At 70.5% G+C, this 111,018-nt stretch carries 105 protein-coding genes and 5 pseudogenes (1 of these 110 only partly in view); 66 read left to right on the top strand and 44 right to left on the bottom strand.

The window, feature by feature from the left end; translation table 11 throughout:
- Positions 1–606, bottom strand: partial view of a helix-turn-helix domain-containing protein gene (locus tag AB0G47_RS19460; protein ID WP_360771159.1) — the 5' portion only. 63 nt of this gene lie to the left of the window's left edge; only the first 606 of its 669 coding nucleotides appear in the window; its start codon is at positions 604–606; the stop codon falls past the left edge of the window.
- A gap of 192 nt (positions 607–798) precedes the next feature.
- On the opposite strand from AB0G47_RS19460, the gene AB0G47_RS19455 reads away from it, so the two are divergent.
- Both AB0G47_RS19455 and AB0G47_RS19450 read left to right on the top strand, forming a co-directional pair.
- Positions 799–1,044 carry a DUF2630 family protein gene (locus AB0G47_RS19455; protein WP_360771156.1) on the top strand — a complete coding sequence of 82 codons (246 nt, stop codon included), beginning with the start codon at positions 799–801 and terminating at the stop codon, positions 1,042–1,044.
- Positions 1,034–1,360, top strand: a complete 327-nt coding sequence (locus tag AB0G47_RS19450) for a (4Fe-4S)-binding protein (protein ID WP_360771675.1) — start codon at positions 1,034–1,036, stop codon at positions 1,358–1,360. Before AB0G47_RS19455 ends, AB0G47_RS19450 begins: the two co-directional genes overlap by 11 nt.
- A 25-nt stretch (positions 1,361–1,385) precedes the next feature.
- On the opposite strand, the gene AB0G47_RS19445 is transcribed toward AB0G47_RS19450, so the two are convergent.
- From AB0G47_RS19445 to AB0G47_RS19430, 4 genes are all read right to left on the bottom strand, one after another.
- On the bottom strand, positions 1,386–2,087 hold the full coding sequence (locus AB0G47_RS19445; RefSeq protein ID WP_360771153.1) for an HAD-IA family hydrolase: 702 nt from the start codon (positions 2,085–2,087) through the stop codon (positions 1,386–1,388).
- Positions 2,088–2,197: 110 nt separating this feature from the next.
- The gene (locus AB0G47_RS19440; protein ID WP_360771150.1) at positions 2,198–2,890 is read right to left on the bottom strand and encodes a phosphatase PAP2 family protein; all 693 of its coding nucleotides are present in this window, start codon (positions 2,888–2,890) and stop codon (positions 2,198–2,200) included.
- Positions 2,891–3,031: 141 nt separating this feature from the next.
- The gene (locus AB0G47_RS19435; RefSeq protein ID WP_360771147.1) at positions 3,032–3,967 is read right to left on the bottom strand and encodes a M56 family metallopeptidase; all 936 of its coding nucleotides are present in this window, start codon (positions 3,965–3,967) and stop codon (positions 3,032–3,034) included.
- A gap of 98 nt (positions 3,968–4,065) precedes the next feature.
- A complete protein-coding gene (locus AB0G47_RS19430) occupies positions 4,066–4,620 on the bottom strand; it encodes a DUF5134 domain-containing protein (RefSeq protein ID WP_360771673.1) in 555 nt (184 codons plus the stop codon).
- A 152-nt stretch (positions 4,621–4,772) separates the two neighbouring features.
- On the opposite strand from AB0G47_RS19430, the gene AB0G47_RS19425 reads away from it, so the two are divergent.
- Positions 4,773–6,488: an FUSC family protein gene (locus tag AB0G47_RS19425; protein WP_360771144.1), complete on the top strand. Its 1,716-nt coding sequence runs from the start codon at positions 4,773–4,775 to the stop codon at positions 6,486–6,488.
- Positions 6,489–6,525: 37 nt separating this feature from the next.
- On the top strand, positions 6,526–7,065 hold the full coding sequence (locus AB0G47_RS19420) for a MarR family transcriptional regulator (protein ID WP_266869387.1): 540 nt from the start codon (positions 6,526–6,528) through the stop codon (positions 7,063–7,065).
- 175 nt (positions 7,066–7,240) lie between these two features.
- On the opposite strand, the gene AB0G47_RS19415 is transcribed toward AB0G47_RS19420, so the two are convergent.
- Entirely contained in the window at positions 7,241–8,017 is a 777-nt protein-coding gene (locus AB0G47_RS19415) for a FadR/GntR family transcriptional regulator (protein ID WP_360771140.1), read from the bottom strand.
- Positions 8,018–8,163: 146 nt separating this feature from the next.
- Here AB0G47_RS19415 and AB0G47_RS19410 point away from each other — a divergent pair, with 146 nt between their 5' ends.
- From AB0G47_RS19410 to AB0G47_RS19370, 9 genes are all read left to right on the top strand, one after another.
- A complete protein-coding gene (locus tag AB0G47_RS19410) occupies positions 8,164–9,387 on the top strand; it encodes a M20 family metallopeptidase (RefSeq protein ID WP_360771137.1) in 1,224 nt (407 codons plus the stop codon).
- On the top strand, positions 9,384–10,823 hold the full coding sequence (locus tag AB0G47_RS19405) for an aldehyde dehydrogenase family protein (protein ID WP_360771135.1): 1,440 nt from the start codon (positions 9,384–9,386) through the stop codon (positions 10,821–10,823). The genes AB0G47_RS19410 and AB0G47_RS19405 overlap by 4 nt, the downstream gene beginning before the upstream one ends.
- Before the next feature lie 104 nt (positions 10,824–10,927).
- A complete protein-coding gene (locus AB0G47_RS19400; RefSeq protein WP_360771132.1) occupies positions 10,928–11,725 on the top strand; it encodes an SDR family oxidoreductase in 798 nt (265 codons plus the stop codon).
- A 112-nt stretch (positions 11,726–11,837) separates the two neighbouring features.
- Positions 11,838–12,164: a DUF3311 domain-containing protein gene (locus AB0G47_RS19395; protein WP_360771129.1), complete on the top strand. Its 327-nt coding sequence runs from the start codon at positions 11,838–11,840 to the stop codon at positions 12,162–12,164.
- A complete protein-coding gene (locus AB0G47_RS19390) occupies positions 12,161–13,702 on the top strand; it encodes a sodium:solute symporter family protein (protein WP_360771126.1) in 1,542 nt (513 codons plus the stop codon). The genes AB0G47_RS19395 and AB0G47_RS19390 overlap by 4 nt, the downstream gene beginning before the upstream one ends.
- 644 nt (positions 13,703–14,346) lie before the next feature.
- Positions 14,347–16,305, top strand: a complete 1,959-nt coding sequence (locus AB0G47_RS19385) for a YrhB domain-containing protein (protein WP_360771123.1) — start codon at positions 14,347–14,349, stop codon at positions 16,303–16,305.
- A 292-nt stretch (positions 16,306–16,597) separates the two neighbouring features.
- A complete protein-coding gene (locus AB0G47_RS19380) occupies positions 16,598–17,395 on the top strand; it encodes an ATP-grasp domain-containing protein (protein WP_360771120.1) in 798 nt (265 codons plus the stop codon).
- Positions 17,396–17,532: 137 nt separating this feature from the next.
- Complete coding sequence (locus AB0G47_RS19375; RefSeq protein WP_360771117.1) at positions 17,533–18,108, top strand: hypothetical protein; 576 nt, start codon at positions 17,533–17,535, stop codon at positions 18,106–18,108.
- A gap of 286 nt (positions 18,109–18,394) precedes the next feature.
- On the top strand, positions 18,395–19,141 hold the full coding sequence (locus AB0G47_RS19370) for a phosphotransferase (protein WP_360771115.1): 747 nt from the start codon (positions 18,395–18,397) through the stop codon (positions 19,139–19,141).
- Between the two features lie 21 nt (positions 19,142–19,162).
- On the opposite strand, the pseudogene AB0G47_RS19365 reads toward AB0G47_RS19370, so the two are convergent.
- Positions 19,163–19,258, bottom strand: a pseudogene (locus tag AB0G47_RS19365) (IS5/IS1182 family transposase); the annotation flags it as partial.
- Positions 19,259–19,406: 148 nt separating this feature from the next.
- On the opposite strand from AB0G47_RS19365, the gene AB0G47_RS19360 reads away from it, so the two are divergent.
- On the top strand, positions 19,407–19,745 hold the full coding sequence (locus AB0G47_RS19360; RefSeq protein ID WP_360771112.1) for a hypothetical protein: 339 nt from the start codon (positions 19,407–19,409) through the stop codon (positions 19,743–19,745).
- Positions 19,746–20,033: 288 nt separating this feature from the next.
- Positions 20,034–22,367, top strand: coding sequence for a penicillin acylase family protein (locus AB0G47_RS19355; protein ID WP_360771110.1), 2,334 nt, complete (start codon positions 20,034–20,036; stop codon positions 22,365–22,367).
- On the opposite strand, the gene AB0G47_RS19350 is transcribed toward AB0G47_RS19355, so the two are convergent.
- From AB0G47_RS19350 to AB0G47_RS19335, 4 genes are all read right to left on the bottom strand, one after another.
- Positions 22,340–23,416 carry a DUF917 domain-containing protein gene (locus tag AB0G47_RS19350; RefSeq protein ID WP_360771107.1) on the bottom strand — a complete coding sequence of 359 codons (1,077 nt, stop codon included), beginning with the start codon at positions 23,414–23,416 and terminating at the stop codon, positions 22,340–22,342. The genes AB0G47_RS19355 and AB0G47_RS19350 overlap by 28 nt on opposite strands.
- Positions 23,409–24,992 (bottom strand): hydantoinase/oxoprolinase family protein, encoded by a 1,584-nt coding sequence (locus AB0G47_RS19345; protein WP_360771104.1) that lies wholly within the window; start codon positions 24,990–24,992, stop codon positions 23,409–23,411. Before AB0G47_RS19345 ends, AB0G47_RS19350 begins: the two co-directional genes overlap by 8 nt.
- Before the next feature lie 237 nt (positions 24,993–25,229).
- Positions 25,230–26,618, bottom strand: a complete 1,389-nt coding sequence (locus AB0G47_RS19340; protein ID WP_360771101.1) for an NAD(P)/FAD-dependent oxidoreductase — start codon at positions 26,616–26,618, stop codon at positions 25,230–25,232.
- 239 nt (positions 26,619–26,857) lie between these two features.
- Positions 26,858–27,250, bottom strand: coding sequence for a VOC family protein (locus tag AB0G47_RS19335; protein WP_360771098.1), 393 nt, complete (start codon positions 27,248–27,250; stop codon positions 26,858–26,860).
- Between the two features lie 89 nt (positions 27,251–27,339).
- On the opposite strand from AB0G47_RS19335, the gene AB0G47_RS19330 reads away from it, so the two are divergent.
- The gene (locus AB0G47_RS19330; protein ID WP_360771095.1) at positions 27,340–27,891 is read left to right on the top strand and encodes a GNAT family N-acetyltransferase; all 552 of its coding nucleotides are present in this window, start codon (positions 27,340–27,342) and stop codon (positions 27,889–27,891) included.
- A 3-nt stretch (positions 27,892–27,894) separates the two neighbouring features.
- On the opposite strand, the gene AB0G47_RS19325 is transcribed toward AB0G47_RS19330, so the two are convergent.
- From AB0G47_RS19325 to AB0G47_RS19315, 3 genes are all read right to left on the bottom strand, one after another.
- On the bottom strand, positions 27,895–28,578 hold the full coding sequence (locus AB0G47_RS19325) for a glycerophosphodiester phosphodiesterase family protein (RefSeq protein WP_266869402.1): 684 nt from the start codon (positions 28,576–28,578) through the stop codon (positions 27,895–27,897).
- Between the two features lie 79 nt (positions 28,579–28,657).
- Entirely contained in the window at positions 28,658–28,792 is a 135-nt protein-coding gene (locus tag AB0G47_RS19320; protein ID WP_360771092.1) for a hypothetical protein, read from the bottom strand.
- 77 nt (positions 28,793–28,869) lie between these two features.
- Positions 28,870–29,538 (bottom strand): helix-turn-helix transcriptional regulator, encoded by a 669-nt coding sequence (locus tag AB0G47_RS19315; protein ID WP_360771089.1) that lies wholly within the window; start codon positions 29,536–29,538, stop codon positions 28,870–28,872.
- 79 nt (positions 29,539–29,617) lie between these two features.
- On the opposite strand from AB0G47_RS19315, the gene AB0G47_RS19310 reads away from it, so the two are divergent.
- The 3 genes from AB0G47_RS19310 to AB0G47_RS19300 all read left to right on the top strand — a co-directional run bounded on the left by AB0G47_RS19310 (position 29,618) and on the right by AB0G47_RS19300 (position 32,345).
- Positions 29,618–31,138: a diacylglycerol kinase family protein gene (locus AB0G47_RS19310; protein ID WP_360771086.1), complete on the top strand. Its 1,521-nt coding sequence runs from the start codon at positions 29,618–29,620 to the stop codon at positions 31,136–31,138.
- 72 nt (positions 31,139–31,210) lie between these two features.
- The gene (locus AB0G47_RS19305) at positions 31,211–31,858 is read left to right on the top strand and encodes a M23 family metallopeptidase (protein ID WP_360771083.1); all 648 of its coding nucleotides are present in this window, start codon (positions 31,211–31,213) and stop codon (positions 31,856–31,858) included.
- A 100-nt stretch (positions 31,859–31,958) separates the two neighbouring features.
- Positions 31,959–32,345 carry a DoxX family protein gene (locus AB0G47_RS19300; RefSeq protein ID WP_360771080.1) on the top strand — a complete coding sequence of 129 codons (387 nt, stop codon included), beginning with the start codon at positions 31,959–31,961 and terminating at the stop codon, positions 32,343–32,345.
- A 31-nt stretch (positions 32,346–32,376) separates the two neighbouring features.
- Here AB0G47_RS19300 and AB0G47_RS19295 read toward each other — a convergent pair whose 3' ends face one another.
- A complete protein-coding gene (locus tag AB0G47_RS19295) occupies positions 32,377–33,555 on the bottom strand; it encodes a metallophosphoesterase (protein WP_360771077.1) in 1,179 nt (392 codons plus the stop codon).
- Between the two features lie 510 nt (positions 33,556–34,065).
- Between AB0G47_RS19295 and rox the strand changes: the two genes are divergently transcribed.
- On the top strand, positions 34,066–35,517 hold the full coding sequence (rox, locus tag AB0G47_RS19290; protein WP_360771074.1) for a rifampin monooxygenase: 1,452 nt from the start codon (positions 34,066–34,068) through the stop codon (positions 35,515–35,517).
- A 65-nt stretch (positions 35,518–35,582) separates the two neighbouring features.
- On the opposite strand, the gene AB0G47_RS19285 is transcribed toward rox, so the two are convergent.
- Entirely contained in the window at positions 35,583–36,035 is a 453-nt protein-coding gene (locus AB0G47_RS19285; RefSeq protein ID WP_360771071.1) for a nitroreductase family deazaflavin-dependent oxidoreductase, read from the bottom strand.
- A 108-nt stretch (positions 36,036–36,143) separates the two neighbouring features.
- Positions 36,144–36,830: a helix-turn-helix domain-containing protein gene (locus AB0G47_RS19280; protein WP_360771068.1), complete on the bottom strand. Its 687-nt coding sequence runs from the start codon at positions 36,828–36,830 to the stop codon at positions 36,144–36,146.
- Positions 36,831–37,019: 189 nt separating this feature from the next.
- Here AB0G47_RS19280 and AB0G47_RS19275 point away from each other — a divergent pair, with 189 nt between their 5' ends.
- The 12 genes from AB0G47_RS19275 to AB0G47_RS19220 all read left to right on the top strand — a co-directional run bounded on the left by AB0G47_RS19275 (position 37,020) and on the right by AB0G47_RS19220 (position 50,197).
- Entirely contained in the window at positions 37,020–38,249 is a 1,230-nt protein-coding gene (locus AB0G47_RS19275) for an oxygenase MpaB family protein (protein ID WP_360771066.1), read from the top strand.
- A gap of 37 nt (positions 38,250–38,286) precedes the next feature.
- The gene (locus tag AB0G47_RS19270; RefSeq protein WP_360771063.1) at positions 38,287–39,510 is read left to right on the top strand and encodes an oxygenase MpaB family protein; all 1,224 of its coding nucleotides are present in this window, start codon (positions 38,287–38,289) and stop codon (positions 39,508–39,510) included.
- On the top strand, positions 39,510–41,855 hold the full coding sequence (locus AB0G47_RS19265; protein ID WP_360771060.1) for a molybdopterin cofactor-binding domain-containing protein: 2,346 nt from the start codon (positions 39,510–39,512) through the stop codon (positions 41,853–41,855). The genes AB0G47_RS19270 and AB0G47_RS19265 overlap by 1 nt, the downstream gene beginning before the upstream one ends.
- Before the next feature lie 26 nt (positions 41,856–41,881).
- Positions 41,882–42,358: a (2Fe-2S)-binding protein gene (locus tag AB0G47_RS19260; RefSeq protein WP_360771057.1), complete on the top strand. Its 477-nt coding sequence runs from the start codon at positions 41,882–41,884 to the stop codon at positions 42,356–42,358.
- Between the two features lie 80 nt (positions 42,359–42,438).
- Positions 42,439–43,065, top strand: a complete 627-nt coding sequence (locus tag AB0G47_RS19255) for a hypothetical protein (protein WP_360771054.1) — start codon at positions 42,439–42,441, stop codon at positions 43,063–43,065.
- Between the two features lie 131 nt (positions 43,066–43,196).
- Complete coding sequence (locus AB0G47_RS19250; RefSeq protein WP_360771051.1) at positions 43,197–44,324, top strand: LLM class flavin-dependent oxidoreductase; 1,128 nt, start codon at positions 43,197–43,199, stop codon at positions 44,322–44,324.
- A 38-nt stretch (positions 44,325–44,362) separates the two neighbouring features.
- Positions 44,363–45,361 (top strand): alpha/beta hydrolase, encoded by a 999-nt coding sequence (locus AB0G47_RS19245; protein WP_360771048.1) that lies wholly within the window; start codon positions 44,363–44,365, stop codon positions 45,359–45,361.
- An 81-nt stretch (positions 45,362–45,442) separates the two neighbouring features.
- A complete protein-coding gene (locus AB0G47_RS19240) occupies positions 45,443–46,858 on the top strand; it encodes a DUF6421 family protein (RefSeq protein ID WP_360771046.1) in 1,416 nt (471 codons plus the stop codon).
- A 26-nt stretch (positions 46,859–46,884) separates the two neighbouring features.
- On the top strand, positions 46,885–47,625 hold the full coding sequence (locus tag AB0G47_RS19235) for an SDR family NAD(P)-dependent oxidoreductase (protein WP_360771043.1): 741 nt from the start codon (positions 46,885–46,887) through the stop codon (positions 47,623–47,625).
- A 23-nt stretch (positions 47,626–47,648) separates the two neighbouring features.
- Positions 47,649–48,719, top strand: a complete 1,071-nt coding sequence (locus tag AB0G47_RS19230) for a low specificity L-threonine aldolase (protein ID WP_360771040.1) — start codon at positions 47,649–47,651, stop codon at positions 48,717–48,719.
- A 104-nt stretch (positions 48,720–48,823) separates the two neighbouring features.
- Positions 48,824–49,417 carry a transglutaminase family protein gene (locus AB0G47_RS19225; protein ID WP_360771037.1) on the top strand — a complete coding sequence of 198 codons (594 nt, stop codon included), beginning with the start codon at positions 48,824–48,826 and terminating at the stop codon, positions 49,415–49,417.
- 93 nt (positions 49,418–49,510) lie between these two features.
- Entirely contained in the window at positions 49,511–50,197 is a 687-nt protein-coding gene (locus tag AB0G47_RS19220; RefSeq protein ID WP_360771034.1) for a phenylalanine--tRNA ligase beta subunit-related protein, read from the top strand.
- Positions 50,198–50,202: 5 nt separating this feature from the next.
- Here the strand turns inward: AB0G47_RS19220 and AB0G47_RS19215 are convergent, their stop codons facing one another.
- Complete coding sequence (locus AB0G47_RS19215) at positions 50,203–50,931, bottom strand: lysophospholipid acyltransferase family protein (protein WP_360771031.1); 729 nt, start codon at positions 50,929–50,931, stop codon at positions 50,203–50,205.
- 234 nt (positions 50,932–51,165) lie between these two features.
- On the opposite strand from AB0G47_RS19215, the gene AB0G47_RS19210 reads away from it, so the two are divergent.
- The 4 genes from AB0G47_RS19210 (at position 51,166) to AB0G47_RS19195 (ending at position 54,247) form a co-directional block, all read left to right on the top strand.
- Positions 51,166–51,459 (top strand): thioredoxin family protein, encoded by a 294-nt coding sequence (locus AB0G47_RS19210; protein ID WP_360771028.1) that lies wholly within the window; start codon positions 51,166–51,168, stop codon positions 51,457–51,459.
- Positions 51,460–51,697: 238 nt separating this feature from the next.
- Positions 51,698–52,207 (top strand): flavin reductase family protein, encoded by a 510-nt coding sequence (locus AB0G47_RS19205; protein WP_360771025.1) that lies wholly within the window; start codon positions 51,698–51,700, stop codon positions 52,205–52,207.
- 230 nt (positions 52,208–52,437) lie between these two features.
- Positions 52,438–53,223 carry an electron transfer flavoprotein subunit beta/FixA family protein gene (locus AB0G47_RS19200; RefSeq protein ID WP_360771022.1) on the top strand — a complete coding sequence of 262 codons (786 nt, stop codon included), beginning with the start codon at positions 52,438–52,440 and terminating at the stop codon, positions 53,221–53,223.
- Between the two features lie 61 nt (positions 53,224–53,284).
- Positions 53,285–54,247: an electron transfer flavoprotein subunit alpha/FixB family protein gene (locus AB0G47_RS19195; protein WP_360771019.1), complete on the top strand. Its 963-nt coding sequence runs from the start codon at positions 53,285–53,287 to the stop codon at positions 54,245–54,247.
- 62 nt (positions 54,248–54,309) lie between these two features.
- Here the strand turns inward: AB0G47_RS19195 and AB0G47_RS19190 are convergent, their stop codons facing one another.
- Positions 54,310–55,206, bottom strand: a complete 897-nt coding sequence (locus AB0G47_RS19190) for an endonuclease/exonuclease/phosphatase family protein (protein WP_360771016.1) — start codon at positions 55,204–55,206, stop codon at positions 54,310–54,312.
- Positions 55,207–55,414: 208 nt separating this feature from the next.
- On the opposite strand from AB0G47_RS19190, the gene AB0G47_RS19185 reads away from it, so the two are divergent.
- Together AB0G47_RS19185 and AB0G47_RS19180 are read left to right on the top strand one after the other, a co-directional pair.
- Positions 55,415–56,707, top strand: a complete 1,293-nt coding sequence (locus tag AB0G47_RS19185; RefSeq protein WP_360771013.1) for an aldolase/citrate lyase family protein — start codon at positions 55,415–55,417, stop codon at positions 56,705–56,707.
- Between the two features lie 73 nt (positions 56,708–56,780).
- A complete protein-coding gene (locus AB0G47_RS19180; RefSeq protein ID WP_360771010.1) occupies positions 56,781–58,493 on the top strand; it encodes a serine/threonine-protein kinase in 1,713 nt (570 codons plus the stop codon).
- 23 nt (positions 58,494–58,516) lie between these two features.
- Here AB0G47_RS19180 and AB0G47_RS19175 read toward each other — a convergent pair whose 3' ends face one another.
- Positions 58,517–59,503: a LacI family DNA-binding transcriptional regulator gene (locus AB0G47_RS19175; RefSeq protein ID WP_360771007.1), complete on the bottom strand. Its 987-nt coding sequence runs from the start codon at positions 59,501–59,503 to the stop codon at positions 58,517–58,519.
- 228 nt (positions 59,504–59,731) lie between these two features.
- On the opposite strand from AB0G47_RS19175, the gene AB0G47_RS19170 reads away from it, so the two are divergent.
- Entirely contained in the window at positions 59,732–60,712 is a 981-nt protein-coding gene (locus AB0G47_RS19170; RefSeq protein WP_360771004.1) for an ROK family protein, read from the top strand.
- A gap of 150 nt (positions 60,713–60,862) precedes the next feature.
- On the opposite strand, the gene AB0G47_RS19165 is transcribed toward AB0G47_RS19170, so the two are convergent.
- Positions 60,863–62,932 carry an NPCBM/NEW2 domain-containing protein gene (locus tag AB0G47_RS19165; RefSeq protein ID WP_360771001.1) on the bottom strand — a complete coding sequence of 690 codons (2,070 nt, stop codon included), beginning with the start codon at positions 62,930–62,932 and terminating at the stop codon, positions 60,863–60,865.
- 267 nt (positions 62,933–63,199) lie between these two features.
- Here AB0G47_RS19165 and AB0G47_RS19160 point away from each other — a divergent pair, with 267 nt between their 5' ends.
- From AB0G47_RS19160 to AB0G47_RS19145, 4 genes are read left to right on the top strand one after another with little or no spacing between them, the layout of a single operon-like run.
- Positions 63,200–64,468 carry an ABC transporter substrate-binding protein gene (locus tag AB0G47_RS19160; RefSeq protein WP_360770999.1) on the top strand — a complete coding sequence of 423 codons (1,269 nt, stop codon included), beginning with the start codon at positions 63,200–63,202 and terminating at the stop codon, positions 64,466–64,468.
- A 19-nt stretch (positions 64,469–64,487) separates the two neighbouring features.
- Positions 64,488–65,405, top strand: coding sequence for a sugar ABC transporter permease (locus tag AB0G47_RS19155; RefSeq protein ID WP_360770996.1), 918 nt, complete (start codon positions 64,488–64,490; stop codon positions 65,403–65,405).
- Entirely contained in the window at positions 65,402–66,328 is a 927-nt protein-coding gene (locus AB0G47_RS19150; RefSeq protein ID WP_360770993.1) for a carbohydrate ABC transporter permease, read from the top strand. Before AB0G47_RS19155 ends, AB0G47_RS19150 begins: the two co-directional genes overlap by 4 nt.
- A gap of 55 nt (positions 66,329–66,383) precedes the next feature.
- On the top strand, positions 66,384–67,001 hold the full coding sequence (locus AB0G47_RS19145; protein ID WP_360770990.1) for a GNAT family N-acetyltransferase: 618 nt from the start codon (positions 66,384–66,386) through the stop codon (positions 66,999–67,001).
- 565 nt (positions 67,002–67,566) lie between these two features.
- Here AB0G47_RS19145 and cpt read toward each other — a convergent pair.
- On the bottom strand, positions 67,567–68,100 hold the full coding sequence (gene cpt / locus AB0G47_RS19140) for a chloramphenicol phosphotransferase CPT (RefSeq protein ID WP_360770987.1): 534 nt from the start codon (positions 68,098–68,100) through the stop codon (positions 67,567–67,569).
- 88 nt (positions 68,101–68,188) lie between these two features.
- On the opposite strand from cpt, the gene AB0G47_RS19135 reads away from it, so the two are divergent.
- Positions 68,189–68,356, top strand: a complete 168-nt coding sequence (locus tag AB0G47_RS19135; RefSeq protein ID WP_360770984.1) for a hypothetical protein — start codon at positions 68,189–68,191, stop codon at positions 68,354–68,356.
- Between the two features lie 2 nt (positions 68,357–68,358).
- Here the strand turns inward: AB0G47_RS19135 and AB0G47_RS19130 are convergent, their stop codons facing one another.
- Entirely contained in the window at positions 68,359–68,739 is a 381-nt protein-coding gene (locus tag AB0G47_RS19130) for an STAS domain-containing protein (RefSeq protein WP_360770983.1), read from the bottom strand.
- A gap of 306 nt (positions 68,740–69,045) precedes the next feature.
- Between AB0G47_RS19130 and AB0G47_RS19125 the strand changes: the two genes are divergently transcribed.
- Positions 69,046–70,125, top strand: coding sequence for an NUDIX domain-containing protein (locus AB0G47_RS19125; RefSeq protein WP_360770980.1), 1,080 nt, complete (start codon positions 69,046–69,048; stop codon positions 70,123–70,125).
- 29 nt (positions 70,126–70,154) lie between these two features.
- Here the strand turns inward: AB0G47_RS19125 and AB0G47_RS19120 are convergent, their stop codons facing one another.
- On the bottom strand, positions 70,155–70,676 hold the full coding sequence (locus AB0G47_RS19120; RefSeq protein WP_266869449.1) for a CGNR zinc finger domain-containing protein: 522 nt from the start codon (positions 70,674–70,676) through the stop codon (positions 70,155–70,157).
- A 26-nt stretch (positions 70,677–70,702) separates the two neighbouring features.
- Between AB0G47_RS19120 and AB0G47_RS19115 the strand changes: the two genes are divergently transcribed.
- Positions 70,703–71,263: a GNAT family N-acetyltransferase gene (locus tag AB0G47_RS19115; protein WP_360770977.1), complete on the top strand. Its 561-nt coding sequence runs from the start codon at positions 70,703–70,705 to the stop codon at positions 71,261–71,263.
- Complete coding sequence (locus AB0G47_RS19110; RefSeq protein WP_360770974.1) at positions 71,260–72,507, top strand: MFS transporter; 1,248 nt, start codon at positions 71,260–71,262, stop codon at positions 72,505–72,507. Before AB0G47_RS19115 ends, AB0G47_RS19110 begins: the two co-directional genes overlap by 4 nt.
- Position 72,508: 1 nt before the next feature.
- Here the strand turns inward: AB0G47_RS19110 and AB0G47_RS19105 are convergent, their stop codons facing one another.
- Positions 72,509–73,864, bottom strand: a complete 1,356-nt coding sequence (locus AB0G47_RS19105; protein ID WP_360770972.1) for a dipeptidase — start codon at positions 73,862–73,864, stop codon at positions 72,509–72,511.
- A 135-nt stretch (positions 73,865–73,999) separates the two neighbouring features.
- On the opposite strand from AB0G47_RS19105, the gene AB0G47_RS19100 reads away from it, so the two are divergent.
- Positions 74,000–75,202, top strand: a complete 1,203-nt coding sequence (locus AB0G47_RS19100; RefSeq protein WP_360770969.1) for a geranylgeranyl reductase family protein — start codon at positions 74,000–74,002, stop codon at positions 75,200–75,202.
- A gap of 80 nt (positions 75,203–75,282) precedes the next feature.
- Here the strand turns inward: AB0G47_RS19100 and AB0G47_RS19095 are convergent, their stop codons facing one another.
- On the bottom strand, positions 75,283–75,759 hold the full coding sequence (locus tag AB0G47_RS19095) for a nitroreductase family deazaflavin-dependent oxidoreductase (protein WP_360770966.1): 477 nt from the start codon (positions 75,757–75,759) through the stop codon (positions 75,283–75,285).
- 155 nt (positions 75,760–75,914) lie between these two features.
- Here AB0G47_RS19095 and AB0G47_RS19090 point away from each other — a divergent pair, with 155 nt between their 5' ends.
- Entirely contained in the window at positions 75,915–76,613 is a 699-nt protein-coding gene (locus AB0G47_RS19090; RefSeq protein ID WP_360770964.1) for a TetR/AcrR family transcriptional regulator, read from the top strand.
- Positions 76,614–76,636: 23 nt separating this feature from the next.
- On the opposite strand, the gene AB0G47_RS19085 is transcribed toward AB0G47_RS19090, so the two are convergent.
- Positions 76,637–78,754, bottom strand: a complete 2,118-nt coding sequence (locus AB0G47_RS19085; protein ID WP_360770961.1) for an NB-ARC domain-containing protein — start codon at positions 78,752–78,754, stop codon at positions 76,637–76,639.
- A gap of 374 nt (positions 78,755–79,128) precedes the next feature.
- On the opposite strand from AB0G47_RS19085, the gene AB0G47_RS19080 reads away from it, so the two are divergent.
- From AB0G47_RS19080 to AB0G47_RS19070, 3 genes are all read left to right on the top strand, one after another.
- Positions 79,129–80,238, top strand: coding sequence for a PP2C family protein-serine/threonine phosphatase (locus AB0G47_RS19080; RefSeq protein ID WP_360770958.1), 1,110 nt, complete (start codon positions 79,129–79,131; stop codon positions 80,236–80,238).
- Positions 80,239–80,332: 94 nt separating this feature from the next.
- Positions 80,333–81,589 carry a sensor histidine kinase gene (locus tag AB0G47_RS19075; protein ID WP_360770955.1) on the top strand — a complete coding sequence of 419 codons (1,257 nt, stop codon included), beginning with the start codon at positions 80,333–80,335 and terminating at the stop codon, positions 81,587–81,589.
- The gene (locus AB0G47_RS19070) at positions 81,589–82,254 is read left to right on the top strand and encodes a response regulator transcription factor (RefSeq protein WP_360770952.1); all 666 of its coding nucleotides are present in this window, start codon (positions 81,589–81,591) and stop codon (positions 82,252–82,254) included. Before AB0G47_RS19075 ends, AB0G47_RS19070 begins: the two co-directional genes overlap by 1 nt.
- Here AB0G47_RS19070 and AB0G47_RS19065 read toward each other — a convergent pair.
- Positions 82,215–82,532, bottom strand: coding sequence for a DUF6332 family protein (locus tag AB0G47_RS19065; RefSeq protein ID WP_360770949.1), 318 nt, complete (start codon positions 82,530–82,532; stop codon positions 82,215–82,217). The two genes, AB0G47_RS19070 and AB0G47_RS19065, sit on opposite strands and share 40 nt — an antisense overlap.
- A 102-nt stretch (positions 82,533–82,634) precedes the next feature.
- Positions 82,635–84,134 carry an MFS transporter gene (locus AB0G47_RS19060; protein ID WP_360770946.1) on the bottom strand — a complete coding sequence of 500 codons (1,500 nt, stop codon included), beginning with the start codon at positions 84,132–84,134 and terminating at the stop codon, positions 82,635–82,637.
- Positions 84,135–84,223: 89 nt separating this feature from the next.
- Here AB0G47_RS19060 and AB0G47_RS19055 point away from each other — a divergent pair, with 89 nt between their 5' ends.
- Entirely contained in the window at positions 84,224–84,628 is a 405-nt protein-coding gene (locus AB0G47_RS19055; protein WP_360770943.1) for a MarR family transcriptional regulator, read from the top strand.
- Between the two features lie 26 nt (positions 84,629–84,654).
- Here AB0G47_RS19055 and AB0G47_RS19050 read toward each other — a convergent pair whose 3' ends face one another.
- Entirely contained in the window at positions 84,655–85,383 is a 729-nt protein-coding gene (locus AB0G47_RS19050; protein ID WP_360770940.1) for a maleylpyruvate isomerase family mycothiol-dependent enzyme, read from the bottom strand.
- Between the two features lie 36 nt (positions 85,384–85,419).
- On the bottom strand, positions 85,420–87,000 hold the full coding sequence (locus AB0G47_RS19045; RefSeq protein WP_360770938.1) for a hypothetical protein: 1,581 nt from the start codon (positions 86,998–87,000) through the stop codon (positions 85,420–85,422).
- Positions 87,001–87,260: 260 nt separating this feature from the next.
- Here AB0G47_RS19045 and AB0G47_RS19040 point away from each other — a divergent pair, with 260 nt between their 5' ends.
- Both AB0G47_RS19040 and gdhA read left to right on the top strand, forming a co-directional pair.
- Positions 87,261–87,854 carry a hypothetical protein gene (locus AB0G47_RS19040; protein ID WP_360770935.1) on the top strand — a complete coding sequence of 198 codons (594 nt, stop codon included), beginning with the start codon at positions 87,261–87,263 and terminating at the stop codon, positions 87,852–87,854.
- A 179-nt stretch (positions 87,855–88,033) separates the two neighbouring features.
- Positions 88,034–89,380, top strand: coding sequence for an NADP-specific glutamate dehydrogenase (gene gdhA, locus AB0G47_RS19035; RefSeq protein WP_360771670.1), 1,347 nt, complete (start codon positions 88,034–88,036; stop codon positions 89,378–89,380).
- A gap of 128 nt (positions 89,381–89,508) precedes the next feature.
- Here gdhA and AB0G47_RS19030 read toward each other — a convergent pair.
- A pseudogene (locus tag AB0G47_RS19030) lies at positions 89,509–89,705 on the bottom strand (MFS transporter); the annotation flags it as partial.
- Positions 89,706–89,904: 199 nt separating this feature from the next.
- Between AB0G47_RS19030 and AB0G47_RS19025 the strand changes: the two are divergent.
- The 7 genes from AB0G47_RS19025 to AB0G47_RS18995 all read left to right on the top strand — a co-directional run bounded on the left by AB0G47_RS19025 (position 89,905) and on the right by AB0G47_RS18995 (position 95,983).
- On the top strand, positions 89,905–90,312 hold the full coding sequence (locus AB0G47_RS19025; RefSeq protein ID WP_360770932.1) for an SLATT domain-containing protein: 408 nt from the start codon (positions 89,905–89,907) through the stop codon (positions 90,310–90,312).
- A 147-nt stretch (positions 90,313–90,459) separates the two neighbouring features.
- A complete protein-coding gene (locus AB0G47_RS19020) occupies positions 90,460–92,217 on the top strand; it encodes an ABC transporter ATP-binding protein (RefSeq protein WP_360770929.1) in 1,758 nt (585 codons plus the stop codon).
- A gap of 221 nt (positions 92,218–92,438) precedes the next feature.
- Positions 92,439–92,582, top strand: coding sequence for a hypothetical protein (locus AB0G47_RS19015; protein ID WP_266869467.1), 144 nt, complete (start codon positions 92,439–92,441; stop codon positions 92,580–92,582).
- Positions 92,583–92,667: 85 nt separating this feature from the next.
- Positions 92,668–94,410 (top strand): asparagine synthase-related protein, encoded by a 1,743-nt coding sequence (locus tag AB0G47_RS19010; protein WP_360770926.1) that lies wholly within the window; start codon positions 92,668–92,670, stop codon positions 94,408–94,410.
- Complete coding sequence (locus AB0G47_RS19005; protein WP_360770923.1) at positions 94,388–94,666, top strand: PqqD family protein; 279 nt, start codon at positions 94,388–94,390, stop codon at positions 94,664–94,666. Before AB0G47_RS19010 ends, AB0G47_RS19005 begins: the two co-directional genes overlap by 23 nt.
- Entirely contained in the window at positions 94,663–95,199 is a 537-nt protein-coding gene (locus AB0G47_RS19000) for a lasso peptide biosynthesis protein (RefSeq protein WP_360770921.1), read from the top strand. The genes AB0G47_RS19005 and AB0G47_RS19000 overlap by 4 nt, the downstream gene beginning before the upstream one ends.
- Positions 95,200–95,212: 13 nt before the next feature.
- Entirely contained in the window at positions 95,213–95,983 is a 771-nt protein-coding gene (locus AB0G47_RS18995; RefSeq protein WP_360770919.1) for a class I SAM-dependent methyltransferase, read from the top strand.
- A gap of 78 nt (positions 95,984–96,061) precedes the next feature.
- On the opposite strand, the pseudogene AB0G47_RS18990 reads toward AB0G47_RS18995, so the two are convergent.
- Positions 96,062–96,187 (bottom strand): annotated as a pseudogene (locus AB0G47_RS18990) (MFS transporter); the annotation flags it as partial.
- 119 nt (positions 96,188–96,306) lie between these two features.
- On the opposite strand from AB0G47_RS18990, the gene AB0G47_RS18985 reads away from it, so the two are divergent.
- Entirely contained in the window at positions 96,307–96,471 is a 165-nt protein-coding gene (locus AB0G47_RS18985) for a hypothetical protein (RefSeq protein ID WP_360770916.1), read from the top strand.
- Positions 96,472–96,692: 221 nt separating this feature from the next.
- On the opposite strand, the gene AB0G47_RS18980 is transcribed toward AB0G47_RS18985, so the two are convergent.
- Positions 96,693–98,669, bottom strand: a complete 1,977-nt coding sequence (locus AB0G47_RS18980; protein WP_360770913.1) for a hypothetical protein — start codon at positions 98,667–98,669, stop codon at positions 96,693–96,695.
- Between AB0G47_RS18980 and AB0G47_RS18975 the strand changes: the two genes are divergently transcribed.
- Positions 98,580–99,479 (top strand): PIN domain-containing protein, encoded by a 900-nt coding sequence (locus AB0G47_RS18975; protein ID WP_360770910.1) that lies wholly within the window; start codon positions 98,580–98,582, stop codon positions 99,477–99,479. The two genes, AB0G47_RS18980 and AB0G47_RS18975, sit on opposite strands and share 90 nt — an antisense overlap.
- Before the next feature lie 209 nt (positions 99,480–99,688).
- Here AB0G47_RS18975 and AB0G47_RS18970 read toward each other — a convergent pair whose 3' ends face one another.
- From AB0G47_RS18970 to AB0G47_RS18950, 5 genes and pseudogenes are all read right to left on the bottom strand, one after another.
- The gene (locus AB0G47_RS18970; RefSeq protein WP_266872680.1) at positions 99,689–100,522 is read right to left on the bottom strand and encodes an amino acid ABC transporter ATP-binding protein; all 834 of its coding nucleotides are present in this window, start codon (positions 100,520–100,522) and stop codon (positions 99,689–99,691) included.
- Positions 100,523–100,527: 5 nt separating this feature from the next.
- Positions 100,528–101,313 (bottom strand): amino acid ABC transporter permease, encoded by a 786-nt coding sequence (locus AB0G47_RS18965; protein ID WP_360770907.1) that lies wholly within the window; start codon positions 101,311–101,313, stop codon positions 100,528–100,530.
- 41 nt (positions 101,314–101,354) lie between these two features.
- Entirely contained in the window at positions 101,355–102,110 is a 756-nt protein-coding gene (locus tag AB0G47_RS18960) for an ABC transporter substrate-binding protein (protein ID WP_360771667.1), read from the bottom strand.
- Between the two features lie 302 nt (positions 102,111–102,412).
- Positions 102,413–102,499 (bottom strand): annotated as a pseudogene (locus tag AB0G47_RS18955) (DNA-binding response regulator); the annotation flags it as partial.
- Between the two features lie 63 nt (positions 102,500–102,562).
- Positions 102,563–103,495, bottom strand: a complete 933-nt coding sequence (locus AB0G47_RS18950) for a helix-turn-helix domain-containing protein (protein ID WP_360770904.1) — start codon at positions 103,493–103,495, stop codon at positions 102,563–102,565.
- A 261-nt stretch (positions 103,496–103,756) separates the two neighbouring features.
- Between AB0G47_RS18950 and AB0G47_RS18945 the strand changes: the two genes are divergently transcribed.
- A complete protein-coding gene (locus AB0G47_RS18945) occupies positions 103,757–104,209 on the top strand; it encodes a hypothetical protein (protein ID WP_360770902.1) in 453 nt (150 codons plus the stop codon).
- Between the two features lie 175 nt (positions 104,210–104,384).
- Positions 104,385–104,909, top strand: a complete 525-nt coding sequence (locus tag AB0G47_RS18940; RefSeq protein ID WP_360770899.1) for a hypothetical protein — start codon at positions 104,385–104,387, stop codon at positions 104,907–104,909.
- Positions 104,910–105,527: 618 nt separating this feature from the next.
- Here the strand turns inward: AB0G47_RS18940 and AB0G47_RS18935 are convergent.
- The 5 genes and pseudogenes from AB0G47_RS18935 to AB0G47_RS18915 all read right to left on the bottom strand — a co-directional run bounded on the left by AB0G47_RS18935 (position 105,528) and on the right by AB0G47_RS18915 (position 110,492).
- Positions 105,528–105,773, bottom strand: coding sequence for a hypothetical protein (locus AB0G47_RS18935; RefSeq protein WP_360770896.1), 246 nt, complete (start codon positions 105,771–105,773; stop codon positions 105,528–105,530).
- A gap of 135 nt (positions 105,774–105,908) precedes the next feature.
- Complete coding sequence (locus AB0G47_RS18930) at positions 105,909–107,447, bottom strand: hypothetical protein (RefSeq protein ID WP_360770893.1); 1,539 nt, start codon at positions 107,445–107,447, stop codon at positions 105,909–105,911.
- Positions 107,447–108,628 carry an FAD-dependent monooxygenase gene (locus tag AB0G47_RS18925; RefSeq protein WP_360770890.1) on the bottom strand — a complete coding sequence of 394 codons (1,182 nt, stop codon included), beginning with the start codon at positions 108,626–108,628 and terminating at the stop codon, positions 107,447–107,449. Before AB0G47_RS18925 ends, AB0G47_RS18930 begins: the two co-directional genes overlap by 1 nt.
- A 278-nt stretch (positions 108,629–108,906) precedes the next feature.
- Positions 108,907–109,320: pseudogene (locus AB0G47_RS18920) on the bottom strand (transposase); the annotation flags it as partial.
- 131 nt (positions 109,321–109,451) lie between these two features.
- A complete protein-coding gene (locus AB0G47_RS18915; RefSeq protein WP_360770888.1) occupies positions 109,452–110,492 on the bottom strand; it encodes a hypothetical protein in 1,041 nt (346 codons plus the stop codon).
- Between the last annotated feature and the right edge of the window lie 526 nt (positions 110,493–111,018).

Genomic DNA, 111,018 nt, shown 5'->3' with positions numbered 1-111,018 from the left:
GCCGGGCGGCTCATCGCCCGGCGGGACCCCCAGCTCCCAGGCAAGGCCGTACCGCTGGAACAGCTCGGCCCGCAGCGCGGACGCCGGCATCGGCGCCCCGGGAAGCAGCACCGCGAAGACCGCGCCCATCAGCAGCGCGCGCAGCAGCGGATAGTCGGTGTCCACGTCGGGCGAGCCGTGCCGTACGACGGTGTCGCGGAGCAGCTCGGCGAGGCGCTGCTGCTCCGGGCAGCGCACGAAACCCTCCGCCTGCAGGATGCCCGCCATGTGCGTGCGCATCAGGACGGGCTGGTCCCGGGCCAGGCCCAGGATCGCGTCGATGGCGCGGGCGAGCAGCTCGTCCCCGTCCGTTGTGCGCGGCTCGCGGTCGAGCGCGGCCTCCAGGGTGCGGTGCATCAGGCGGTGCACCGCCGACTGCAGGAGCTGCCGCTTCCCGGGGAAGTAGTACGACACCAGTCCGCGCGCCGATCCGGCGCGGTCCGCGATGTCGCCGAGGGTCGTCGCCTCGTAGCCGCGCTCGCCCACCAGGTCGACCGTCGCCTGCAGGAGCCGCTCCCGAGAACGCCTTCGCAACTCTTCATTGACCGATGGGCTACGCGGGGACATCCTGTAACTCCTGCGTTGACTGGCTCCGAGCCAATATACTCAGTGCGTTCCGGGCCAAGACCCCCAGTGGGCCTGTCATGGTCCGGTGCGACCTGGGGCAGGCAACACCGCGGGGGAGTGTTGCCTGCTCACAGGTGCCGATCGGCCGAACCCTCCTTACAGTGGGCCGGGGGGCCGAGGAGGCGTACTGAGATGGATCAAGAGCAGATTCTGTCCCGGATCTCGTCGATGGTCGACGACGAGCGGACGCTGCGGGACTCTCTGGCGTCCGGAGCGATCGACGAGGCGACGGAACGCGCGCGGCTCGCGGTGCTCGAGCGCGAGCTCGACCAGTGCTGGGACCTGCTGCGGCAGCGGCGCGCGAAGGCCGAGTTCGGCGAGAACCCGAACGAGGCGCGGGTCCGGCCAACCGCCGAGGTCGAGGGCTATCAGTCCTAGCGGTCCGTACCGCGGCGATCTGATCACCGTCACCTTCGACGCGCGGCGGTGTCTGCACGCCGCGGAGTGCGTACGCGGGCTTCCGCAGGTCTTCGACACCGGGCGCCGCCCCTGGATCTCCCCCGGCGCGGCCCCCGCGGACGATGTCGCCGAGGTGGTGCGCCGCTGCCCCTCCGGAGCCCTGCAGTATCGACTTGATCTGCGGATCACGGCGGCGGACGGCGAGAGCGTGCCCGGGACGCGCGTGATGCTGTGCGTCTGCGGAGCGAGCGGGAACCAGCCGTACTGCGACCTCTCCGGGTCCTGCAAGGCGTAATGGGCGAGCCGACACCCCGGCTGCCTCAGGCCTGGTCGACGAGGTCGAGGACCGGGCGCAGTCCGTCCGGGCGCCGGTCAACCGGCAGATGGTCCACGAAGTGCACCGCGCAGCCGAGCGCCGCCGCGCCGCCGTCCGCGTGCCGGTCGTCGCCGACCATCAGGGCGTCCGACGGATCGACGCCGAGTGTCTCCAGGGCGTGGGCGAACAGGCGCGGGTCGGGCTTCTGGACCTCGTGTTCGTACGACAGGGCGTACGCGTCGACGTAGCGGCCGAGGCCGTGGGCGCGGACGACGGGCCGCAGATCCCAGCCGATGTTGCTGACCACGGCGACCCGGACGCCCCGCGAGCGCAGCCCGGCGAGCACCTCCACCGCGTCGGCGTAGGGACGCCAGGCCTCCGGTGTCATATGGCGGTCGTAGAGCGCGTCGTGCAGCCGCGGATCGGGGAGCGTGACCTCGCGGGACAGGCCCGTGTACGCGGCGCGGTGCCGGTCGGCGCTGCGGTCGCGCGAGGCCCACAGCTCCGTCAGGTGCGCGGGCACGGCGGCGGGACTTGCCCCGCCCGGCAGCGCTCCCGCTCGCTCCAGATCGGCCGCACAGCGCTCGACCTCGGCCTCGGGAAGGGCCATCCGGGCCTCCCGCAGCACAGCGCGCAGCCAGGCCCCGGTGGGCTCGACGCGGAACAGCGTCCCGGAGAAGTCGAAGAGTGCGCCCTTGATCGTCATGGGAAGGATCCTCCGGGAGCGGCCGACGGGCGGTCAAGTTCCGTTGTCCGGGAGGCAATTCACCTCCCGGGGGAAGCAGGGGCTTCAGTGTCCTCGCGGGCGTGTGGGGGTTACGTGCTGCTGCCGTTGGCCCGTCCGCCCTGCCAGTACGTGTACGTCGCCACCGCCACGGCCACCATCAGCGCGCCGAGTAGCCAGCCGCCGACGACGTCCGACGACCAGTGCACGCCGTTCCAGACCCGGGTCAGGCCGACCCCGACGACGGAGACCACGGCCAGCACAAGACCCGTGCGCCAGGCGGCAGGGCCAACGCCGTACACGCGAAGGAGCCACAGGAGCAGCCCGCAGACCACTGCCGCCGTCATGGCGTGCCCCGAGGGGAAGGCCGCGTAGTGGGCCGAGTCCACCGGGTCCGGCCAGGAAGGGCGCGGCCGGTCGACCGCCGCCTTCAGCCCCTGCTGCACCACCGTGCCCACCGCGCAGGTGGCCGCGATCCACAGCGCGAGCCACCACGCTCCGCGGAACGCGAGCCACACCACCGTCACGGTGCACAGCGCGCGCATCGTCCACGGGTCCCACACCCAGTCGGTCAGGATGCGGCTGGCGTGCGTGAGGTCGTCGTGCGCGACGGCCCAGCGGTGCGTGGTGCGCGCGATGTCGCCGTCGAGGTCCATCAGCGGGCGCCACTCCAGCTCGACCAGGAGCAGCAGCAGGACCGAGGAGACGCACAGCAGCGCGGCCACGAGTGCGGCGCGGGTACCGGGGGGACGGGGCGGTGGGGCGAGGGGTGCGGCGGGGTGCATGGGGCGATCCTCGCCGAAGGCCCGCGCCCTGGGCCATCCCGGGGTGCGGCGCGCCACGCGATCCGGTCGGCCGAGCACCGCGCGATCCGGCCAAGCGAAGCGCCGCGCGATCCGGTCGGCCCGGCGCTCTCCGCGATCCGGTCAGCCCAGCGCGCGCAGCCCCGGTACGAACGTCACCAGGAGGGGAACCACCGGCACCAGCGCCGCCGCCGCAGTGAGGCGCAGCCTGCGGGCCGGGGTGAGGCGCGGGCGGGCGGAGAGCAGGCGGTGCACGCGCTGCGGCACATGCGCGTGCGGGGTCGGGCAGGGGCCGAACACGCCCCGGTCCTCGTTGAGTTCGACCAGGGCGAGCGCGATGGTCAGGCGTCCGAAGCGGCGTGATGCCACGTCGTCGGCGGCCAGTTCCACCAGGCGGTGCATCTCGTCCCGGAACGCGGCGAAGACCGGCACCTGCGGGAAGCCGGTGGCCAGCGCGCCCGAGCAGTGCAGGAGCCAGTCGTGTCTGGCCTGCGCGTGGCCCTGCTCGTGAGCGAGCACGGCATCGAGCTGACGCCCCTTCAGGCGGCGCAACGCCGCTGTGGTGATGACCAGTTGGGGAGCGGTGCCCGGCAGCCACCAGGCGTCGGGGCGCTCGCCCTCCAGGACCACGAGACGGTCCGCGCCGGGCTCCTCGCCGGGCAGCAGCGGGGCGCGCAGCAGCAGTTCCGTACGCCGCTTGCGGCGCCGGGCGCGGGCCCGCGCGATCTCCCGGGTCAGCATCGCCGCGGTCCATACGCCGCCGAGGGCCAGCGTCACGGCCGTCGCCGGCGCCCAGGAACCGCCCGCCCCCAGTGCGTAGGCCTCCACCACGTCGTTCGGGGCGGGGGCGAAGACATGGCCCCGCACGGCCTGCCACGCGGCGGCGGCGCTCAGGACCATCGAGAGGCCGCAGCAGAGCAGGACACCCGCAACGACGCACTGCCACGCCCACAGCGCGACGATCGGCTCGCGCTCCGGCCAGTCGGCCCGTGCGAGAAGGCGCGGGGCGACGACGGCGGTGAGGGCGCCCAGCAGCAACAGCGCAACGGGGAGCAACATGTGTCAACCCTATGAGGGCGGCGCTACCGGACGGTATGGCCAGCCGCCTCAAGTGACGCACGCCACGTCCCGCCGGGGATTGGCCGCAAGGGGACTGGCTACAGGGTGAGCAGCATCGCGAGCATGGCGATGCCCATGGACAAGCGGCACACCATCGCGAGCTCAGGGCGGTCGGCCCATCCGATGACGGTGCCCCCTCCCTCTGCCGCGAGCGTCCGCACGGGCAGCAGGCGCACCCCCGACCAGAGGACGTACCCCGCGAAGTAGAGCAGCAGCGTGCCGGTGAGGACGGGGGTGCCACCGCCGCCGTGGCCCGCGTGGGCCGCGGGTGTCGCGGTCATGGCCAGCGCCATGTAGACCATGGCGCCCGCGCCGACCAGGTGGTGCAGGTGATGCGGATCGCGCCGGGCCGCCCACAGCGCGCGCAGCGCCGCGGCGCCGAACACCGCCGCGTAGACCTGCCAGGTCCAGCGCGGCGGGGTCAGTGCGGCGGCGGGCACGGCCATCGCCGCCATCCCGAACCCCATGAGCGCCTCGCCGCCGGCGGTGCGGCGCTGTTCCTCGATCCTGCTGCGCAGGCGCAGCAGACAGTAGGACCCCGTCGCCGCGCACAGCGCGACGAGCAGCCAGCCGGCCTGCACCGGTCCGTGCACCGTGCACCTCCCCGATCGGCCGATCGAAGCCGTCGTCGGGTCGATGCCCGGGCGGGGGGAGTCGTATGCGAGCGCACGGGGGTACGCCGGGAGCGCGGCGGGGGCGGAGTGCGAGATGTTTTCCAGGTAAAACACTTGCTAATGTTCTCCGTATGAGCAGCACACCACCCTCCGAGGCCCGCCCTTCCCGACCCCCGCTCCTGTCCACCGCCCGCCGGCTCCCGCTGGCAGGTGTGCTGCGCCTGGCCAAGCCCTCCGACATCTGGTTCAAGCCCGCGTCGAGCGTGGTCGTCGCCACCGCGATCCCGAATCTGACGCTCCTCGCGCTCGGCCGCCTCGACCTCGTGATGTACACGATGGCCGGATCGTTCTGCGCCCTCTACGCGCACAACCTCCCCTACGCCGCCCGCGCCCGAGCCCTCGCCGGGGTCGTCGCCGGCATGCTCGCGAGCGTCGGCATCGCCATGATCACCGCCTCGCTCACCTCCTCACCGGCCGTCCTGGTGGCCGTCGGCGCGCTGCTCGCCGCCGCCCAGAAGACGCTGTGCGACGCGACCCGCATCGGCCCGCCCGGCCACCTCATCTTCACCTTCATCAGCTCGGCCACCCTCTTCGCGCCACAGCACCTGGCGCAGGTCCCCGGCCACCTCGCGCTGACCCTCGCGGCGGGCGCCGTGGCCTGGCTGGTCGGCATGGCCCCCGCCCTGCTGCGCCCGCACGGCCCCGAACGGCGGGCCACCGCCCGCGCCCTGCACGCCGCCGCCGCGTACGCCGAAGCCGCGGGCCCCGGCCGGGTGCGCGCCCGCGCGGGCGCGGCCGCCGCGATCCACGCCGCCTGGCAGTCGCTGCTCGCCACCGGCGCCCGTACGCGGCCGCGCCGCGCCCTTGAACTCCTGGTGATCCAGGCCGAGGAGGCCCTTGCGGCGCCCTCGGCGGCGGACCCCGCACGGCTGCGCTCCTGGGCGGCGGGACTGCGCGGCACCGGAGCCGTCCCGCTCCCCGATCACGTACGACCGGAAGTGGACGCCGAACTGCAGGGCCTGGAGGCCGAGTTGGCGGCGGAGTCGGCGAAGAGCCCGCTGTGGCGCCGCCTCGCGCCCGGATCGCCTCTGCTGCCCATCGCGCTGCGCACCGCCGTCGGCTGCGCGCTCGCGGGGTACGCGTCCCTGGCCCTCGGCATCGGCCGCCCGTACTGGGCACTGGTCACCGCGGCCTCGCTCTACCAGGCCAACGTCACGCTCACCTGGAGCAGGGGCGTGCAGCGGGTGGTCGGCAACCTCGTCGGCGTGCTCGCCTTCGCCGCGATGGTGCCGGTGGCCCACCTCGGGCACGCCGCGCTCATCGTCTGCTGTCTCGCGCTCGCCTTCGGCGCGGAGGCGCTGATCACCCGCAACTACTGGCTCGGCAGCGTGTGCGTGACGCCGATGGCGCTCCTGGTGACGGAGTTCGTACGCTTCCAGGAGCCCGGCGGTCTGATCCTCGACCGGATCGTCGACACGCTGGTCGGCGCGCTCCTCGGCATCGTCGCGGCGATCCTGGTCACCAACCGCCGCGCCGCCGACCACATCGAGCTGGCCATCGACGCCACGGACCGCGCCCGTGCCCACGCCGAGCGGACCCTCGCCGCCCCGTCGCCCACGCCCGGCGCCCTGCGGCAGGACCGCCGCCGCCTCACCGCGGCCCTGGTCGAGCTCCGCACGGCCGACGACGCGGCTGCGGGCGAGTGGTGGCAGCGCGCCCTGCCGCAGCAGCGGGTGCTCGTCGCCGAGCAGGCCGGACACCGTACGCTCGCGGCAGCGTCGTCGGCCGTGCGCGGCACGGGAAGCGGCGCCGAGAGCGCAGGAAGCGCAGGAGCGGGCCGGCCGTGAGGGCCGGGGCGAGAAGGAACGGCGAGGGCACGGGAGCATGACGAACGGGAGCGGTCCTGGCGCGGCGGGCGACACCGTCGCCGCCGTGGTGCGGCAGTGGCAGGCGGTGCGGCCGGACATCGACACGGCACCGATGGAGGTCATCGGCCGCATCAACCGCTGCGCGGCCCTCCTCCAGCAGGCCGAGGACGCCCCGTTGCGCCGGGTGGGCCTGACCCGCCCCGAGTTCGACCTCCTGGGCGCCCTGCGTCGCACCGGCCACGAGCTGACCCCCGGCGAACTCGCCCGCGAGACCTTCTCCTCGGGGGCCGCCGTCACCAAACGCCTCAAGCAGCTCCAGGAGCGCGGCCTGGTCGACCGCCGCGTCGACGGCCGGGACCGCAGGGTCTCCCACGTACGCCTGACCGACGAAGGAAGGGACCTGGTCGACGCGATCCTGCCCGATCAGCTCGCGTACGAGACGGTGGTCCTGGCTGGTCTTGACGCGGACGGGCAGGGGCAACTGAGCGGGCTCCTCGGCGAGTTGCTCGCCCAGTTGGAAGGGCGTCTCGGTCTGTCGCCGGGGCCGCGGGGGTAGCGGGGCGCCCTGGGTCAGGCGCTCGCTGGTTGCTGCCGCGAGTGCGGTCGATCACCTGCGGCATCGTCGTGGCTGGTCGTTCCCCCAAGTTCTCGGCTTCGCTCGAACAGGGGGACCCCCTTCGCGGCGGAGCCGCAGATGTCACAGCCCCGCGCCCCTTCAGGGCGCCTCCCGCTCAGTCGATGTCCTGGGCCGATGCCGCGAGCAACTCCCGTGTCTCCGGCTCCACATGATCGGCGTAATACTCGTGCAGCGCCGTCCGGCCCAGGCGCGCGGCGAGGGGGCCGTCGCCCGCCGCGATGGCGGCGAGGACCTCGCGGTGATGGGCGATGGAGCGTTCCATCCAGGCCGCCGTGTCCGACACGCCCGCGATCTTCTTCTCGATGACCTCGACGACCGCCTCGTGCACGGCACGCGCGCACAGGCCGAGCAGCGAGTTGCCGCTCGCCTCGGCGATCGCCCGGTGGAAGAGCGCGTCGGCCTCGCTGAACGCGTGCAGGGACGCCGCGCCGCCGCTGAGTGACTCCATGCGGGCGATCTGCTCGCGCATCCGCTCCAGGTCCGCCTCGCCGTGCAGCCGCGCCGCGAGGCGGTTGCTCTCGGCGTCGAGCACCATGCGGAACTGCACCAGCTCGCCGAGGGTCGCCACGCTGGAGCGGGTGAGCCGGCCGAGGGCCTGGCTGAGATTGTCGGGGGAGACGCCGAGGACCTCGGCGCCGAGCGGATCGCCGGGGCGCGAGCGGACCAGGCCCGCCGACTGCAGGACGCGCAGCGCCTCACGGACAGTTGAGCGGCCGACGCCGAACCGGTTGACCAGTTCGCGCTCGGCCGGAAGCCGGGATCCTGGCGGCAGATCGCCGGCGAGAATCCGCTCCTCTATCTGCTCGGCCACCCGCTGGTAGGCGCGGACCGGTGTGACCGTCTTGAACAGGTCGGTGTCGTCGGCGGCCATCGGCCCGCCCCCTCCGCGATACGTGATGTCGGCGCGGAAAACCAAGATCTGATGGTTGACCCGGCCCTGAACGTGGAGGCAGAGTACGGGAACTCAACTGGTCTGACCAGTCGACTGGCCTTGTGGTCGGCCGACTTGGAGGTTCCATGCATGCCAGCTCAAGCACGCCGCTCGCGACACCCGCCGTCGATGCCGATGCCGCCGTCGCCTTCACCCAGGACCTGGTCCGGCTGCGCACCGTCAACGCGACCGGAGCCACCGAGGTCGAGCGGCCCGCCGCCGAACTCGTCGCCCGGCTCTTCGACACGTTCGGCTGGACGTACGACGTGGTGGAGATCGCGCCGGGGCGGCCCAACACCGTCGCCGTCATCGAGGGCGGGGGCGGCGAAGGGCCGACCCTGATGTTCGAGGGGCACATCGACGTCGTCACGGAGGGGGATCCCGCCGACTGGAGCGTCGATCCCTACGGTGCGGAGATCCGCGACGGCAAGCTCTGGGGGCGCGGCTCGGCGGACATGAAGTCCGGTGTCGCCGCGATGATCTACGGCGTACGGGCCCTGCAACTCGCCGGGCCCTTCCCCGGCCGGATCGTCATCGGCGTGCTGTGCGACGAGGAAGGCCTGATGCTCGGCGCGAAGGCGTTCGCCGCCACACCCCTGGCGCGCGAGGTGGACGGTGTCATCGTCTGCGAGCCGGAGGGGTACGAGGTGTGCACGTCGGCCCGCGGCGGCATCCGGCTCCGCCTCGACCTGGACGGGGTGATGGCACACGGCGCCATGCCACAGGAGGCGAAGAGCCCGATCGTTGCCGGGGCGCGGATCGTCGACGTCCTTGAAAATGTCCAGGCCTGGGCCGAGGAGCGGTACGGCACCCATCCGCACGCGGGCAGTGTGACGGTCACGCCGACCGTCCTGCACGGAGGTGACCCGGACCAGCTCAACGTGATCCCCGCGCACGGACTCGTCGGCATCGACATCCGCACGATCCCCGGCACGGATCACGCCGAACTCATCGAGTGCGTACGGGAGTTCGCGGCCGAGGCCGCCGCGACGGTCGGCGTGGGTGTCGCCCTCACCGTCGTCGACGACCGGCCCTCCATCGAACTCCCCGATGACCACCCGGTGGTCACCGCCCTGGTCGAAGGGCACCGCCAAGTGCACGGCGCCGCGCCGCCCTTCGGGGCCGTGCCCGGCACCACGGACGGCACCATCCTCACCCGCGACGCGGGCCTGCCGACGGTCGTCTACGGACCGGGCGGCAAGTGGATCGCCCACCAGAAGGACGAGTTCGTGCAGGTGCGGGAGATCGCCGAGTACACCCGGGTGTACGCCGCTGCGGCCCACGCTTTCCTCACCGGAGGCGGACGATGACCCGCCCCGACGGACTGCCCGTCGGCGACGGCTCGGCGGCCGCGCCCGAGCGCCGGGCCGTGCGCTTCCCGTACGACGGCAGCGAGATCGGCACGGCTCCCTTCGGTGACGTGGAGCTCGCGGCGCGGGCGGTCGAGCACGCCGCCGCGATCCGCGGACGGGTCGGAAGACTGGCAGCGGGCGTGCGGCGGCAGGTGCTTGCCGGGGTCGCCGACGCGCTGGCCGACGCGGCCACGGAACTGGTGGACCTGCTCGTCCTGGAGACCGGAAAACCGCTGATCGACTGCCAGGTAGAGATGGCGCGGACCGTGGCGACCTGGCAGTCCGCGGCGGACGAAGTGGCCCATCTGCACGGCGAGACCGTGCCGTTGGACCTCCAGGCTTCCGGGGAAGGCCTGTTCGGCTTCTGGACCCGGCGGCCCGTCGGCGTCGTCGTCGGCATCGCGGGCTTCAACTACCCGGTCCTGCTCGCCTCCCACAAGATCGCGCCGGCGCTCGCGGCGGGCTGCCCGGTGATCATCAAACCGGCGCCCGCGACACCGCTCGCCACCCTGCGGCTCGTCCACCTCGTACGCGAGCGGTTGATCGCTGCGGGCGCGCCTGTCGGGGCGGTACAACTCGTCACCGGTGACGTGGAGGTCGGCCGCGCGCTTACCACCCACCCGCAGGTCGCCGCGGTCTCCTTCACCGGTTCGGCGGCCGTCGGCCACCGCATCGCGCGGGACGCCGCGCCCCGCAAGACGGTCCTCGAACTCGGCTCCAATGCCGCGCTCGTCGTGGCCGCCGACGCCGATCTCGACGCCGCGGCCGACGCGGTGGTGCGGGGCGGCTTCTACGCATCGGGGCAGGCCTGCATCTCCGTACAGCGGGTGATCGTCGTCGACGCGGTCGCCGGGGAGTTCGAGAAGAAGCTGGCGCGGCGGCTCCCGGAGGTGACCGTCGGCGACCCGCGCGAACCGGACACCCGCGTCTCGGCGCTCATCGACGAGGCGGCGACGGAGCGGGTGCTCGACTGGGTCGCGCGGGCGCGTGCGGCCGGCGCCCGGCTGCTGGCCGGCGGGGAGCGAGCGCCGGACGGCCGGTGCGTCGCCCCGACCCTGCTCGCCGACGTCCCCGACGGCGAACCCGCCTGGGACGAGGAGATCTTCGGCCCCGTCGTCTGTCTGCGCACGGTGCCGGATCTGGACACCGCGTACGACGTGGTCAACGCGAGCCGCTATGGCCTGCACGCCGCCGTCTTCACCCGCGATCTGCGGGCCGGGCTGCGGGCGGTGGAGTCCCTGGAGGTCGGCGGTGTCGTGGTGAACGAAGTACCCGGCTACCGCAGCGACATCGCCCCCTACGGCGGCGTCAAGGACTCGGGCATCGGCCGCGAGGGCCCCCGGTTCGCGATCGAGGAACTGACGGTGACGCGGATGACGGTCATCCGGGCCTGAGGAGCACCGAGCCCGAAGGGGCGCGGGGAACTGCGCGCCCAGCCACAGACGGCCCGCGGAACCGTCATCGGCCTTCCAGCGGATCCAAGAGAGGCAGCACCACCATGGATTACGGCAACCTCTTCCGGCTCGACGCACGCCGCATCGCGGTGGTAGGCGGCGCGAGCGGCATCGGCCGCGAGGCAGCCCGCGCGCTCGTCGCCCAGGGCGCGCACGTCGTCGTCGCCGACCGGGACGCGGAGGGCGCCGGGCGGACGGCGGCGCTCGCGGTGGACGGCGCCGCTGCCGGTGAGCGTCCCGGCACGGCCGACCCGTACGCCCTCGACGTGCTCGACCCCGAGGCCGTGCGCGCCGCCGTCGCCGAGTGGGGGCCGCTCGACGGGCTCGTCGTCACCGTCGGGGCCAATGTCCGCAAGCGGATCGCCGATTACACCCTGGAGGAGTTCGACCGGGTCGTCGCGCTGAACCTGCGGTCCTACCTCACGCTCATCCAGGCCGTGGCTCCCGGCATGGCCGAGCGCGGCCGTGGCAGCGTCGTGGGGTTCGCCTCGATGCGGGCCTTCCAGGTGGAGCCGGGGCAGGGGGCGTACGCCGCGTCGAAGGCGGGGCTGATTCAGCTGCTGCGGACCGCCGCAGCAGAATGGGGTCCGCAGGGCGTGCGGTTCAACGCTGTCGCGCCCGGCGTGGTCCGTACCCCGCTCACCGATCAGATCGCCGCCGACCCCGCATGGTTCGATGCCTACACCCAGGCCTCCGCGCTCAAGCGCTGGGCCCGCGCCGACGAGCTCGCCGGCGCCGTCGCCTATCTCGTGTCGGACGCGGCCACGTTCGTCACCGGCAGTGTGCTGACCGTGGACGGTGGCTGGACGGCGGTCGACGGGCGTTACGACCCCTCGGTGTGACTTTCGCGCCGCCGCCGCTGTGGTTGCCGCGGCGCGAACGTCCCCGCTGCGTGACCGTCCCCTCTGTGTGACCCTTCTTTCCGCGCCTTGTACCGCCCCTAGGAGTTCCCTCATGCCCCCGACAGCCGAAGACAGCGGCGAGCAGGGGTCACCGGCCCCTGCGGCCTCGCCCCTCGACGGCCTTCCCAGCCTGCGTGGCGTCGCCCGTCCCTCCCTGTGGCTGCTGCTCGTCCCCGTCCTGCTGTACGGGTCCGCCCCGTTCGTCGCCAACCGCATCGAGCCCCGGATCCTCGGCATCCCCTTCCTCCTCGCCTGGGTCATCGCCGCCACGGTGATCAGCCCGCTCGTCATCTGGCTGGCCGCGCGCCTCGACCCCGCCTATCGCACGGGTGCCGTCGAGCCCATCCCCGCCGACGATCCTGAAGGAGGCCGCCGATGAACGGGTCCGCAGCCGTCGCGACGACCGTGTTCGGGATCGCCATGGTCGCCACCATCCTGATCGGGGTGTGGAGCGCCCGGGGCCGGTCGAAGGGGCTCGCCGAGTGGTCGGTCTCCAGCCGCGGCCTCGGGGTGCTGTTCATTTGGCTGCTGATGGCCGGCGAGACGTACACGAGCTTCTCGTTCCTGGGGACGGCCGGCTGGTCGTATTCGTTTGGCGCGCCGATCCTCTATCTTGTCGCGTATCTGACGGTGGGCTTCGCCGTCGCGTACGTAGTGGGCCCCGCGCTGTGGACGTACGCGACCCGGCATGGCCTCATCTCGATCGCGGACATCGCCGAATTCCGGTTCCGCTCGCGGCCGGTGGGGATTCTCGTTGCTGTTGTCGCGACTGTTTTCATCGTCCCCTATATCCAGGTCCAGATTCAGGGCATGGGCGTCGTGGTGAACGCGATGACGTACGGCAATGTCGATCTGAAGGTCGCGGCCGTCATCTCTTTTGTGGTGGCCGAGGCCTTCATCCTGGTGTCGGGGCTGCGCGGGTCGGCGTGGGTGAGCGTGCTCAAGGACATGCTGGTGATCGTCGCCGTCGTGTTCCTCGCCGTGTACATCCCCATGCACTACCTGGGTGGCTTCGGGGACTTCATGCAGCGCATGGTGAGCGAGAAGCGTGAGTGGCTGACCTTTCCGGGGCATGAGTCCGGCGGGCGTGACGGGGTGTGGTTCCTGAGCACTGTGGTGCTCAACGCCGTGACGATCACCATCTTCCCGACCACGGTTGCCGGTTACCTCAGCGCGAAGAGCCCCAACGCGCTGCGGCGCAACGCACTGCTGCTGCCTTGGTACCAACTGCTGTTGTTCGTGCCGATGGTGGTCGGTGCCACGGCATTGTTCGTGATGCCGACCCTTGGCAATCCCGACTTGGCCCTCTACAGCCTTGTGACTGACTCGCTGCCCTCGCCCGTCGTCGCGCTCATCGGTGTCGCGGGCGCCCTTTCGGCGATCGTGCCGATGAGTGTCTTCATGCTTTCCATCGGTACGTTGTGGGGGCGCACGGTCCTGGGCGGCGGCAACGGAGCGGATCCGCGGGCCCGTCGTCGTGCCCTCGGGAAGTCGGGCGACGCCAGTGACATACGGGCCAAGCGGCTCTCCCAACTGGTCTGCGTCATCGCCGGGTTGATCGCCCTCGCGGGCAGCCTCTTCTACCCGAACACTCTCGTGGAGCTGTCGGTGTTGTCGTACGAGGGGCTCGCGCAGCTTGTGCCGGTGGTGCTCCTTGCCCTGTTCTGGCGGAGGTTGACGGCGCGGGCCGCGGTTGCGGGGATGGTGGCGGGGCTTGCGGTGATGACGGGTCTGTGGGCCACCGAGAACGACCCGTACCTCGGGGTGAACGGCGGCATCATCGCGCTCGGAGCAAATCTCGCCGTACTGCTCGGGGTTGTGTGGCTGGCGCCGGGGCCGGGGGCGGGTGACGAGGCCGGTGGTCCTTCTGTGCCGGGTGAGAGTGTGGTGGGGTCGGTGGGGGAGGGGGCGCGATGACCCTGCGGCCGCTCCGCCGATTCCGCCGCACGAGTTCTTCCGGCACCACCCCGTGGGCAATGAGTAGTGATCCGAAACCGTTCGGGTTCTCATTCGCTGATCGCGGTGTCGGCTCGTCCCGCGACCCGCCCTTGGCGAAGAGGACGAAGTAACGGGCCCGACGGGGGTTTTCCGCCCAGGCGCCCCAGTCCACCACCCCGTCGCTCTCGTCGACGAGCAGATGGTCGCCCGTGTCCTGCCACGTCAGAAGAGCGTGCATGAAGTGCGCACCGTCGACCGGCCGGACCCGCCCGTCGCCCCCGTCGATCCGCAGTCCGTGGGTGAACTCCTCGACGACACGCGCCGATTCGGCGTCCAGAACCGACCAGATCACCCCGGTCTCCCGCTCCAGCGGAATTCGGCGATCCGCTGCGGCGGGACCCGGTCCAGGCCGTACACCGCCACGCGCGTGGGCACCTTGTCCGGCACGTTGTTGCTCCTCCTGCCCCTCGAGGGCACATCCGTGAGTGGTGGCTCCAGCTTCACATGTCCGCGACAATCCCCGAAGACACAGCCGCAGCGTCGGGTGCGAGGAACGGAGTGGTGCGGTGACAGTCCTGCGGGGGCAGACGAGCGAGGGCGAATTCGCCGTATGGCATTGGCAAGTGTATGTGCGGCAGGGCGAGGCGACCCTGGAACCAGTACCCGGTGAGGTGCCCGACCCGGCCTACGAGCGGCTGCCGCTCGCGGCCGGGGGACGGGGACGGGTCGCCACTGGGCTGCTGGAGTCGGCGTTCCGACTGGAGAACCTGGTCGTCTCCGGACCCGAGCAGATGCGTCTGGACCGGGCGGTCGAGGCCGGCGTACCCATCGGAACCTTGGTGCAGGTACGGAGGGACGACCTCGGCATCCCACTGCGCCGCGAGCGTTTCCCGGTCCCGGTGCCGGTTCCGGACGACGTGATCGGCGCCGACCCTCAAGTGATCCTGGACGGTCTGCACGCGGCCATGGAGAAGCATGCCCCGAAACACCCGGGCGGCGTGCGGCTGGACTGCGTCGCCGCGGCCGGGGTTCTGGAGCTGATCGCCCGGCCGCGGCGGGACCAGCAAGGCTGGGTGCCGTGGGCCCCGCCCGCGGAGATCAGCCAGTGGCTGCACCGGCTGCGGATCATGACCTACACGCCCGGGCGCGGCGCGTGGTTCTCCCTCTCGTACGTCACCGCCCCGGGCCGGCAGCCGACGATCGAGTACGACTACACGACCCGGCCGGCGTTCGAGGTGTCGTACGTCGCGCCGCGGTGCTGGCACGACGAACTGCGGCTGCTGCCCCGCACCCCGGAGGCGACCCCCGATTGGCTGCTCGGCGAGGCGTGGCGGCACCACCAGCTCCTCGCCGACGCCTTCGAGGTGCCGCGCCCCCTGCGCCTGGCCCGGGAGTTCGACGGGGTCGACACGGCAACGGGCCGTCCCTACACCTGCCGTCCCGTGATGGGCCACCGCGAGTCCGGGCGCGTGCAGTACTACCTGCGCAACGCGCCCGTGGCGGTGGAGGCCGACGACCCGGACGCCCGCCACCACACGGACGGCGTCTGGGTCTGGCCGGGCACCCTGGCGCGCCACATGGAGCAGGGCGGCCTCGTCCCGGCGCTGGACCTGCTGGACCACATCCGCGGCGTCGGCTACGTGCCGCCCGCCGAGCTGTCCGAGGACCTGCGGCGCGCGGCGGCGGCACTCGTCCCACAGCCGTCCTCGTCCCCGTCGGAGGCGAAGCAGGACGAGGACGGCGCCGAGTGGGCGATGGCCAAGGTCCGGGAGTGGCTGCGCACCGGCACCGCGCACGACATGACCGTGGGCCCGCACGCGGTCGACGTCGACACCGCAGGCCGTTCGCCAGAGGGCTGGACGGTGTCCTACAACAGGGTGACGTACCTGGCCGGCCGGGACCCCCAAGACGCGATGGTGCCCGCCATGGCCATCGTCGTCCGGGATCGGGACGGCTCACTGCGCTGGGCGCCCACGCGGCCGGGCCTCCCCAGCGCCCCGGTGCCGGACCGCAACCGCGAGACGTGGACGGAGGAACTGGACCCGGCGTTCCAGCACAGCGGCGTGGCCCACCTCGGTATCCCCGATCAGGTGGTGCGCGCCTGGCGGAAGCTGCTGCCGGACGGCACCGTGGCCGAGGAGACGAGGCTGAACCCCGCGGCCGAGCCGGGTCCGGTCGAGCGTGGCTTCCCACCCATGACGACCAAACTCGATCATCTGCTCAGCTATCTGGCGATCGGCTGGTTCTCGCGGGAGCAGTTCCTGCTCGGCCTGCTCGACGCCGAGATCCTCATTCCTGTCGATCCCGGCACTGACACCCCGCCCGGCTCGCTGTGGCTGGAACGGCCGCGGCGGCTCAAGGCGTACAGCTCTCCCCGGCACCTGCCTCCCGGCACCGCTCGCCGGCAGGTGCTGGACGGTGTCGCGTTCCTGCGGAACTTCGCCGGCGTCGGCCTCGCGATCAACCCGGGCGGCCGGCCCAGCGGCGAGGTGACCACGGAGGAGCTGGCCGCGACGCACACCGCGTGGCCGCACTACTCGGCAAGGATCAACCGGTTCGAGAACGGCGCGGAGTGCGGGTAGCCGGCTGCGGGTCTTGAGCGGAGTGGCTTCGGCGCAGGCGGAGATAGATCAGCAGCGCGAAGGCGGCGAACGCGGCGCCCGTGCGTGCGTAGTTGAACGCTCCCAACGAGCACGGATCCCGGTTCCGGCGCGCCGCGGGGAAGACCGAACGTGGGCGTTCGCCGAGATCGGGTGCGCCGGGACGGGGGCCGCCGGGGCGGATAGAGTGCCGCGCATGGGGGCGACGTTCATTTTCTGCGCTGATTCGCTTCGGCCACGGCATACCGACGAGCACTTTGCGGTCGAGGCCCGCATGGCTCGTGACCTGGACCACCCGATCGCGCTGATCGACCACGATGCCCTGACGGCCGGTGACGCGACTGCTGCCGTAGCGCAAGTGCCGAAGGGTTCCGGAGCGGCCTGGTACCGCGGCTGGATGCTCACAGCCGGGCAGTACGGCGCGCTGTTCGACGCCCTGGCCGCGCGCGGCGTGACGCTGGTGACCTCGCCGAAGGACTACCAACGGGCCCACGAACTCCCCGGCTGGTACTCGACGTTCGAGCCGGTCACCCCGCGCAGCGTGTGGCTCCCCACTGCACCCGGCACGCTTCCGGCCCGGCCGGATCTCGCCGCGGCCGCCACCGCTCTCGGCGGCGGCCCAGCGGTCGTCAAGGATTACGTGAAGTCCCGGAAGCACGAGTGGCACGAGGCCTGCTTCGTACCCGACCTGGCGGATACGCGCCGCCTGGCTTCCGTCGTCGCCCGTTTCGTGGAACTGCAGGACGAATCCCTCACCGGAGGCGTGGTGATCCGAGCCTTCGAGGACTTCCGCACTTCCATCGGCGAGGCGCGCCTGTGGTGGGTCGACGGCAGCCCGGTCCTCTGCACTGCGCACCCCGACACCCCAAGGCTACGGCCGGAGCCCGATCCCGACTTCGTACGGCCGCTGGTCGCTGCGCTGGCCTGCCGCTTCGTCACGACGGACCTCGCCCTGCGGGAGGACGGCGAGTGGCGGGTGGTGGAGGTAGGCGACGGCCAGGTCAGCGACCTGCCGCAGGGCGCCGAAGCCGGGCCGCTGCTGCAGCGACTGGCGGCGGCAGGCGCCCCATAGGCGGTCGGTCCCCCCGGCATGGGAACTGTGGCGGGTGCCGTTCGCGTCATTGTGGGCGTGGGCGTGGGCGTGGGCCACCCGAGGGACCAATGGCCGTGGTGGTGCGGTGAGTTGGCGGAAATGAGGGAGGACCGCTGGTGAGCGACGTGAATCGGGACATCTGTTACGTCTGGATCAAGGACGGCGACGACTGGTCCGCAACGTTCGTCATCGACGGTAGGCAGTACGCGGATCCCGATGCCGTGTCTGCGTTGTCGCTGGAGGCGTTCGACGAGCTGCAACGGCGCCGCATTCCGGCCGAGTTCGAGACGACCGAAGTCAGTCCGACGCAGCCGGCGAGTCGGCTGCCGTCGTGGGAGGAGTACCGCCAGCGCCTCGCACTCGATGACTCGGGGCGTCCTGCGGCGGCGGGGACCGACCGGATCACGTACTACGCGAAGGTCAGCGAGTCCTGTACGAAGGAGGACCCGCACGGAGTCGTGCGGAGGATCCATTCCATCCCGCCGGTGGACCAGGCGTTCGCCCGCGACATGCGGTGGCGCCCGACCGAGTTCCTGCTCCGTCACTGGTTGGGAACCGACGACTACGACCCGGTCGAGATCACTGCGGCCGAGGCGGCGGTGATCATCGGACGGTGGAAAGCCCGGCGGAGGGCTGACGCGGAGGCGGCGGCTCCCGCACTCATCGACGAGGCCAAGGCACGACGTTCGTAGTCGCAGACGTTTGCGGGCGTTCATCACCCAGCCGATCGTGCGCTCGACCTTCCAGCCGCGGGGAACGACGACGAAGTCCTTCGCGCTGCGGGGGCGGGTGCCCCTAACAGCGGCTAACACAATGAGGTGGATCGCCCCTCAGTGTCTGTGATGCTGGCATGCAAGCCACGCCTCGACGCGGTTGCCGTGCGTCGCAAAATCGGTCGACAGGCGCAGCCGTGAACCACTGTGATGGCTGCGACTGCCCGTCGCACGGAGCGGAGCGGGCCGGCCACGGGAGCTGCTCTTGGTAACCGCGAGAACTGCGGACACCCGCCCCCATATCGATGAGGCACTGGTCAGGCGCCTGGTCGACACTCAGTTCCCGCAGTGGGCGGGGCTGCCCCTGAAGCTGCTCAACCCCGCTGGCTCTGACCATGTGATCTACCGGCTGGGCGAGGATCTGTCCGTCCGGCTGCCCCGCCATGCCGGAGCGATCGGGCAGGCCAGGAAGGAATTCCAGTGGCTGCCCCGACTCGCCCCGCACCTTCCCCTGGCCATCCCGGTACCGGTGGGGGTGGGCGATCCCGACTTCGGTTATCCGTGGCCGTGGGCGGTGTCCCGCTGGCTGGACGGGGAGGTGGCGACCGTCGAGGCACTGGGCGACTCCTCCAGGGTCGCCGTTGAACTGGCTCAGTTCTTGGCCGCCCTGCAGCGGTTCGCACCCGAGGACATCCCCGCCGGAAACACCAGGGAAGACCTCACCAGCCGCCCGTTGTCCGACCGGGCCCGCGCGACGCGGGTCGCCATCGCCAAGGCCGACGGCGTGTTCGACACAACAGCGATGACCGAACTGTGGAACGCGGCGCTGAGCGCCCCCGGATGGGACCGCTCTCCGGTGTGGTTTCACGGCGGCGTGGACGACGCCACCTGGATGCGGGGCCGCGGCTGGGCCATGGCCACCGGCCTGAACGCCTACACCTCCTACGCAGCCGTCAACCCTCGGGTCGCCGCGCAGACCACCCGGCAGATCACCCAGGCCCTCATCGGCTGACAACGGCAACACAATGAACCCGTGCAGCCACGCGAAGCTCCGCTCGATCACCCAGCGGTAGGTGCCCAGGCCGGTGCCGTGTTGTGTGCCGCGGTCGGCGAAGAGCGAGTCGGGCTTGCGGCGGGGACGGTTAGCCGCTGTCAGGCGGCCCCCACGTCCGTTACATCCTCGAATAGAACCAATTTGAGCTTCGGGTCGATAAGGCACCATCTGATAACCTTCCCTGCCGATGATGAGAAGGCTCATCAACACAGGGAAAAGCGGGATGTTGAAGAACAACGACTGGGAAGTTGACGTGCAGCTCTTGCTGGATGTCACTGACGAAGAGTGGACGCGAATCAGGGAGGGGATGCAAGCTGCGGTGGAAGGTGAACCGCAATACGAGTTCGCATCGACAGCCACCTCCAACAGTCCTGCCGGTGACTTCTTCTCCGTCGGCGCCACCTTGCAGGTCAAGGCCGAGACGCCTGGCGAGGCGGCTGATACCGCTGTTGCCGTAACACGCCGTGCCCTCCAATCCGCTGGAGGAGGGCCGGACAACGGCGTAGTGGAAGTCAACATTCGCCAGGGTGAGGTGGACCCACGGCTTCTGGGCCGCCGGTAACGCACTACGACGCGGCACAGAGGACCCCCGATGACAGGCTTCGTCGGGGGTCTTCTCGAATTCTGGCCGCGCATCCGCTGCATCCTCGAATAGAACCCTTTGAGTTTCGGATCAATAGGTCGGGCGGAGCGCTGCAAGGGGTGCCTCGTGGCGGGTAGTTGTCGGACTTCGTCGTCCTGGGTGAGAATCCGCTGGAGATCGATCCGCACGGCATGGTCGGGATCGCGGTACCGCCCTCGTACATGGGCGGCGAGCGGGTGTACGCGGCGCAGGGGAGTGGGGTAGCGGATGACGGAATACGAGGTCCCGGGGCTTGTCGAGCCAGTCGAGATCTTGATCGACCAGTGGGGCGTCCCGCATCTGTACGCCGCCTCGCAGGACGATCTGTTCCTCGCCCAGGGCTTCAACGCCGCCCGGGACCGGCTCTTCCAGCTCGACCTGTGGCGTCGGCGCGGACTGGGGCTGCTTGCCGAGGTGTTGGGCGATGAGTACGTCGAACACGACCGTGCGGCGCGGCTGTTCCTCTACCGGGGTGACATGGCTGAGGAGTGGCGTGCCTACGGTGACGACACGGAGCGGGTGACGGCGGCGTTTGTGCGCGGCATCAATGCCTATGTGGCGCTGTGTCGCGAGGATGATCGCCATCTTCCGCCGGAGTTCGCCGAGTTGGGGTACATCCCGGCCTACTGGGATCCGTCCGACGTGGCCCGCATCCGCAGTCACGGCCTCCAGTACAACCTCCGCGACGAGGTCGCCCGAGCTCTCACCCTGCGCGACCACGGCCCCGGCACGGAGGAGGTTCGGCGGCGACGCGAGCCCGCGCCGCACCAACTGCGCGTCCCCGAAGGGCTGGACCTGTCCGTCATTCCGGATGACGTCCTGCGTGTGTACGAGATGGCGACCACGCCCCCCTGGGCGGCGGACGCAGCTCCCCGCCAGGGCCTGGACGGGTCCAACAACTGGGTCATCGCCCCGTCCCGCACCGCCACCGGCCGCCCGCTGCTCGCGAACGACCCGCACCGAGCCGTCACCCTGCCCGCCCTGCGCTATCTGGCGCACCTCTCCGCGCCCGGTATCGATGCCATCGGTGCGGGCGAACCGGCCCTGCCCGGCATCTCCATCGGCCACAACGGGCACATCGCGTTCGGTCTGACGATCTTTCCGATCGATCAGGAGGATCTGTACGTCTACCGCACGGATCCCAATGATCCGCACGCGTACTGGTACCAGGGGCAGTGGGAAGCGATGACCCGGGTTACGGAGGAGATCCCGGTGAGTGGTGGTGACCCGGTCATCACCGACTTGTGGTTCACCCGTCATGGGCCGGTCATTCGCGAACTCCCCGACAAGAACGCCGCGTTCGCGGTCCGTGCCGCCTGGCTCGGGCCCGGCATGGCTCCCTATCTGGGCAGCATGGACTACATGCGGGCGGAGAGCCCGGATGCGTTCGTTGCGGCCATGCGCCGCTGGGGCGCCCCCGGCGAGAATCAGGTCTACGCGGCCCCCGACGGCACCATCGGCTGGCGCCCCGCCGGTCGCGTTCCCGTCAGGTGGGGCTGGGACGGCACCCTGCCGGTCCCGGGTGACGGGCGTTACGAGTGGGACGGCTTCCTGGATGTCGAGGAGCTGCCGTCGGAGCGTGACCCGGACCAGGGTTGGTTCGCCACCGCCAACCAGCTGAATCTGCCGCCCGATTACCCGAACGACGAGAAGACGGTGACGTACGACTGGTATGCCGCCACCCGCCACGACCGCATCAGTGAGGAGCTCGGAGCGCGCACCGGGTGGACCGTCGAAGAGTGCGTCCGGCTGCAGACCGACTATGTGAGTCTGCCCGCCCGGCGCGTCCAGCGGCTGTTGGGGGGATTGGAGAGCGCCGATCCCACGATTACCGCCGCCCTTGGCCTGTTGCGCGACTGGGACGCCCGCCTCACCGTCGAGTCCCCGGTCGGCGCCCTCTTCGAGGTCTGGTACCGGCGTCATCTGCGGCCCGCCCTCCTGGAGCGGGCGCTCGACGGGATCGTGGGGGAGGGGCAGCGGCAGCAGGCCCTTGCTCGGGTGCTGCCCGTGGAGGACGCCGCCGCCGACCCCCGCGTCGATCTTGAACTGCTCGAGGGCGACCCGGATCCCGTGCTGTTGCTCCGCACGCTTGCCGACGCCGTCGGTGAGTTGGGGCGGCTGCTCGGGCCCGACCCCGGCGGGTGGGCCTGGGGTGCGCTGCACCAGGCTCAGCTGCGGCATCCCATCGCCGGCCTGCTCGACGGGCCCGCCCCGGAGTGGGCCTCTCTGGGGCCCGTCCCGCGCGGTGGCAGTGGGGACACCGTGGGGGCCGCCGCCTATGGGCCCGGCTTTCGGCAGACCGCCGGGGCCACCTTCCGGATCGTCGTCGACGTCGGCTCCTGGGACGAATCCGTGGCCATGAACTCGCCGGGGCAGTCCGGTGTTCCGGGCAGTGAGCATTACGAGGATCTGTTCGGGGCCTGGGCCGCCGATGGTTCCTTTCCGCTGTTGTACTCCCGTGCCGCCGTGGAGAAGGGGGCGCGGCGGACGATCACCCTGCTGCCGTCCACCACGCCCCTGGGTGTGGAGGAGACTCAGCCCGCCGAACCGAACGGCACATAGTCCACCTCGTACCCGAAATAGCGCGGGCCGGTCAGCGCCAGGCCGTCCGGAGTGGTCCAGCGCGGGTCGCAGGGGGCGGCCACGACGCTGACGCGCAGGCCGTAGCGCAGGCCCTCCGTGGTGATCGGGTCGCCTGTTCCGCTGTCCAGGACGCAGATCAGGTCCGGCGTCGTCGTCACTGTCACGCCGTCCAGGACCGCCATCAAGTGCTCGTTCTGGAAGGCGAGTTCGAGCGTCTTGTCCGTGTCGGGGCCAGTGCCCTCCATGCGGGCCCGGCCCCGTGCGAAGCCCCGTTCCGTGCGTCGGCCGACATCGACCACCTTGCCCGTCAGGAGCGCTCTGCCGCCGAGCACCCTCCGCGCCGCCGCCACCGGGCCGGTGTGCGCGGCCCGCGCCGTGCGTACCGCCGCACCGAGCCGCTCGGCGAGCGTGAGCGTCGCCGGGACCAGACCGGCGGCGAGCTGGTCGCCGCGCAGTACGGTGTCCGCGCAGGCGATCTGGCAGCCGAGTTCCACGCACACCGCTCGCCCGATCCGCTCGGCCGTGTGGTTGTCGACCGCCTCGATGATGATCGTGTTGCCCTTGTCGTCGGCCAGCGCCATCGGGGAGTTGGTGACACCGATCAGGCCCGGCAGCACCATCTGTGCCTCGGGGAACGCCCGCCCCATCGCGTCCCCGTCCACGATCGGCAGACCCGACCGCGCGGCGCAGGCGATCGGCAGCATCGAGTTGACCCCGCCGATCTCGATCGGCGCGATGTGTGTCGCCGGGCGGCCGATGTGTCTTTCCAGGGCGCGCAACGCGGCCAGTTCTTCACAGCCGTTCGGTACGCGCTCGAGGAGGACGGTCGGGGCGCCCATGCCCGAGATCGGGACGACGGTCGCGTCGGCCGGCACCTCGTCGATGGCGACGACCCGCACCGGTCCGTGCGCCCGGATCGCCTCGTGGGCCAGCAGCTTGCCGATGTACGGGTCGCCGCCTCCGCCCGTGCCGAGGATGCCCGCGCCGCGCGCGATGTCGTCGAGGTTGGCGAGGGTGATCTCACGCATGCGCGGTCGCCCGGTCGGAGCGACGGACCGACGCCCCGGTGATCCGCGCCGGATCGAGATCGCCGACCGCCTTGACCCGGATGCGTGTCGCGCCGCCGGGCAGATAGGCGAGCGGCACCTCCTCGATGTCGACGACGCGTACGCTGCCGGGGCGCGCCCCGGCGTCCCGCGCCCGCTCCACCGCCTCGTCGCGAGCCCCCGCGAGCACCGAATCCCGCCGCCCCTCGGGGACTTGATACACCCGGTCGACCTCCCCGCCGACCTGGGTGATCGCCGCACCGACCGCGTTGGCCACGTCGAAGTGGCGCGGCCGGCGCACATCGGCGAAGCCGGGCAGCGCGTCGGGGACCAGGACGGAGCCGCCCCCGACCGCCACGACCGGCAGCGCGGCGGCCGAGGTGCGCATCCGGTCGACGCTCTCGGCGAGCCGCCCGGCGATCCTGTCGAGGGCTTGGTCGGTGAACTCCCGTTGTAGATGGGCTACTTGGCTGCGGTCTCCGACCTCGGCGAGGCCCGCTGCGACTGCGAGATCCGTCGCCGTCAGTGTCGTACCGCCGAAGACGAGGGCCTCCTCGGTGAGCCGGTGGCCGACCGATCGTGGGCCGGTCTCCCCGTCCGGCGAGACGAGCGAGCCGCCGCCGATGCCGAGCGAGAGGACGTCGGGGGCGCGGAAGTTGGTGCGGATCCCCGCGGCCCTGCTCTCGCCCGCCGCCTCGCGCGGAAAGCCCCCGCTGAGGATGCCGACGTCGGCCGTGGTGCCGCCCACGTCGACGACCGCGCAGTCGCCGAGCCCGGAGAGGAAGGCCGCGCCCCGCATCGAGTTGGTCGGCCCTGACGCGAACGTCGCCACCGGATAGGCGCGCGCGAAGTCGACGTCCATCAGCGTCCCGTCGTTCTGCGAGAGGAAGAACGGCGCGGTGACCGACACCTCCGCGAGCGCCTTGCCGAGCGACTCGACGATGACGACCGCCAGATCCCGCAGCGCCGCGTTGATGATCGTCGCGTTCTCGCGGGCGAGCAGTCCGACCCGGCCCAGCTCGTGGGAGAGCGAGAAGTGCGTGCCCACGGCCAGTTCGGCCCGCAGGATCTCGGCCGCGCGCCGCTCGTCCTCCTCGGCGGCCGGCGAGAACACCGATGAGACGGCCACGGAGGTGAGCCCGCGCGCCGCGATGTCCGCCGCGGCCCGTTTCAGTTCCTCCGGGTCGAGCGGCGAAAGAGGACGCCCGTCGAACTCCCTTCCGCCGTGGCAGAGATAGCCGTGCCCGCCGACGGCGGCCCGCTGCCGCTCGGGCCAGTCCGTCATCGGCGGAAGGGCGGCCGTCGCGGGCAGACCCAGTCGTACGGCGGCCACGGGTGCGAGACGGGCGCCCTCGACGAGCGCGTTGAGGAAGTGCGTGGTGCCGATCATCACCGCCGTGACGGACTCGACGGGCGGATCCAGGGCGCGGACGGCGGCGGTGACCCCGGAGGTGATGTCGGACGTGGTGGGCGACTTGGCGGTGGCGAGCACACGGTCGTCGCCCCCGAGGAGTGCGGCGTCGGTGTTGGTCCCCCCGACGTCGATGCCGATACGCATGGTGGTGGAGTCCTTCGTGTGAGGGCAGTTGACGCGTAGTACGGACGTGACGCTCGCCGTGATCAACCAGCCGGCGCGACGCGCCTTTCGGAGGGGCGGCATCTACCCTCGGACGTCGACCGCCGCCATCTGGAGCCCCGTACGTCCCCCCTCGTACGGGCAGCGTGAAGCCGAAGCGGCGCTACCCCACCACTGGTAGTCGCCGCCCACTCATCCGGCCAGAGCAGAGCCGGTCGTCTACGGGAAACGGGGCTTCTCCGGGGCCATCGACCGCCTGGTGCCCTCCTCCGCGAGCCGCGCCTCGATCTGCTCCTTCGAGAGATAGGCATCGGTGTGCTCGAAGTCCTTGAGCGTGGCGGGGCGTTGGGCCTGGAAGCCGGTGCGTACGTAGTCGTTGCCCGCGACCGCGTTCAGGACCCAGTTCGCCGCCGTGCGGAAGCGCGCGGTGAGGGTGCGCAGCGCGCCCAGGTGGTAGCCGCGCGCCACGATCTGCGCGGGCAGGCCCGTCAACTGCACGCCCAGCGGCTTCGACACGGCGTGGATGCCGCCCAGGTCGACGACCAGGCCCATGTCCTTGTGCCGGTAGTCGGTCAGCGGGTCGCCGTGCAGCGCGGCGGCGATGTTCTTGGCGGCGGCCCACCCCTGCCGCATGGCGTGCTGCGCGGTCGGCGTGCAGATCGCGTCGCCGCCCTTGGCGAGGTCCGGCACGGCCGCCGCGTCGCCGAGCGCGAACACCCCGTCGAGGCCCGGCACCGTCAGATCGGGACGCACCACCAGGCGGCCCCGGTCGGTCTCGGCGCCCAGCGTGGCGATGAGCGGGCTCGGCGCGACACCCGCGGTCCAGATCAGCGTGCGGCACGGCAGCACGCGCCCGTCGGTGAGCGTGACGGAGTCCTCGGTCGCCTTGGCCACCGAGACCCCGAGGGACACGTTCAGGCCGCGCCGCCGCAGGATGGCGAGCGCCTTCTCGCCGAGCCGGTCGCCCAGTTCGGGCATCAACTTCGGTGCGATGTCCACCAGATGCCACTTGATCAGCGACGCGTCGAGCCCCGGATACCGCTTCACGGCGGCACTGGTGAGCCGCTGCAGACAGGCCGCCGTCTCCGTCCCCGCGTACCCGCCGCCGACGACCACGAACTGCAGCCGTGACACGCGCTCCGCCCGGTCCGATGTCGTCGCCGCCAGGTCGAGCTGCGCGATCACGTGGTCGCGGATCCACGCGGCCTCGGCCAGCGTCTTGACGCCCACGGCGTGGGTGTCGACACCGGGGATGTCGAACTGCCGCGTCACACTGCCCGGCGTGAGCACCAGGTAGTCGTAACGCTCCACGACCTCCTCGCCGTTGATCTTCCGTACGATCACGGCCTTCGCGTGCGGGTCCACGCCGATCGCCCCGCCCGGCACGATCACCGTGCGCCGCAGCATCCGGCGCAGCGACACCGCGACCGCCTGCGGGGTGAGCACGCCCGCCGCGACATGCGGAAGCAGCGGCAGATACAGCTGGCTGTCCTGCGGGCTGATGAGCCGCAGCTGGGCGTCGCTCGCCTTGAGCGTCCGCTCCAGCTTGTGCGCGCACTCCATACCGGCGAATCCACCGCCGACGATCAGAATCCGGGGAGGTTGCATTTCGAGGTCCCTCCAGGGTGTGGGCTCAGGACGGCGTCGGCACCGTCGGCGGGGACACACGGGTCTCCTCGGAGAGGCGTCCGGTTCATCCTCCGCCGGGGCGCCAGGCGCCGCATGTCGGATGCGCCGGGCGGGTTCCCCCTACCCCGGAAGTCAGACGTCGGACCCGCTGAGACGCCTGAAATCCCACCAACTCCTCCTTGCCCCGCGGAAAATGGACGTACAGCGATGAACGCGCCTCAGATCCCCGGCCGGAAACGGATCGGGTGATCGTCCGGGACCTCGACGACGACGATCTTGACGCCGTCCGGGTCCGCGATCCACATCTCGATCAGACCCCAGGGCTCCTTCAGCGGTGGCCGTGTCACCTCCACGCCGCGCTCCACGAGCTCCGCATGGGCCGCCCGCGCGTCCGGAACCTGGAGCCACAGCTGCAGGCCGGGCGACGGCGGGCTCTCGGAGCGGCCGGAGACTTCGATGAAGCCGCCGCCCAGGAAGTAGACCGTGCCGCGCTCGGGGCCCGTGCCGAACTCGCGGTAGACGGCCAGGCCGAGCGCCTCGCCGTAGAAGGCGCGCGAGCGCTCGGGGTCGGTGGGGTGGAGAAGGATCCTGCTGCTCAGTACGTGCACCATGCAGCCGCACCTTAGCGGCGGGTTACCCTCGGCGGTGCGCAGCCCGCGCCGCGCCCCAGAGTTGCGTCAGAGAACGGAGCACCCGCCCCATGGACACCGCACCGCGCCCCAGCACCAGTGACCTCGTCTTCCGGGACGCCACCGACGCGGACGTCGACACGATCGTCGCGCTGATCGAATCGGCGTACCGCGGTGACACCAGCCGGACCGGCTGGACCACCGAGGCGGACATCCTGGAGGGGCAGCGGACCGACCCCCAGGGTGTCGTCGATGTCATCAAGTCGCCCACGAGCAAGCTGCTCACGGTGGAGCGCGGCGGCCGGGTCGTCGCCTGCTGCCAGCTCGAACACCGCGGTGCACACGCCTACTTCGGGATGTTCGCGGTGAGCCCGGAGCTCCAGGGCGCGGGCCTCGGCAAGGTCATCATCGCGGAGGCCGAGCGGACCGTCCGCGAGGCGTGGGGTGCCCGTGAGATGCACATGACCGTGATCTCCGTACGCGACGACCTCATCGCCTGGTACGAGCGGCGCGGCTACCGCCGTACGGGAGAGATGACGCCCTTCCCGTACGGCGATGAGCGCTTCGGCATTCCGCAGCGCGCCGACCTGCAGTTCGAGCTGCTGGTCAAGCCGCTGGCCTGAGGGTCAGGCCGTGAAGCGGCCCGTCCGCTTGATCTCCGGATAGTCCGTCGTCGCGCCGTCCAGCTGCAGCGCGCGCACCAGGCGCAGATCGTCCTGGGTGTTCACGACCCAGCCGATGATCCGCAGGTCGGCCTTCTTGGCGCGCTCGACGATCTCCAGCGTCAGGCGCCGGATGTTCAGTACGAGGGTGGTGGCGCCGACCGCCGTGGCGCGCTCCACGACGTCCGTGCCGTAGCGGCTCGCGACGAGCGCGGTGCGTACGCCGGGGACCAGGCGCGCGATCTCGGCGATCGCGTCGTCGTGGAAGGAGATCACCTCTACCCGCGACACCAGATCGCGGCGGTGCATGACCTCGGCGAGGGCGCGCGCGGCCGCCACGTCCTTGATCTCGGCCTGCAGCGGTGCCTTCACGGCATCCAGGACCTCTTCGAAGACGGGGATGCGCTCGCCGCGCCCCGCGTCCAGCTCCCGCAGCTCGGCCAGGGTCTTCTCGGCGATCGGTCCCTTGCCGTCGGTCGTACGGGCCACGTCGGCGTCGTGCATGACGACGAGGGCGCCGTCCTTGCTCAGATGCAGATCGAGCTCGATGAGATCGAGGCCCGCGGCTTGCGCGGCGATGAAGGAGCGGAGGGTGTTCTCGGGTTCGACACCCATGACCCCGCGATGACCGATGGTGAGGAAGTTCAAGGTTCACTCGCTTCCGTCGACGGCGGCTCGGCGGCCGCGGGGCTGAGGACGGAGGAAAGCCACGCGGCAAGGTCGCAGCCTAATCGCCCGCCTCCGCGATGGAACCGCCCGTACGCGGCCTGCCCGAAGAATCGGAGTCGTTCGCTCTGCTTCCCATGATGCCGAGGATGAGGCCGGTGATGACGGCGGCGACAAGGACTGCGCGGGTGCTCACAGGTGCACTGCTCCGTACGGCGGGGTCGGCTGACCCGCCCCGTCCTACCGGCCGGCGGCCCGTCGCCGCGAGCCGCTTCACCCGTGGGTGGGCGAGTCCTCCAGGGGTTGACTGGGCGCCGCGGGAGCGGTGTTCTCCGTGGGGCTTGAGGGGGCGGTGAGGCCTGCGAGGTCGTCGAGCATCGCCTCGGCCAGGCCGATCTCCGCCTCCAGGCGCCGCGCGCTCCAGCCCAGCGCGATCTGCGGATGCGACCAGGCCTCGACGCCATCGGCGCGGGCGAGCGCCTCGCGCACCTGCGCCAGCTCGCCCCTCGTACGGGCGATGTGCTCGCGCACCCGTGCCCGCAGCTCGTCCGGCTCTGCGAGATGCCCGAGCCAGACCCTCAGGAGCAGCGGATGCTTGAGCACCGGCGGCCCCACGTCCTCGGCGCCGCCCGCCCACCCGGCGAGCGCGGCACGGCCCGCCTCGGTGATGGAGTACGTGCGTTTGGTGCGCGGTTCCTCGGGTCCCGAGCGCCGCGACGTGGCGTAGCCGAGGCCTTCGAGGCGGCGCAGCTCGGCGTAGATCTGGCTGATGGCGGGCGACCAGTAGAAGAAGCGGAGCGAGGCGTCCGCCCACTTCTTGAGCTCGTAGCCGGTGCGCTCGCCGGGGAAGGAGAGCAGGCCGAGCACGGCCCATGCGGTCGGCGGCAGCTCATCGGGCCGCTGGGGCGAGGGGGAACGTGGGGCGGAGCGAGGGACTGCCATATGACTGATTGAAGGGAATACGGGGCCGTCGGCGCAAGACATGTGCGGTGCGGACGGCGCGCGGGGGTAGGAGAGGAGCATGAAGGATCTACCGGGGCGGCGCGCCCGCCGGCTGCTCAGTGCCACCGACCGCTTCGCGTTCCATCATGTGGCCGCCCGATCCTGGCCGGCCGCGGAGCCGGTGCTGCCGCGGCTCAGCCGGAGCGCCGACCACGGGCTGCTGTGGTTCGGCATCGCCGCCGGGATGTGGGCGTTCGGCGGCGCGCGGGGCAGGCGGGCGGCGGTGCGCGGCGTCGCGTCGCTGGGGCTCGCCTCGGCCACGGTCAACACGCTGGGCAAGCGCGCGGTGCGCCGCAGCCGGCCGGTCCTCGACGCGGTGCCGGTGATCCGGCATCTGGCCCGGCAGCCGATCACCAGCTCCTTCCCGTCCGGGCACTCGGCATCGGCGGCGGCCTTCGCCACCGGCGTCGCGCTGGAGTCGCGGACCCTGGGCGCGGCCGTGGCGCCGGTCGCCTGGTCGGTGGCGTTCTCCCGCGTCTACACCGGCGTGCACTACCCCGGCGACGTCCTGGCCGGCGCGGCCCTCGGCGCGGGCGCCGCCTTCGCGGTGCGCGGCCTTGTGCCCTCCCGTGCGCAGCTGCCGCCGCCCGCGCGGCCCCGGACGGACGCGCCCGCGCTGCCGGACGGCGAGGGCCTGGTGGTCGTGGTCAACCCGTCGTCCGGAACCCAGCAACTCCTCGATCCCGTACGGCAGTTGAAGAGCGCACTGCCCCGCGCCGATGTGGTGCTCTACGAGGACGAGGCCGGACCGCTCCCCGGCGTGATCGAGGAGGCCGCCAAAGACGCGGCCGGGCGCGGCGGCGTGCTCGGCATCTGCGGGGGTGACGGCACGGTGAACGCCGCCGTCGCGCCGGCGCTGCGGCACAAGGTGCCGCTGATGGTGCTGCCCGGCGGTACGTTCAACCACTTCGCGGCGGACCTGGGCGTCGACTCCGTCGCGGACGCCTGCGCGGCCGTCGCCGACGGCAGCGCCGTGCGGGCCGACGTCGGCCGGATCAGGCCGCAGGCCGGGGCGGAGCCGGAGGACAGGACGTACTCCGACCCGGTGTACTTCCTCAACACGTTCAGCCTCGGCGCCTACCCCGATCTCGTACGCATCAGAGAGCACTGGTCACCCCGGATCGGCGGCCCGGCCGCGACCCTGCTCGGCGTCGCCCGGATCGTGCGCACCGGCCGCCCGCTGCACGCGGTGGTGAACGGACGGGGCCGCTCCCTGTGGCTGCTCTTCGCGGGCAACGGCGCCTACCGCAGCGCCGGCATCGCCCCTGTGCGCCGGCACGACCTGGCCGACGGCCTCCTCGACGTCCGCATCGCGCGCGGCGGGCACTTCGCGCGCAGCCGCCTCCTGGTCGCCGCGCTGGCCGGACAGCTTGCGAGGACCCGCTTGTACACGTCCGCACGGCCCCAGCGGCTTGTCGTCTCCGGCCTGCCGGCCGACACACCGATGGCGTACGACGGCGAAGTCGCCCCCGCTCCCACGGCGCTGCTCGTCGACAAACTCCCCGAGGCACTCACCGTGTACCGGCCGACGCCCGACTGACGTGGTGCGGCCGTTACGCCATGCGGCGCAGTCGGCGTGCGCCCGCGGCCCGCCGCCGTTGTGCTGTCGGGCATGCGCTACGACATAGACAGCCCGCGTGAAGCGGGCACGACACGACGTGACGTACTGAGCGTCGCCGCGGTCCTCCTGGCCGGCGGCGCCCTCACGGTGGCGGGACCCACGCCGCACGCGGCCGCGGAGTCCGACGGCGACTGCGGCGCCGGCTACGACGAGGAGTTCGAGCAGGCCCTGGCCGAGGCGGACGAGGCGATCCCGGAGGCCCGTCCCCTCGCCCCGCAGGGCCCACCCGGACGATTCGCCCTGCCGCTGCGCAGACGGTTCCGCGTCAGCGCCCGCTACGGAGTGCGCGGCAACTGGATCGCGGGACACCACACCGGCGTCGACCTCGCCGTGCCCCGGGGCACCCCGGTGCACGCGGTCGGCGCGGGCACGGTGGTCCTGGCGCGCTGGTCGGGTGCGTACGGCAAGGCGGTGACGGTGCGTCTGCGGGACGGCCACTACGCGGTGTACGCGCATCTCTCGCGCATCGCGGTTCGCCAAGGGGCCCGCATCGGCACCGGCGACCGGCTGGGCAGCAGCGGCGCCACCGGCCGCGCCACCGGGCCGCACCTCCACCTGGAGATCCGGACCAGGCGCGGCTACGGCTCGGACATCAACCCGGTCAGATATCTGGCGAGGCGGGGCGCCCGGCTGCTGTGAGGCCGGGGCGGGCCCGCCTTCCAGGAACGCGGTCACACGGCCCGGTGACGTCGGAGTTACTGTCGAGTAAGGTCTGCCTCCCGTCACTTGAGGAGGCCGTATGTCGCTCGTGCCGCGTTCCCCTTTGCTCCTGGCCGGTCTGCTGGCCGGGGCCGGGGTCGCCCACTTCGCCGCCCCGAAGCCGTTCGACGCGACCATTCCGCGCGCCCTGCCCGGCTCGCCGCGGGCCTGGACGTACGCGAGCGGCGCGGTCGAGCTGGCGCTCGCGGCCGGAGTGGCGCTGCCCCGCACCCGGCGCACCGCGGCGCTGGCCACGGCGGCCTTCTTCGTGGGCGTGTTCCCCGCCAACGTCCAGATGGCGGCCGACTGGCGCCACCGCCCCGCCCCGCTCAGGGCCGCCGCACTCGGCCGCCTCCCGCTCCAGGTCCCGCTCGTGCTGTGGGCCAGGAACGTGGCAGGGGCGGCACGGGGCGACAGAGCCGCGTGACGGGGTCGGGCCGCCCGCTCCGAACCAGGCCCTACCGCACGCCGGACAGGCCCGCGGCCGCGGCGGAGGTCGCCGTGGTGTGGGCCAGGTGCGCGGTGCGGGTGGCGACGTCGACCGTGTAGACGTCCACGGTCATGGCCCGCTCGGAGACCTTGAGGATCATGAAGCCCACGTCGGAGAAGTTCTGCCAGGCGGCTGGGTGGTCGAAATGGGCCCTGCCGTCACCGGACTTGGCCGCCGCCCCGCAGACGATCTGTCGGGTGCCGGCCGTGCGGGTCGTGGGCTCAAGGACCTGGAGCGTGTGGTCGTGCCCGGACAGGATCAGATCGGCCCGGCCGCACACCACCTGCTCGTACAGCTCCTTGAGGTGGATGCCGCTCGTGTAGTTGCCGATGACGAAGCCGTCGTACGAACCGGCGCTGCCATGCTTGCCGTTGTTGAGGTAGGGGTGGTGGCCGAGCACCACCTTCCAGCGGGCCCGCGACGCGGCAAGCGCCGAGTCCAGCCACTGCCGCTGGGCGCGCATGTACGGGCCGTCCCACTTGTAGTGCGGGTCGGTCTGGGCGACGGTCGAGGCGACGGGGTTCGTGTCGAGGGCGAAGAACTCCACCACTGGGTCGCCCCGGCCCTCGGGGGTGGGCAGGGTGACGTTGTAGTAGCGGCTCGGCATGTACCAGCGCGGTGAGGAGGCCGCGTAGGAGACCTCGCGGTCGCCGCGCGAGGGGTCGCCGCCGCTGCCCGGGATCAGGCCCGAGCAGTCGTGGTTGCCGAGCACCATCATCCAGGGGACGTCGATGCCGGTGTTGGGCGTCTCGAACTTGTCCCGGAACTCGGAGTCGTGGTCGGACTCGGGCCCGTTCTCGTAGATGTTGTCGCCCAGACCGACGGCCACCGAGACGCCCTCGTCACGGCAGACCCGCCGGGCGGCCTCGGTCACGGCCAGCTGCTCTTCGCCACCGGTGCCGGAGTCTCCGGTCACCAGGACGGCGAACTCCCCGTTCCTGTTCGGCCCGTCGGGGAAGGGGAACTTCGCGGCGCCCTCCGCCGCCGTGGCCTGTCGCCCGCCGAACGGCAGCACGGCGAGCGCGGCTCCGGCGGCGGCACCGCCGAGCAGAGTACGGCGGTGCAGCGTGAGGGCCCCCGGCCCCCACTTCTCGGCAAGGTCCCGGGCGAGCGGCGCGTCGGCACGCAGCCACTGCTTTTCGGTCAAGTCCGCCCGGGGTGGTATCAGTTCGTCATCGCACATCCGAGCGTTCTCTCATATCCGGGCGGACAGCGGAAGACGATCAGGCGAACTGCGGGTAACGGTGTCCGGCTTCGGGGTTTTGGTACCGCCCCCGAGCCCTCCCGGCCCACGTCGGCCGTCGCCGATGCCCATCCCCTGCGCCGATCCCGTACGCCCCCGACGGCACCCGTATCGACGCGATCGAGCCATTGACCGGCCGCTCTCCGGGTCACTCGATCCGCCGTCCCGAGGGGCACCCCGGGCGACCAGGAGGTCCTCGCCGCGGACCCGCACTGGCCGGAGTGGTCGCGGTGCGCAACGGCATGATGCTGACGAAACTGGCTCGGATCGCGGTGCGCGAGCACGGCGAGAGCACTTGATGCCAGTTTCAAGTTATAGCTGGTGGGGGCCCTTGCGGCAAGGCCCCGGTCATGACGCAGAATCATCGGCCTGGGCCGGAACCGGCCTGAATGCAACGTGCTGGATGGGGCTTTGATGATTGATGTGATCGTGGTCGGGGGCGGACCGACCGGCTTGATGCTGGCCTGTGAGCTGCGGTTGCAGGACGTGCACGTGGTCGTACTGGAGAAGCTGGACAAGCAGACCGAGCAGTCCCGCGGGCAGGGCCTGCACGCGCGCAGCGTGGAGGTGATGGACCAGCGCGGCCTGCTCGACCGGTTCCTCGCGGTCAGCGAGAAGTTCCAGGTCGGTGGCCTCTTCGGCGGCATCATGAAGCCGTGGCCCGACCGTCTCGACACGGCCCACGCGTTCGGCGTCGCCACCCCGCAGCCGGAGACCGAGCGGCTGCTCAACCAGCGTGCCATCGAGCTCGGTGTCGAGATGCGGCGCGGCTGCGAAGTGGTCGGGGTGACCCAGTCCGCGGAGGGGGACGAGGACGGGGACGGCGCCGGGGTGAGCGTCGAGCTCGCGGACGGCACGCGGCTGCGCTCGCGCTACCTCGTCGGAGCCGACGGCGGCCGCAGCACGGTGCGCAAGCTGATCGGCGTCGACTTCCCCGGCGAGGCGGCCACGGTCGAGACGCTGCTCGCCGAAATGGAGGTGACCGAGGACGCGGAGACGATCGCCGCTGCCGTCGAGGAAGTCAACAAGACCCAGCTGCGGTTCGCCGTCAAACCCACCGAGAACGGTCTTTGCCGCATTATCGTGCCCGCCGACGGGGTGGCCGAGGACCGCGCGACCGAGCCGACCATCGAGGACTTCAGGAAGCAGCTACGGGCGTACGCGGGCACCGACTTCGGTGTGCACTCGCCGCGTTGGATGTCCCGGTTCGGCGATGCCACCCGGCAGGCCGAGCGCTATCGGGTCGACCGGGTGTTCCTCGCCGGCGACTCGGCGCACATCCACCCGCCGACCGGCGGGCAGGGGCTCAACCTCGGCGTGCAGGACGCCTTCAACCTCGGCTGGAAGCTGGCCGCGGCGGTCAACGGCTGGGCCCCGGAAGGGTTGTTGGACAGCTACGAGACCGAACGGCACCCGGTGGCCGCCCGGGTCATCGACAACACGCGCGCGCAGATCACGCTGATGGGGACCGATCCGGGTCCGACCGCGCTGCGGGAGCTGTTCGCGAAGCTGATGGACTTCGAGGAGGTGAACCGGTACGTGACCGGAATGATCACCGCGGTCGACGTCCGCTACGACTTCGGCGAGGGCCATGACCTGCTGGGCGGGCGGCTGCGGGACCTGGAACTGAAGCGGGGCCGCCTGTACGCGCAGATGCACGAGGGCCGCGGGCTGCTGCTCGACCAGACCGGCCGCCTGTCGGTCGAGGGCTGGGCGGACCGGGTCGACCACGTCGTCGACGTGAGCGAGGAACTGGACGTGCCCGCTGTGCTGCTGCGGCCGGACGGGCACGTTGCATGGGTCGGCGAGGACCAGCAGGACCTGCTCGACCGGCTGCCGAAGTGGTTCGGAGTCGCCGCGGGCTGATACCGGCACGAACGAGGAGGGTCCTCGACCACGATGGTGGTCGAGGACCCTCCTCATTCAGGTACTCAGATGGCCACCGACGCGGGTTCCAGCACGAAGACGGGGATCACACGGTCGGTCTTCTCCTGGTACTCGGCGTACGGCGGATACGCGGCGACCGCGCGCTCCCACCACTCGGCCTTCTCGTCCCCGGTGATCTCACGGGCCGTCATGTCCTGGCGTGCGGGGCCGTCCTGGAGTTCCACGTGCGGGTCGGACTTGAGGTTGAAGTACCAGACCGGGTGACGCGGGAAGCCGCCCTTCGAGGCCACGGCCGCGTACCGCCCCTCGTGCTCCACGCGCATCAGCGGGATCTTGCGGATCTTGCCGGTCTTCGCGCCGCGCGTCGTGAGAATGACGACGGGCAGGCCCGTGTCCCAGAGCGTCGCCCCCTGTGCGCCGTCCGAACTCTCGTACAACTCGACCTGGTCGCGGATCCATTGCGCCGGACTCGGGACGTACTCGCCTTCAAGAGGCATCGCCTTCACCCTGTCATCGCGTACGGATTGTGTCGCTCAGTCCAGCACAAGCGCCGCGCGGAGTCATCATCGCCGTACCGGTGGCCAGGGGGGAGAGAAAGGCGGGCGCTACGGGTCGGTGGCGGGCGGTGGGTCGAGCATCGGCACGAGGAACTGCCGGGCCACCGCCCGTACTTGCGCCTCGTCATCGAGGTCGACGACGTGGCTGGGGATGACCAGGAAGGACGCCGAGACCCGGACCATCATCTCGGCCACGACGTCCACGTCCACGTCGCGGGAGATCTTGCCCGCACGCTGCTCGCGGCGCAGCCGGCCCGCGACGAACTGCTGCACGACGGCCAGCGTGCGGCCCCCGTCGCTGGTCATGGACGGCACGACGGCGTCCGGTTCCACGTCCATCAGGCCGCCGATGAGGGGATTGCGGCGGATGGCCTGCAGTGAGCTCACGAAGCCGAGGACCACGCGGTCGGCGACGGTCTCCGCGCCCTGGACGTCGACGATGAACTGGTCGAAGTACCGCCGGAATTCACGCCGTACGACCTGTTCGACCAGCGCGTCCTTGGTGGCGAACCGGCGGTAGACGGTGATCCGGGAGACCCCCGCGCGGCGCGCCACATCCTCCATCGTGGACCGGCGAATGCCCATGCGGCGGAACTGCTCGAAGGCGGCGTCGAGCACGCGCGTGGTGGCCCCGTCGTTCTCGTCGACCCGCTCGGCCGCCTCGGTGAACGCGCGGTCCAGTACGGAATCCGAGTCCTGGGGCGTGGCAAGGAAGGGAAATGCAGGTCGTTCCACGGTCGCCTTTCTGGGGGCGCGTTCCTCAACTTCCCTTGCGTGGGAGGCGAGTTGCAGAAGTCGGGTCCGGAGTCTGGTGCTCCGATCCGGGTTGTGCTTCTCTCGATGAAACGCCGATGAAACGCAGCAACGCAATCTGTATCAGAGTATCAGTCAGCGCTGAGGCGACTCAAGGAGGAGTTCCGGGCCATGGATGAACTCAGCAGACGCAAGATGCTGCTCACGGGTGGAGCGCTTGGTGCGGTCAGTGCGCTCGGCGTGGCGTCGCCGGCGGGCGCGCGGTCCGTCTGGTCCTGGGCCGCGAGCGGCTCGGTGGCCGGGGCGGGCGCGGGCACCGACCCTCAGTGGGTCTGGGACGACGAGGCCGACCGGCTCCTAGGTGCCGTCCTCGACCGCGGCGACGTACCCAAGGTCAACGAGCTGCTGCGCACCTGGACCCGCAATGACCAGCCGCTCCCGGCCGGACTGCCCCCGGATCTGCGGCAGTTCATGGACAAGGCCCGCCAACTGCCCTCCTGGGCGGACCGGAAGAAGCTCGAGACCGCCGCGAAGTTCAACGAGGCCAGGGGGCTCTACCTCAACATCCTCAACGGTATCGGCGGCGGCATGCTGAGCACCGCCATCCCCCGCGAGGCACGCGCCGTGTACTACTCCAAGGGCGGCGCCGACATGGAGGACCGGGTCGCCAAGACCAGCAAGCTGGGCTTCGCCGTGGGGGCTCTCGATGCGTACCGGCCCGACGGCACCTGCATCGTGGAAGCGGTCAAGACGCGGATGGTGCACGCCGCGGTACGCAACCTGCTGCCGAAGTCCCCGAGTTGGTCCGACACCAGCGGCGGCCAGAAGATCCCGATCAGCCTCGCGGACATGCTGGTCACCTGGCACACCCTGCCCACCTACGCGATGCGCACGATGCGCGAGTGGAAGGTCCCGATCACCTCCGCAGAGTCCGACGCCCATCTGCACGTGTGGCAGGTGACCGCGCACATGCTCGGCATCCGCGACGAATACATCCCCGCGAGCTGGGAGGCGGCCGAGGCCCAGTCCAAGCAGCTCCTCGATCCGGTTCTCGGCCCTACGCGCGAAGGCGTCGAGCTGACCGACATCCTGCTGGGCCAGCTCGCCGAGCAGACCAGTCCCGGCAGCGTCGACCGCCCGCTCGTCAACGCCTTCGCCCGGTACCTCGTGGGCGACAGGATCGCCGACTGGGACGGCATCCCCCGTGAGCCGTTCTGGGAATCGGCGGTCAAGACCGCATGGCCGCCGCTGGTGGCGTTCCGCGAGGGGCTGATCAAGCTGCCCCTGGTGCCGAAGATCGCCTGGACGATCGACGAAGCGGCCCGCAAGTACATCCTGTTCTACCTCTCCAAGGGACGCGCGATCCACCTCGACATCCCCGACGCCAACCGGCCCGCCTGACCCCCTGACCCCCCGGCCTCAAGGAGGAGTTCCGAGCATGGATGAACTCAGCAGGCGCAAGATGCTGCTCACGGGCGGAGCCCTTGGCGCGGTCGGCGCGCTCGGCATGGCATCGCCGGCGAGCGCACGGTCCGCGTGGACCTGGGCGGCGAGCGGCTCGGTGGCGAAGGCGGGCGAAGGCGCCGACCCGCAGTGGGTGTGGGACGAGGAGGCCGACCAGATCCTTGGTGCCGTCCTCGACCGGGGCGACGTACCCAAGGTCAACGACCTGCTGCGGACCTGGACCCGCAACGACCAGCCCCTGCCCGACGGACTGCCCCGGGATCTGCGGCAGTTGATGGACAAGGCGCGCCAACTGCCCTCCTGGGCCGACCGGAAGAAGCTCGACACCGCCGCACAGTTCAGCACGACGAAAGGGATCTACGTCGGCGCCCTGTACGGGCTCGGCAGCGGTCTGATGAGCACCGCCATCCCCAGGGAGGCCCGCGCCGTCTACTACTCCAAGGGCGGCGCGGACATGAAGGACCGCATCGCCAAGACCGCGAAGCTCGGGTACGACATCGGGGACCTGGACGCCTACCAGCCCCAGGGTTCCATGATCGTGACCGCGGTGCGGACCCGGCTCGTGCACGCGGCGGTGCGCAACCTGCTGCCGAAGTCCCCGGGCTGGTCCCAGACCAGCGGAGGCCAGAAGATCCCCATCAGCCAGGCGGACCTGATGGTCACCTGGCACAGCCTGGCCACTCTCGTGATGCGCAAGCTGCTTGAGTGGAAGGTTCCGGTCTCCCGCGCCGAGTCCGAGGCCTATCTGCACGTGTGGCAGGTGACCGCGCACATGCTCGGCGTCCGCGACGAGTACATCCCGGCCACCTGGGAGGCGGCCGAGGCCCAGTCCAAGCAGCTCCTCGACCCCGTACTCGCCCGCTCGGACGAGGGCGTCAAGCTGACCGAGATGCTCCTCGACATCGTCGCCGAGCTCGACGCCGGTGTGTCACGGCCCCTGGTCAGCGCGTTCTCGCGGTACACGCTCGGGGACCGGATCGGCGACCTGATCGGTCTGTCCGAGGAACCGTTCTGGCAGCCGCTGATCTCGAAGTCCTGGCCGCTCCTTGTGGCCTTCCGGGAAAAGCTGATCCCGTTGCCCCTGGTCCCGCAGGCCGCCTGGGCCATGGAGGAAGCCCTCCGCAAGTTCGTCCTGCTCTTCCTGTCGGAGGGCAGGCCCATCCATCTGGAGATCCCTGACGCGAACCGATCGCACTGATGGAGCCGGAGCCGGAGCCGGAGCCAGTGTCGGAGTCGGAGTCGGAGTCGGAGTCAGTGTCGGAGTCCGGTACGTCCTCCGGGATCGGGCGGCGCCGCTTCCTCGGTTACGTGCTTGCCGCGCCGGCCCTGGTGACCGCTGCCCAACTCGCGCCTGCGCCGGGAGCCGTGGCCGGGATTCCGTCACCGGAGGTCACCGAACTTGTCGACCTCAACGACGTCATGACCGCGGCCGCCCTGCCGACCTCGAACCTGATCACGGTCGAGGTCGGCAGGGACGGCACCGTGTCGTTCGCACTGCCGCGGGCCGAGGTCGGCCAGGGCATCACGACGTCGACGGCCATGCTGATCGCCGAGGAGATGGACGTACCGCTCGACCGGGTACGGGTCTCGCTGGCCGACGCACGGCCGGAGCTGGTGTTCAACCAGCTCACCGGCGCGTCGAACACGACCATCTCGACCTACACCCCGATCCGGGTCGCAGCAGCCGTCGCCCGCGGCCGGCTGCTGCGAGCCGCGGCCGTCGAACTCGGCGCGGCGGTCCGCGACCTCACCCTGAAGGCCGGAGTGATCACCGGCGGCGCGGGCGGAAGGAGCATCGGCATCGGCGCGCTCTCCGAGAAGGCCGCGAGCGGCGAGCCGCAGCGGGTGTCCGTGGAGCTCAAGGAGCGCCGCGAGTTCACCGTCATCGGCACGCCACAGAACCGCATCGACGCGCTCGCCGCGGTCACCGGGCGCAAGAAGTTCGCGATGGACCTCGACGTACCGGACGCCAGGCCGACGATGGTGTGCCGTCCGCCGACCATCAACGGCAAGGTCCGCTCCGTGGCCAACCTCGCAGAGGTCCGGGCCATGCCGGGCGTCACCGATGTCGCGGCGGTCTCCACCGGTGTCGCGGTGCGTGCGGAGACCTTCGGTCAATGCATAGACGCCGTACGCGCCCTGCACGTGTCCTGGAATCCGGGCAGCGCGGAAGGCAAGTCCGACGAGACGGTGCTCAAGGAGCTGCGAGCCGCCGAACTGCCGCTCGGGCTTCCGCCGGTGACACCGTCCGTGGAGGCCACCTTCACCTTCCACTTCCGCAGCAACAGCGCGCTGGAGCCCAACTGTGCGATAGCCGACGTCCGTTCGGACCGCGCCGAGATCTGGTCGGGCCTGAAGGCGCCGATCGTCGCCAAGCAGGCCATCGCCGCCAGGCTCGGCCTGCCGCAGAGCGCGGTCACCGTCCACGTCACCGAAGGCGGCGGATCCTTCGGGCGGAAACTCTTCTTCGACGCCGCGCTGGAGGCCGCCGAGATCTCCCAGGAGTTCGGCAAGCCCGTCAAGCTCATGTGGCACCGCGCCGACGACGCCCGCCAAGGGCGCACCCACCCGATGGCCATCTCACGCGTACGCGCCGCCTACCTCGGCAAGACGGTGCTCAGCTACCGGCAGCGGCACACCAGCGTCTCCACGGACCTCGGGCACGGCCTCGGCGAGGTCTTCACCGCCCTGGCCGCGAAGCTGCCCGTGGGCGACATCGGCTTCTCCGAGACGTTCTTCCAGCTCTCCCAGTCGATGCCCTACGACTTCGGCGTCAACAGCCGGCTCCTCAGCGAGACCGACAAGGGCTTCAACACCGGCAGCATGCGCAATGTCTACTCGCCCGACGTCACCTGCGCCCGGGAACTCGTCGTCGACCGGCTCGCCGCGAAGACGGGCAAGGACCCCTTCGAGTTCCGCCGCGACCTCCTGCGCGACGACCGTGCCCGGGCGGCGCTCGACAAGGCCGCCGAGGTGGGGAAGTGGAGCCGGGCGATGCCGGAAGGCACCGCGCAGGGCATAGCCCTGCACACCGAATACCACTCCGTCAACGCGGTGTTGGTGGAGATCGACTGCCGGCCCGAGACCGTCGACCGCCCCATCCGTGACGGCGTGACAGGCCCGCGCGTCACCAAGGCCGTCATCGCCGTGGACGTCGGCCTCGCCGTCAACCCACGTGGCCTGGAAGCCCAGATGATGGGCTGCCTCATGGACGGCATCGCCCAGACCCTGACCTCCAGCCTGCATCTGCGCGACGGCTACTTCCTCGAAGCGAGCTGGGACAACTACTTCTACACCCGGCAGTGGAACACACCCCCCGAGCTGGAGATCATCGTCATGCCGACCACCACCGGGAAGCCGGGCGGGGCGGGGGAGTTGGGCGTCGCCGCGTCGATGGCGGCGGTCGCCTGCGCCTACGGCAGGGCGACCGGCACGATGCCGACCAGCTTCCCCATCAACCACGGCACGCTCTCCTTCGAGCCCAAGCCGACCGTCCCGCCGATCCCCCAGTCCCCGTCCGACGGCCGGGACCACGCCCGCTGAAACATCCGCCGAAGCAAGGAGATCCCGTGCCTGAGCACAGCTTCCGCCTCAACGGCGAGCAGGTCACCGTCGACGTCGCCGACGACGTACGGCTGCTGTGGGTGCTGCGCGACATCCTCGGCGTGACCGGCCCGAAGTACGGCTGCGGCATCAACGTCTGCAAGGCCTGCACAAGCCACCTCAACGGCAAGGCCGCCAACCCCTGCGCGATCCCTGTGAAAGATCTACGGCCGACCGACGAGATCACCACCATCGAGGGCCTCCCGGCCACGGTGGGCGCGGACCTGCACCCGATGCAACAGGCCTGGCTCGACCAGGACGTGGCCCAGTGCGGCTACTGCCAGCCCGGCCAGATCATGGCAGCGGTCGCCCTGGTCAAACGTGTCGCAGAGGAAGGCCGCCGGATCACCGACGCCGACCTCGACGGCATCCGCAACATCTGCCGCTGCGGCACGTACGTCCGCATCCGCGACGCGGTCAAGGCCGGCGCCGAGAACATGTGAGGGTCAGCCGACGGTGACGGCGCTCGATCTGTTGACAGTAATAACTGTCGCATGCGTCTCCCGACAGTTAAAGTTGTCGCATGGATGAAGCGGCAGGGATCCCGACCCCCGACAAGTGCGACGAGAACTTCTGGGCCACCGTCATGACGCTGATGGAGCCCGCCTGGAGCGAGCCCACCGAGGACGACACGTTCACCATGGACGACCGGGTCCTCGACGCGGTCCGCGCGCTGGCCGAACGGATTTCGACGCGTGCGCTGGCCTATCGCACCGCCGGCAAGTACTTCGACCCCGCGCTGATGGCCTCGCCCGATGTGCAACTGGCGCTGCTGCGGGCGCTGTACGAGGCAAAGCAGTCCGTCGACCGGCTGGCGGAGAGCGCCGCCACCGTCGCCGGCCGCAGCGGGGCGAACTATGCCCAGCTGGGCGCGGCCTGGGGTGGCATCAAACGTCAGTCCGCCCGACTCAAGTGGCCCCACGCGGTGGTCAAGAAGTCCGCCGGCGAGTCCATCCCGCTCCGCTACGCGGGCGGTTCCGCCGTGGTTCACCACGACCCGGATGTCGACGCCTGGTGGTACAGCGCCACCGCCGCGGACCAGCGGGAAGAGGAGTCCGAGGCCGTCCACGGCACCTATGCCGAGGCAATCGCGGCGGCGACAGAGTTCCTCCTGGCGCACGCCTTGCCTGCCGGGCAGGAGTCCGCGTGACGACCTGAACGGTCGTCCCAGAGCTTTCCCGTGCGTACGGGGCCCTTGCTTCCTCGCTATCTGACGACTAGTCATATAGCTAATCGAAACAAGGGCTCCGCCGCTACGGCGCTCAACTCCCTGGAGGGCAAGTGAAGTTCTCCGTCATATTCGAAGCGCAGCTCGCCGACCCCACCGTCGAGCGCGAGCATCAACTCTTCCGTGACAGCGTCGAACAGGCCGTGCTGGCCGAGCAGATGGGGTTCGACCGCATCTGGGCCGTCGAGCACCACTCCCTCAAGTGGTACGCGCACATGAGCGCCCCGGAGATCTTCCTGACCTGGGTCGCCGCGCGCACCAGCACCATCCGGATCGGGCACGGCGTGGTCTGCATGCCGTTCAACTTCAACCACCCGGCGCGGGTCGCCGAGCGTGCCGCCATGCTCGATCTGCTCTCCGGCGGGCGGCTCGACCTCGGGGCGGGGCGCGGTGGCACCCTGCAGGAGACCTCGCTGTGCGGCGTCGACAAGGAACGTACGACGCAGGAGGTCGAGGAGGCGCTGCGGATCATCGGGAAGGCTTGGGAGAGTGAGGAGTTGGAGCATCACGGCGAGTTGCTCGACATCGATCCGCATCCGATCCTGCCCCGGCCGAAGCAGACCCCGCACCCGCCGCTCTTCCTCGCCTGCAGCAGGACCGAGACCCTGAAGCAGGCCGCCGACCTCGGCATCGGCGCCCTGGTGATGGGCTTCGCCGGGCCCGACTCGATCGCCGAGATGCGGGCCGCCTACGACGCGGCGATCGCGGACCGCGGCGATGAGCGCTTTGTGTCGAGCGTCGTCAACGACCACTTCTCCGTTCTCTGTCCGACGATCGTGCTCGACGACCGGGACACCGCGCGGAGCGTCGGCATCCGGGGGCAGCGGTTCTTCGCGCAGTCCATCGGGCACTGGTACGGCGGCGCGGGCATCCCCGACGAGGCCGTGGTCGAAGGGGCCGACGAGGCGGCCGCGATGCGCGAGGCCGCCGAGCAGGTCGTCGCGCGGCTGCACGAGCACAACATCCCGGTGCGGCCCACCTCCACGGCCACGTTCAATGCCGATCATGCGTATGGGACCGCCGACGACGCCATCGCCTATGTGGAGCGGCTCCGCGACGCGGGCGCCGACGAGATCATGTGCCTCGTGCAGATGGGCACCGTCCCGCAGGAGGCCTGCATGGAGACGCTGCGGCAGTGGGGCGAGAAGGTCATCCCGTACTTCCGGGCCCAGGAGGTCTGAGCGTGGGAGCGGAGAGCGCACGCCCAGGAAATCTGAGCATGCGAGCGGACAGCGATCGCCTCACCCCCGAGGCGCGGCCCCTCGTCGACGCGCTGAGCGCGGTCTTCCCCGACCTCGGCGGCACTGTCACCGACGCGGTCGAGGCCCGTCGCATCCTCGCCGCGACACCGTCCACGGGCAAGGCCCCACCGCCCGTGGGCGCCGTGGAGGACCGGACCGTCCCGGGGCCTGCCGGCGCCCCCGACCTGCCCGTACGCGTCTACCGGCCCGAGGGGGCCGGCCGCCACCGGCCCACCGTCGTCTTCTTCCACGGCGGGGGCTACACGATCTGCGGGCTCGACACCCACGACGCCACGGCCCGCCGACTGTGCGCGGAGTCCGGCGCCGTCGTGGTCTCCGTCGCGTACCGCCTCGCCCCCGAGGACCGCTTCCCGGCGGCCGCCGAAGACGCGTACGCCGCCCTGTGCTGGGCCGCGGCCGAGGCCGGGGCGGGCGGGCTCGGCGGTGATCCCGGTGCGGTCGTGACGGCGGGGGACAGCAGCGGCGGCGGCCTCGCCACCGTCGCGGCCCTGATGGCGCGCGACCGCTCGGGCCCCGCCGTGGCGCTCCAGGTACTGATCTACCCGGTCCTCGACGCGGGGCAGGACAGCGCCTCGTACACGTCGAACGCGAGCGGCTACTTCCTCACGGCGGCGCACATGCGCTGGTTCTGGGAGCAGTACCTCGGCCCGGACGGCGACGGCAGGCATCCCTACGCATCGCCCCTGCGGGCCGGGCTCGCCGCGCTGCCGCCCGCGCACATCGTCACCGCGGGCTGCGATCCGCTGTGCGACGAGGGCCGGGCGTACGCGGCCCGGCTGCGCTCGGCGGGGGTGGCGGTGACCGAGGGGCACCATCCGGGGATGTTCCACGGATTCCTGGGCTTCCCGCAGCTTCTGGGGGAGGCGCGGTCGGCGCTGGCGGATGTGGCAGAAGCGGTCGCCCTGACAGTGTCGGACGGGAAAAACAGCGGTGATGTCGGGGGTAACACAGGATAATTTCCCGAGCCTCCCCTTGTGGTGGAGAACCTCGCCCGCATACGGTGTCCATACGCGAGGTTCTCCCGTGGAGGTTGACAAGTGACGGAAATTCTTGTGCAGAAGGCGACGGAAGGGGCTGTTCCTTCCGCGAGTGGGGGTGGCCCCACGGGAAGGGTTGTGGAGCACCCGGCTTGGCCGATGCTCAAGGACTCCGTGGAGGAGATCCGGCCGTGGCAGTCCGCCGACGGCTCGATCGACTTCGACGCGGAGGGCGCACCGGCGAAGTCCGTGGCCGAGCTCGCCGTCGACCGCGTGATATCCGCGATCGACCAGCTCGCCCCGCTGCTTCCGCATGACGCCGCTTACCACCAGGCGCTGGTCAAGGACCTGCGGCGCTGGGCGGACGACGGCTTCAAGGTGCCGGACTTCCTCGACTCGCTGCTTGCCTTCCAGCCCGCAGCGCACCGCGAGGACGGCCTGCAGCACCTCGTGGTCTTCCCCATGTACACGCAGAACGGCAACCCGGACCGCAATCTCGAGGCGGTCGTGCTGCGCATGGTCTGGCCCGACTGGCTGGCCGAGCTCGAGCGCACGCGCTACGACAACCCGCTGTTCTGCGGCATCACCTTCGAGGACTTCACCGCCGGGTACGACACGAACTCGGCCGTGCTCTTCCCGGAGACCATCGCCGTGCGCGAGGCCCCCGAGCGCTTCAGCTGGGGCGGCATCTTCTGTGACCGCGAGGCGGCCCGCTTCCGCCGCGTCACCGAGGCCTCCGTCGACATCCTCGGGCTCGAACTGCCCGACGACATCCGCGAGATGATCGGCGACCAGGACCGCTGCCAGCAGGCATTCGTCCTGTGGGACATGGTCCACGACCGCACCCACAGCCACGGCGACCTGCCCTTCGACCCCTTCATGATCAAGCAGCGCCAGCCGTTCTGGATGTACGGACTCGAGGAGCTGCGCTGCGACCTCACCGCCTTCAAGGAGGCCGTGAAGCTGGAGGCCGAGGGCGTCCCGCAGGCCCGTGACGTGCAGTACGCCGTCCTCTTCGACCGGATGTTCCGCTTCCCGGTCACCGGCGACCGCGTCAAGAACTACGACGGGCTCGGCGGCCAGCTGCTCTTCGCGTACCTGCACAAGCACGACGTCGTCCGCTGGACGGACAACAAGCTCAAGATCGACTGGGAGCGTGCGCCGCAGGTCACCAACCAGCTGTGCGCCGAGATCGAGGAGCTCTACCGCGCGGGCATCGACCGCCCCAAGCTGGTGCACTGGTTCGCCGCGTACGACCTGGTGTCCCAGTACCTCGCCCCGCACCCGGGATCGCGCTGGGCCAAGGGCCCGGACGCCCTGGACACGCAGCTGCCGCCCCGGAAACTGGTCGACGAGGTGCTTCCCGACGAGTTTCCGCTCAGCATGTTCTATGAGGCGCTCTCCAAGAAGCTCAAGCATGTGATCGCCTCCACCAAGGGGATCACCGCGGCGGGCGCCGAGCAGGTCGCCGCGTGAGCGGCCGCACCAAGGAGGCGAGGACGATGTCCGCACTCGATGGAGCCGTGGTCGCGGTCGCGGGGGCAGCAGGGCCTGCGGGCCGTGCCACGCTGCTGAGGCTGGCCGAGGCCGGAGCCACGGTCGTGGCGTCCGACGCCGACGCGGCGCGCCTTGCGGAGGCCGTGGACGCCGCGCGGTACGCGCACGGCGGGGCCACCGTCATAGGCGACACGGTCGACCTCTTGGACCTCGACGCGACCCGAGAGTGGGCCAGGCGCACCGAGAAGGAGTTCGGGCGGATCGACGGCCTGGTGCACCTCGTCGGCGGCTGGCGCGGCAGCGCCACCTTCGCCGAGACCGACCTCGCCGACTGGGACCTGCTCGAAAAGCTCCTGATCCGTACGGTGCAGCACACCTCCCTGGCCTTCCAGGACGGCCTGCAGCGCAGCGACCGCGGCCGCTACCTCCTGATCAGCGCGGCCGGCGCCTCCAAGCCCACGGCCGGCAACGCGGCGTACGCGGCGTCGAAGGCCGCGGCCGAGGCCTGGACCCTCGCCCTCGGCGACGCCTTCCGCAAGGCGGGGGCCGAGCAGGGCCTGACGTCGGCGGCTGCCATCCTGGTGGTCAAGGCGCTGGTGCACGACGCGATGCGCGCGGAGCGGCCCAACGCGAAGTTCGCGGGCTTCACGGACGTCAAGGAGCTGGCCGAGGCCATCGCCGGCGTCTGGGAGCGGCCCGCCGGGGAAGTGAACGGAAACCGCCTGTGGCTGACCGAGAAGCCGTGACCGCTCGCGACACGCGTGAAGCTGTGAACCCTCCGAAGACCGACGCACGCCGTCATCACGACCCGGACGTAAGGGGTTTCGCGAGCGACAACTACGCGGGCGCCCACCCGGAGGTCCTCGCCGCCATCGCCCTTGCCAACGGCGGTCACCAGATCGCGTACGGCGAGGACGACTACACGGCCAACCTCCAGCAGGTGATCCGCGGCCACTTCGGCCCCACCGCCGAGGCGTTCCCGGTCTTCAACGGCACGGGTGCCAACGTCGTCGCGCTCCAGGCGATCACCGACCGCTGGGGCGCGGTGATCTGCGCCGAGTCCGCGCACATCAACGTGGACGAGGGCGGCGCTCCCGAGCGCATGGGCGGCCTGAAGCTGCTCACGGTGCCCACGCCCGACGGCAAGCTCACCCCCGAGCTGATCGACAAGCAGGCGTTCGGCTGGGACGACGAGCACCGCGCGATGCCGCAGGTCGTCTCGATCGCGCAGAACACCGAACTGGGCACGCTCTACACGGTGGACGAGATCCGCGCCATCTGCGACCACGCGCACAAGCTCGGCATGAAGGTGCACCTCGACGGCTCGCGGATAGCCAACGCGGCGGCCGCGCTCGACGTCCCGATGCGGACGTTCACGAACGCGGTCGGCGTGGACATCCTGTCCCTGGGCGGCACGAAGAACGGCGCTCTGTTCGGCGAGGCCGTCGTGGTCATCAATCAGGACGCCGTCAGCCACATGAAGCATCTGCGCAAGATGTCCATGCAGCTCGCCTCCAAGATGCGCTTCGTTTCAGTGCAGTTGGAGGCCCTGCTCGCCAAGGACCTGTGGCTGCGCAACGCCCGGCACGCGAACGAGATGGCGCAGCGCCTGGCCGAGGGCGTGCGCGCCGTGCACGGCGTGGAGATCCTCTACCCGGTGCAGGCCAACGCGGTCTTCGCACGGCTGCCGCACGACGTCAGCGAGCGGCTGCAGAAGCAGTACCGCTTCTACTTCTGGGACGAGGCGGCGGGCGACGTCCGCTGGATGTGCGCCTTCGACACCCGCGAGGAGGACGTCGACGGGTTCGTAGCGGCGCTCAAGGAGGAGATGGCGAGGTAGCACCTCGCGGACTCTGGCTCGCGCACTCCGGATATCTGCATAGGTATGCGATCGACCGTAAAAGCATTGACTCGCGGTCGGTCGCATTTCTATGCTCCCGGATCATGCAGCTGATCCAGGAAATCCCTGACCTGTCCGCTTACTTGGCCGCCGACGAGGTCATCGACCATCATCATCCGGTCGTACGCGAGACCGCCGCACGCCTCGCCGGGCAGGCCGCCGATTCATACGCATACGCTCGCGCGGCCTTCGAGTACGTGCGCGACACCATCCCGCACTCCGCCGACAGCGGCGATCTGCGCGTGACCTGGCGCGCCTCCGACGTCCTGGAGCAGGGCACGGGCATCTGCCATGCCAAGGCGCACGCGCTGGCCGCGCTGCTGCGCGCCGAGGACATCCCCACCGCGCTCTGCTATCAGCGCCTCGCGTACGACGCGGGCACGGGGTACTGCGTGCACGGCCTGGTCGCCGTCCGCTTCCAGGGCGCCTGGCATCGGCAGGACTGCCGGGGGAACAGGCCCGGCGTCGACGCCCAGTTCTCGCTCGGCGCCGAGAGGCTCGCCTTCGTACCGGAAGCGGAGTCCACTGAGATGGACTATCCAGTACTCTATGCTGCACCACATGCGACGGTCCTGCGCATCCTGCAGAGCGCCCCGGACCGGCCGTACCTGTGGGAGAACCTTCCCGACGCACTCTGAACAGCCGAACAGCCGAACAGCCGAACAGCCGAACAGCCGAACAGCCGAACAGCCGCACCGCGGCACCGCAGCACTCCGAACGCAAGGCAGCCGATGACCTTCCAGATCACCGTGACCGACGAAGTCCGCGCCCTCGCTCCCGACTTCACCCACGTCGCCATCGAGGCGTACGGACTCACCAACGGGCCGAGCAGCGACGAGACCTCGGCACTTCTCGACGAGGCCGCACGTCGGCTCGCCGAGCGGCTCGGCGGCCGTGCCCCGCACGAGGACCCGCACATGGCGGCCTGGCGCGCGGCGTACACGGCCTTCGGCGCGAAGCCGTCCCGGACCCGCAACTCCGCCGAGGCACTGGCCAAGCGGGCCCTCGCCGACGGCGGGCTGCCGCGGATCAACACCCTGGTGGACGTCTACAACGCGATCAGCGTCGCCCATCTCATCCCGGTCGGTGGCGAGGACCTGGACCACATCAAGGGTGGCATGCGACTGGTACGGGCCACCGGCGCCGAGGACTTCGTGACCATGGCCGCGGGGGAGCAGGCGGTCGAGCATCCCGACGCGGGCGAGGTCGTCTGGTGCGACGACGAGGGCGTCACCTGCCGCCGCTGGAACTGGCGCCAGGGCCCGCGCACCCGCCTCACGGAGGAGTCGGTCAACGCCATCTTCCTCCTGGAGGGGATGGGGCCGGGCTCCGGAGTCGAGGCGGCCGGTGCCGAACTGGCCGAGCTGCTCGAGAAGTTCAGCCCCGGCGCGCGGCTGACCGTCCACGCGCCGGAGTAATCGATTCAGCTCGCCTCGGCGGCCTTCACCTCGGCGGGAGTCGGCGCGGTGCCGCCGAGGTGCGCCGGCATCCACCAGGTGTCGTCCGGGCCCTTGGGGCGTACGGGATAGGCGCGCTGCGCGGCTTCGAGGAGCTCCTGGCAGCGCTCGCGCAGACGCCGTGTGATCGCACCCGCGAACTGGTCCTTCGGCGCCTCGACCGGCTCGCCCACCCGGATCGTGATCGGGATGTGGCTGCGCTTGAAGTTGCGCGGGTGGCCCTTGGTCCACAGCCGCTGGGTGCCCCACAGGGCCATCGGGATCAGCGGGACCCCGGCCTCCTGCGCCATGCGTGCCGCGCCCGACTTGAAGGACTTCAGCGTGAACGACTGCGAGATCGTCGCCTCGGGGAAGACCCCGACGATCTCCCCGGCGCGCAGCGAGTCGAGCGCGTGCTGGTAGGCCGCCTCACCCTGCTTGCGGTCGACGGGGATGTGCTTCATGCCGCGCATCAGCGGACCGGAGATCTTGTGCCGGAACACCGACTCCTTGGCCATGAAGCGCACGAGCCGCTTCTGCGGCAGGGCGGCGAGACCGTCGAAGATGAAGTCCAGGTAGCTGATGTGGTTGCTGACCAGCACCGCGCCGCCGGTGCGAGGGATGTTCTCCGACCCCTTGCAGTCGATCTTCAGGTCCCATGCCTTGAAAAGGGTTTTCGCGGCACCGATGACCGGAGGGTAGACAAGCTCTGCCATGGGTGGGGAGGGCCCTTCGTTTCTGCCTTGGGAGGGGGTTCCCGGCGGGAAGTTACGCAGCCGTAGGTTTTTCGGCGTTGCGCAGATCGTGCCCCAAGAACGGACGGCTGGCCACCCATCGTGCCCCGCGGACGCGAGATTCTCGTCACGTTCGCAAGCTTTCGGAATCTTTTCGGGCGCGCGAACGCTGAAGTCGCAGACAGTCGGATCATGGCGGAATGGCGGGAGAGCTAAGTGCGCGAGCTGGTCGGTGGACTGGGGGAACGAGCCACCCTCGTGCAGTTCTCCAGCGCCTTCTGCCAGCCCTGCAGAGCAACGCGCCGCGTCCTCGCGGAAGTGGCCGAAATGGTCCCCGGTGTCCGCCATGTGGAGATCGACGCCGAGGCGGAACTGGATCTCGTACGAGAACTGCGCATCCTCAAGACGCCGACGGTCCTGGTGCTCGACGCGCACGGGGACATCGTGCTGCGCAGGTCCGGGCAGCCGCGCAAGGCCGATGTGATCGCCGCGCTCGGCAAGGCACTGTGAGGCGATGTGCGGGGGAGGGGAGTCGTGATGACGCACGGTCAGGGCGTCACGAGGGGTCTTTCACATCGCGAAACGGACTTGACTGCACCCGGCACCTATCGTCAGCCTGCTTCCATGCCTCCGGAGCTCCTTCTCTACGAGCGCGTCCACCTGGACCTCGCACGTCATGCGAGTGCGCGCTGTCCGGGCTGCTGAGCAGCCACGGAACCGCTCGTACCTCCGGCAGAAGGACAGCTCCATGACGGCCACGCCCGATCTCCGTACGCCCCAACTCGCCTCGCCCGACCTGCTGCGCTCTGTCTTCCGTCGGCATGCGGCGGGCGTCGCGGTGATCACCGCCCAGGGCCCCGCAGGCCCGGTCGGCTTCACCGCCACCTCGCTCGTCTCGGTCTCCGCCGAGCCTCCGATGCTCTCGTTCGGCATCGGCACGGGCGCCTCAAGCTGGCCCGCGATCTCCGAGGCCGAACACGTCGGCGTCCACATACTCGGCGAGCACCAGCTGGAGCTCGCCACGACCTTCGCGCGCAGCGGCGCCGACCGCTTCGGCGCGCCCACGCGCTGGTACGAGGGGCCTGAAGGCGTCCCCGTGCTCGACGGCACGCTGGCTTGGCTTGTCTGCCGCGTCGCCGCACGGGTGCCCGCGGGTGACCACCGCATCGTCCTCGCGGAAGCGGTCGTGGGGGACCCTGCGGGCGTGGGGCGGCCGCTGCTCTACCACCAGGGTCGCTTCAACGTGCTGCGCGACTGAGAGTTCCCGAATGCCCCGCTGTGTGCCTGATTACAGAGCGTTGGGAAGGTCACAGTTCAAAGCGCTTGCTTAGTGGGAATGTTCTGGGTGTACTGACGAGTAATATTCCGGTCGGAGCGCGGGCCGCCCCGACCGGGATCCGCCGCTCCAGGCGCCTATGCTGCCTGCAAGAAGGCAGTGGCCAGAGCAAGGCAGCAGCCCAGTAAAGACGATGCAGTAGGAGAGCCGGCGTGAGCTTGAGGATCGTTGTCACCGTGAAGTACGTGCCCGACGCCACTGGCGACCGGCACTTCGCCGATGACTTGACCGTGGACCGGGACGATGTCGATGGTCTGCTGTCGGAGCTCGATGAGTACGCGGTGGAGCAGGCGCTGCAGATCGCGGACGAGGCGGACGACGCGGAGATCACCGTGTTGACGGTGGGTCCGGAGGACGCGAAGGACGCGCTGCGCAAGGCGTTGTCGATGGGTGCGGACAAGGCGATCCATGTGGAGGACGAGGACCTGCACGGCAGCGACATCATCGGTACGTCGCTGGTCCTTGCCAAGGCGATCGAGAAGGCCGGCTACGACCTGGTGATCTCCGGTATGGCCTCCACGGACGGCACGGCGGGTGTGGTGCCGGCGCTGCTGGCCGAGCGTCTGGGTGTGCCGCAGGTGACGCTGCTGTCCGAGGTCACGGTCGCCGATGGTGTGGTCAAGGGCCGCCGGGACGGCGACAGCGCCTCGGAGCAGTTGGAGGCGTCGTTGCCGGCGGTGGTGTCGGTGACCGACCAGTCGGGCGAGGCGCGCTACCCCTCGTTCAAGGGGATCATGGCGGCGAAGAAGAAGCCGGTCGAGTCCTGGGACCTCTCCGACCTGGACATCGAGGCCGAGGAAGTGGGCCTGGAGGGCGCGTTCACCACGGTCGACTCGGCGACCGAGCGTCCGGCCCGCACGGCGGGCACGATCGTCAAGGACGAGGGCGAGGGCGGCAAGCAGCTGGCCGAGTTCCTCGCGGGCCAGAAGTTCATCTAAAGGCCTGCCGAACCCGTCAAACCGCCCTACTTCCCTTGTAATCGCAGGAGATTGAAGTCCCATGGCTGAAGTTCTCGTCTATGTCGACCACGTGGACGGTGCCGTCCGCAAGCCCACCCTGGAGCTTTTGACGCTGGCCCGCCGCATCGGCGAGCCGGTCGCCCTCGCGCTGGGCAACGGTGCCGCCGAGACCGCCGCCACGCTGGCCGAGCACGGCGCGGTGAAGGTCCTGACCGCCGATGCGCCGGAGTTCGCCGACTACCTGGTGGTGCCGAAGGTCGACGCCCTGCAGGCCGCCTACACGGCCGTCTCCCCGGCCGCCGTGCTGGTGCCCTCCTCCGCGGAGGGCAAGGAGATCGCCGCGCGTCTGGCGGTGCGGATCAAGTCCGGCATCATCACCGACGCCGTCGACCTCGAAGCGGGCGAGGAGGGGCCGGTGGCCACGCAGGCCGCGTTCGCCGCCTCCTACTCCACCAAGTCCCGTGTCACCACCGGCACCCCGGTCATCACGGTCAAGCCCAACAGCGCGGCCGTGGAGCCGGCCCCGGCCGCGGGCGCCGTCGAGGCCCTGAGCGTGTCGTTCTCCGAGCAGGCCACCGGCACCAAGGTCGTCGCGCGCACGCCGCGTGAGTCGACGGGGCGTCCGGAGCTGACCGAGGCCGCGATCGTGGTCTCCGGCGGCCGTGGCGTCAACGGCGCCGAGAACTTCCACATCATCGAGGCCCTGGCCGACTCGCTGGGTGCGGCGGTGGGTGCCTCGCGTGCCGCGGTGGACGCGGGCTGGTATCCGCACTCCAACCAGGTCGGTCAGACCGGCAAGAGTGTCTCGCCGCAGCTGTACATCGCCTCGGGTATCTCGGGTGCGATCCAGCACCGGGCCGGTATGCAGACCTCGAAGACGATCGTGGCGATCAACAAGGACGCCGAGGCCCCGATCTTCGACCTCGTCGACTACGGCGTGGTCGGCGACCTCTTCGACGTCGTCCCCGCCCTCACCGAAGAGGTCAAGACCCGCAAGGGCTGACCTCGATCGACTGAACACGAGGCCCCCGTCCGCGCCCCGCGCGATGGCGGGGGCCTCGTGCGTCACAGCGTCAGACTCGCCTGCACCGGCAGGTGATCGCTCGGGAACTGTCCGTCGAGGGCGAACGTGTTGATCGTCGCCGAGTGGCCCCGGACCCCCGGTGTCGCCAGGATCCAGTCGATGCGGTCGCCGTCCGGGGTGAGCGGCTTGTAGCCGTGGAACGTGGCGTACGCCCTGCTGCGCTCGTCCGCCGCGTCCCAGGTGTCGACGAGACCGGCGCCCAACATCGTGTCGTAGACCGGATTCTTGTGGGCGGCCACATTGAAGTCGCCCGTCACGAGGATCGGCAGGGACCGGTCGAGGCGGCCGATGCGTTCGGAAATCAAACTCGCGGCACGCGTGCGTGCGTACTGACTGGCGTTGTCGAGGTGGGTGTTGAGCACGTACAGCTCGGTGTCGGTGCGCAGGTCGTGGAAGCGGACCCAGGTGACCATGCGGATGGAGCCGCCGCCCCAGGTGTTGGAGCCGATGACGTCCGGGGTGTCCGAGAGCCAGTAGTGGTCGTACTCGACCGGGGCGAGCCTGCGGGTGTCGTAGTAGACCGTCATGAACTCGTCGCGGCTGCCGCCCGCGCGGCCGGTGCCGATCCAGTCGTAGTGCGGGCCCAGGTCGGCGGCGATGTCGCGCACCTGCTGGTAGAGGCCTTCCTGGGTGCCGATGACATGCGGGCGCGCGCGGCGCAGCAGCTCCCGGGTCACCGGACGGCGGTCGGCCCAGGTGTTGGGCGGCGTGGTGCTCGCGTAGCGGAGGTTGAACGACATGACCTCCAGACGGCGTCCTGCACGCTCCACCGCGTGCGCGGGGGACGCGGCGAGCGCCGTGGTGAACAGGGGGACCGCCGCGGCGGCGAGTACGGTCTGCAGGCCGAGGCGGCGGGTCACTCGGGAGTCGTGCGGCACGCGGTCTCCTTCGGTGGGTGGCGGTCAGCATGGGGTGCGCGCGGGGAAGTGCGGAAGCAGGATCTGAGACAGGAGTGAACGGCCGCGGTCCGGCAGACGAGAGGGTGTTGACCAGCGGGAAGGTCGACGGATAACTTCGCCATACGGATTGTTGATTCCGTGGAGCGGAAATGCCGGGCGCGGCGCCGAGCGTGTGGAGGATGCAGGAATGGGTCAGCAAGAGCAGGTGGCAACGAGCCTCGCCGGTGCGGTCAGCGAGGGCATCAGCGCTTCCCTCGCCCCGGTGGACGCGGAGCTCGAGCGCGCCTACCCCGGAGACCCAGGCACCCGCCAGCCCGTCCACACCGTGTACGTCCCGGGCGAGGCCTTCGCCGCCGACACCATCCGCAGCTGGGGCGACCAGGCCCTGGCCGCGCTCGACGAGCACGCCCCTGACGCGGCGTCCTTCGCGGCCGTACTCGGCCTGACCGACGATCTCGCCGAGCCGGTCTACAGCCGCGTGCGCGCCAAGCTGGAGCGCGAGCCCATCGAGGACCTGCGCGTCGACTTCGAGGACGGCTACAAGGGCAAGGACGAGGACCAGGACGCGGCCCGCGCCGCCCGCCTGGTGGCCGAGGCCTACAAGAACGGCACGGCGGCCCCGTACATGGGCATCCGTATGAAGTGCATGGAAGCGGCTGTCCGCGACCGTGGCATCCGTACCCTCGACATCTTTCTCTCCGGTCTCATGGAGGCCGGCGGTCTCCCCGACGGTCTCGTCCTGACCCTGCCCAAGGTGACGTACCCCGAGCAGGTCACCGCCATGGTGCGCCTTCTGGAGGAGTTCGAGAAGGCACGCGGCCTGGAGTCGGGTCGGATCGGCTTCGAGATCCAGATCGAGACCAGCCAGTCCATCCTCGCCACCGACGGCACCGCTGCCGTCGCCCGGATGATCCAGGCCGCCGATGGCCGCGCCACCGGCCTGCACTACGGCACGTTCGACTACAGCGCCTGCCTCGGCGTCAGCGCCGCCTACCAGGCCAGCGACCACCCGGCCGCCGACCACGCCAAGGCGGTCATGCAGGTTGCCGCGGCAGGCACCGGCGTACGCGTCTCCGACGGCTCCACCAACGTGCTGCCGGTCGGCTCGACCGCGAACGTGCACGAGGCGTGGCGGCTGCACTTCGGCCTCACCCGGCGCGCCCTGGCCCGCGCCTACTACCAGGGCTGGGACATGCACCCGGGCCACATCCCGACGCGGTACGCGGCCGTGATCGCGTTCTACCGCGAGGGCTTCGAGCGGGCCGCCGCGCGCCTTTCCGCCTACGCGGGGCATCACGAGGGCGGCGCGGTCGCGGACGAGCCCGCCACCGCGAAGGCGCTCGCCGGCTACCTGCTCCGCGGCCTGGACTGCGGCGCCCTCGACGCCGGCGAGGTCACCCGCGGCACCGGCCTCACGCTGGCAGGCCTGCAGTCCTTCGCGGGCCCCCGCCGCGGCGACCTCACGGCCAACGCCAAGTAACTCCGGCACGCGCTGTCACCCCTGCCCCGTACTCTGTAGCCCACGGAAGTGGTGTCGCAGGAACGGGGCAGCGGTGTCTTCGGGGGATCAGGAACAGACGGGCGGGGTCGGCAGACTCCTGGCCGGGCGCTATCGCGTCGTGGCACAGCTCGGACGGGGCGGCATGGGCGTCGTCTGGCGCGCCATGGACGAGGTGCTGCACCGCGAGGTCGCCGTCAAGGAACTGCGGACGTACTCGGACGCGGCAGGGCCCGAGCTGGCCGACCTGCGCGTGCGGATGCAGCGCGAGGCCCGCGCGGCCGCCCGCGTGCGGCACCCCGGAGTCGTCGCCGTGCACGACGTGGCGGAGGTCGACGGACGGCCCCTCATCGTCATGGAGCTCATCGAAGGACCCTCCCTGGACGATGTCCTGCGCGAGCGCGGCACCCTCGACCCCCGCGAGGCCGCGGCCATCGGCGCCAAGGTCATGGAGGCGCTCGCCGCCGCCCACCGCGCAGGCGTCCTGCACCGCGACGTGAAGCCCGGCAACATCCTCCTGGAGTCCGGCGGCGGCCGCGTCGTCCTCACCGACTTCGGCATCGCCACGATGGACGACCCCGCGGACGGCTCGTCCACCCACCTCACCCGCAGCGGCGAGCTCGTCGGCTCCCTGGACTATCTGGCCCCCGAGCGCGCCCAGGGCCAGGACCCGGGCCCCGCATCCGACGTCTGGGCCCTCGGCGCCACCCTGTACGCGGCGGTCGAGGGGTCGTCGCCCTTCCGCCGTACGTCGACGTGGTCCACGCTCACCGCGATCGTCACCGACCCGCTGCCCGAGCCGCAGCGAGCGGGCCCGCTGACTCCCGTACTGCAACAGCTGATGCACAAGGACCCGCAGGCACGGCCGGACGCCGACCAGGCGGTGCTGCTGCTCGCCGACGCGGCCGGCAGCGGAGCCGCCACGACCGCCCTGCGCGAGCCGACGCCGCAGCCGAGACAGACCACCGAGCGGAGCATCCCGAGCGGGCCACCGCCGGGCTTCGGGCCGCCGCTCGCGGCATCGGCTGCCGCGCCGCACTCCTCGGCCCCGGTCCCGCCGCAGTCCCCTTCGGCGCCGCAGCAGGCCAGGCGTCCGCGCCGCGGCCGCGCCCTGCTCGCCGCGGCGGCCGTCACCGTCGTACTGGCCGCGACCGGCGTCACCGTCGCCCTCCTCAACAGCGGGGGAGAGGACGGAAACCGGGCGCAGAGCCCCGCGTCCCCCGGCGACAAGACGGCCGAGCCGGGGCCGGACAACAGCCGTGGCTCGCTCGACGGCACACGCGCCCCCAAGCCGTCGAAGCAGGGCGACGAGAAGTCCCGTGAGCCGGACGCGAAGCCGTCGGACAAGGACGACCCGAAGTCCACGGTCAAGCCGACGAGCCGCCCCAAGCCCTCGACCGAGCCGACCCAGGACGAGGGCACGACCGGCGGCGGCTCCGGCGGCTCCGACGGCGGCACATCGGGCGGCGGCGACCCGGCCCCCGAGCCCGTCTGCCACGCCACGGGCGGCGGCAAGTACGACTGCTCGGTGTGGCGCACCGCCAAGTCGTACACCGCGTCGGGCGCCGAGGCGGGCGTACTGAACGCGGGCACCAACTACTTCTACTGCCAGCAGAACCTGGGCCGCCGCGAGACGTACGGCGAGTGGACGAACGTCTGGTGGGCCAAGACGGACGACGACAGCGGCAACACGAACGTGTTCGTCAGCGACGTCTACATCAAGGGCGGCGACAACGACAAGCCGCTGCCGGGCCTCCCCGTCTGCTGACGGGGCCGGCAGGTCCCCGACTCTCAGCCCGCGGGCGGCAGTTCGCCCGACCCGCGGGTGATCAGCCGGGTGGGCAGCTCGATGCGCTCCGGAGCGTCGGACGCGCCGTCCAGCTGCCGGAACAGACGCTCCGCCGCGGTCCTGCCCAACTGCGCCGCGTCCTGGGCGACGACGGTCACGCCCGGCTGCAGCAGATCCGCGAGCTCGATGTCGTCGAAGCCGACGAGCGCCACCGGACGGGAGAGCCCGGCGAGGACACGGACGACCGTCACCGTCACACGGTTGTTGCCCGCGAAGATCGCCGTCACGGGCTCAGGGCCGCTCAGCATCGCCTCCGTGGCCCGTCCCACGCGCTCCGGGTCGGTCGCGCCGAGGGACACCCACTCCTCGTCGACGGGGATGCCCGCGTCCTCCATGGCGGCGCGATAGCCCCGCAGGCGTTCTATGGCCGTATGGATCCGCGGCTGGTCACCGATGAAGCCGATACGCCGGTGACCGTGGGCGATGAGGTGGGCGACGCCGTCCCGCGCGCCGCCGAAGCTGTCGGAGAGCACGACATCGGCGTCGATCTTGCCGGCGGGACGGTCGACGAAGACGGTGGCGACACCGGCGGCGATCTCCGGCTCCAGATAGCGGTGGTCGTCACCGGCCGGGATGACGACGAGCCCGTCGACCCGGCGCGCGCACAGCGCGAGCACCAACTCCTGCTCCCGGTCCGGGTCCTCGGCGCTCGAACCGTTGATGAGGAGCGCGCCGTGGGCGCGGGCGACCTCCTCCACGGCGCGGCTGAGCGGGCCGTAGAAAGGGTCGGCGAGATCCTCCAGGACGAGGCCGATGCTCGCGGTGCGGCCCTTGCGCAGGACCCGCGCACTGTCGTTGCGGCGAAAGCCCAGGGCCTCGATGGCCTCCTGGACGCGGCGTTCGGTGTCGGGGGTGACACCCGGCTCGCCGTTCACGACACGGGAGACCGTCTTGAGGCCGACTCCTGCGCGCGCGGCGACGTCCTTCATCGTCGGACGGGAGCCGTATCGGTTCTCGGGGGAGCGAGAGGGGCGGCCCGAAGGGTCTCCGGCAGGGTGGTGGTGGGAGACGGGCGGGCGAGCGGCCACGGTGTGCTGTCCTGTCGTCGGCGTAAATGATGTGGCGTCGAGCATAGAACCTGGACAACGTTGTCAGATGCAAGAGAGACTGTCCATCGCACTCTCCGGCCTGCCCTTTCACCAGGAGATCTGACACTGATGCACACGGACCTCGTCGTCGCACTCGACATCGGCGGCACCAAGATCGCCGGCGCCCTGGTGGACGAGCACGGCCGGATCCTGCTGCGCGCCCAGCGGCCGACGCCCGCGCGCGAGGACGGCGACACCGTGATGCGGGCGGTCGAAGAGGTCGTCGCCGAGCTCAGAATCTCTCCCCTGTGGGGCCGCGCCCGCGCCGTGGGCATCGGCAGCGCGGGCCCCGTGGACGCGTCGGCGGGCACGGTCAGTCCCGTCAACGTCCCCGGCTGGCGCGGCTATCCCCTGGTCGAGCGGGTGCGGGCGGCGACCGATGGGCTGCCTGTCGAACTCGTCGGCGACGGCGTCGCGATGACGGCGGCCGAGCACTGGCAGGGCGCGGCCCGCGGCCACGACAACGCCCTGTGCATGGTGGTCTCCACCGGCGTCGGCGGCGGCCTCATCCTCGGCGGGCAACTGCACCCCGGCCCCACCGGCAACGCGGGCCACATCGGCCACATCAGCGTGGACCTCGACGGCGACCCCTGCCCCTGCGGTGCGCGCGGCTGCGTCGAGCGCATAGCGAGCGGCCCGAACATCGCGCGCCGAGCCCTGGACGGCGGCTGGCGTCCGGGCCCGGACGGCGACACCTCCGCCGCGGCGGTCGCCATCGCCGCCCGGGCCGGCGACCCCTTGGCCCTCGCCTCCTTCGCCCGCGCGGCCAGGGCGCTGGCCGCCGGGATCGCCGCGACGGCGACGCTCGTCGAGATCGACATCGCCGTCATCGGCGGCGGCGTGGCGAAGGCGGGCGACGTCCTCTTCACGCCCCTGCGCCGCGCCCTGCGGGACTACGCCACGCTCTCCTTCGTACGCGAACTCACCGTGGCCCCCGCGCTGATGAGCACGGACGCGGGCCTGGTCGGCGCGGCGGCGGCCGCGCTCGGCGGCAAGAGGCTGAGCGTGGCGCCGACGCAGCCGACGGTCCTCGAGAGCCGGACGGGCTGAAAGATCTTCCTGAACGGGATGACGATTTCAGCCTGGCCGGAGAAGTATCCAGCCCGTCGAGGGGGTCCCCCTGCTCCTTAAGAGCTTGGGGGAGTTTGAGGACGAACTCGGCGAAGCCGGTGATCGACGGCAACCGAGTGGCGCCAAGGCTCAGCAGCCCAGCACCGGCTCCGCCCAGTCCGCATGATCGGAGTCGGTCCCGTCACCGCCGTCGGTGACGACGAGCCGTACCGTCTGCGCACCGCTCACGTCGGCCGACAGGCCCTGCGCGGCATGGACGTTGGTCAGGACGCCCGTCGACGCGGCCTTCTTGCCGTCGGCCCAGATCTCGAAGGCGACCGAACCCTTGAGGCCCTTCTCGTCGTCGACGCCCACCTTGGCCGTGACCTTCTCGCAGGCGCCGCCGGTGTAGTACTCGATGCTGCTCGACGCGTGCGCACCGAGCCCCTTGGCGAACACCACCCCGTTGACGGTCATCGGATTGCCGTCGCCGGCCGCGCTCTCGCCGTTGCTTGTGTCCTTCTCGACCGGGCCCCAGCCGTTGACCGTGGAGAGCCACGGCAGGTCACTCATCGCCGAGTTGCCCGCGGGCGGGGCCACGACGACATGTGCCGTCAGCGGCAGCGAACTCTGGGCGCGGGCGCCGGAGGGGGAGCGGTAGGCCGTCTTCACGGTCAGGTCGTACGCACCCGGGGACGCGCCCTGAGGCGCGGTCACCGACCACGACGTACTGAGGGACTTGCCGGTGCCCAGGGAGCTCGCGGTCGACGGCGACGTCGCCTTGATCTGCCAGCCGGACGGTCCGCTGATGGTGGCCGACACCTTCTGCGCGGGGGTGCGGCCGAGGTTGGTGACCTTCGACGTCAGCTCGGTCGGCTTGCCGGGCTCCATGAACGGGGCGCCGCCCAGGCCGAGTTCGACGGCGGGCGGCTGCTGTGCCCACTTGCCGTCCGCCGACACCCGCAGCAGTACGGTGCCGTGCGCGGGGACGGTCGCCGAGATCGTGCCCGCCGTGTTGTAGCTCTTGTGCTGCCACAGGTCGCGCAGCGTGTAGCCGTCCGCGTCCGGGAGGCCGACGGCCTTCGCCGATGTGGCGATCGACTGGGCGCTGCCCGTCTCGTTGAAGAGCGCGACGGCCCGGCTGCCGTCCTTCATCTCCTTGGCGACGACCCACCGGCCGCCCTCGGAGGAGAGCACCTCGCCCTGCTTGCCCAGCGGATCCTGGTCGACGGCGATGACTTCCTTGTTGCCGATGATCTCGAAGGTCTCGGGCGTGGCCTTGCGCAGGTCCGAGCCGATGAGCAGCGGCGCGGCCATGACGGACCACATCGAGAAGTGCGTGCGGTACTCGGTGTCCGTCATCCCGCCGTTGCCGACCTCCAGCATGTCCGGGTCGTTCCAGTGCCCCGGACCCGCGTACTCGGCGAGCGGCAGGTTCTGCTTCATGATCGACAGCATCGAGCTCCAGTTGTCGCTGATGTCGCCGGTGGTGCGCCAGAGATGGCCGACGTCGGAGGCCCACTCCCAGGGCTTGTTCTCGCCCCATTCGCAGATGCTGTAGACGATGGGGCGGCCGGTGGCCTTCAGCGCGTCGCGCATCGCGATGTAGCGCTTCTTGGCGTCGACACCTTGATTGTTGCAGTTGTCGTACTTGAGGTAGTCGACGCCCCAGTCGGCGAACTGCCGTGCGTCGCTGACCTCATGGCCGAGCGCTCCGGGGAGGCCGATGTCGCTGCAGGTCTTGGTGCCGGCGCTGGTGTAGATGCCGAGCTTCAGGCCCTTGGCGTGTACGTAGTCGGCAACTGCCTTGATTCCATTGGGGAATCGCTTGGGGTCGGGGACCAACTTGCCGTTCGCGTCCCGCTCGGGCAGCGCCCAGCAGTCGTCGAGGTTGACGTACTGATAGCCGGCGTCCTTGAGGCCCTTCTCGACGAAGATGTCCGCGATCCCCTTGACCATCGACTCGTCGAACTCGGCCCTGCAGTGGGTGGAGTTCCAGTTGTTGAAGCCCATGGGCGGGGTGAGGGCGAGATCGCCGGGGAGCTTCGACTCGGCACCGGACGCGGGGGCGGGCGCGGGCGCGGGGGCTGCGCCGCGCCGGGCGTCCAGGTCCTGCGCCGCGGCCGGTGCCGGGGCCGCGAGGCCGGCGCCGCACAGCAGCGCGGCGGCGATCGACCCGACGACTCTTCGGCGGATGGTGCGGGGGGTGAGATGACGCATCGTTACATTCCTCCGTACTCGCAGGAGTTGGGGGCTGCATGTACGTGTCAGAGGTGCGCGCTTACGGTAGAGCGTGTTGGACTCTGTTGGAAGGGGAGTGGTAACGGTTCGGACAGTCGAACGCCGAAACCCTTGACTGTGGTGGCACTTGGGAGTGATATCCCAACCCTCGCGTTCGGTTGTGTTCGGTTGCACCCCGAGGAGGGGGACATGGCACAGTCATCGTTCAGTGATCCTGCTGCGCGTCGAAGCATGTCAGGACATCGGATGTCCCGGCGGAATCTGCTACGGGGTGCCGCCGTCGGCACCGGAGCGGTCACCCTTCCGGCCCTGCTCACGGCCTGCGGCGACGGCCCCGGCGGCAACAAGGACGAAGTCACGATGGGCTCCAATTCCTCGGACGCCGTGCCCAAGAAGGCGTTCGCTGCCGCCTTCGACGCGTACGAGAAGAAGTCCGGGAAGACCGTCAAGGTCAACACGACAGAGCACAACGAGTTCCAGCAGAACATCACGCGCTATCTGCAGGGATCACCCGACGACGTCTTCATGTGGTTTGCCGGATACCGCATGCAGTATTTCGCGGAGAAGGGCCTGCTGATCGATGTCAGCGATGTGTGGAAGGGATTCAGCGGCTTCTCGGACGCCCTGAAGGCGCAGTCCACACACGACGGCAAGCAGTACTTCGTGCCGTACTACTACTACCCATGGGCCGTGTTCCACCGGAAGAGCCTCTTCGAGAAGCAGGGCTACGAACAGGCCAGGACCTGGGACGACTTCATCGCGCTCGCCAAGAAGATGAGCAAGGATGGGATTCCGGTCGCCTTCTGCGACAAGGACGGCTGGCCCGCGATGGGCACCTTCGACTACATCAACATGCGCCTCAACGGATACGAGTTCCACAAGAACCTGATGGCCGGCGAGGAAGCCTGGACGGACACCAAGGTCAAGAAGGTCTTCGACCTGTGGCGCGAACTCATGCCGTACTACCAGAAGGGCGCGCTCGGCCGCACCTGGGAAGAGGCCGGACAAGGCCTTCAGCAGCGCAAGACGGGCATGGCCGTCTTCGGAATGCCGCACCCCGGCCAGCAGTTCCCGGCGAAGGAGCGCGACGACATCGACTTCTTCGCCTTCCCTGAGATCGACCCGGCGTACGGACAGGACGCCGTCGAGGCGCCCATCGACGGATTCCTGGTCGCGAAGAAGTCGAAGAACGTCGATGGCGCCAAGGAACTCCTGAAGTGGCTCGGCACGCCGAAGGCCGAGGACATCTATCTGGCCGGTGACCCCAACAACGTCGCGGTCAACGACGGGGCCGACACCAGCAAGTACAGCCCGCTGCAGAAGAAATCGGCCGAACTCGTCGCCGGCGCCCAGCAGATATCGCAGTTCCTCGACCGGGACACCCGGCCCGACTTCGCGCAGACCGTCATGATCAAGGCCCTCCAGGACTTCATCGACGATCCGAACGACATCGACGGACTGGTCAAGAGCATCGAGCGGCAGAAGAAGGACATCTTCTCGTCGGACGTCAGCTGAGTAGCGGGGATTACGTTCCGTGCCGCAGAAGACCATCGCGCGGCGCGCCGGACGACGGGGCCCACGGCGCTTCACACGCCGTGACATCGTCGTACTCGGCGTGCTCCTGGGAATTCCCGTCCTGCTGGACATCGTCATCATCTGGGGCCCGACCCTGGCCTCCATCGGCCTGTCCTTCACCTCCTGGGACGGCATAGGCGACATCCAGTGGGTCGGCGGAAAGAACTACGAGAACCTCGTCGACAACTACCCGGCCTTCTGGCCGGCCGTCCGCCACAACCTGCTATGGATAGCCTTCCTCGGCATGGTGGCGACGCCGTTCGGCCTCCTCCTCGCGGTCGTCATCGACCGCGGAGTCCGCTTCAGCCGCTTCTATCAGTCCGTCTTCTACATGCCGGTGGTGCTCTCGCTCGCCGTCGTCGGATTCATGGCCCAGCTGATCCTCGGCACCGACCAGGGCGTGGTCAACACCCTCCTCAACGACCGCAACGACCCGGTCGACTGGCTCGGAAACTCCGACATCAACATCTGGATGATGATGCTCGCCGCGAGCTGGCGGCATACGGGCTACGTGATGATCCTCTACCTGGCAGGCCTGAAATCCGTCGATCCGGCCTTGAAAGAGGCGGCGCAGATCGACGGCGCCAACGCCCGCCAGACGTTCTTCCGCGTCGTCTTCCCGACCCTGCGCCCGGTGAATGTCATCGTCGGCGTCATCACGGTCATCGAGGCTTTGCGTGCCTTCGACATCGTGTACGCGGTGAACAAGGGCCGCAATGGCCTGGAACTGCTCTCCGTACTCATCACCGACAACATCATCGGCGAGGCCAGCCGTATCGGATTCGGCTCGGCCATCGCGGTCGTCCTGCTGACCGTCTCCCTGGGATTCATCGTGACGTTCCTGGTCCAAGAGCTGCGAGGTGCGCGCGACCGATGACCGCCGACATCCACACCACGGCTCCCGCCGCCGCGCCGGCGCCGTCCGCCCAGAAATCCCCCGGACGCGGGCGACGTCCGGGCCGGTTCGGCGTGCACATCTTCCTCGCGGCCGTCTCCCTGGCGTTTCTCGCGCCGCTGCTCCTGGCCGTCTATGCCTCCCTGCGCCCGTACGAGGAGACGGCTCAGCACGGCTACTTCTCCTTCCCCGACCGCCTCTCCTTCGACTACTACCGCCAGGCCTACAGCGATTCCGGCATGGGCAAGTACTTCACCAATACCTTGCTCATCGCGGTGCCCGCGGTCGTCATCACGCTCTTCCTCGCGGCGTTCGTCGCCTTCGCCGTGTCCCGGCTGCGCATTCGCGGCGGAATGCTCCTGCTGATGTTCTTCACCGCGGGCAATCTGCTGCCTCCGCAGGTCCTCGTCACCCCGCTGTACGTCCTGTTCCTGAAGATTCCGCTTCCTTGGTGGATGTCCGATTCCCTCACCCTGTACGACTCGTACTGGGCGATCATCATCGTCAACATCGGCTTCCAGGTGGGCTTCTGCGTCTTCGTCCTCTCGAATTTCATGCGGACGCTGCCGCAGGAGATCCTGGAGGCGGCGATCGTGGACGGCGCGGGCGTATGGACCCAGTTCTGGCGCATTACGCTGCCGCTGTGCCGTCCGGCGCTCGCGGCCCTCGGAACGCTCGAATTCACCTGGATCTACAACGACTTCCTCTGGGCCCTGATCTTCATCTCCGACCCCGACAAACTCCCGATCACGTCATCCTTGAACAACCTGCGCGGTCAATTCTTCACGGACTACAACTTGCTGGCCGCAGGCTCGGTCCTGGTGGCCCTGCCCACGGTCCTCGTCTTCCTGCTGCTGCAACGGCACTTCATCGCGGGGCTGACGCTGGGGTCGAGCAAGGGGTGAGGGCGACCGGCGGCTGACGGGCCCCGGCGTCATCGAAGATCATCGGGTGTGCAGAATGACCCGTATGCCTATAACGAACACCCCGAAAACGGCAACGGTCGATGACGCTCGGCTGGTGAGCCGGACCCTGGCCCGTGCCTTCGGAGACGACCCGATGATGCGCTGGTTCTTCCCGGAAGACGACTCTCGCGAGGCGGGACTTGGCCGGTACTTCACCACGCTGTTCACCCGGCAGTACGCGCGGCACGGCGTCTGCGAGCGGACCGACGCCGCGGCCGCCTTCTGGGTGGCGCCGGAAGGGCAGGAGAAGGCCGTCCCCGACGCGGAGACCATCCAGGAACTCCAGGAGATCCTGGGCGACCGGGCAGGGCTGTTCCGTGACGCGGTCGAGGCGGCTGCCGAGCACGGGCCGAAGGAAGCTCACTGGTACCTGGCGGTGATCGGCGCCGACCCGGCAGCCCGGGGCCAGGGGCACGGGTCGGCGCTGCTGCGCTCAGGGCTAGCCCAGGCCGACGCGTCAGGCCTGCCCGTCTACTTGGAGTCCTCGAAGCCGTCCAACATCCCCGTGTACGAACACTTCGGCTTCACGGTCCTCGAGGAGGCACAACTGCCGGGCGGCGGCCCGGTGTTGTGGTCCATGCGCCGCGAGCCGCGCCCTGGCGCGGGCGCCTGACGGGCGGCGGGGGTCGGCCGCTCGGTCGGCCGGGGCGGTCTCTCGGGCGGCGGGGAGTCCGAGAGGCTTCACCTTTCTCAAGGAGGCGCAACTGCTGTGCGGTGGGCCGGTGTTGTGGTCCACGCGCCGCGATCCTCGTCTCGGCGCGGGCGGCTGACGGGCAGTGGGCGGCGGGGTCGGTCTCTCGGCCGGCCGGGGGCGGTCTCTCGGGCGGCGGGGAGTCCGCGAGATTTCACCCCGTCCCGAGGAGACACAGCTGCCCGGCGGTGGGCCAGTGTTGTGGTCGATGCGTCGCGATCCTCGTCCCGGTGCGGGCGGCTGACGGACGTCGGGTGGCCGGGAGCCGGCCTCTTGGTCAGCCGGGGGCGATCTCTCGGCTCGCCGGGAGTCCGTGGGAATGCGTAACTGCCGGGCGGCAGGCGGGCGTTGTGGTCCATGCGTCGCGAGCCGCGTCCCGGCGCGGGCGAGCTGGCGGGCATCGGGTGGCCGGGAGTCGGGCTCTCGGTCAGCCGGGGGCGATCTCTCGGGCGCGGCCGGGAGTCGGCCGCCGGTCAGTTGCAGGTGGTCAGCGGACTCGCGCTGCGATGGTCTGGGCGCACGCCAGGGACTCGGTGTGCGTTGTGTCCACCTCCAGGTCGTAGGTCACGCCCTTGTGGACCGCGTCCGCCTGCAACGCGGCCATGCCCTGGGCCCGGTCGCCGCGTGCGATCTCGCGGCCCGCGGCGACCCCGCTGTCGCAGCGCACGCCGACCCACAGCACGTCCAGCTCGCCCAGAGCCTGCTGCCAGCGCTCCTGTGAGGAGACTCCGCCGAGAAAGACGTCGTCGACGATGATCCTTGCGCCGGCGCGGGCCATTGCCACGATGCCCTCCGTCCAGGCCGCCTCAAGGGCACGGAACTCCGCCCCGACGCTCACTCCGCCGTCCGCCGCGATCTCGATCCCCTCGTCCGACGCCTGCATCCTCGCGGGCATCGCCTCGACGAAGGAATCGCAGCCGAACGCCAGCCACGGATCAGGAAGAACGGCCTGCAGGCACCGTACGATCCCGGACTTCCCCGAGCTGGACCCGCCGTTGACAATGATCATCTGAGTCGCCACGCCGCCAGGGTAGGAGTTCTCCCGAGCCGTACGAAACGGATTTCCGCGGACTGCGGTTACTGTGACGGCGGAATGAGGGGGGGGCAGCATGCTCGACGACTGGGACGACGACACCGACTACCACCGTGCGGTGGGCTGCACTTGGCTCATGATCGCGGTTGCCGTGATCTGCTCGCTGGCGGTCGTGGGCCTCGGTGTCGTCGCCGTCTTCGGTACGGACTTCTTCCTCGACATGACGGAAGCGCTCGGCCAGTAGGCCTACCCCGCCGCGTCCAGCGCCGCCCGCAGCGTAGGCGCGGGAGAAAGCGTCGCCGTGAGGCCGGCGATGCTGAGGATGCGCAGCGTCAGGGCGTGCGTGCAGACCACGGACAGGCGGCCGCCTCTGGCCGTCGTGTGGCGGTGTGCGCGGACCAGCAGCGAGATGCCGGAGCAGTCGAAGAAGGTGATCTCGCGCAGGTCGATGATCACGGTCTGGGCGGGGCCCGCTGTGATGGGGTCGATCAGCGGGTTGACCCGCTGATAGGCCAACAGGTCGATGTCGCCGTGGAGTTCGACCACGACCGCGCCATCGAGCCCGTATACGCGAGGCGGCGGGTCGGAGTCCTCGAAGGCGAATTCGTCCAGTGCGTCGAGCTGCATGGGTCCCCCCAGTGCCGATGACGACCGGACCCTTGCGGGGGAACCGGACCGTGTCGGAAAAGCCGGAATCAAGAGGTCACCAGGGGCTGGGGCGCCTAGCGGATCACGCTAGCGGTGGAGGCCGCGCCCTGGAGTGAGGGAACGATTCATGCAGTCCCACTGCCACACAATAGAGTGAAATGGAAGCGAATCGCTTGACAGCTCAAGTCGGCTTTCGGCCTGGGCATTGGCCGCCTCAACAGGGCCTGGTTTCCGTGGCAGGGTGTTGCGGGCAAGCCACAGGGGGCCAACAGAAGAGGGGGAACCGTGATCGTCTGGATCAACGGCGCGTCCGGTGCGGGCAAGACCAGCGCCGCACGGGAACTGATCGAGCTGATCCCGAACAGCACACTCTTCGACCCCGAGGTCATCGGCGGCGGACTGCCCGATCTGCTGCCGCCCAAGCACCTCGCCGAGGTGAGCGACTTCCAGGATCTGCCCATCTGGCGCAGGCTCGTCGTGGACACCGCCGCGGCGCTGCTCGCCGAGGTCGGCGGAGTGCTCGTGGTGCCGATGACCCTGCTGCGCCAGGACTACCGCGACGAGATCTTCGGCGGCCTGGCCTCGCGCAGAATCGCCGTACGACATGTCGTCCTGGCCCCGGACGAAACGATCCTGCGCGACCGAATAGCCAGCAGGCGCGCCCCGGCGGACCTGTGCGACGGCGAGATGCGGGTACGGCAGGGGTCGCTCGACCACATCGAGCCCTACCGTGCGGCCCTCGCGGGCTGGCTCGGCGTGGATGCCCTGCGCGTCGACACCAGCGGGCTCACCCCCTACGAGACCGCCGAGCGCGTCGCCGACGCCGTACGCACCGGTGCCGCGTCCGTCTGCGACATCGTCCAGACCCCCGAGCCCACCGCGGAGACGCTCGCCGCCGGAGTGCTGCTCTTCGACGAGCGAGACCGGGTGCTGCTCGTCGACCCGACGTACAAGGCCGGTTGGGAATTCCCCGGCGGCGTCGTCGAACCGGGCGAGGCTCCCGCGCGCGCGGGCGTGCGCGAGGTCGCCGAGGAGACGGGCATCCACCTCACCGAAGCCCCCCGGCTCCTCGTCGCCGACTGGGAGCCGCCCGTGCCGCCCGGCTATGGAGGGATGCGCTTCCTCTTCGACGGAGGGCACCTCGACGGCGATGAGGCACGGCGGATGCTGCTGCCGGGACCGGAGCTGCGCGACTGCCGGTTCGTCACCGAGGAGGAGGCGGCCCGGCTGTTGCCTCCTGTTCGCTACGAACGGCTGCGCTGGGCGCTGCGGGCGCGCGAGCGCGGGGTCCCGCTGTACCTGGAGGCGAGCGTTCCGGTCGGCCGGCGGGAAGTCCCGGGCGGTTCGGGGCCGGAGAGCCCCTAGCTCTTGGGCCGGCCCGAGATGCGCCGCACTCAGGCAGCGGAACGCGCGCGGTGTCGGCGTACCGCGTCACGATTGGCGCACCGCTGGGAGCAGTAGCGCTGGCGCCCGGTGCGGGAGGTGTCGGCGAAGATCGTGGTGCACTCCGTCACGTCGCACCGCCGCAGCCGGTGCATGCCACGCCCCGCCAGGTGCAGCGCCGTACCCACGGAGAACAGCGAGAACAGCACGGAGCCGAGCGGCTTCCGGTCGTCGCGGTAGTGCAGGTGCCAGCCGGTGTCCGCGTGGTCGGTCAGGCGTGGGTAGGCGGCGGCCTCCGCCAGCATCCGGTTGACCAGCTCGGCGCGCTCGTTCTCGTCGGAGGCGTCGACGACCTTCTCCCATGCCTCCAGTGCGGCCAGGGTCCGGTCCAGGTCCCGCGGCGTGACCGGGCGCTCCAGTGTCAGCCCGGCGGCCCGGCAGCGGTCCGCGAGTTCCTCGGGGCCGGCCGGGCGGCGGTTGGCCAGGTCCGCGGCCAGGTTCACGGCATCCTCGCCGTAAGGGTTGAGGTGCATAAGACCATTACACCACGGTGGACGGCATGAGTCAGCAGACGGGACACCCTCACCTCGCGACCCGCTCCAGAGAGCGCACGGGCGTACGGCAGGCCGCCGATGACGACATCGCGGAGCTCGTACGCCTGCGGGCGTCGCTCTTCGACGACCTCGGCGGCGACTTCTTCAACCCCGCCTCTGCGGGCGACGATTGGCGGGTCGCCCTGGTCGCCGTACTGAAGGAGAAGCTGGCATCGGAGGACACGCGGATCCTCGTCGTGGACGGCGACGACGACAGTGACGGCGACGGCGACGGCGGCAGCGGCAGCGGCGGCCGGCTCGCCGCCTGTGGCATCGGCACCGTCGACCAGTGGTTTCCCGGCCCGCACTCGCGCAACGGCCGGGTCGGCCATGTCATCGGCGTGGTCACCGACCCGGCGCACCGGCGCCGCGGTCACAGCCGCGCGATCATGCGCGGGCTGCTCGGCTGGTTCCGCGAGCGGGACGTCTCCCGTGTGGACCTGTCCGCGTCGGCCGAGGGGGAGCCGCTCTATCGCGAACTCGGCTTCGTCGACCACCCCGACCCGTCGCTGTACTGGCGCCCATGACTGCCCATCAGCAAACGGCAGTCGGCAGCGCGTCGCGGTACCGGTGGACCGTCCTCGGCATCGCCACCTTCACCCAGGCCGCCGCGGCCTTCTTCGTCCAGGGCATCGGGGCGCTCGGCATCCACCTGCAGCGTGATCTGGGCCTGAGTACGGCCCAGTTGGGCCTGCTGCTCTCGGCGGCCCAACTGGTGCCACTGGTAGGGCTGTTGGTGGCCGGGGAGCTCCTTGACCGCATCGGTGAGCGATGGGTCGTCGGGGCCGGCGCCTGTGTCGTCGGCGTGGGCCTGCTGCTGGGCAGCGCGGTGCCCGGATACGTACCCCTGCTCTGTGTCCTGATCGTCGTCGGCGCGGGATACAGCACGATCCAGCCCGGCGGGAGCAAATCGGTCGCGGCCTGGTTCGACGCCTCTCAGCGGGGCATGGCGATGGGCATCCGCCAGGCGGGGCTGCCGCTGGGCGCCACCATCGCATCGGCCGTACTGCCCCTGGTCGCCGAGGAGTTCGGCTGGCGGGCGACGCTCGTGGCCGGTGGGCTGATCGCGCTCCTCGGGGCCGGCGTGTTCATGGGGTTCTACCGCCGGGCGCCCACCGGTGGGGCTCAGCACCAGCAGGACGACGGCGGCTCGCGCACCTCGCTCAGGGAGCAGCTCGACGCCCGGATCGGGATGCTCCGCGAACCGGCCATGGTGAAGATCATGCTGTCCGGGACCAGCCTGATCACGGTGCAGTACGCCGTCGGGGTCCTGACCGTGCTGCACCTGTACCGGACGACGTCGTTGGCGGCGGGCGCGGCGGCCCTCGTCCTCGTGGTGGCCCAGGGGGTCGGCGTCGCCGGTCGTGTGTGCTTGGCGGCCTGGAGCGACCGCAGCGGCTCCGGGCGCTACGCCTCGGTCATGATCTGCATGATCGCCGTCATTGCGGGGACGGTCGCGCTCATGACGCCCGCGGGCAGGTCACCCGCCGTGGCGTGCGCCGTCTTCGTCTGGCTCGGGTTCTTCGGCTACGGCTGGTACGGCCCGTGGGTCGCCTACGTCGCCGAATCTGCACCACCGGGCAAGACGGGATTCGCCCTGGGCCTTGCCATGTCCGTCAACCAGATCGCCATCGTGCTCGCGCCGCCCGCCCTCGGCCTGCTCATCGACGTCACGGGCAGCTTCACACCGGCGTGGGGCGTTCTCGCCGCGATGACCGCCGTGGCCCTGACGGTCACGGCTCACGGGGAACGCCCACGCGCCGGTGCCTGACTCAGCTCGCCGCGTACTTCTGGAGGAACAGCGCCTCGGCGACCGACAGCCGCTCCAACTCCTCCGGCGACACGCTCTCGTTGACCGCGTGGATCTGCGCCTCGGGCTCGCTCAGACCGATCAGCAGGATCTCCGCCTGCGGGTAGAGCGCGGCGAGGGTGTTGCACAGCGGGATCGATCCGCCCTGCCCCGCGTACTGCATCTCCTCGCCCGGGTACGCCTCGCCCATCGCCTCCGCCATCGCCGCGTACGCCGGGCTCGTGGTGTCCGCGCGGAACGCCTGGCCCTGGCCGATCTGCTCGGTGGTCACCTGCGCGCCCCACGGCGTGTGCGCCTCCACGTGCGCCTGCAGCAGCTTGGTGGCCTCGGCCGCGTCGACGCCCGGCGGCACCCGCAGGCTGATCAGCGCCCGCGCGCCCGCCTGCACGGACGGCGTCGCGCCGACCACCGGCGGGCAGTCGATGCCGAGCACGGTGACGGCAGGGCGGGCCCAGATACGGTCGGCGACCGTGCCCGCACCGATCAGTTCGACGCCGTCGAGGACCTTGGCGTCCTTGCGGAAGGCGTCCTCTTCGTACTGAAGGCCGTCCCACACCTCGTCACCGGTGAGCCCGTCGACGGTCGTCGAACCGTCCTCGGCGCGCAGCGAGTCGAGCACCCGCACCAGCGCCGCGAGCGCGTCCGGGGCAGCGCCGCCGAACTGCCCCGAGTGCAGATTGCCCCCCAGGGTGTCGATGCGGACGCGTACGAGGGTCATGCCGCGCAGGGTCGCGGTGACCGTCGGCAGGCCGACCCGGAAATTGCCGGCGTCGCCGATGACGATCGTGTCGGCCGTGAGCAGGTCCGGGTGCTGCTCGGCGTACCGCTCGAGACCGCCCGTGCCCATCTCCTCCGAACCCTCCGCGATCACCTTCACGGTCACCGGGACGCCGCCGTTCGCCTTCAGGGCGCGCAGCGCGAGCAGGTGCATGATCACGCCGCCCTTGCAGTCGGCGCTGCCGCGGCCGTACCAGCGTCCTTCGCGCTCCGTCAGCTCGAACGGCGGGGTCGTCCACGCCGCCTCGTCGAGCGGCGGCTGCACGTCGTAGTGCGCGTAGAGCAGGACGGTGGGCGCGCCCTCCGGTCCTGGCAGCACGCCGTACACGGACTGGGTGCCGTCGGGGGTGTCGAGCAGCGCCACGTCCTGGAAACCCTCGGCGCGCAGCGCGTCCGCCACCCAGTTCGCGGCGGCCTCGCTCTCGCTCCTGGGGAACTGGTCGAAGTCCGCCACCGACTTGAAGGCCACCAGTTCGGTGAGCTCCGCCTTCGCCTTCGGCATGAGTGAGGCGACGGTCTCGGCGATCGGATTCGGCGACATGGGCACGCTCCTCGTAGGTGCGACGTTGTACGTGTGTGGGTGCTGTGATCCTCCCACAGGAGGGGGTCGGGGGTGCCCGCCGTAGGATGCTTTGGAAAGCGCGGCCAACAGCTGGATCGGGAGCGGTAGACCAACGTGAGCAGCGAGAACTCAGCGGACGACGCGCAGTACGTGTGGGACGTCGTCGTGGTGGGAGCAGGGCCCGCGGGGGCGTCGGCGGCCTACGCGGCTGCGGTCGCGGGACGCAGCGTCCTCGTCCTGGAGAAGGCCGAACTGCCCCGCTACAAAACGTGTGGCGGCGGCATCATCGGCCCGTCGCGCGACGCGCTCCCGCCCGGTTTCGAACTGCCCTTCAGGGACCGGGTGCACGCGGTGACGTTCTCCCTCGACGGCAAGTTCGCCCGCACCCGCCGCTCGAAGCAGATGCTCTTCGGGCTCATCAACCGCTCCGAGTTCGACCAGCAACTGGTCGAGCACGCGCAGAAGGCGGGCGCCGAGGTGCGTACGGGCGTCACCGTCGCGCGCGTGGAGCAGCACGGCTCCGCGGTGCCCGACCGGCGCACCGTCGCGGTCGTCCTGCAGAGCGGCGAGACGGTCCTCGCCCGCGCGGTCGTCGGCGCCGACGGCAGTGCGAGCCGCATAGGAGCGCATGTCGGCGTGAAGCTCGACCAGGTGGACCTCGGTCTTGAGGCCGAGATCCCGGTGCCGCCGAGCGTCGCCGAGGACTGGGCGGGCCGGGTGCTCATCGACTGGGGCCCCATGCCCGGCAGTTACGGATGGGTGTTCCCCAAGGGGGACACGCTCACCGTCGGCGTGATCTCCGCGCGCGGGGAAGGCGGCGCCACCAAGCGGTACTTGGAAGACTTCATCGCCCGCCTCGGCCTGGCGGGCTTCGAGCCGAGCATCTCCTCGGGCCATCTGACGCGCTGCCGCAGCGACGACTCGCCGCTCTCGCGCGGCCGGGTCGTGGTGTGCGGTGACGCGGCGGGGCTCCTGGAGCCGTGGACCCGCGAAGGCATCTCCTTCGCCCTGCGCTCGGGGCGTCTTGCGGGGGAGTGGGCGGTGCGGATCGGCGAGGCGCACGACGCGGTCGACGCCCGCCGCCAGGCCCTGAACTACGCCTTCGCCGTCAAGGCGGGACTCGGCGTCGAGATGAGCGTCGGGCGGCGCATGCTGACCGTCTTCGAGCGCCGCCCCGGCGTGCTGCACGCGGCGATCACGGGCTTCCGGCCCGCGTGGAACGCGTTCGCGAGGATCACCCGTGGCTCGACGACGCTCGGCGAGCTGGTGCGGAACCATCCGCTGGCGGGGCGGGCCCTTTCCGCCATAGACCGGTAGCGGGGGGGGGGCTTGTAGGGGGCTTGTACCCCCCGGACTTGGCAGGACTTGAGGCTCGGCCGCCTGTGGGTGGCCGGGCCTCATTTCGTGACGGTGATCCGGAAGACGGGGTGGTCGGCCGCGGCCGCCTCGATCTCCGCGTCCGTCGACTTGGCGGTGACGCCCTTGAAGTACTGGTTGACCTCCCAGCCCCACTTCTCCAGATAGCCGCGGAGCACCGGCAGCTTCTCGGCGTCGGGGATCTCCACCGCGGTGAACGCACGGACCTTGCGCCCGACCCGCAGCTCCCCGCCGCCCGCCGCCCGCATATTGCGCACCCACTGCGAGTGCCCGCGGGCCGAGACCAGGTACTGCCCGCCTTCGTACGTGAACGGGTTGACCGGTACGCGCTGCATCTGGCCGCTCTTGCGGCCGCGTACGGAGAGCTCGGCGGACCCCATCAGGCTGATGCCGCGCCGCGCCAGCCATCCGATCACGCCGTTGAGCCGGACGTTGAGGGGGCTGCCCTTGAGGTAGTAGGGGGAGGGAGAGGGGGAGGCGGGGGAGGACGAAGACATGGTGGCCACCTTGGTCGGAAGCGATTCCGAGAGCAGTGCTCTCGCTTTAGAGCAGTGTGCACGAGATCGGTGATCCAAAGCAAGAGCAGTGCTCTCGAAAGTGTGAAGTGCTCTCGTTTCGGCGCACTGCTCTGTATGCGTGGCACACTGCGTGCATGAGTAGTGCCACGAGCGGAGCCAGGGCCCGCGCCCGAGTCGAAGTCACCGCAGCCATCAAGGACGAGGCGCGCAGACAGCTGGCGGGCGATGGCGCGGCCAAACTGTCGCTGCGGGCGGTGGCCCGCGAGCTCGGCATGGTGTCCTCCGCGCTCTACCGCTACTTCCCCAGCCGCGACGAGCTCCTGACCGCCCTCATCATCGACGCCTACGACTCCCTCGGCGCGGCCGCGGAGGCCGCGCACGCCGAGGTGGCGACATCCGCGCCCGTGCGGCGGTGGACGGTGACCTGTGAGGCTGTCCGCTCCTGGGCCCTGGCGCACCCCCACGAGTACGCCCTCATCTACGGCTCGCCCGTGCCGGGCTACAGTGCGCCCCGGTCCACCGTCGAAGCCGCATCGCGCGTGGGTCTGCTGCTGATCGGGATCGTGCGCGACGCCCACCGGGCGCGTGGTGTCGCGGTGCGGAAGCTGCCCGCCGGGCTGCGCTCCGAGGCCGAGCGGATGGCCGCGGATCTGGCCCCCGATCTGCCGCCGGAGGTGATCGCGGCGATGGTCGCGGCGTGGGCGCAGCTCTTCGGACTGGTGGGCTTCGAGGTGTTCGGGCAGTTCAACCGCGTCGTCGAGGACCGCTCGGAGTTCTTCTCGTACGCGGCTGCCCAACTCGCCCACGGGGTAGGGCTCGTGGAGCCGGGCTAGTACTCCCGACAGCTTCCAGGCAGTCAGGCAGTACTGAGGGCGTAGGCGATGCCTGTCTCCCTGTCGTTGTCGTATCCGGCCTGGAAGGCGGTCTTGTAGGCGTCGTCGCCGAGGAGGAGGCGGGCCTGTTCCTCGCACGCGGTGCGGGCGGCGATGAGTTCGGGCGAACCCATCTGGGGGGTGCCGACGGTGTGCCAGAGCTGCTGGGAGAGGCCGAGGAGCCGGGCGGAGTGCTCGGCGTGCCCGGAGGCGACGGTCGCGGAGGCGAGCAGGTCGACGGTGACGGCGATGCCGAGGCTGTCGTGGAGACGGCGCTTGCCGTCGAGGGCGGTGCGGGCGTGAGCCGCGGCCTCCTCCGCCCGCCGCAGCCCGAGGACGGCGAGGGCGCGCAGGTAGTCGCCGTAGGCGCGGACCCAGGTCTCGCCCTGCCGGGCGCACGTGGCACGTACGTCCTCGGCGACCGCCGCGGCATCGGCGAACTGCCCGAGGCTGACGTGGGCGAAGGCCCGGGCGCCGCGGGCCAGGATCCACGCCGCTGGATAACGTCCGCCGGCGGGCCGGGTGCCCGGCACCGTGTCGAGCACCTCGGCGGCCTGCGTCTGCCGACCGCTCACCGTAAGGCTGGCTCCCTCCAGAAAGGCGGCGGCGACCGGGGCGGACTCGTCGGTGTCCCCGGCCGCGGCCTCCCGGAAAGCGGTGGCGAGACGGAGGCTGGTCTCCGTGTCGCCCTGGGCGAAGGCCGCGATGCCGCGGGACCACAGGGCCTTGGCGCGCACCGGTCCGGGTCTGGGGCCGCAGTCGAGGGCCAGGGCCCGGTCCAGATAGTGCTCTCCCTCCTTGGCGAGGCCGCAGGCGTACCAGAGGAACCACAGCGCCCCGCCCATCTCCTGCGCGGCCCGTGCGTCCCTGTCGGCGAGGCAGGAGTCGAGCGCGGCACGGAGGTTGGCGTGCTCGGCCGTCATCCGCTCGTACCAGGAGAGCTGTTCGGGCCCCATCCAGGCGGCGTCCGCCCGCAGCGCGAGGGCCAGGAAGTAGGTCCGGTGCCGGTGCCGCAGGGTGCGTTCCTCGTCCAGGCCGCGCAGCCAGGCGGCGCCGAACTCGCGGACCGTGTCGAGGATCCCGTACCGCTCGCCGTCACCCTCGCCGTCACCGATCCGGCCACACGTCAGGATCGACTTCTCCGCAAGGCCGCGCAGCAGGCCGGGAAGGGTCTGCTCGGGCAGACGGCCATCCGCGCAGACCGCTCGGGCCGCCTCGGCATCGAAGCCGCCCGCGAACACCGAGAGGCGGGCCCAGAGCAGCCGTTCGGCCGGGGTGCACAGCTCGTGGCTCCAGCCGATGGCGGTGCGCAGGGCCTGGTGCCAGGGAGGGTCGGCCTCGTACACCAGCTCCTCACTCTCGCCGAGGACGGCGAAGCGGTCCTCAAGGCGGTCGGTCAGCTCGGCCAGGGACAGGTCGCGCAGCCGGGCGGCGGCCAGTTCGAGGGCGAGGGGCAGGCCGTCAAGGCGGCGGCACAGGCGAACCAGATCGGGCCGGTCGGCGTCGGTGACGGCGAAACCCGGCGCCGCATCGGCGGCCCGCGCCACCAGCAGGTCGACCGCGTCCCCCGCCACCGCCATGGTGTCCCCGGGGCCGGGCACGGGCAGCGGTGCGACGGTCAGCCGCCGTTCAGGGAAGATGCCGAGCGGGCGTCGGCTCGTCACCAGGATCCGCAGCCCCGGCGCCGCCCGCAGCAGCGCCTCAGCGGCCAAGGCGCACGCGTCGACCAGATGCTCACACGTGTCCCACACCATCAACAGCTCGCGGCCCGCCAGATACTCGGCCAGTACGTCGATCGCGGGCCGGGTCGACTGATCGGCCAGCGGCAGCACCTCGGTGATGGCGAGCGGGAGCAGGGCGCCCCTGCGGAGATCCGAGAGGCCCACCCACCACACTCCGTCCGGGTGGTGCGGCTGCGCCTCGGACGCCGCCCGCAGGGCCAGGCGGGTCTTGCCCACCCCGCCGACCCCCGTCAGCGTCACCAGGCGGGACTCCGCGAGTAGCCCCCGGACCTGGGCCAGTTCTGCCTGCCGCCCGACCAACTCGGTCGTCTCCGCGGGCAGATTCCCCTCTTGCCACTGCGGCTGTGCTCGCGTGCCCACGAGTCTCCCCATCCGGGCCGCTCCGGCCCACGTCCCCAAGTCCCCGCGTCTGTACGGCTGTACGCCGCCAGCCTGCCAAGCCCCGCCGCACGCCACACCGGTCAGCAAGAAAGTGACCGCCCACGACAACAGCGGACCATGACGGTGCGGGAAATGGTCGGACCTCACTCCCGGAATCCCGATGCCGTCGCCCCTCACCTCCCCGCGGACACTTCCACGCGGAATCACGCCACTTCCGATCACTTCCCGACCGCCTTCCGGTCACCTGCCACGCTGTGTGACCGATCGGGTGAACGCCGCCCCGGGCGCGGGCGAGATCTGGGAATGTTCATGGCTTGGTGCGGGGCCAGAACAATCTGTCACGGAGGCGCGTGATGCGTTCCGAGCGTGGATGGCTGCTGCGGGCGGCGGTGATCGAGACCGGCGTCGCGGCGGCGGCCGCCGCCTGCCCCGATGTGCCGCTCTCCGCCCTGCTGGTCGTCGGTCCACTGCTCGCCGCCCAGCGGCTGACCATCCGCGCCACCGCGGCGTTCGCCGCCGTGGCGTCGCTCCTCGTGCTCGCGTTCCCGGCCGTGGTCCGCGACACCGTCCCGCCGCCCTCCGTCCAGGATCACGCGGTGCGCGTCGCGCTCGTCGCCTTCTGCGGCGTGTGGGCGGTGCTGACGGCGCGCGACCGTACGCTCAGCAAAGCCGCCCTGGAGCGCATGACCCACCTCGCCGAACTCTCCCAGCGGGCCCTGGTGCGCCCCCTGCCGGTCGAACTCGGCGGCCTGGCCATGGCCGTCCGGTCCCGCTCCGCGAGCGAGGGCGCCTTGGTCGGCGGCGACCTCCACGACGCCGTGCTCATGCCGTCCGGGCCTCGCCTGATCATCGGTGACGTCACCGGCCACGGCCTGGCCGCGGTGCGCCTCAGCGCGGCCGTCCTGTGCGCCTTCCGGCACACCGCGGCCACCGAACCCGACCTGGTCCGTCTCGCCCATACCCTCGACGACCGCGTGCGGGCCGAACTGGGGGACGAGGACTTCGTCACCCTGCTGCTCGCGGACTTCGTTCCCGGTGGGGTCCGCATGGTCAACTGCGGCCACCCTCCGCCGCTGCGGGTGGGCCGGCGCCTGGAATTCCTGGACCCGCCGAACCCCTCCCCGCCGTTGGGCCTCTCGCCCACACCGAGCCTGCACACCATCAGGCTCTCCTGCGAGCAGCGGATGCTCCTGTACACCGACGGCCTCACCGAGGCCCGGGACACGGACGGCACCGTGATCACCTTCGACCGCGGTTTCCGGGCCGCGCTGTCCAGCCCCGTCCTCGACGAGGCCCTCACATCCCTGGTCGATCTCGTCGACCGCCACACGGCAGCCGAGAGCACCGGCGACGACCTCACCCTGCTGCTCGTCCAGCCCACCCCCGAGTTTCTGACGCAGCCATGTCCCCGCGTACCGAAGCAGCAGGCCGCCACCGAGACCGACGAAGCGGCCGCCAAGTAGCCGCACCGGAGCCCGGCGTACTCCAGCGGGAGTACGCGTGATCGCCACGCCCGGCCGACGCCCCCGACGTGCCCCGCGGTCTAGCGTGGCCGACATGGACGAGCAGCGTGAACACAGGCGCGGCGGTCCGCCCCTGCCCTGGGGCGGACCCCCGATGTGGCGGCATGGCCCGCCCTGGTGGAACCAACGGGACGAGGCGGCGGAGGGCGGCAGGCTGCCGTGGCTGACGACGCTCTTCCTCACCGTGTTCGTGCAGGTCGGTTCGAAGTTCGCCGCGGAGGGCCAGCTCGACCGTGAACCACTCGACCTGATCGCCCGGCTGATCCTGCTCGCCGGCACGGCCTCGCTCCTGTTGCGCCACCGCCACCCCGTCCCCGTGGCGTACTTCACGGCCGGGACCGCACTGCTCTACCTGGGGGCCGGATACGCGTACGGCCCGGTCCTGATCACGGTGGCGGTCGGCTGCTTCGCCGCGGTGGTCTCGGGGCACCGGCGGGCGGCGTGGGGGGCCGTCGGCATGCTGTGGGCGGGACATCTGGTGGTGGCGCACTGGCTGTACCGGTGGCTGCCGCCGGACGGCGACAACGCGCGGACCTGGGGGGAAGAGACTGTCGTCGCCGTCTGGGTCGTCGCGATCATCGCGGTGTCCGAGCTGGCCCGCGTACGCCGTGAGCAGTGGATGAAGGAGCGCGCCGAGCGGGCGCAGGCCGCCAGGCGGCGGGCCGACGAGGAGCGCCTTCGCATGGCGCGCGAACTGCACGACGTCCTCGCGCACAGCATCTCCGTCATCAACGTCCAGGCGGGCGTCGGACTTGCCCTGCTCGACTCCGACCCCGAGCAGGCGCGCACCGCGCTGACCACCATCAAGGCCGCGAGCAAGGAGGCGCTGGGGGAGGTGCGCCAGGTCCTCGACACCTTGCGTGCGCCCGGTGACGCACCGCGCGCGCCTGCGCCCGGCCTCGACCGGCTGCCCGAGCTGGTGCAGCAGGCGGCGAGTACGGGCCTCACGGTCGACGTCGACACCCAGGGGCGGGCGGTGAAGCTGCCGCCCGGCGCCGATCTGGCCGCCTTCCGGATCGTCCAGGAGGCCCTGACGAACGTCGTGCGGCACTCCGGATCGCGGCACGCGCGCGTGCTTGTGCGCTACGAGAAGACGGCGCTCACCCTGCGGGTGGACGACGACGGGCCCGCCACCGGCGCGGACGCGGGCGGCAGCGGCAACGGTCTTGCCGGGATGCGGGAGCGTGCCGCGGCCCTGGGTGGCACGATCGAGGCGGGCCCGCGCCCCGACGGAGGCTTCCGGGTCACAGCGGTACTGCCCACCCGCACGGAACCTCAGGAGAACGAGTGATGATCCGCGTACTGCTCGCCGACGACCAGTCCCTTGTCCGGGCCGGTTTCAAGGCGCTGCTCGATGCCCAGCGTGACATCGAGGTCGCGGGAGAGGCGGCGGACGGCGAGGAAGCGGTCCGCATGGTGCGCGAACTGCGCCCCGACGTCGTCCTGATGGACATCCGCATGCCGCTGCTCGACGGGCTCGCCGCGACCCGCAGGATCACCGACGAGCCGGACCTGAACGGCGTCAAAGTGGTCATGCTGACCACCTTCGAGCTCGACGAGTACGTCTTCGAGGCGATCCGCGCGGGAGCCTCGGGCTTCCTGGTCAAGGACACCGAGCCCGAGGAACTGCTGCGTGCCGTACGCGCGGTGGTCGACGGCGACGCGCTGCTCTCGCCGGGGGTGACGCGCCGCCTCATCGCCGAGTTCGCGGCGCGCTCCAAGGAGCCGGCGGCCGCCGAGCCGCTCGGCGAACTCACCGAGCGGGAGCGGGAGGTGATGGCGCTGGTCGGCATCGGCCTCTCGAACGAGGAGATCGCCCGCCGCCTGGTCGTCAGCCCGCTCACCGCCAAGACCCATGTGAGCCGCACGATGGTGAAGCTCGGCGCCCGTGACCGCGCCCAACTGGTGGTCCTGGCCTACGAGTCGGGCTTGGTGCGGCCCGGCTGGCTGGGCTGAGCGGCTTTGGACTGGTCCACCCTGAGCTGCTCCACCCTGCGCCGGCCCGCCCGCCGGTGCCGCACGAGGATCGTCACCACGGACGCCACGAAGACCGTGGCCGCGACGACCGCGCCGACGCGGTTGAGGGTGTGCTCCGAGGGTGACGTCACACCGAAGAGGTGGACCGGCGTCGTCACCGCCAGGAAGGCGGCACCCGCGAGGCTCGTGGCGACGAACAGCGCGAAGCCGATCTCGACGGTGGTCTCGTCCCGCTCGGCCTGTGTGCGTCGCGCCATACCCCGAGTGTCAGGGGTGCGCCTCCGGCGGGCAAGGAACTGCCCGCCGGAGCCCGGGAGTTGATGTCCTGCACGGCCGTCCCGCACGGCCGTCCCGCACGGTCAGTCGCGGGCGGCCACCGGCTCCCGCTCGTCCTCCTGGGAGGCTTCCTGGGCTGGCGACTTGGCGACGACGACCGACTCCGGCGTACGACGTGTCCGCAGCCCGGTGAGGGTGATCAGGAGTCCGGCGACCGCGATCGCGGTGACCACGATCAGGCCGGGCCGGTAGCTGTCGAGCACGGCCTGCGGCGAGGAGCCCGCACCGTCGCCGGCGGCGGTGATCACGGCGGTCACGACGGCGAGGAAGATCGCGCCGCCCACCTGGATCGAGGTGTTCAGAAGCCCCGACACCATGCCCTGCTCGTCGTCGTCCACGCCATTGGTGGCCTGGATGTTGAGCGAGGGGAAGACCAGGGCGCAGGCGAAGCCGAGCAGGATCATCGACGGCAGGACCATGGACGCGTACGACGGGGTCAGGGTGACCCGCAGGAAGAGCACGTACGAGGCGACGAGCAGCGCGAAGCCCGCCACGATGACCCGCGGGGTGCCGAACCGGTCGATGACCGAGCCGACCTTCGTCGAGGAGAGGGCGACGAGCGCGCCGGCCGGCAGGAAGGCGAGCGCCGTCTCCAGGGCCGACCAGCCGAGCAGCGACTGGAAGTACTGCGTGGCGAGGAACTGGAAGGAGACATAGCCGCCGAAGAACGTCATCGCGCCGATCTGCGCCCGGAGTTGAGGTCCTGAGCGCAGCACGCCGAGGCGGATCAGCGGGCTCGGGGTGCGCAGTTCGATGCGTACGAAGACGGCGAGCAGTACGGCGGCGACGAGGAACGACAGGAGCGTGCGGGCCGAAGCCCAGCCGGCCTCCGGGGCCTCGACCACGGTGAAGACGAGCAGCAGCATGGTCGCCGTGCCGGTGACGGCGCCCGGCACGTCGTATCCGCCGGTGTTCTTCTCGCGGGCGCTGCGCGGGATCAGCTTGAGGCCGGCGACCAGCGCGATGACGGCGATGGGCGCGGGCAGCAGCATGGTCAGGCGCCAGCTGGCCTCGGTGAGCAGACCGGACAGGACAAGGCCCATGGAGAAGCCGGTGGCCGCGCAGGTGGTGTAGATGGTGAGCGCGCGGTTGCGGACCGGGCCCTCGGCGAAGGTCGTCGTGATGATGGAGAGGCCGGCGGGCGCGGTGAACGCGGCGCTCAGCCCCTTGATGAAGCGGCTCGCGATAAGGAGCGGGCCCGAGTCGACGAATCCGCCGAGCAGCGAGGCGAGCGCGAAGACGGCGAGCGCGATCAGGAAGACCCGGCGCCGTCCGAGCAGGTCGGCGGCGCGGCCGCCGAGGAGCAGCAGTCCTCCGTATCCGAGGATGTAGCCGCTGACGACCCACTGCAGGGTCGAGGTGGAGAGGTTCAGTTCGGAGCCGATGGAGGGCAGGGCGACGCCGACCATCGATACGTCGAGTGCGTCGAGGAACATCGCGGCGCAGAGCACGAGGAGGGTGCCCCACAGGCGCGGGGACCAGCGCTCCGGGGACGCGGAGTCAGCTGTGAGCGGAGAAGTCATGCGCAGCACAGTACATGCACATGCATTGAGTGCAAGTGCATTTAATTCCGATGCAACAATGGGGGCTTTTTCTGCTACCGTGCGATGTCATGGCGGCGAAAACGGCCGAGCAGGCGCTCGTGGACCAATGGCGCGACATCCTCGCGGTGCACGCACGCACTCTGTGCGAACTCGACCGCGCCCTGCATGAGTACGGCCTCGGGGCGAGCGACTTCGAAGTTCTCGACGTGCTGTCCGAGAGCGCCGCGGAGGACGGCGGCGGCGCCTACCGCGTCCAGGAGATCGCGGGCCGGGTGCATCTGAGCCAGAGCGCGCTGTCCCGCCTGGTCGGCCGCCTGGAGAAGGACGGCCTGGTGGAGCGCGGGATGTGCAGCGAGGACCGGCGTGGCGTACGGGTGTGCCTCACGGAGAAGGGACGCGCGCTGCACACGCAGGTGCGGCCGCTGCAGCGCGAGGTCCTCGGCCGGATGCTGACGGAGCCCGGCTCCCAGTAGCCTCCGGGGGCTTTCTACGCCGGACGTTATACGCCGGACGTTTCCTGCCACAGCGCGGCGAGCGCGGAGTCACCCTCGATGTGCGGGAAGTCCGCGCGGTTCCACAGCGCCAGGTACAACTGATCGGCGGCCCCGGACAGCTCGCAGTCGACGTCCTCGGTGCCGCCTCGCTCGGTGACGGGCGGCTCCTCGGAGAGCCGCACGGTCCACGCGGCGTCCGCGTCCGTGGCCCGTACGCGCAGTCGGCAGGGCTTCTCGACCCGCACCCTGCTGCGCGAGCGGGCGTGAAACCCGCGGAGCAACTCATCGATCCCGTCCACGGCGAACTCCGTACCGATCGGCGACGGAGTGCCCCCGAGTGCGGACTCGGCGTCCACGCGATGAACCGTCGTCTCGTTCGCCTGCCGCCGCGCCCAGAACGCGAGCGGCGATGGCGCGGGCAGAAACGCCCAGCACTGTACGTCGGGCGATGCGGCCCGGAGCGTGCCGACCAGGTCGGCGTGCGCCTGCCGGTACCAGTCGACCAGGGCGGGGCCGTCAAGGCCGGGCGGGTCACCCATCGGCCGGGGCGAGCCGCACTCCTCGGCGACGAACGCCGCGGCCCAGCGGTGCACGACCCCCGTGTGCCGCAGCAGATCACGCACCTGCCAGCCGGGGCAGGTGGCCACCTCGGCAGCCGTGCCTGCCGTTTCGGCGGCGCCCGCAAGCAACTTGCCTTCGGCGTCCAGAATGTGAAGGTGCTGGGAGATCTCCATGCGTGGATTGTGCCGGATGGAGTGCGCTCGACGCGGTCAGGTCTTGCGGACGGCGCCGGTGAAGCCGGCGACGAAGAGGGTGGCGAAGGCCCAGGCGCAGGCCTGGAGGGTCCATCCGGCGGCGGTGAGGGCCTGCCCCGCTGCCGTGTCGGTGGTGGTGCAGTCGCTGCGGGCGCCCGTCTTGATCAGCGGCAGGCCGAAGTCGAGGCCGACGCCGATGCGGTCGACCGTGCTGCAGCTGACGGCAGTCCCATCCCTCGGGACGGTGCGGGCGAGTCCGCCGTGGGCGCCGGGGCCGAGCACGGCGAGGAACACCGAGGCGAGGACGATGGCCAGGAGGCCGAGCAGAGCACGCCAGGGCTGGTATCCGTATCCGAGAGTGAGCCACGTCAATAGGCCCCAGGCCCGTTCGCCGGGGGTGGTGGCGGCCCTGCGCAGCTGGTCGTGCCGCTGTGCGATGAGCACCGCACGGGCGTCCCGGTCGTGTCCTGCGGCGCGCTGGGCGGCGGCCAACTGCTGGTAGGGCTGCGGCGCGTAGTACGGAGTGGCGTCGCGGAGCAGATCCAGCCAGTCCCGCCAGCTCTCCGCGAGGTCGCCGTACTCAAGCCCGTCGACGTCCAGGCGGTGGGACGGGTCGGGATGTTCCAGGCGGGCCGGGTCGAGATCCAGGGAGCCGCTGATGCGTACCCCGGGAAGTTGGATCGTCGGAAACTCTCCGCTGCCCAGGGCCTCGAAGCCGCGCCGGAGGAGAGCGTTTCCGTCGACCCGCAGATCGTGGAACACCAGTGCGGGACCGGTGTCGTTGCGTACCTTCCCCCCGGTGCAGGCCAGTTCGCCGATGCACGCCTGCAGCAGCCGCACGGCGCCGGCGTCACTGGCGCCCACCGCCTCGAAACCGGCGCGCAGCCGTACCCCCTGGTCGGCTCGCATTCCGTCGGCCATCAGGGCGGGACCGCTGTCATTGCGCAACTTTGCCCCGGTGCAGTCGAGTTGCTCGATGTCCGCCCCGATCAGCCGCACCAGGCCGAGCTCGCCGTCGCCCACGGCCTCGAAACCGTCGCGCAGATAGAGGCCGCCTCCGCACCGCAGTCCGTCGGCGTCCAAGGCGCGTCCGTCGGGGTTGAGCAGCCGCGCACCGCTGCAGTCCACCACCCCGCTGATGCGCGCATAGATCAGCGACACCGCTGCGGACTCGGTGGCTCCGATGACGGTCGCTCCCTCCAGGGAGACACGAGATGCGGTGAGCCAGTCGGCGGCGAGGGGCGATTCATCGGGATGCTCGAGGCGGCACCTCTCCAGCACGAGATAGGGCAGGTGGGCGTTACGGGCCACCATGCCCTCGGTGAGCAGACAGTCGAACAGCGCCAGTGCCACGTGCGTGGTGAGGTTCTCCGCGTCCAGGCGGCCGGTGATGCGCGCGCCGCGCAGTTGCAGTCCATGGGGATCGGGGTCGGGGGCGAGACGGCCCCGCAGGATGTCCCGGACGACAGCGGCCTCGATGGTCCGGTCCTCGCCCCACGCGCGCATGGCCGCCTCGTCGACGGACTCACCTGCGGCCAGGTCGAGCAGCTCCCCGCGGGTGACGTGGTCGATCAGCCTCTGCGCCAAGTCCGCCATCGGGCCCACCCCCTGGCCGCGGCCGGTCGGCACTCACACCGTAGGGCGCGGTCCGATTCCTGTCTCCTCTCTCCCGCTCAGAACGACGGCCGTGCGGGTGTTGCCGTTCGGTGACATGCGGGACAGGGCTGTGACACGGGAGAGGGCAACGCACTTGGGGAGTAGCGGGTCGTATGGGGCAAAGGCGGCGCGGGCCGCCGCTGCCCCGACGGGCAGGCCGACCAAGTGATCCGGGGAACCCCATGAAGACGAGTGTGCGGATGAACAAGGGACTGATCGCCGCGGCCGCGGCGCTGGCCACGTCAGGGGCCGCCATGGCGGCGGCGCCGGCTTCCGCGGCCGGCACCCCGCGCTTCCTGGCGCCCTCCGAACTGCCGCCGCACGCGGCCTCGGAGTGGCTCGCGGGCCCGGTGACGGCCGGCCAGCCCGACCCGCTGCCGATGTGCGTCGGCGAGGCACTTCCGTCGACGTCCGTGCACCGCGCCTACCGCACCGACTACGACACCGGCGCGCTGCAGGTGACGGTGGTCGAGCGCAGCGAGCAGCGGGCGAAGGAGTTCGCTGCCCTCCTGCGCGGAAAGCTCGACGGGTGCGCGAAGAAGGTGATGAAGGAGGACCCCGGGATCACCGCGAAGCAGAAGTACTACGGCAAGGTGAACGCCGAAGAGGGAGCCCACGTCTACGGCGTCCGCACCGTGACGTCATGGGGTGCCTCCGACATCAACCTGTTCTCGGTGGGCCGGGACGGCGCGACGGTGACACTCGTCACCTGGGGTCAGATGGGCGGCTTCGCGGACGCCCAGGTGGCCGACTTCAGGACCACGACGGCCACGGCCGTCAACAAGCTCTACTGACCTGTTCCGGCGGGACGCGCCGGGCGTCCCGTACTGGAACGGGGCGGGTATTCCGGCCACGCATGGGTCGGCTGATCGCTCCACCGACCGTAAGGAGAGACGCAGGCGCCCCGTCATAGGGTGCTGGCACTCCACCCGGCAGCGTTGCCGGGCTTTCGGAACGGGAAGGCCATATGACCATGGATACAAAGGCGTACATCGAGGATGTCTACGGCCAGATCTGCCGGCGCAGCGCGGGGGAGGGGGAGTTCCATCAGGCGGTGGACGAGGTGCTGCGCTCCCTCGAGCCGGTGCTCGAGCGGCATCCGGAGTACGTGGACGCGGGGATCGTGGAGAGGATGTCCGAGCCGGAGCGCCAGGTCATGTTCCGGGTGCCGTGGGTCGACGACCAGGGCGTTGTGCGCGTCAACCGCGGCTTCCGGGTGGAGTTCAACAGTGCGCTCGGTCCCTACAAGGGCGGCCTGCGGTTTCATCCGAGCGTCAATCTCGGCATCGTCAAGTTCCTGGGGTTCGAGCAGATCTTCAAGAACGCGCTGACGGGGATGGCGATCGGCGGAGGCAAGGGCGGAGCCGACTTCGACCCCAAGGGCCGCTCGGACGGCGAAGTGATGCGGTTCTGCCAGGCCTTCATGACCGAGCTGTACCGGCACCTGGGCGAGCACACCGACGTGCCCGCCGGGGACATAGGCGTCGGGGCCCGTGAGATCGGCTACCTCTTCGGCCAGTACAAGCGGATCACGAACCGTTACGAGTCAGGAGTCCTGACCGGCAAGCCGGTGGCCTGGGGCGGTTCGCACGCCCGTACCGAAGCCACCGGTTACGGCACCGTCTACTTCGCCCAGGAGATGCTCGCCACCCGCGGCCAGAGCTTCGAGGGGCGCCGGGTCGTGGTCTCGGGCTCCGGCAATGTCGCCGTCTACGCCATCGAGAAGGTGCACGCCCTGGGCGGCCGCGTGGTCGCCTGCTCCGACTCCTCCGGCTACCTCGTCGACGAGGAGGGCATCGACCTGGACCTGCTCAAGGAGATCAAGGAGGTGCGCCGGGAACGCATTTCCGCGTACGCCGATGCGAAGCCGACCGCACGCTTCTCCGCCCGCGGGACGGTGTACGACGTCCCCTGCGATCTCGCGCTGCCGTGCGCGACCCAGAACGAACTGCGGCGCGACGACGCCGCGGCTCTGGTCAAGAACGGTGTGATCGCCGTCGCCGAGGGGGCCAACATGCCCTGCACGCCCGAGGCCGTCGAGGTGTTCCGGGAGGGCGGGGTGCTCTTCGGCCCCGGCAAGGCAGTGAACGCGGGTGGCGTGGCCACCTCCGCCCTGGAGATGCAGCAGAACGCCGCCCGTGACACCTGGAGCTTCCAGCAGACCGAGTCCCGGCTCGCCGCGATCATGCGGGATGTCCACGCCCAGTGCCGCGAAACCGCCACGACGTATGGCGCCGCCCCGGACGACTACGTCCTTGGCGCCAACATCACCGGCTTCCTCCGAGTCGCGGACGCGATGATCGCGCAGGGAGTGGTCTAGGTCAGCGCGCCTGGTCCTGCCGCTGTCAGCCAGGACCTGAGGTGACGGGGGCACCTCGTGCGTGTCCCGGGCGGCCAGGTCGTCGACTTGGCCGCCCGGGGGCATTCATCGTCGGGTCGGTGGGCGTTCAGGCCCTGTTCGAGGTGGAGTGCGCCCCAGTCGCGAGCGCTCCCGCGCCGAACGCCGTGCACAGGGCGATCAGGCCGATGACGGTGAGGCCGAGCAGGTGGCGTGTGGGGGACAGGGATCCGGCGATCAGTCCGCCGAGGCCCGCGCCGACCAGGTCTACGGCCGCGCTGTTCATCGCCACGTTGATGCTGCTCCAAGTCTGCTAAACACGAAGAAACGAAGGCTGGTTGAGGGATCGCAAAGGCGGGACACCTACCGTCAGCAGGCCGGGAGTTGATGGCCTTCACACGTCTGGCAGGAGTGGCATGACGGATGCAGGGCCCCCGAGAGCGGGCTTGACGCCACAAGAGGTAGCACTGTGGCTGAGGGAGCAACTGATTCAAGGGATCGGACTGGTGAGTGTGCGGAAGGCGAGGTTCCGACGATCTGCTGCGCTCATCAGGCTGTGCTCCCTCGCCCTCTCGTCCGCCTCAACGGTGATACTGGGGCTTCAGGATCTCGGTCTGTGGGCGAACGTCGCCTTCACGATGGTGGCTGTCGCGACTGGGGTCAGCGCGATTGAGGCCTTCTTCAACTGGCGCGCACGTTGGCAGGCTATGGAGGAGGCCCAGTATCGACTGCTCGGGCTCCGTGACGAGCTGGACTTTCTCCTTGCCCGCACGTCACCGAGCGATCTGGGGCATGCTGCCCTTGATCCCATCTTCACGCAGTGGCAAGCCGTGTGGAGTGACATCAACCGGCAGTGGATGGCGCTTCGACCGGGAGAGGGAACGATCAGCTCCGCACCCTCCCCGTCCCCGTGAGTCCACAGGGCCCTCCCTGCAGCACGGTCGCAACCAGCACTGAGCCATGACGCAACCTTCGTCAACCCCCTGTGCCGGCTCGGGTTGTCCTGGATGCTGGGGACGAGTCCGACATCGACGTCCCGGGAACTGCATCGAGGAGATCCATTGGGCGCGCCGCCGTACGAGAAGCCTTCTCCCCGGACTACGCGCCAGGTCCTTCTCGGCTATGTGCGGCCCCACCGCCCCGCCTTGGCCGTCGGCGGCCTGCTGGGCCTGGTCGCCGGGGCCACGGGCCTGGTCCTGCCGTTGGCGGCGAAGCGGCTGCTGGACAACCTCGCGCAGGACCGGGCCGTGGCCGGTGCCCTGTTGGCCATGACCGCGCTGGTCGTGGCCAACGCGGCTGTCGGGGCGCTGGGCAGCTATGTGCTCACGCGCACCGCGGAGTCCGTGGTCCTGACGGCCCGTAAGGGACTGGTGTCGCACCTGCTGCGCCTGCGGGTGCCTGCGGTGGACCGCATGGAACCGGGCGACCTGATGGCCCGGGTCACCGCGGACACCACCCTGCTGCGCCAGGTCACCACCGAATCGCTGGTCGGTGGGGTCACCGGCACCCTCACTCTGGCGGCGACCCTGGTGATGATGGGGCTGCTGGACGCCGTGCTGCTTGGCGTCACTCTGGCCGTGTTCGTCATCGCCGGTGCGGTGATCGGTCTGGTGGTGCCGCGGATCAACCGGGCCAGCCACCGGGCCCAGGAGTCCGTCGGCCTCATGGGCGCCGCGCTGGAGCGCTCGCTCGGGGCACTGCGCACCGTCAAGGCGTCGGGAGCCGAAGACCGCGAGGAGGAGCGCATCCACCAAGCCGCCGCCCAGGCGTGGCGGGCCAGCGTGCGGGCCGCGAAATGGACGGCGCTTGCCGGAAACACCGCCGGGCTCGCCGCACAGACGGCCTTCCTGACGGTGCTGGGCGTCGGCGGCGCCCGAGTCGCTTCCGGAAGCGTCGCCGTGGGTACGCTCGTCGCGTTCTTGTTGTACGTGTACTACCTGATCCCGCCGGTCAACCAGCTGGTGGGGGCGGTCGCCGACTACCAGGTCGGAGCCGCCGCGGTCGCCCGCATCCAGGAGGCCCACCAGCTGCCGGCCGAGTCCGGCGACCCCGACGCCGACCTGCCACGGCCCGGCACACCACCAGCCGCAGTCGTCTTCGAGCAGGTGCGCTTCCGCTACCGCCCAGAACTGTCCGACGTGCACCACGGCGTCAGCTTCACCATCCCCCCGCGCGGCATGACCGCTTTCGTCGGCCCCTCCGGCGCGGGCAAGACCACCGTGTTCTCCCTCATCGAAAGGTTCTACGAGGCCGACTCCGGCCGCATCCTCCTGGACGGCAAGGACGTCAAGAACTGGCCGATCGCGCAACTGCGCGCCGCGATCGGCTACGTAGAACAGGACGCACCCGTGCTGTCCGGCACCCTGCGCGAGAACCTCCTCATCGGTGCGCCGCACGCCGATGAACAGCATCTTCGCCAAGCGCTGCGCACCACGCGCCTGGACACCATGGTCGCCGGGTTCCCCGAAGGCCTGGACACCCGCGTCGGCCACCGCGGCACCCGTCTTTCGGGAGGCGAACGCCAGCGCGTGGCCATCGCCCGGGCGCTGCTGCGCCGCCCCCGGCTGCTGTTGCTGGACGAGGCCACCTCGCAACTCGACGCGGTCAACGAAGCAGCGCTGCGCGAGACCGTCGCCGAGGCGGCTCACACCACCACGGTCCTCGTGGTGGCGCACAGACTGTCCACCGTGACCATGGCCGACCGCATCGTGGTGATGGACACCGGCCGCGTCAGGGCCGTGGGCACGCACGCCGAACTCCTCGTCGCCGACCCGTTGTACGGGGAGCTGGCCGCCACCCAGTTTCTGGCCACCGACTGAGCGCCGCACCAGGACGGCCGGCGGCCTGCCCTGTCCCAGGACCTGTCCCAGGACCGCGGGACGGATACCGGTCCGGGCAGGCCCCCAAAAAGCTGCATCGCCAGCCAGAGATGTGTGCCTCCAGGCACTCGCGCAGGGCCGGATACGGCCTTCCGCGCGCCTTGCCGGGGCGGGACGGTGGAGGCCGGACACCCCCACTTGCGACAAGCAAGGAGATGGCCATGGAACATGACACGGGCAAGGAATCGATCACAAAGCGGCCCTACGTGGAGCCTGAGGTCGAGGAGCTGGGCACGGTCGAGGAGCTGACAGCCATGGGTGGCCTGCTCGTACACGACAACCCGGCCCACCGCGTGCTGCTGTGAGTCCATTTCCCTCCCCGGGCAGGCATGCCCGGGGAGGGAGCCGTAGCGACGGACAGCGCTTCGCGCGTACGGAGGGGAGCGTCCGGTGACGGGCACGGAGTCTGTTCTGGTCGGGGACTACACGGGTTGCTGCGGGCAGGTTCATTTCGGTGATCCCGACTCCCGCATCACCTACGTGGCCGCCCCTTTCGGACAACGCCCGGCACCTCCCGAGACGGGCCGCCTCGCCGTGCAGTGGCATGCGGCACCGGACGCTCCTCGGGTTCCGGCCCCCGCGGACCGGGAGCGGCTGCTGCTGTCCGGACCTGTCATGGGGCCGGTGACGCCTGACCGGGTACGGCAGATAGCCTCCGCCCTCAAGAATGCCCGCTACGCCGAACTGGCGCGGCTGCCAGGAGACTTGGCCGGCTGCCTGGTGACCGAGCACAGAGTCTTTCTCTTCCGGAGCGCCACCAGCCGGGAAGGTCTGCTCCATCGCAGGGACGGCGCACTGCTGCGGTGGTCGACCGATCCCACCGATCTGCTCGACGGCCCGGAGGAGTTCGACCACGAGGCGATCTGGCGCTCGTGCCGCGGCGACGAGGTGTTCATCTATGACAACCTCACGCCGGTCCTGCCCGGACAGGTGGTGGTCGTCGACCGCGACCGCGTAGACGTCGTGGAGTACGACCCCATCGTCCCGCTGGAACTGCCCCGGCACACCACGATGCCGGAATACGCCGAGATCGCCTACGACTTGATCCTGCGGGCGGTGCGCCCGTACACCGGCCGCGGCCGGATCGGCATCCTGCTCAGCGGCGGTCTTGACTCCGGGGCGGTGCTCACGGCCCTGGTGGACTCCGGAGCCGACGTGGTCGCCTACCACCAGGCCACCGACGACCCTCTCGCCGATGAGTCGGGCTACGCACGGGAGGTCTGCGACCACCTGGGCGTACCCTTCGTGCCGGTCATGATGGACCACGACGAGGGCTATCTGTCCGAGAAGTGGGAGCTCCCGCATCCCTACAACAACATCGCCTTCCGGTGGCAGGAGCAGATCGCCGACCGCATCGAGCGCGACGGAATCACCTTCCTGACCTGGGGCCGCGATGGTGACATGGTCTTCGGCCCGACGCGCTACGGGCTGTACGAGGTACTGCACGGCGATCTCCGCCTGCGAGAGAAGGCGGCGCTGTGCCGGGGGCTGCTGTGCTCACGCTTCGAGTCCTCCCGCATCCTCCGAAGCGCCAGCGCGTCCTCATCCGTTCTGGGCGATCTGGTGCCGACCGGGGACAACGCGCGAGCCACCGATTTCCTCACCCCGCTTCCCGGCGTGCCCGACGACCGGTTCAACGACGCGTACTCGGCCCGGGACCACTGCGTGGACCTCAGTGTCTGGCGACCGCGGGGAATCCAACTGTGCAGTCCCTTGGGCGACAAGGGCATCCGCCGCCTCGCGGCCCGTATGCCGGACGCCTACCGGCTCCTGCCCTACCAGGGGAGGCTGATCACCAAGCCGGTGCTCCGGCTGCTCCTGTCCACCCGGCTCCCGGAGAGGATCTGGCGCCGCTACGGACGGCTGTGGCTGGATTCGCCGCACAAGAACTATGCCCTCAACCACGGCCAGGTACTGGCCGACCTGATCGGGCGCCCGGACGCGCACCTCATGCGGATGGGCATCGTGGATCCGCGGCAGCTCGCGCGTGTCCTTGCCGAGCCGGCGAGCCTGCGCCGCAATGCCGAACAGCTGATCTGCGCCGCCATGACCGAGCTGTTCCTGCGCGGCGACGCGCGGCGGGCCTCCGTTACGCAGAAGGGTGTTCGCGATGCCTCTCGTACGGCTGGCTGAGCACGCCGTCTTCGACGACACCGACGGCGCGGGGGTCATTCTCGACACCCACAAGGGTGTCTACCTGACGCTGAACTCGACGGCCACCCTCATGCTGCGGGCAGCCCTGCACGGCGACACCGTGGACGATGTGGTCGGCCGCCTCCGCGAACAGATCGACGCCACGGACCAGACCCTCCAATCCGGTCTTGCCAAGCTCACCGGGCAGCTCCGCGACCGTGCGTTGCTGGCCGCCACGCAAGAGGGCCCGCGATGAACAGAGCCGTCACCACACCGGACGGGGAGTTCTTCCTGTCCGACCTCGACCCGGCCACCACCCCGCCACGCATCCCTCTCCCGCTCCGCGCGTACGCAGTGGGGCGCACCTTCCGCGCGCTGTGGATCTACCGTCGGCGCGGCTGGTCGGTGGCGCACCTGTATCTGCGGCGTCTACGCCCCGGCCCCGGATCGGCGGCCCTGGCCGCCCTCCCGGCCGGCACCGCGCTCCGGCTGGCCCGCCGGGAGGTCTTCGCCTCCCAACTGGTCCTTCGCACGGTGCTCCCTGACGGTCTCTGCCTGCCCCGCTCCCTCGCGCTGGCCACGTATCTGTCGGCTCTCGGACTGCCCGCCCAAGTGACCGTCGCCCGCCTGCGCACCGTGGCCATGCCGAAGAACAGCTTCCACTCCTGGACCGAGCTGTACGGCGCCGTGCTCAACGACAATCCAGACGTCCAACTCGGCTACACCGTTCTGCAGCGCGTCGCCGCGTCCGAGGCACCCGCGGCGCCCCGTGCGCGGCCCCGTCCATGACCAAGGAGGGCCCGTGACCGAGGCGAATACCCACATGCGGTGGTTCGAGGACCACGCGGACCATTACGAGGAGTTGGCCACGTACGCGGCCGACTTCGGGCAGCGGCTGATCGACTTCGCGGATCCGGCACCGGCGACCCGGCTGCTGGACGTGGGAGCCGGGCGCGGCGCGGCCGCCAGGACCGCCGTGGCCCGCGGCTGCGTGGTCACCGCGATCGATGTGACCCCCGCAATGGTGCGTCGGCTCGCCGAGGACGTACCGGAGATCGTCGTCCGGCAGATGGACGTGACACGACTCGATTTTCCCCGCGGCTCCTTCGACACGGTGGTCGCTGCCGACGTGCTGGAGATTCTTGAGGACCCCGCGGCAGCGGTGGCCGAAATACGCCGGGTCCTGGCACCGGGTGGGACGGTCGCCTTGTCGGTAAACGGAGCCCGCGCCCGGTGGGAGTGGCTCACCCGGCTGGCCCAGGAGTTCTGGCCCGCCCCCGGCCCTGCCGCAGACGCCGCGACACCCGCGGATCCGGCCGCCCTGCTGGCCGAGGCCGGATTCATCGAGCTGACGCAACGACAGGTCGCGGCAGCCGTACAGGTGCCCGGTCCATCGGCGCTCTGGGAGCTGCTGGAGTCCCAGATGTCCATGGCCGTGGACGAGACATTGCCGGCCCGACGCGCCGCCGAGTTCCGTCGCCGCTTCTGGGCCGGCGCCGAACACATGCACGCGCACGGCGGCATCATCCTCGACCACAACGCGATACTTCACCGCGCGATCACCCCGGCATGAGCCGGGCAGCTGCCCAGGACGGCTGCGACGCCGTGATCACGCCGGCCACGGGCAGATCATTTCCCCCGTTCCGTCATCGGCGGATGGTCCCAGGAGCATGCCGCCGTAGCCGAGTGTGGAGGCGGTGGCGACGCCGCTGGGTCCGGCGAGGGCGCCGGCGCGTTCGACGGCGACGGGGAAGATGTTGGCGAGGCCGAGTCAGCTGGGATGCCCGGCCTTCAGATGGAGGGAGCGGGCGCCGCCAACGTCGAGGCGGTCGGCGACGAGGTGCCTGGCGGCTCCCTCGATGATCCCGGTGGCGATCACCCCGCCGCCCGCACGACGTGATCGCCCCGCCCGGCGGCCGATCGCCCGACTACCGGCCGCGCCCTGGGCCCGTCGCCCGGGACAAATGGCTGTGCGGCTCGGTCGAACACGACGCTGAGCACGTCGTGGCGCAGGTCTTCGAGCACGCGCAGGCCCGCGACCCCGGCCACCGCCGCACCTGAGTCGTCCTGGTCGACGGCGCCCGCCACCAACTCGACCTCATCCAGGCCGGCTCGGCATCGTAGACCGCGCCGAGCGTGGCCATGCGTTTTCGGGCGCTCTTCTCTCCGACGGACAACCGTGTGCGGAAGGCGTGCTGCCGCTTCGCGGCGGCCTGCCGGGTGGCCTCCCGCAGGGCCTCGGGCCGGTGTTCTGGCGCAACCTGCGGAACGTGCCACCACGCTCAGTGGGGACGCGTCCGCCAGGCCCGGGCGAAGAGTTCGGGCAGGGGGCCGGCGACGGGCCGTGAATAGACTTTGTGCCCGATGACCCGGACCCCGAGCAGCCCGGCCTTCCAGGTCTCCATCGGAGGGTAGAACTTGTCCCCGCCCGCCCAGTCGCCGGGCAGGAACACCCCCCGCCCGGCCCGGGCCCTGCGGTCGGCGACCGCAAGACCGGCCTCGACGAGTGCGGCCGCAACGGCCTTGTGGTGCGCGGGAGTCCACCGGTTGAAGCGGCGGATACGGCGGTCGGTGGGCACGGGCAGGGCGAGCAGCTGCAGATACAAAGTGGCAGCGTCCGTATCCAGACCGGTGGTGGCGGCCACCTCCTCGACCACCTTTGGTGCGGACAGCCGCGGATCGGTCTCGTAGCCGCCCGGCGGCAGCGACCCCTCGGTTATGCGCTGCACGATGCGCTCGAACTCGGGACCGCGCAGCCGGCGGACCAACGCCAGATGCGAGTCCTCCACATCGACCACAGCCTCCAAGCGCCGCGAGCGCTCGTCGGCCCCGTAGCGGCCGGGCCGGAAGTACACGCCGGGCGCCTCGCGCTCACCGCGCCGGTCGAACCCTGCCTCGGATACGACGACCAGGCCGTCGTCCAGCGTGGGATGGGCAAGCGGCTCGGCGGCGTCCAAGTAGGGCAGGGCGCCGGGGAAGCCCGGCAGCAGCTCCGCCACGGTGCGGCCGCGCAGGCTGCGGCCACGGGCGGAGAGCAGCAACTCCGGGTGGGCCAGGCGTTCCCGCAGCAGCCGTACGGTCTCGGGGACGCCCCGGCGTACGGGATCTCCTTCGGGAAGCTCGGCGTACACCCAGTCGACGGCGTCGCACACCACTACGAGCAGCTCCCTGAAACGGAAACCCTCGTCGCCCTCCCAGCCGCCGCCGCTGATGCTGTTCACCCGCAGCCGGGTGTCAGGGTCGCGGGTCAGCCGCGGCTCGCGCGCGGGATCGGCGAACACGGCGCACACGGCTGCCGGGGCCATCCGTATATCGCTGTGCTCGGCGGCGACGGCGAGCGTCGACTCGGGCACGGCGGGGCGTACGCCCTGTTGCCTGCGCCAGGCCTCGGCGATCCGCTCGGCGAGCGCCAGCTGCCCGCCCTCCAGCCACAACTGCTCGGGGTCCTCGGGCAGCACGTCGGCCAGCAGGTCGAGGCGCTCGGCCACGCGCAGGGTCGCCAACTCCCGCTCACCGGCCTCGGCTTCGGACTGCTTGAGTCCCATCACCTTGCGCGCCTCGGCATCGAGTCCCCGGTACCCGTACTTCACATCGGGCATTCCGGCGAGCAGCAGCGCGGCACCGGCCCGGCTCAACCCGGTCCGCTCGGCGAGCACCACGGCCGCCTCGCGGTCCCAGGGCGCGGGACCCTTCTGCCGTACGAGGTGCACGAGGCGCCGCAGTCGGTCGGGTGTGTCCCAACCGGCCGCGGGCACCGGCTCGGTGGCCGTGATCCGACCTGGTGCCGGCGGCTGGGCGGTGCCGGTGCGCAACTCGACGAAGCGCTGCCCGTCCCGGCCGGTGCCGAGCCCGTGCAGAGCGACCATCGCACCGTCGTGGGTCCGAGCGGCACGCGTGTCGTTGTCGGCGAGTTCGAGGACGCCCGTACGCATCCGGGTGCGAACCTCCGGGTCGGCAAAGGGGGTTTCCGCCCAAACATCCAGCATCGCCAGCTGGACCGCGCGCAGATGGTCCTGCACGTGGAAGGAGCTCGCCCGCAGGGCCACGGCGCCGCACCGGCCGATGAACCGGTACCAGTTCCAGCCCAGGTACCGCGCGGGCGCCTCCTCGCCGCTCCCGGTCAAGTAGCCGCCGACCTCGGTGAACACGGCGAGCGTGCCGGGCCCCCAGTGTCCGGAACCTTCGATGAAACCGTTGAGGGCCTGGGCGATCCACTTCTCGTCGAAGGGCTGTGCGGGGCGTATCGGGGTCTGGGGCATGCGCCCATCTTGCCGGATCGCGTGCCCGCCTTTCGCCGGTGCCGGGGCACGCGCTTCACCTTGCTAACCCGGCGCTCCGTCGGGAGAGCGCACACCGGCGACCGCGTGGCCCGCGAACTGCGCGCGGGTTTGACCGCCACTATTCCCACAGTTCACGCGGCATTTAGACCAAACCTTGTGGGCGGTCAGAACAGGGTCGCGGTCGGTACGGGCTCGACGCCCTCTCGCGGCCCAGCAGGCGATCAAGTACCGCGAGAAGTACGAGAAGGCACACGACGCGCTCGCCGCGCTCCAAGACATTCAGCCGTGGAAGGGAATCGAGCTGCCTCCGCTGGATGGCCTCGCATCTCCGAGCTCTGGCGTGATCGCTGGAGTGCCGTCGTGGAGACGATCCCGACAAGTGAGGAAGCGCTGCGGCAAGCGACCATCCGGGAGATGAACAGCCTCCCTCCGTGCCGGAAGGTGAAGGACCAGAAGATCGGGGCGCGGGACGCCGCGATCTGGCTCACCGCCATCGAGTACGCCCAGGAGCACCCGGAGGAGACGGTCTACTTCGCGAGCGCCAACACCAGTGACTTCGGTTCTGGCGACGAGCACCCCACGCTCGTGCGCCGGGATGTGGAGAAGGCCCAGGGGCGGTTCCGGCACTGGACGAGCCTGGATGAGGCGCTGGCCGAGTTCGCGAAGCCCGTGGAGGGCGACGATTCCCTCGCGAAATCGATCCTTGAGAGCTCTCGCACGATCAAGGGGATTCGTGCCGCTCTCCGGGCTGATCTACACCACATGCGGACGTTCCGGTCCGCGCCTTGATACGCCTCATCGGCGTAACCCTTGAGGCCGGTGTCGATGAGGGGTTCCCGAGAACGCGGGGAAATGTGTCTGGCAGCCCCGCCGATCCACTTATCCGTGCAGTTCAGCGGCCCTGCTGGGCACCCCTCCCGTACGCCCGTACGCCCGTACGCCCGTACGCCCGTACGCCCGTACGCCCGTACGCCGGGATATTCGGCCCCGAGGTGCACTCAGCGGTCCACGCGCTTCTCGTGCGGTCCTGTGTCCGGGACCTCGCCCATCTCCGCCGCCGCAGGATCGAGTACGCGCGCCAGGAACGTCCGGGTCCGCTCGTGCTGCGGGTCGCCCACCACACGTTCGGGCGTGCCCTCCTCGACGATCACTCCGTCGTCCATGAAGACCACCCGGTCGGCGACCTCGCGCGCGAAGCTCATCTCATGGGTGACGACCAGCATCGTCATCCCCTCCTGGGCGAGCGAGCGCATCACCGCGAGTACGTCCCCGACCAGTTCGGGGTCGAGCGCGGAGGTCGGCTCGTCGAAGAGCATCAACTCGGGGTCCATGGACAGCGCCCGAGCGATCGCGACCCGCTGCTGCTGGCCGCCGGAGAGCTGCGCCGGATAGGACTGCTCCTTGTCGACGAGGCCCACCCGCGCGAGGTTGGCCCGAGCGATGCGCTCCGCCTCCTCCTTGCCGCGCCGGAGCACACGGCGCTGCGCGATGGTCAGGTTCTCCAGCGCCGTGAGGTGCGGGAAGAGGTTGAAGGACTGGAAGACCATGCCGATCCGACGGCGTACGCGATCGATGTCCACATCGGGGTCGGTGACCTCCGTGCCGGCCACCGTCACCGTGCCCGACGTGGGCTCTTCCAGAAGATTGACGCAGCGCAGCAGGGTCGACTTGCCGGAGCCCGAAGGGCCGATGACACAGACCACGTCACCGCGCCCGACCGTCAGGTCGATGCCCTTGAGCACCTCCAGATCGCCGAACGACTTGCGCAGCTCGCGGACCTCGATCGCCTGGCCCGAAGGTGCGGGCGCGTCGGGTGCCTTGTCGAACTTCATGGTGCTCACCTGGCTTTCGCCGTACGGGCCTCGAGCCGCCGCACCAGATGGCCGAGCGGGAGGGTGATGACGAGATACAGCAGTCCGGCGATCAGGAGCGGGGTCAGGCTCTTGTGCTCGTTCAGCGCGTCCCGGCCGAAGTTGGCCAGCTCGAACTGGCCGAGCGAGAGGCCGAGCAGATACACCAGTGAGGAGTCCTTGGTGAGCAGGATCAGCTCGTTGGTCAGCGGCGGCAGCACGATCCGGAAGGCCTGCGGCATCACGATCGACACCATCGCACGCCCCGGTGACATGCCCAGCGAACGGGCCGCCTCCGTCTGCCCCTTGGGCACCGCCAGAATGCCCGCGCGGATCGTCTCGGCCATATAGGCGGCGCCCACCAGGCCCAGAGACAGCATCACCGTGATGTCCATGTCGAGCGCGACCTCGAAGGCCAGCGGCACACCGAAGCCGAGCGCGATGAACACCAGCAGGGAGGGAACGCCGCGGAAGAACTCGATATAGGCGATCGCGATCCAGCGGTACGGAGGCACCGTGGACAGCCGCATCAGCGCCAGCACGATGCCGAGCCCCAGGCCGAAGCCGAAGCCGAGCAGCGTGTAGTAGGCGGTGTTGACCAGCGCGGTGGTGATCACCTCGGGGAACAGCGCCTTGGCGATCTCCACGTCGAAGAACGCCTGGCGCAGTGTCCCCCAGTCGGCCACCAGCGCGAACACGGCTATGGCGATGAGCAGCACCGCGTACTGGACGCCGCGGAACAGCCGTGCCCGCCGCCGTCGGGACATGGACATACGTGCAGAACTCCTCTGGTCAGCCGTTTGAATGCTCGAGGTCAGCTCTGCGGAGTGGTGCCGAACCACTTCTTGTAGATCTTGTCGTAACTGCCGTCGCTCCGGGCCTTCTTGAGGACCTCGTTGACCTTCGTGCGCAGTGAGTCGTTGCCCGTGCGGAAGCCGATTCCGTACTTCTCACCGGTGTCGAACTCCGCGGTCACCTCGGTGTCCGGGTTGTCCTTGATGTATTCGAAGAGCACGCCGTTGTCGTTGATGCCCGCGTCGACCTTGCCGGCCTTGACCGCCGTGAGCAGCAAGCCGACGTCCTCGTACTCCACGAGCTCCATGTCGAGGCCCTTGCTCTCCTTCTTGGCGTAGATGCCGCCGGTGGTGGCCTTCTGGTAGCCGAGCTTCTTTCCCTTGAGATCCTCGAAGGTCTTGTAGGGCTGCCCCTTCTTGGTGATCAGCGCCTGGGTGGCGTTGAAGTAGGGGTCCGAGAAGTCCATGACCTTGTCGCGCTCGTCGGTGATCGTCATGCCTGCGGCGGCCAGGTCGCACTTGCGGATGTTGAAGTCCTGGCCGGTTTCGATGCCCTCGAAGGGTGTGTTGACGATCTCCTGCTCGACCCCCAGTTCCTTGGCAACCAGGTCGACCAGATCCACGTCGAAGCCGACGATCTTGCCGTCCTTCTTCGACTGGAACGGCGGATAGGGCAGATGCGTGCAGGTCTTGATCTTGCCGGACGAGACGAGCTTGATCCCCGAGGCGCCCTTGTCGCCGTCGCCGTCGGACTTGGTGCTGGTGCAGCCCGTCATCAGCAGGCCGGCGACTGCGGTCAGGGCTATGGCAGCCACCGGGGAACGAACGGACTTCGGGGGACGAGCGGACACAGGACCTCCAGGGCAGGCTCGAACCAGGGCACGACCGAGATCAACAGCGCTGTGTGCTGCGCAAGCTGCGGTGCATCCTGCCACCGGCCAGGGCTCTTGTCCTGCCCTCGGGATTGCGTATGGGTAACACACTCGATCTCCACTGCATCAACTCCCCTATGCGAGCGGTCACTTGCTCTGCGTCAGCTTCCGAGTCGACGCCGAGGGGCGGCCGAGGCGCTGGGAGGTTACGTCCCCGCAGCGCCCGGTACGACGAGCCCCGATTCGTACGCAACGACCAGCGCCTGCGGGCGGTCGCGCAGGCCCAGTTGGGTACAGGCCGAGACGGTGGTCTCGGCCACAGCCGGGCGAACTCCGCGATCAGCGGCGGGTAACCGTCAGAGCGAGGAGCGTCGAGTACTGCAATGGGCTTCTTCCAGGAGTCCTGCCGCATGCGCGGTCCGCTGGTACAACACGTAGCGCCCGTCTCTGACCTTGGTGACGAGGCGTGCGCGGTGCAGGGCGCTGAGGTGGTAGGAGACGGTGCCCGGGGTGTATCCGGTTCGGGCGGCGAGTTCCGCGGTGGACCGGGCGGTTTCGAGGTCCGCCAGCAAGGCCGCTCGGGCGTTGCCGACCACTTGCGCGATCTTTCCGGACCTGCGATCCCGGTCGGCTCCGATCCGCTGGGCGGGGTAGTAGAAGACGAACTGCCCGGGGGTGTCGACCTGGATGATGACGGCGGGCCGGCTGAGCACGCTGGGGGTGAGGACCAGGTCCCGGCCGGTGACATCGATTTCGGCATCCCACGGCTTGGCGAGGGTGATCGCGTCGCCTGCCCAGGCCATGTCGGGGTGGAGTGCTCCGAGCGTCCTGCCGACGCCGTGGGTGGCGATGGCTGTCGCGCGGTGGGCGATGTCCTGATGGATGATCGAGCGCAGTTCGGGCCAGCCCTCGGCCAAGGTATCCCGCCAGAACCGGGCGAGACCGTTGGCGAGATGGCGCTGCATCTGCCCCGACTCCGCGATCCGGCGGGTGGTGGCCAGCAGCGGCCTGTTCCAGTGGGTCCGGGTGTGGGTGAAGACCTGGGTTTCGAGGTCGTCCTGCGCTACGGCCTCGATGTGCGCGATCTGCTCGTCGATCAGGTCGCGGCGCTGTGCGTCCGTTCCTGGCTGAGGGGTGAGCAGGTCAGGTCTGTAGGTGTCGCCGTTCTGCGGCAACAGGTCCGCGAGCAGGGCAACGTCGGGATGGGCAAGTGATGCTCGGGCGAGTGGTCCAGGATCCCCGAAGACCGGGTGCCGTCCCGACGCGGCGGTAAGTTTCAGCCACGCCATGGATTCCGAAGCAGGGGAAGGCGCCAACCGCGTCCTGGACACTGTGTTGGCGTCTACACGCAGGGTGAGCACCGCCCCGACGCTAGCAGTCGTCGCGATGGATTTGAACTGGCTCGAATGCTTTCCGGCGCGAGGTCCCCGCGTGGTGGAGTCGTGTTGCCGACCAACGGCAGCAACGTTCACTGCCCGATCTGAGGCGGTCGCCTCCGCACGACGGTGAGGTTGCGCATCCGGCACTCGAGGAACCTGGGAGTGGTTGTCATGGTGAGGTTGAAGGACGCATCGAAGGTCAAGAGCCGCACGAGGAAGGTCGGCGTGGCCGTGACCGCAGCCGCGTCGGTTGCCGGGATGGCCTTCGCGGCGACACCCGCGACCGCCGTCGGCGCCGCTGCCGCCACCGTCTCGATTGAGTATGGGGCGAGCTACTACAAAGGCACGGCCAGCTGGTCCAACCGGTCGGTCGGCATCGACGCATCGTTCAAGGCCAGCAATTGTCGGCGGGTCTACGCGCGGGCGTTCGCCGGCAGCACCTCACTGGACTTCAAGAGCAGCAGCACTTGGTGCAATCGATCCGGGCCGGCGGACTTCACCCTTGCCGCGAACGTCGTCGGTGGGTCCGACAACATCTGGGTCTACATGACCGACGAAAACCAGAACTACCTCAAGGGACAGACCTGTTACCGCGCCGGCTACTGCATCGACGGCCTGCACTAGTACTGCAGCGGTCTTTGTGGTGATTGTTTGTCATCTGTGGGTCATGTGGCGGTGCCAGCCGGGACAGCGGCGGATCCGGTAGTCGTCTAGGACGTTGCCGGTGTCCTGGGTGGGCCGTCCGGGCGGGGCGGGGCTGACACATCCGGCAGGCCACAGCCATGCGTTGATCGCGGCGATGAGAATCATCGCCGCGAAACGGACCGCGACTTTGCCGAACCGGTTCGCCACCGCCCTGTTTCACTTCAACCGGTTGATGCCGCACGCGACCGCGGTCGGGCCCTGTAGTCCCCATCCTGGAGATCGCATGAAGACTCATCTCGCCGCCGCCCTCGGTTCCATCGTGCTGACGGCGGGCACCTTGCTGGGCGCTCCCGCCGCCGGCGCGCAGTCAGCCCCCTACCCGAGCACCCCTTTCGACGTCACGATCGGTGCCAGCTCCGTCCGCGGCACCCTGACTTGGCGCGACCGGTCGGTCGAGGCTGCTGGAACACACCGGGCCGTCGGCTGCAACAGGGTGTGGTTCAGCACGTACGGTGCCTCTGGCAACGAACTCGGCACTTGGAGCAGCGGCACTCGGTGCAACGTGACATACCAGTTCAATGCCGTGGCCCCTGCGGATGTGCCCGGCGGGGCGGCGTCCGTCAGGATCTGCCTTGATGCGAACACGGCACTCAAATGCGAGTGGTACAACCGGCCCTGACCCACCCGACCGGCCGGGCGTGTGGGGATCCTCTGAAGTGACGGTCGAGGGTGGCCTGAGCTGGGAAGACGCTGATTTAGTGGAGGAACTCCAGGCTGAGGCTGTGGAGTTGGCCGTCCGGCTGGAGGAGGCCAGGGAGGATCTTTCGCGGCTAGAGATCACGTGGGAGACCGTCGCGATGGCGCTGGCGGAGTCGTCGGCCGCGGAGGCCGAGCCTGATGTTCCGGCGGAGGATGTGCCGGAATCCAATCCAGCTCCAACTACACCCCCAGCCGACTTCGCCGGTACGGCAATGACGTCGACCCTCTCACCGCCGCCTGCGCTGCCATCAACGCGATCATCTGGGGTCTCGGGCCCCGCTGTCTCATCCAGGCGAGCTGCATAGCCGCGGCCCAGACGGGCCTTCCGCATGGTCGATGAACTCACCACGGAGGCATCGCGCCCGAACGTACCGACACAGTAGGGCTCTTGGCCGGTCCGTGCCTCGCTCCTCGAAGGCGAGGCAGCGGCTCGCGGAAAGGGCTGTACTGGTCGGGCTGTGAGGCGGCAACGTATGACGGTGAGGACTCCCGCACGCGTTCCTCAAGATTGCGGGACGGCCCCAAGGCGGCCTTTGAGCTATGAGTTCCGGAACTGGTAGACGGGCCCTTCCTGGTGCAGTAGCCCCAGCCGGTGGGCATCGTCGAGGAACCCCATCAGCCGCCACGGCAACTGGTGAGTCGCGGCCAGGTAGGCCACGACGAGCACATAGACCACCCAGGCGTGACTCTCCTTGCCGGCCAGTCCGCCCATCAGAATCTGGGCCGAGCCGAAGGCCAGACCGATGCCGATACCGAAGGCCGGCCCCAGAGTGAGGGTGATCACCGATGCTGACAGCAGTGTCAGCGCCCTGTCCCTCCGCAGCGTCAGGGCGGGGCTGCTGGATACGGCCCGGCGCTGGTCCCATTCGACGTCCTCGCCTCCATGCGCTCATGGTCGAGCGCTCGCCGGGGCGGCCCGTCAGTCCTTCGGCCTCGCCGGCGCCTTGGCGCAGAGGTACGGACGCGCGAGCAGCAGACCGGTGCCGGTCATGGCGATGCCGAAGTAGACCGGCGCAAGGTGGATGAAGTCGGTGTAGTGGATCGCGCCGTGCACCACGACAGCCGGCAGGAAGCCGGCGGCCGCCGCCGCGGCCAGGGTCCAGAAGACCCAGGTCTCGCCCCGCCGCCAGCCCCATGCGCTGAGGAGAGTGATCGCCACCGCGGCCGACATCAGGGCGCCGCCGAACCCCGCACGGTCGTGGGCGACGAAGGGCACGAGCCGGGGACTGACCGCTTCCAGAGTCTGCGTACTGGTGCCCAGGAAGGCCAGGTCGGTCGGCACGAAGACGCCCGTCAGACCGACCACCGAGATCACCGCTCCGCCGACGAACAGCCCCGCTCCCGTGACGATCAGCAGCAGTTGGCCGACCAGCGCCCGCCGCCGCTCCGGCTCCGGCCCCTCGGATGCCGGCCGCCACCGTGGAGTGTGCGGGGCGCGCCGGACTCCGGCCACGAACATCGGGAACAGCACGATCGCGGTGGCCGTGTGCAGGGGTTCCACGAAGCCGGTCGCCAGGAAGTAGAACAAGGTGGGGAAGCCGATCGCCCCCGACAGCAGATACGCCTCGCGGGCCCAGGGCCAGCCGCGTCTGATCCCGCCCACCGCAAGGCCGGTGTAGAGGGCGCCGATGGACACCATCGTGCCGACCATGGTGATCCGGTCGTGCTGGAGGAAGTGCACGAGGTGGTGGTTGGCGGCATGCAGCTCGTGGATCGTCATGCCGAGGTAGTCGTGGTCGTACCAGAGCAGCACCGGGCCGAGCGTGATCGCCGCGGCACCGAGTCCGGCGCCCGTCATACCGAGCCCGACGAGCAGCGCCCACCACCAGGCGGGCCAGCGGCGCGGATCGCGGCCGACGTCCCGGAGCGCCGGAGCGGGCGCGGTGGGCGTGGCCGCCTCGACGACCCGGGCGAACCATCCGGGTCCGGCCGCGACGAGCACGCTGGGCCGGGCGAGTACGACGGTCTGGGGCTCCTCCAGCACGGTGGCCGCTGCGGTGACCGACGGGTCGGTGACATGCGCCACGTGCGGGTCGTCGTCGCTGGTGAACCCGTCGACGTGGGATTTGAGGGCGTCCTCGGCCTCCGGGTCGCAGGCCCGCACGACCACCGGGATCGAACGGCCGGCAGCCGCCTCGCGTACGGTCTCGACGTCGGCCGCCGAGACCGGCGCCACCTCGACCACACCGGCCCCCAGCGGGGCCATGGCACGTATCGCCTCATGGGCGAGCGAGGGCGGGACGGATATGCCGAGCCGGACGGCCACGGGCACGCCGGCGATCTCACCGGCGAGCCGCGCCGGCGGATGACGGTGACCGAAACCCCGGGCGATCAGCCGGGCGCCGGTGGGACGGGAGCCGATCGAGGCCAGCAGCCGCAGTGCGGTGCGCTGCGAACGGCGTACGCCGAGGACAGCGGCGGCCGCGCCGCGCAGGGGGTGATACGTCCAGTCCGGCATCAGTGGCTCTCGTTTTCTGTCGCGGTCACCGGCTCACCGGGCGCCCGCCAGCCGAGCACCGGCGTCATGGAACGCAGCGTCGCCCGCATCGGCGTCAGCCGCGCGGCCGTGTCGCGCAGCAGCACTGCGGGCGGCCACGACAGCTGGCCGACGGCGCCGAGCCGGGCGGAGCGGCGCGCGACGGCCTGGGTCCTCGGGCGGCGCAGCAGGTCGTACGAGCGCAGCGCGGCGGGCACGTCCCGGGTGGCGTCGAGACAGTGGGCGAGCGTGACCGCGTCCTCCAGCGCCTGGCACGCGCCCTGGCCCAGATTCGGCGTCATGGCATGGGCGGCGTCGCCCAGCAGCGCGACCCGGCCGCGGACGAAGGAGGGCAGCGGCGGCAGGTCGTACAGGTCGTGCCGGAGCACGGCCTCCTCGGGGACGGCGGCCAGCAGGGTGGGGATCGGGTCCGGCCAGGATCCGAACCGGCGCAGCAGTTCGGCGTACTCGGACGGACCGGCTGCCGCTCCCGGCGGCAGTGACGCGGTCGCGAAGCAGTACATCCGGCCGCCGGGCAGCGCCGTGTACCCGAGGCGCTCCCCCCGGCCCCAGGTCGCCGCGCCCTCGGAGGGCGGGCAGGCGAGGGGCTCGGTGACCATGCGCCAGGCCGTGTAACCGGCGTATCGGGGTCCGGCCGCGTCCGGCCACAGGGCGCGGCGTACCGCGCTGCGCAGCCCGTCTGCCCCGATCACGAGGTCAGGCCGGGACTCGCCTCCGCGGTGCACGACGACCGGGCCGTGCCCGTCGTCGCGGACCGCGGACACCTCGCTGCCCGCCCGCAGGCAGTCGGCGGGCAGCGCCTCGGTGAGCGCCCGCAACAGGTCCGCGCGGTGCAGCACCACCAGGGGATGGCCGAAGCGGCGCCCCAGCTCCGTGTTGTCCGTACGGGACAGCCAGCGGCCCCGGCGGTCGCGTACGCCCCCTGCGGCTTCCACGGCGCCCAGTGCCCGGACGGCGTCGGCCAGGCCGAGCGCGTCGAGCGCGTGCAGCGCGTTCGGCCACAGGGAGATGCCGGCGCCGATCTCGGTGAACTCGGGGGCCCGTTCCAGCACTTCGACGCGCCAGCCCCGGCGGTGCAGGGCGATGGCGGCCGCGAGGCCGCCGATCCCGCCGCCGACGATGGTCGCGGCGCGCTGCGGCATGGGTCCTCGCTCTGGGTTCGGGGGGCGGCGCCTCCGGTCAAGTGGCCGTCGACCCGGTGCCCGAGCGGCATGCGACGCGACGGAGGTCCGGGCTGAGCAGCGCATCCTAGCAACATGTCGACAGACGCCTGCCAACGTGCCGAGGGGCGGAGCGGCCAGGTTGGTGTCGCCGTGGGTATGTCGCGGTGGCTGGTGGGGCAGGCGCCGGTCCAGACGGCGAGAAGTAACTGCATCTCGCGGACGACCTGGTAGGGGGGGGCAGGCTTAGGGGGGGGCAGGCCAGCGCCGCTTTGCAAGGACACGCCCGCCTGGCAGTTGGTCACCTTGCCGGCGGTGCCGGTGTGCTTCCGCGACACACAAGCCGACGCGTCGCCGTCCTTGAGGAAGCCCGTGTCATCAATGATCAGCGCGGTTGGTTTGATCGCCGGGGCCATCTTCCACGCGAGTCGGGCCCGCACATGCGCCGGATCCCACGGGCTGGAGGTGACGAAGTGGGCCAGAGCCTGGCGGTTGCCGTCCTCACCCAGCCGGGAGGTCATCGGCTCCACCGATTTCCGCTGCCCGTCCAGCAGCAGTCCCCGCAGATACACCCCGCCCCACCGACGCTGATCTACCCGCGCGAACGGCTCGAACATATCTGCCGCGAAGTCCTCCAGACGGCATCGGACTTCATCCAACTCCCCAGGTGTCACAACCCGGTCAACGGTAAAGCCCCTCAACCGGACAAGCCATCGGCAAATGAACCTGACCAAGCCCTACTAGTCGCCAGTTGAAATTCCCCACGGGCGGCCGGTTAGCGGGGGACCTAACTGGCCGCAGACGATCACTCTGCGTTGGCAGTCATCCGGCAGGCGGGACGTGTCCGAAACCAGTACGAGTGGGCCGCGATGGTCAGGGCGATGCCGTAGACGGCGAAGGCGACCATCCCGATCCAGCCGACCAGCAGCGCGTCGCCCGAGGAGTGGAAGTCGCCGCGCCGCATCGTCACCACGCCGGCCGTAGCCAGGGCCAAGTATCCGACCCCCACAACGCCGTACGGGGCGAGCGTGGCAGCGCCGAGCAGAGCCGGGGTGAGCGGGAGCCAGCGCGGCACCCGTCGGCCACGCAGGAACGGTGCCCAGCGCGGGAAGACCTGCCCCCACGGGCGGACCAGGCCCCAGAGCAGGAAAACGCCGAGCACGGCCAGCAGTGCGGTGGGGTCCAGGCCCCACGACTCCAGGGTGAGGAAGGTCCCCGAGGCGCCGTTCCGCTCCGAGACCGCGAGCATCTCCTCACCGGTGATCCCCGCAAACGTGCCGCCGGACGCCCACACCAGCTTCATCGCCGCGTACGGGACAAAAGCCAGCGTCCCAGCGCAGGCGGCGAGTTGGACGAACCGCGGTGCGGCGGACGGTGCTCGTACGGCAGCACCGGCGGGCCGGCGGTCGGACCGGGCCGTGGCCGCGAGCAAGACCGCCCCGACCGCCGCCAGTGCCTTGTTCGCGGCGGAGGCCCGGCTGTCCACTCCCTGACCAAGCATCAGCGTGATCACATCCATCAGCAGGCTGAACGCGGTGATCCCGGCCAGCCCGCAGGCCACCCAGAGCAGCGCCCGTAAGGCTGGCCGCAGCCCGTACAGCACCACCGCCCCGCTGACCAGCATCGCCAGCACACCCACCGCCGCTACCACCCAACCCAGCCCGGAAAGCCCTGAGTTACCGCCGTGGTAGAGCAAGGATGGCTCGCTCAGCGCGCACACCAGGCCGAAGCCGGCATACAGCACCGCCCACAGCAGCGTTGCCCAGGCCACCCAGTGCGGCCACCGCTGCCACCTCTGCCACCAGGCGCTCCAGAGCGCCTTTATCGTCCGTTCAGCACTGGTCATGTTCTGAACGTCGCATCGACCGCGGCGGGGTGGCGTCGGCCACCTGAACGATCTCCCTCCCTCGGCCGGGTGAGTGACCTCCAAGACCAAGGCATGCGTTACGGGGTCTTCGAAGTTAAGCGGTGCGGAGGTGTCCGCGGGCTCGTCGTGTCGTGTCGTGTCGTGACACAGCGTGTCCGTAGACGCTGACTGTCAGCGTTGCGGAACCCGAACGCGTTGCGGGCGACGAGCTTGGTCACGCGTTGATGCCCTCGCTCTTGGCGTTGCTGTGACCGGTGTCGAGGAACGCGGCGGTCTCGGGCCCACCAGCGGTCGACGGTGGTAGTGGGCGTGGCGACCTCGGGGATGCCGGAGTCATGGTTGAGGGCGATCGTCTCGATTGATCCGGACGCCCGGGCTCGGTGGCGTGTCGCTGACGCTGTCCCTGCGGCGGGACCGGCCAACCGCCGCCAGGACGAAGGTGATGCTGATCAGCAAGGCCCAGGCCCCGAACTTGTCCACTGCGACCGGCTGCCAGCCATCAAGC

This window comes from Streptomyces sp. NPDC021622 (assembly GCF_040640795.1).
Taxonomy (GTDB): Bacteria; Actinomycetota; Actinomycetes; order Streptomycetales; family Streptomycetaceae; genus Streptomyces.
The sequence above is the reverse complement of the archived record's forward strand: the minus strand, read 5'-3'. Positions and strand labels throughout refer to the sequence as shown.

Bases quoted from the DNA above. Each gene is read 5' to 3' on its own strand.
- AB0G47_RS19335 (WP_360771098.1), bottom strand. From the start codon at position 27,250: ATGGTGCACGTACTGAGCAGCAGGATCCTTCTCCACCCCACCGACCCC.
- AB0G47_RS19145 (WP_360770990.1), top strand. From the start codon at position 66,384: ATGACCCGTATGCCTATAACGAACACCCCGAAAACGGCAACGGTCGAT.
- AB0G47_RS19000 (WP_360770921.1), top strand. From the start codon at position 94,663: ATGAACAGAGCCGTCACCACACCGGACGGGGAGTTCTTCCTGTCCGAC.
- AB0G47_RS19415 (WP_360771140.1), bottom strand. From the start codon at position 8,017: ATGGCCGCCGACGACACCGACCTGTTCAAGACGGTCACACCGGTCCGC.
- AB0G47_RS19410 (WP_360771137.1), top strand. From the start codon at position 8,164: ATGCATGCCAGCTCAAGCACGCCGCTCGCGACACCCGCCGTCGATGCC.
- AB0G47_RS19150 (WP_360770993.1), top strand. From the start codon at position 65,402: ATGACCGCCGACATCCACACCACGGCTCCCGCCGCCGCGCCGGCGCCG.
- AB0G47_RS19070 (WP_360770952.1), top strand. From the start codon at position 81,589: ATGATCCGCGTACTGCTCGCCGACGACCAGTCCCTTGTCCGGGCCGGT.
- AB0G47_RS19270 (WP_360771063.1), top strand. From the start codon at position 38,287: ATGGATGAACTCAGCAGGCGCAAGATGCTGCTCACGGGCGGAGCCCTT.
- AB0G47_RS19420 (WP_266869387.1), top strand. From the start codon at position 6,526: ATGACGAACGGGAGCGGTCCTGGCGCGGCGGGCGACACCGTCGCCGCC.
- AB0G47_RS19310 (WP_360771086.1), top strand. From the start codon at position 29,618: ATGAAGGATCTACCGGGGCGGCGCGCCCGCCGGCTGCTCAGTGCCACC.
- AB0G47_RS19015 (WP_266869467.1), top strand. From the start codon at position 92,439: ATGGAACATGACACGGGCAAGGAATCGATCACAAAGCGGCCCTACGTG.
- AB0G47_RS19090 (WP_360770964.1), top strand. From the start codon at position 75,915: ATGAGTAGTGCCACGAGCGGAGCCAGGGCCCGCGCCCGAGTCGAAGTC.
- AB0G47_RS19350 (WP_360771107.1), bottom strand. From the start codon at position 23,416: ATGCGTGAGATCACCCTCGCCAACCTCGACGACATCGCGCGCGGCGCG.
- AB0G47_RS19185 (WP_360771013.1), top strand. From the start codon at position 55,415: ATGGGTCAGCAAGAGCAGGTGGCAACGAGCCTCGCCGGTGCGGTCAGC.
- AB0G47_RS19115 (WP_360770977.1), top strand. From the start codon at position 70,703: ATGAGTCAGCAGACGGGACACCCTCACCTCGCGACCCGCTCCAGAGAG.
- AB0G47_RS19305 (WP_360771083.1), top strand. From the start codon at position 31,211: ATGCGCTACGACATAGACAGCCCGCGTGAAGCGGGCACGACACGACGT.
- AB0G47_RS19455 (WP_360771156.1), top strand. From the start codon at position 799: ATGGATCAAGAGCAGATTCTGTCCCGGATCTCGTCGATGGTCGACGAC.
- AB0G47_RS19120 (WP_266869449.1), bottom strand. From the start codon at position 70,676: ATGCACCTCAACCCTTACGGCGAGGATGCCGTGAACCTGGCCGCGGAC.
- AB0G47_RS19315 (WP_360771089.1), bottom strand. From the start codon at position 29,538: ATGGCAGTCCCTCGCTCCGCCCCACGTTCCCCCTCGCCCCAGCGGCCC.
- AB0G47_RS19065 (WP_360770949.1), bottom strand. From the start codon at position 82,532: ATGGCGCGACGCACACAGGCCGAGCGGGACGAGACCACCGTCGAGATC.
- AB0G47_RS19005 (WP_360770923.1), top strand. From the start codon at position 94,388: ATGCCTCTCGTACGGCTGGCTGAGCACGCCGTCTTCGACGACACCGAC.
- AB0G47_RS19400 (WP_360771132.1), top strand. From the start codon at position 10,928: ATGGATTACGGCAACCTCTTCCGGCTCGACGCACGCCGCATCGCGGTG.
- AB0G47_RS18980 (WP_360770913.1), bottom strand. From the start codon at position 98,669: ATGCCCCAGACCCCGATACGCCCCGCACAGCCCTTCGACGAGAAGTGG.
- AB0G47_RS18930 (WP_360770893.1), bottom strand. From the start codon at position 107,447: ATGCCGGACTGGACGTATCACCCCCTGCGCGGCGCGGCCGCCGCTGTC.
- AB0G47_RS18940 (WP_360770899.1), top strand. From the start codon at position 104,385: ATGAGAATCATCGCCGCGAAACGGACCGCGACTTTGCCGAACCGGTTC.
- AB0G47_RS19195 (WP_360771019.1), top strand. From the start codon at position 53,285: ATGGCTGAAGTTCTCGTCTATGTCGACCACGTGGACGGTGCCGTCCGC.
- AB0G47_RS19265 (WP_360771060.1), top strand. From the start codon at position 39,510: ATGGAGCCGGAGCCGGAGCCGGAGCCAGTGTCGGAGTCGGAGTCGGAG.
- AB0G47_RS19080 (WP_360770958.1), top strand. From the start codon at position 79,129: ATGCGTTCCGAGCGTGGATGGCTGCTGCGGGCGGCGGTGATCGAGACC.
- AB0G47_RS19395 (WP_360771129.1), top strand. From the start codon at position 11,838: ATGCCCCCGACAGCCGAAGACAGCGGCGAGCAGGGGTCACCGGCCCCT.
- AB0G47_RS18965 (WP_360770907.1), bottom strand. From the start codon at position 101,313: ATGTCCATGTCCCGACGGCGGCGGGCACGGCTGTTCCGCGGCGTCCAG.
- AB0G47_RS19170 (WP_360771004.1), top strand. From the start codon at position 59,732: ATGCACACGGACCTCGTCGTCGCACTCGACATCGGCGGCACCAAGATC.
- AB0G47_RS19440 (WP_360771150.1), bottom strand. From the start codon at position 2,890: ATGCACCCCGCCGCACCCCTCGCCCCACCGCCCCGTCCCCCCGGTACC.
- AB0G47_RS18950 (WP_360770904.1), bottom strand. From the start codon at position 103,495: ATGGCGTGGCTGAAACTTACCGCCGCGTCGGGACGGCACCCGGTCTTC.
- AB0G47_RS19445 (WP_360771153.1), bottom strand. From the start codon at position 2,087: ATGACGATCAAGGGCGCACTCTTCGACTTCTCCGGGACGCTGTTCCGC.
- AB0G47_RS19405 (WP_360771135.1), top strand. From the start codon at position 9,384: ATGACCCGCCCCGACGGACTGCCCGTCGGCGACGGCTCGGCGGCCGCG.
- AB0G47_RS19075 (WP_360770955.1), top strand. From the start codon at position 80,333: ATGGACGAGCAGCGTGAACACAGGCGCGGCGGTCCGCCCCTGCCCTGG.
- AB0G47_RS19130 (WP_360770983.1), bottom strand. From the start codon at position 68,739: ATGCAGCTCGACGCACTGGACGAATTCGCCTTCGAGGACTCCGACCCG.
- AB0G47_RS19225 (WP_360771037.1), top strand. From the start codon at position 48,824: ATGCAGCTGATCCAGGAAATCCCTGACCTGTCCGCTTACTTGGCCGCC.
- AB0G47_RS19300 (WP_360771080.1), top strand. From the start codon at position 31,959: ATGTCGCTCGTGCCGCGTTCCCCTTTGCTCCTGGCCGGTCTGCTGGCC.
- AB0G47_RS19245 (WP_360771048.1), top strand. From the start codon at position 44,363: ATGCGAGCGGACAGCGATCGCCTCACCCCCGAGGCGCGGCCCCTCGTC.
- AB0G47_RS19040 (WP_360770935.1), top strand. From the start codon at position 87,261: ATGAACAAGGGACTGATCGCCGCGGCCGCGGCGCTGGCCACGTCAGGG.
- AB0G47_RS19345 (WP_360771104.1), bottom strand. From the start codon at position 24,992: ATGCGTATCGGCATCGACGTCGGGGGGACCAACACCGACGCCGCACTC.
- gdhA (WP_360771670.1), top strand. From the start codon at position 88,034: ATGGATACAAAGGCGTACATCGAGGATGTCTACGGCCAGATCTGCCGG.
- AB0G47_RS19165 (WP_360771001.1), bottom strand. From the start codon at position 62,932: ATGCGTCATCTCACCCCCCGCACCATCCGCCGAAGAGTCGTCGGGTCG.
- AB0G47_RS19215 (WP_360771031.1), bottom strand. From the start codon at position 50,931: ATGGCAGAGCTTGTCTACCCTCCGGTCATCGGTGCCGCGAAAACCCTT.
- AB0G47_RS18960 (WP_360771667.1), bottom strand. From the start codon at position 102,110: ATGACGGGCTGCACCAGCACCAAGTCCGACGGCGACGGCGACAAGGGC.
- AB0G47_RS19045 (WP_360770938.1), bottom strand. From the start codon at position 87,000: ATGGCGGACTTGGCGCAGAGGCTGATCGACCACGTCACCCGCGGGGAG.
- AB0G47_RS19380 (WP_360771120.1), top strand. From the start codon at position 16,598: ATGGCTCGTGACCTGGACCACCCGATCGCGCTGATCGACCACGATGCC.
- AB0G47_RS19205 (WP_360771025.1), top strand. From the start codon at position 51,698: ATGACGGCCACGCCCGATCTCCGTACGCCCCAACTCGCCTCGCCCGAC.
- AB0G47_RS19355 (WP_360771110.1), top strand. From the start codon at position 20,034: ATGACGGAATACGAGGTCCCGGGGCTTGTCGAGCCAGTCGAGATCTTG.
- AB0G47_RS19255 (WP_360771054.1), top strand. From the start codon at position 42,439: ATGGATGAAGCGGCAGGGATCCCGACCCCCGACAAGTGCGACGAGAAC.
- AB0G47_RS19055 (WP_360770943.1), top strand. From the start codon at position 84,224: ATGGCGGCGAAAACGGCCGAGCAGGCGCTCGTGGACCAATGGCGCGAC.
- AB0G47_RS19330 (WP_360771095.1), top strand. From the start codon at position 27,340: ATGGACACCGCACCGCGCCCCAGCACCAGTGACCTCGTCTTCCGGGAC.
- AB0G47_RS19135 (WP_360770984.1), top strand. From the start codon at position 68,189: ATGCTCGACGACTGGGACGACGACACCGACTACCACCGTGCGGTGGGC.
- AB0G47_RS19425 (WP_360771144.1), top strand. From the start codon at position 4,773: ATGAGCAGCACACCACCCTCCGAGGCCCGCCCTTCCCGACCCCCGCTC.
- AB0G47_RS18970 (WP_266872680.1), bottom strand. From the start codon at position 100,522: ATGAAGTTCGACAAGGCACCCGACGCGCCCGCACCTTCGGGCCAGGCG.
- AB0G47_RS19095 (WP_360770966.1), bottom strand. From the start codon at position 75,759: ATGTCTTCGTCCTCCCCCGCCTCCCCCTCTCCCTCCCCCTACTACCTC.
- AB0G47_RS19235 (WP_360771043.1), top strand. From the start codon at position 46,885: ATGTCCGCACTCGATGGAGCCGTGGTCGCGGTCGCGGGGGCAGCAGGG.
- AB0G47_RS19175 (WP_360771007.1), bottom strand. From the start codon at position 59,503: ATGAAGGACGTCGCCGCGCGCGCAGGAGTCGGCCTCAAGACGGTCTCC.
- rox (WP_360771074.1), top strand. From the start codon at position 34,066: ATGATTGATGTGATCGTGGTCGGGGGCGGACCGACCGGCTTGATGCTG.
- AB0G47_RS19110 (WP_360770974.1), top strand. From the start codon at position 71,260: ATGACTGCCCATCAGCAAACGGCAGTCGGCAGCGCGTCGCGGTACCGG.
- AB0G47_RS19340 (WP_360771101.1), bottom strand. From the start codon at position 26,618: ATGCAACCTCCCCGGATTCTGATCGTCGGCGGTGGATTCGCCGGTATG.
- AB0G47_RS18915 (WP_360770888.1), bottom strand. From the start codon at position 110,492: ATGACCAGTGCTGAACGGACGATAAAGGCGCTCTGGAGCGCCTGGTGG.
- AB0G47_RS19275 (WP_360771066.1), top strand. From the start codon at position 37,020: ATGGATGAACTCAGCAGACGCAAGATGCTGCTCACGGGTGGAGCGCTT.
- AB0G47_RS19060 (WP_360770946.1), bottom strand. From the start codon at position 84,134: ATGACTTCTCCGCTCACAGCTGACTCCGCGTCCCCGGAGCGCTGGTCC.
- AB0G47_RS19285 (WP_360771071.1), bottom strand. From the start codon at position 36,035: ATGCCTCTTGAAGGCGAGTACGTCCCGAGTCCGGCGCAATGGATCCGC.
- AB0G47_RS18925 (WP_360770890.1), bottom strand. From the start codon at position 108,628: ATGCCGCAGCGCGCCGCGACCATCGTCGGCGGCGGGATCGGCGGCCTC.
- AB0G47_RS18945 (WP_360770902.1), top strand. From the start codon at position 103,757: ATGGTGAGGTTGAAGGACGCATCGAAGGTCAAGAGCCGCACGAGGAAG.
- AB0G47_RS19390 (WP_360771126.1), top strand. From the start codon at position 12,161: ATGAACGGGTCCGCAGCCGTCGCGACGACCGTGTTCGGGATCGCCATG.
- AB0G47_RS19220 (WP_360771034.1), top strand. From the start codon at position 49,511: ATGACCTTCCAGATCACCGTGACCGACGAAGTCCGCGCCCTCGCTCCC.
- AB0G47_RS19160 (WP_360770999.1), top strand. From the start codon at position 63,200: ATGTCCCGGCGGAATCTGCTACGGGGTGCCGCCGTCGGCACCGGAGCG.
- AB0G47_RS19360 (WP_360771112.1), top strand. From the start codon at position 19,407: ATGTTGAAGAACAACGACTGGGAAGTTGACGTGCAGCTCTTGCTGGAT.
- AB0G47_RS19435 (WP_360771147.1), bottom strand. From the start codon at position 3,967: ATGTTGCTCCCCGTTGCGCTGTTGCTGCTGGGCGCCCTCACCGCCGTC.
- AB0G47_RS19050 (WP_360770940.1), bottom strand. From the start codon at position 85,383: ATGGAGATCTCCCAGCACCTTCACATTCTGGACGCCGAAGGCAAGTTG.
- AB0G47_RS19105 (WP_360770972.1), bottom strand. From the start codon at position 73,864: ATGTCGCCGAATCCGATCGCCGAGACCGTCGCCTCACTCATGCCGAAG.